Below are 115,343 nucleotides of genomic sequence, written 5' to 3' on the forward strand. Positions count from 1 at the left end.
TTGGCTGAGCTGGTCGACGAACGCGAGAACATCGACGCACAACGCCTGCCGATCATGCTGGAAGGCATCAGCGCGTTTATCGATATGGGCGCACGCTGCGCCACGCAGGCGCATGAGCGGATGCAGTGGCAGCAGATACAGGATGAAACACCACAACGACCGGCGTAGGTTGGGGTGAGCAAAGCGACTGCGAAGGCAGGATGCCGTAGCGAACATCCGCGTAGCGGATGGCCCGAAGGGCGGGCTGCTGATGCAGCCCGTAACCCCAACGCTGCGATGCGTTTGGACGTGGCCATGTTGGGGTTTGCCTGCGGCTCACCCCAACCTACGCTTCCTCGTCATTCCGGCGCAGGCCGGAATGACGGAGGGGAAGGGCGCCTTACTGCTGCACGGAGCACATCTTGCCAACGCCCTTCAACGGATCGCTGAAAGCCGCATTCGAGCAATCGACCGACTGGCCCACGCCGACTTCCCGGTAATGCCAGACCCCGCGCGCCCCATAAGCCACCAGGCCCGTACCCTGCGCGACCTTGCAGCTGGCGCCCTCTTTGGCGCAAACAGCAAAGCCGCTCGGTGCATTACCCGTCCCCCTGGGCGCGAGCACGCTGATGGCAGCCTGGGTAAACAGCAGCGTCCCGAATCCATTGTTGTCCGCATACGGCGTGCGTCCTTCCGGACGGTTTTTTTCCGCCACCTGCTGCGTATACGGCGCGGAGATGTCCTTGCGGCGCGCATAGTGGTTGTAAACCATCTCGTACACGGGACGGAAAGCCCCGCGGGTCTGGCTGGAAATAACGCTGTGGGGATACTTGCCGGTGGTATCGACCATCGGATTGAACGGCACGTCATGGCCTAGATTGTATTCGGCGACATATTCGAAACCGGCCAGCAGGCGGTTGTCATACGCCGAATAGAGATCGAACCCCTGCGCCCATGCCGTTTCGGCTACTTCCGCAAGATTACCCACGCCAAGCTGCGTATGCGCCTGATCGCGCCCGCTCTCCTGCGTCTCGCCGAAGGTATTGATGACGTAGTGCGTGATGGCGCCATCGGACGGGCCGTTGTAGTAGTAATCGAGGGCGCGATTGAACAGGCCCCAGTCATTGGTATAGACGCCCATCGCGATCATCGCCTTCATGCAGCTGGAATCCCAGTTGCCGTTCGCGTAAGGGGCGAAATCCTTGATCACCGGATAGAAGACATTGCGGAACATTGCCTCGGACGCTGCGATGTCCTGCGCCGACCAGCCGGCCTTGCTGTAGCGGATAAGCTCCGCCGCGGCGACGAACTTGAAGCCGTTCAGTCCGGCGGCGAGCGGTGCGTCATGGCCTTCGATCGATTTCAACGTGCCCGACCAGGCATTGAGAATCTGGATCGCATTCGTGGCATAGCGCGGGTCGTCGCTCAAGGTCCACATCAGCGCCTGCTGATAAGCCGCATCGGCGTCATCGTTGAACTCGCCCATGCATAGAGCCGGCGTACCCCGCACGACCTTGGCGCAATGGCCGCCACGGACGTGATAGGTGGGAGACGAAAGACTATCGTTCTTCAATTTGAAGTAACCGCTCGCCCACGGTTCCTGCGACAGATGCGCCTTGATCCGGGCCAGGTCGCCGGCGGTGTGCATGACGCCGGGATGGACGAAGGTGGCGGCTGGGGTCGCCGCCTCGCTGGGCTGGACGCCGGCACAAGCCGTCAAGGCCACGAGCAGCGGCGCCAGGGTTCGAATGGTCAGGAATGCTTTCGGATGCATGTCGATGGCTCAAGGGGGGGGCGAGGAGGCGACACGTTGCGGTGGACCGCCGAGGGTCGTCACGGTCATGCCGGGGCGGGTGGGGGTCATTTGAGGCCAGAGGCTTGAACGCGTGGCCTCGACGTAAAGGTGACGTTTTGTCTCAGTGCACGCCCGGGTCGTACCTGGGATGATCAGGGAGGGGCTGGAACGGCGGCCTTTCGCTGCCCGGGAATTGGCGTGACTCGACTGCGCTTGCACAAGCACATCGCATGGCTGGCTTTTGCCGCCATGTGGCTGCTTGTCGCCGCGCCGCCGATCTCGCAGTGGCTGGCCTCCCCGGCAATGGCTGCGGCGTCGGACATGCCGGGCATGGCGATGCCGGATGCCGCCGTGCACTGCGACGAGCACGCGGGTCACGGAGATAGCCCTTCGCCGCTCCAGCCGCATGCGCCCGCCTGGGCGAAGTGCGGCTATTGCGATCTGCTCGGCCACAGCCCCGCGATGAGCAGCGTGGCGTGGCTGCCGGCGGCGGCCGTGCCGTCGCCGCATCGTTTGTCGCTGTTCGGGTCCGCGCCGCGCACGCCGCGGCGCCTGCTCCTGGCGGCGGCCCCGCGCGGGCCGCCGGCCGACGTCAACGCCTGATCGTCCAGGGATCGTGCCGGCGCGCTTGGCGTGCCGGCCGCGTTGCCGTCTTCCAAGGAGCTGTCATGTACGCCGTTATCTCACTCGGACGCGTTCGCGCGCGTCTGGCTTTTCCTGCTGCCGCCAGGCGCCGCCGCGCCCACGCCATGGCCCTGCTCGCGGCATGCAGCGCGGCGCCGGCCACGCGCGCTGCCGACACGCCGCAAACCCTGCCGCCGGTGGTGGTCACCGCGCCGATGCAGACCGATCCGCTCACCGTAGTGACCGATCCCAAGGCACCGCGCCAACCGGTGCCCGCCAGCGATGGCGCGGATTTCCTCAAGAGCATCCCCGGCTTCTCCAGCATCCGCAAAGGCGGTAGCAACGGCGATCCGCTGCTGCGCGGCATGGCCGGTTCGCGCCTCAATATCCAGATCGACGGCGGGCAGATCGGTGGCGGTTGTCCGTCGCGCATGGACCCGCCCACCGCGTATATCTCGCCGCAGCTGTTCGACAAGGTGACGGTGATCAAGGGGCCGCAGACCGTGCTGTACGGGCCGGGCAATTCGGCCGGCACCGTGCTGTTCGAGCGCGAGTTCACCCGCTACGCCGCACCCAAGGCGAGCTTCCAGGGCAGCCTGCTCGGCGGTTCCGCCGGCCGCAACGATCAGTTGGCCGATGCGCGTGCGGGCACGCCTGACGGTTATGTCGAACTGCGCGCCAACCACACTCATGCGCAGGACTATCGCGATGGCGATGGTCAGCGCGTGCACGCCGCTTATGACCGGTGGAACGCGGATACGGCCATCGGCTGGACGCCGGATGACGACACCCGCCTGGAACTGACCGCGGGCAAAGGCAACGGCCATGCCGCCTACGCCTTCAGCGGCATGGACGGCGCACAGTTCCTGCGCGAAAGCGCGGCCGTGAAGCTGGAGCGCCGGCACCTGAGCGCCACCTTCGACAAGCTGGAAGCGCAGGTCTATTACAACTACGCCGACCACGTGATGGACAACTACACGCTGCGTCGGCCCGACCCCAGCAGCATGATGCCGATGGCCATGGCCAGCGACGTGGACCGGCGCACGGTGGGCGGGCGCGTTGCGGGCACCTGGATCTGGCCGGATATTTTCCAGCTCGTTGCCGGCATCGATGGTTCGATCAACACGCATACCGCACGCAATGGCGGGCCGCCCGGCAGCCCCATGGGCGATTACCGCGATCTGCCGCGCCAACGCGATGCGCGCATGCGCAGCGCCGGTGCGTTCGCCGAAGCGCGCTGGACGGTGGCGAAGGACCGGCGCGTGATCGGCGGCGTGCGCGTGGATCGGGCTTCTGCGCATGGCTATGGACTCGCACTCGCCGACGACGGCATGGGCATGGCTATGGACATGGGCGGCGGCATGGATTCCGTTGCCACGGCGAATGCGCGCCGCAGCTCCACCTTGCCCTCCGGCTTCGTGCGCTACGAACAGGATCTCGCCACCACGCCGGCCACGTTCTACGCGGGCATCGGCCACGTACAGCGCTTTCCCGATTACTGGGAGCTGTTCGGCCAGCATGCGGACAAGACGCTGGCTTCGTTCAACGGCCTGCATCCGGAAAAAACCACCCAGCTCGACATCGGCTTGCAGTACCGCACCGCGCGCCTGCAAGCCTGGGTTTCCGGCTACGCGGGTGTGGTCGACGACTTCATCCTGTTCCGCTACGGCCAGGGCATGGCCGGCGGCCGCGCTATGAATGTGCAGGCGCGTATCGCCGGCGGCGAGGCCGGCATGGTCTACGCACTGGGCAAGCGATGGAAGGTGGATGCGACGCTGGCCTACGCCTGGGGTGCCAACCGCACGGAGCATCGCCCGCTGCCGCAGATGCCGCCGCTGGAAGCACGCCTCGGCCTGACCTACGACAGCGGTACCTGGTCCGCCGGCGCGCTATGGCGGCTGGCCACCGCGCAGCGCCGCGTGGCGATAGGCGAGGGCAACCTGGTTGGCCAGGATCTCGGTGCCAGCGGGGGCTTCGGCGTGTTCTCGCTCAACGCGGGCTACCGCCTGGGCCATGGATTCACGCTCAGCGCCGGCATCGACAACCTGTTCGGCCGGACCTACGCCGAACACGTCAACGCGGCCAACGTCGAGCTGGCCGGCTACGTCAACACCGTGCGCGTGAACGAGCCGGGCCGTACCGGCTGGCTCAAGCTCGATTTCGATATCTGACCTTTCCGCGGCGGCGCGCAAGGCCGCCGCGGCCTATCATGTTCTCCTGCCTGCGAGGCACGCCTGCATGTCATCCATCCGCCATTTCCGTTCCTTCGCGCTCGCCGCCGCCGCGCTGGCCGCACCCGGCCTGGCCGGCGCCTGTTCCACCTGTGGTTGCTCGCTCAACTCCGACTGGTCCAGCCAGGGCTATGCCACCAGCCTCGGCTGGCATTTGAGCCTGCGCCAGGATTACTTCGACCAGTCGCAATTGCGCAGCGGCGGCGACAGCGTGAGCCGCTCCTCGTTCGCCTACCCCGCCGACGAAGAAGTGCAGCGCAAGACGATCAATCGGAGCAGCTTGCTCGGTGCCGACTACGGCATCTCGCGCTATTGGGGCCTGTCGCTGCAGTTGCCGTATACCGACCGCCATCACCAGACCATCGCCGAGGGCGACACCGATATCTCGACCTCCGATGCGCGAGGGATCGGCGATCTGCGCGTGCTGGCGCGCTACCAGGGGTTCAGCGATGACGCCGGCATCGGCCTGCAATTCGGTTTGAAGTTGCCCACGGGTCGCTTCAAGCAGGATTTCGCTTCAGGCCCGCAGGCCGGCGAACTGCTGGACCGTGGCCTGCAATTAGGTACGGGCACTACGGACGCACTGCTGGGCGTGTACAAGTTCGGCTACCTCACCGAATCGATCGGTTACTTCGGCCAGGCCATGGCGCAGATCGCAATGAATGCGCGCGACCATTTTCGCCCCGGCAATTCGCTCAATCTCAATCTTGGCCTGCGCTATCTCGATGCCGGCCGTTTTACGCCGCAGATCCAGTTGAACCTGCATGGCGAGCAGCGTGAAAGCGGTGTGCAGGCCGATCGGCCGAACAGCGGTGCGGTGCTGGCTTATCTGAGTCCCGGCATCGGCATCAAGATTACGCCGCGGCTGGATGCTTTCGCCTTCGTGCAATTGCCGGTGTACCAGCACGTCAATGGCTTGCAGCTGGAGCCGCGCCGCTTGTGGTCGCTGGGCATGCAGTACCGGCTTTGAAGGCAGCGGCGGCTGAGTCCATCGGACGGGTGATGATTTCTTTACGGGTGATTTATCTCGCTCCGCGGGCGAGTTTGAAAATCGCATTCCGATGCGCCGAGGCTTACGGCGAGCATTCGTTTTTCGCATCGAAACTTGCGCAGGACTGACATTATCGAGAGTTAGAAGAAAGCATTTCAAAAATCATGTTTCTGTTCGTCTAGCTGTGAAATTTTGTTGAGACATTTTTGACTTGGTCGCTCAATGACTGAGGCAGAACATGTCTCGCCGATGGACCTGGTCGGACAGCAGATCTCATGAAACGCCGCGACTTTATGAAGCTGGCCGGTGCCTCGCTCGGTGCCTCGGCCGTGCTCGGCATGCCGTTGGTCATTCGCCGGGCGCTGGGCATCGAAGCGCATCGCGGCAGCGGAACCCTTGCCGATGTCGAGCATGTGGTGATCCTGATGCAGGAGAACCGCTCGTTCGATCATTACTTCGGCACCTTGCGCGGCGTGCGCGGTTTTCGCGATCGTTTTCCGATTCCGGTCCCTGGCGGACGCCGCGTGTGGAGCCAGCAAGGTCCGGCGGGCACCGTCGAGCCGTTCCATATGGATGGCGTCGCGATGAACGCCGCGCTGATTCCGTCGATGCCGCACGAATACAAGGATGCGCAGGCGGCGTGGGGGCAGGGCAGGCTGGATCGGTGGCCTTATTTCAAGACGCCCGCGTCGATGGGTTACTACACCCGCGCCGAAGCGCCGTTCCAGTACGCGCTGGCCGATGCCTTTACCGTATGCGATGCGTATCACTGCTCGGTGATGGGCGGCACCGCACCGAACCGCATCATGTTCTGGTCCGGCTCCAACAGCGATCCGCAGTTGCGCGCGCAGGGCGGCTTCGCCGACGACCGCAGCGCTGCGGTCACCAATCTGCGCAGCCGTGTCTCGGGTGCGCTGCCGTCGCCAGGCTATATCTATCCCGGTGAGGCGCTGCCGTGGCGCACCTTGCCCGAGTTGCTGGAAGCGGCCGGCGTTTCCTGGAAGATCTACCAGAACCCGAACGACAACTGGGATGGCCTGATGCATGGCGGCCTGGCCTTCGACGGCTTCCGTTCGGCGCATCCGGCTTCGCCGATCTATGCCAAGGGCATGTCGCATCATTCGCTGGATGCACTGGCCGACGATGTCATGCGCAACGCGCTGCCATCGGTGAGTTGGATCCTGCCGTCGCGAATGGAGTCCGAGCATCCGGGCGCGCCCTCCAGCGCGATGCGCGGCGCGCACTTCGTGGAACGCGCCCTGCAGGCGCTGACTGCGAATCCGGCGAGCTGGAGCCGCACCGCGCTGTTCATCACCTTCGACGAGAACGACGGCCTGTTCGACCACATGCCGCCGCCGGCGATTCCGTCGGTGGATCGCCACGGCAACGCGGCGGGCGCCTCGACCGTGTCGCTCGACGGCATGTATTTCAAGGACGATGCGGGCCGCTATCTGCATGCCGAGGATCATCATCGCGGCGATCTGCGCGTGATCGGCCTTGGCCCGCGCGTGCCCACCTACGTGGTGTCGCCGTGGAGCCGCGGCGGCTGGGTCAATTCGCAGGTGTTCGATCACACCTCGGTGGCGATGTTCCTGGAGCGGCGCTTCGGTATCCACGTGGATGCGATCAGCCCCTGGCACCGTGCCGTCTGCGGCGACCTGACCTCGGCCTTCGACTTCGCCCAGCCCGATGCCTTCGAGCTGCCGCGCCTGCCGGCCACGGCCGCGTACGAGGACGTCGAGCGCCGCGGCAGCGCACTGCCGGCCGCCGCACCGCCCAGCCCGGCCGCGCAGCGGCAGCAGGAGCCCGGCACGCGTCCTTCCCGTGCGCTGCCGTACCAGCCGTCGGTGTCGCTGGCGCACGCGCCTGGCGGTGCCTTGACGCTCACGCTGGGCAACCGCGGTGCGCAAGGCGTGGTGCTGCAGGTGTACGACAAGCTGCATCTGGATCGGCCGCCGCGCCGCTACACCGTCGAAGCCGGCAAGGAGCTGGTGGACACGGCCTGGTATCCGCTGCGCGATGACGAGGGCAAGTTCGACCTGGAAGTATTCGGACCGAACGGCTTCTTCCGCGCGTTCAAGGGCACGGCGACGGCCGCAGGCTCGCACGACGTCGAGCTGCAGGTGCGCTACGACGCGGTGCGCGAGGAAGCGGTGCTGGAGGTGCGCAATGTTTCGCGCGAGCGCGCCAGGCTATCGGTGAAATCACTCGCGTACCGCGAAATGTCGGCGGACGAAGAGCTGTCTCCGGGCGGCGCCGGCCGCTACGCGTGGGGGTTGGCCGATAGCGGGCCCTGGTACGACTTCCTGATCGAGCGGCCCGGGATCAGCGTGCGCATGGCGGGGCGGATCGAGACGGGAAGGCATTCGACCAGCGATCCGGCCTGAGCGGACGGATCGCCAGCGGAGGAACACCGGGTGGCGGCCCCGGGATACCGCAGGGCCGCGTGCTTACGACCTGCCGTAGACGTCTTCCAGGCGGACGATATCGTCCTCGCCCAGATAACTCCCCGACTGCACCTCGATCATTTCCAGCAACACCTTGCCCGGGTTGCGCAGGCGATGGACGCTGCCCAGCGGGATATAGGTGCTCTGGTTTTCGCCGAGCAGGAACACCTTGTCGTCGCAGGTCACTTCGGCGGTGCCGGAGACCACGATCCAGTGTTCCGCGCGGTGGTGATGCTTCTGCAGGCTGAGCGCCGCGCCGGGCTTCACCACGATGCGCTTCACCTGGAAGCGCTCGCCGGCTTCCAGCGAGTCGTAGTTGCCCCAGGGGCGGTGCACCACGCGGTGCAGCGAGTGCTCGCTGCGGCCCATGGCCTTGAGATGGTCGACCACTTTCTTCACGTCCTGCGCCGCGTTGCGGTGCGCGACCAGAGTGGCGTCGGGCGTGGTGACGACGATGAGGTCGTCGACGCCTACCGTGGCCACCAGGTGGCGATCGTGCGAGCGCAGCAGCGAGTTGCGCGTGCCGATCGCCAGTGTGTCGCCTTCGAGCAGGTTGCCGTTGTCGTCCTTGGCGCCCGCCAGCCACAGCGCGGACCAGGAACCGATATCGCTCCATTCGCAGCTGACCGGCACCACGGCGGCGTTCTTGCTCTTCTCCATCACGGCGTAGTCGATGGAGTCGTCCGGCACCTTGGCGAAGTCTTCCTTGTCCAGGCGCACGAAATCGAGATCGGCCTTGGCCGACTCGAAGGCCTTGCGCGTGGCTTCGAGGATGGCCGGCGCGTGCAGGCCCAGTTCTTCCAGGTAGCGCGCGGCCTTGAACAGGAACATGCCGGAGTTCCAGTCGTAGCCGCCCTCGGCCAGATAGGTCTCGGCGGTGGCGCGGTCCGGCTTCTCGACGAACTTCTCGACACGGAAGGTGCCGCTGCCGATCGATTCGGCGCGGCGGATATAGCCGAAGCCGGTCTCGGGCCGGTCGGGGCGGATGCCGAACGTCACCAGCCAGCCCTCGCGTGCCGCCGGCAGGGCGGCCTGCACGGCCTCGACGAAGCTGGCGGTGTCGCCGACCAGGTGGTCGGCCGGCAGCACCAGCAGCAGGGCGTCCGGATCGGCCTGCAGCGCCTGCATGGCGCCCAGCGCGATGGCCGGCGCGGTGTTGCGCGGGGCCGGCTCCAGCATGATGGTGGCGCCTTCGACGGCCATGTCCAGCAGCTGGTCGGCGGCCAGGAAGCGGTGGTCGTCGCTGGCCACCACGATCGGCGGGCGCGAGTCCGGCAGGGCGATGGCGCGGGCCACGGTCTGCTGGAACAGGGTGCCTTCGCCGGTCAGCGAGAGGAACTGCTTGGGCAGGTTCTTGCGCGAGATCGGCCACAGGCGCGTGCCGCTGCCGCCGCTGAGAATGAGGGGGATCAACATCGCGTCAGGATCCTGGCGAAATAAGGGATTGCAGTACGTCTTCCAGGCCATGCTGCCACGGCGGCAGGGTGGTGCGGAACGTGGCCTGGAATTCGCGGTTGTCCAGCAGCGAATAGGACGGCCGGCGGGCCGGGGTCGGAAACTCGCTGGTGCTGATGGCGGTGACGCGGGGCGCCCGCTCGATCAGGCCGAGTGCGTGGGCGCGCTCGACGATGGCGCAGGCGAAGCCATGCCAGCTGGTGCTGCCGCCGGCGACCAGATGGTGCACGCCTTCCAGGGCGGCGCGCTGCGGCGGGGCTGCGGCCAGCCACTGTTCCAGCGCGGTCAGCGTGGCCGCGGCGATCGTCGCCGTGGTGGTCGGCGTGCCCAGCTGGTCGGCCACCACGCGCAGCTCGTCGCGTTCGGCCGCCAGGCGCAGCATGGTGCGCAGGAAGTTCTTGCCGTGCGCGGCGTAGACCCAGGCGGTGCGGAAGATCAGGTGATGCCCGCCGGCAGCGCTCACCGCCTGCTCGCCGGCCAGCTTGCTGCGGCCGTAGGCGCTCAGCGGCGCGGTCGGGGCGTCGACGGGGTAGGGCGTCGGGTTCTCGCCGTCGAATACGTAGTCGGTGGAGTAGTGGATCAGCAGCGCGTCATGCGCGGCGGCCCACTGCGCCATGGCGCCGGGCGCCTCGCCATTGATGCGCCGGGCGAGCGGTTCTTCCTGTTCGGCGCGATCGACCGCCGTGTAGGCGGCCGCGTTGATGATCACGTCCGGGCGAACCGTATCGAGCAAGGCGGTGATGCTGGCCGGATCGGCGAGATCGGCGGCCACCGTGGCCACGTTCGCCACCGTGGCGGCGTCGCGCGTGGTGGCCGTGACGTCGCCCAGCGCCGCCAGGCGGCCGCTTTCCAGGAACGTCTGCCCGAGCTGGCCCGCACCGCCGAACAGCACGATCTTCAACGCACGAACTCCGGCAGGCGCTCGATCGCGATGTCCTTCAGGAACGGCGTCTTCTCGTCCTTCTCCGACAGCAGCGGCGATTCGAGCGGCCAGTCGATGCCGATGTCGGCGTCGTTCCAGCGCACGCCGGCATCGGCCGGGCCGTCATACAGCGCGGTGCACTGATAGCTGAAGGTGGCGAATTCGGAGACCACGCAGAAGCCATGGGCGAAGCCTTCCGGAATCCAGAAGTGGCGCTTGTTCTCCGCGCTCAGCATCACGCCGACCCACTGCCCGAAATGCGGCGAGCCGCGGCGGATGTCGACGGCGACGTCGTACACCTCGCCTTCCAGCACGCTGACTAGCTTGCCCTGCGGATTCGGCCACTGGTAATGCAGCCCGCGCAGCACGCCGCGCGCGGAGCGCGAGACGTTGGTCTGCACGAATTCGCCGGTGATGCCCGCCTCGTGGAAGCGCGCCTTGTGGTAGCTCTCGTAGAAGAACCCGCGGGTGTCGCCGAACACGCGCGGTTCCAGCACCAGCGCGCCAGGCAGCGAGGTTTCCACTACTTTCATCGTACGGGTCCTTGTTCGACCATGCGCTGCAGGTATTGCCCATAGCCGGTCTTGGCCAGCGGCGCGGCCAGGCGCAGTACCTGCTCGGCGTCGATCCAGCCGTTGATGAAGGCGATCTCCTCCGGGCAGCAGACCTTCAGGCCCTGCCGGTTCTCGATCGTCTGGATGTAGTTGCCGGCTTCGGCCAGCGAATCGTGCGTGCCGGTATCCAGCCAGGCGAAGCCGCGGCCGAGCTGTTCGAGCTGCAGCGAGTCGTCTTCGAGGTAGCGGCGATTGAGATCGGTGATCTCCAGCTCGCCGCGCGGCGAGGGCTTCAGCTCGGCGGCGAAATCGCAGGCGCGATGGTCGTAGAAATACAGGCCGGTGACCGCGTAATGCGACTTCGGCTTGCCGGGCTTTTCTTCCAGCCCGATGACGCGGCCGGTGTCGTCGAATTCGGCGACGCCGTAGCGCTCCGGATCGCGCACCCAGTAGCCGAACACCGTGGCGCCATGCTCGCGCTGCGAAGCGCGGCGCAGCCGCTCGGTCAGGCCCTGGCCGTAGAAGATGTTGTCGCCCAGCACCAGGCAGCTCGGCTGGCCGCCGACGAAGTCGCGGCCGATGATGTAGGCCTGCGCCAGTCCGTCCGGCGACGGCTGCGCCGCGTATTCGATGCTGATGCCCCACTGCGAGCCGTCGCCGAGCAGGGTGCGGAACAGATGCTGCTCGTGCGGCGTGTTGATCATCAGGATCTGCCGCACGCCGGCGAGCATCAGCGTCGCCAGCGGGTAGTACACCATCGGCTTGTCGTACACCGGCAGCAACTGCTTGCTCACTGCCTGCGTGATCGGATACAGCCGCGTGCCGGAACCGCCGGCGAGGATGATGCCTTTCTGCGTAGTCATGTGCCCAGACGCTCCATTCGGTAGCTGCCGTCGAGTACTCGTTGTACCCACGGCTGATTGTCCAGGTACCAGCCGACGGTTGCCGCGATGCCGCTCTCGAAAGTCTCCTGCGGGCGCCAGTCGAGTTCGCGCTGCAGCTTGGACGAATCGATCGCGTAGCGGCGATCGTGGCCGGGGCGATCCTTCACGAACGTGATGAGGGATTCACGCGGCTTGCCGCTCGCCAGCGCGCCGTGCTGGTCGAGCAGGCCGCAGATGGTGCGCACCACCGTGATGTTTTCGCGCTCGGCATTGCCGCCGACGTTGTACGTCTCAGCCACGCGACCGCGCGCGAGCACCGCGCGGATCGCGCGGCAGTGATCGCCCACGTGCAGCCAGTCGCGGATATTGAGGCCGTCGCCGTAGACCGGCAGCGCTTCGCCGGCCAGCGCCTTCTGCACGATCAGCGGGATCAACTTCTCGGGGAACTGGAACGGGCCGTAGTTGTTCGAGCAATTGGTGGTGAGCGTGGGCAGTCCATAGGTGTGATGGAACGCACGCACCAGATGATCGGAAGCGGCCTTCGATGCGGAGTACGGCGAGTTCGGCGCATACGGCGTCGATTCGGTGAAGCTGCCTTCCGCACCCAGCGAGCCGTAGACCTCGTCGGTCGACACATGCAGGAAGCGGAACGCTTCGCGCGCCTGGCCTTCGAGCGTCAACCAGTAGTTGCGCGCGCTTTCGAGCAGGCCCAGCGTGCCGACCACATTGGTTTCGATGAAGGCCGCGGGGCCGTCGATGGAGCGGTCCACGTGCGATTCGGCGGCGAAATTGACCACCGCATGGGGACGATGCCTGGTCAGCAGGCCGGCGATCAGCTCGCGGTCGCCGATGTCGCCCTGGACGAAGACGTGCCTGGGGTCGGACTTCAGCGAGGCCAGCGTATCGAGGTTGCCGGCGTAGGTGAGCTTGTCGAGATTGATGACGGTGTGCCCGTCGGCGACGGCTTGCAGTACGAAGTTGGCACCGATGAAACCGGCGCCGCCGGTGACCAGGATCGTGGCGGGCATTTCCGAAGGGCTGCTCATTTAATCCGTCCAGATTAGGCAAATTAGGGATGATGGCTAGCGAATGGCGCCGGCTAACCCCGCATTGTACCCGACGGTAAAGTCGTTACTTCAATGGCTAATGAACCCAGGGCGCCAGTGCACGAATAATCGTGCTGGGGCTGCGGCCGGGGCTTGCGGTATTATGGTTCATTAACTACTCGATCTCAGAAACGGAGCAGTCCCGTGGGCATCAGCGATACCGCAGCGCGTGAAGCAGGTCTGGGCACACTGGCGATCCACGCCGGCCAGTCTCCCGATCCGTCGACCGGGGCGATCATGCCGCCGATCTACGCGACGTCGACTTACGTGCAGGAAAGCCCTGGCCAGCACAAAGGCTATGAGTACTCGCGCACGCAGAACCCGACCCGCATGGCTTATGAGCGCTGCGTTGCCGGTCTCGAAGCCGGTGTAGCGGGTTTTGCCTTTGCCTCCGGCCTGGCCGCGGCGGCCACCGTGCTGGATCTGCTCGACGCGGGCAGTCACGTGATCGCCATGGACGATCTCTATGGTGGCAGCTACCGCCTGTTCGAGCGTGTGCGCAGGCGTTCGTCCGGCCTGGATTTCACCTTTCTCGATCTGAACGACGAAGCCGCGCTGGCCCAGGCCGTGTGCGCCGATACGCGGATGATCTGGATCGAGACGCCGACCAACCCGCTGCTCAAGCTGGTGGACATCGCCAAGGTCGTCGCGTTCGCGCGCCAGCACAATCTGCTGGTGGTGGTCGACAACACTTTCTGCTCGCCGATGCTGCAGCGTCCGCTGACCATGGGCGCGGACCTGGTGCTGCATTCGGCCACCAAGTACCTCAACGGCCATTCGGACATGGTCGGCGGCGTGGTGGTCGCGCGCACCGAAGAGCTGGCACAGAAGATGGCGTTCGTGCAGAACTCCGTCGGCGCGGTGCAGGGGCCGTTCGACAGCTTCCTGGCGCTGCGCGGCCTGAAGACGCTGCATCTGCGCATGCGCGCGCACAACGCCAACGCGATGGCGCTGGCGCAGTGGCTGCAGGGCCGTGCGGAAGTGGAGAAGGTGATCTATCCGGGCCTGCCCAGCCATCCGCAGCACGAACTGGCCAAGCGCCAGATGCAGGGCTTCGGCGGCATGATCAGTTTCTATATCAAGGGCGGCCTGGATGCCGCGCGCCGCTTCTGCGAGCGCACGCATTACTTCGCGCTGGCCGAGTCGCTGGGCGGCGTGGAGAGCCTGGTCAACCACCCGGCGATCATGACGCACGCCTCGGTGCCGGCCGACGTACGCGCCCGCCTGGGCATCAGCGACAACCTGGTGCGGCTGAGCGTGGGCGTGGAAGACCTGGAAGACCTCCAGGCCGACCTGGCCCAGGCCCTGGCCCATGACTGAAGCCGGCACGGCCAGGCAGCGCCTGCTCGTCACCGGCGCCGGCGGCTTCGTCGGCGAGCATGTGCGCCGCGCGGTGGAAGCGGGCGAATTCGGGTCGTACGACTGGCATCCGGCGCCTGAAGGCTTCGATGTGCGCAGCCGCGAAGACGTCGATGCCTTGATTGCGCAGGTGAAGCCCGACGCGGTGCTGCACCTGGCCGCACAGAGTTTCGTGCCGCAATCGTTCAAGGACCCGGTGGGCACCTTCGAGGTCAACCTGCTGGGCACCCTGCATCTGCTGCAGGCGCTGAGCGAGGCGGGCTTCCGCGGGCGCTTCCTGTACGTGAGCTCGGGCGACGTCTACGGCCTGGTGCCGGACGAGCTGCTGCCGGTCGACGAGCGCCGCTGGCCGGAACCGCGCAACCCCTACGCGTCCAGCAAGATCGCCGCCGAGACCCTGGTGCTGCAGTGGCATCGCGCGCAGGGACTGGATGCGATGGTGGTGCGCCCGTTCAACCATATCGGGCCGGGACAGCGCAAAGACTTCGCGATTCCGGCCTTCGCGCACCAGATCGTCGATATCGCCAGCGGCCGGCAGGCGCCGGTGCTGGAAGTCGGCGACATCGACACCACCCGCGATTTCCTCGACGTGCGCGACGTGGTGCGCGGCTATGCCGCCCTGTTCGCGCAGGGCCGGGCCGGCGCCACCTATGTGCTGGGCAGTGGCGTCGAGCGTCGCATCCGCGACATGATCGGCTTCATGTGCGGGGTCTGCGGCGTCGATCCCGAGATCAGGCAGGACCCGTCCCGCCTGCGCCCCAGCGAACAGCGGCGCATGGTGGCCGATGCGGGCCTGATCCGCGCGCACACCGGCTGGTCGCCGCGCTACACCATCGAACAAACCTTACATGACGTCATCGAAGACGCGAGAGGCATTGCATGACTAAGAACACATCCGCGCTGATCACAGGGATCACCGGTCAGGACGGTGCCTATCTCGCGCAGCTCCTGTTGGCCAAGGGCTACCAGGTGCATGGCTTCCTGCCGCGGCGCAGTACCGATACCTCGTGGCGCCTGCGCGAGCTGGGTATCCAGGACGACGTGCACATGATCGAGGGCGACCTCAGCGATCTGTCTTCGCTGATCCGCGCCGTCGAAAGCTCGCGCGCGACCGAGGTGTACAACCTGGGCGCGCAGAGCTTCGTGGGCACCTCCTGGCAGCAGCCGCTGCTCACCGCGGACGTCGACGGCGTGGGCGCTCTGCGCGTGCTGGAAGCGGTGCGCATCGTCAATCGCGAGGCGCGTTTCTACCAGGCCTCGACCAGCGAGATGTTCGGCCTGATCCAGGCCGAGCGGCAGGACGAGAGCACGCCGTTCTATCCGCGCAGCCCGTACGGCGTGGCCAAGCTGATGGGCCACTGGGCCACGGTGAACTACCGCGAGAGCTACGGCATGCACGCGTCCAGCGGCATCCTGTTCAATCACGAGTCGCCGCTGCGCGGCATCGAGTTCGTCACGCGCAAGGTGGCTCATGCGGTGGCCTCGATCAAGCTGGGCCTGCAGAAGGAACTGCGCCTGGGCAATATCGACGCCAAGCGCGACTGGGGCTTTGCCGGCGATTATGTGGAAGCGATGTGGCTGATGCTGCAGCAGGCCGGCGCCGACGACTACGTCGTCGCCACCGGCAAGACCGTCAGCGTGCGCGACATGTGCGAACTGGCGTTCGGCCACGTCGGCCTGAAGTATCAGGACTATGTGGTGCAGGACGAGAAGTTCATGCGCCCCGCCGAAGTTGACGTGCTGCTCGGCAATCCGGCGAAGGCCAAGGCCAAGCTGGGCTGGGAGCCACGCACCACCTTCGAGCAGTTGATCGCGATGATGGTGGATGCGGATCTGCGTCGGCTTTCTTCGCGCTGATTCGCAAAAGGCTCCATGGGAGCCAGGCGTTCAGTGGATCTGTTGATCGTGTCTCAAAGCCGGGTTCCCTGAGGAATCCGGCTTTTTCTTGCGCGTCGCGGTTGCTGAAGGCGTCGCTGGCGCGCGAACCTATGCCGATGATTTTCGCTGCGCATGGCAGTCCTGGGTATGAGAGCGCGATTCGCGCGCCGATCGAGGACCAAGCCATGTCGCAGTTGCAGGGAAAGAAGATCGCCGTCATCGGCGCCAGCCGCGGGGTTGGCCGGGCCGTCACCCGCCGTGTATTGAACGAAGGCGCCGAGGTGCTGGCCATAGCCCGGGGCAGGGACGGGCTCTCCCAACTGCAGGCGAGCCTGCCCAAGCTCGAGGTCTTCGCCTTGGACGCGACCTCGGAGGATGCGCCCGACTCGTTGTTCGGCGTCATGACGCCGGACGTCGTCGTCATGAGCCTCGGCGCGATCCCACCGACCCGACCGGTGCAGGACCTGAGCTGGCCGGACTTCTCGGTGAACTGGAGTACGGACGTGAAGGCCTCGTTCCTGTTCTGCAAGGCCGCGCTGCAGCAGCGGCTGCCGGAGGGCGCCAGGATCATCCTGATCTCGAGCGGCGCGGCGGTTGGAGGGTCTCCGATTTCCGGCGGCTACGCAGGCGCGAAGCGCATGCAGCTCTTCCTGGCAGAATATTGCCAGCGCGAGGCCGACCGGCTTGGGCTCGATCTCGTCTTCTATGGCCTGGCTCCGGCGCGGATCATGCCGGAAACTGAGCTTGGAAAGGCCGCCGTGGAGGGATACGCGCGCTATCTCGGCATGAACGCCGCGGACTTCGTGGAAGGCATGACCGACCGCCAGTCGCCGGAAGACGTCGCGGACGCCGTGGTGAACCTGGCCGCAGGCGCGCGGCGCGAGGCATCGGCGTTCCTGGTCAACGCGCGCGGACTGGCGGCAGTGTGAGGCGATGACAGACCAAGAGCCCATCCTGGATCCGAACGACGCGCTGGACCGAGAGTCGTTCCAACGCCTGTTCGGCCCCCTCCGGCCGGGGCTGAAACTCTATTGCTATCGCATGCTCGGGTCGCTGCACGAAGCGGAAGACGCCGTGCAGGACGCCTACCTCCGGGCCTGGCGCGGGCGGTCCGGCTTCAGCGGCGCGGGGTCGCTGAAGGCCTGGCTCTACCGGATCGGGACTAACGCCTGTCTCGACGCGATCAAGCGGCGGGGCAAGGCGCGCCGCATCCTGATCGAGGATGGATCGCCTCCGTCGACCCGTCCTCCCGAGGGAGCGCCGGCGATCGAGACGGCCTGGGTGGAGCCCTTCCCCGACACCGAACTGGATCGGATTCCCGATGCGGCGCCGGGGCCGCATGCACGGATCGAAGCGATGGAATCCGTCCGGCTCGCCTTCGTCGCCGCGATCCAGGGCCTGCCGCCCCGCCAGCGGGCCGTGCTTCTGCTCTGCGATGTGCTTGGCTGGAGCGCACAGGACGTCGCGGCGCTGATCGGAGGATCGACGACTGCCGTGAACAGCGCTCTTCAGCGCGCCCGCGCGACGATGACCAGCCGAGGCTCACAGCCGGCCCCTGCACCCGGTGGCAGCGAGCTCGCAGGCAAGGATGTCGAGCTGCTGGCGCGGTACGTCAGAGCCTGGCAGGAGCGGGATCTCGACGGCTTCGTGGGCCTGCTGAAGGACGACGCCCGGTACGTCATGCCGCCGTGGCGCGAGTGGTACTTCGGACGGGACGCGATCGGACAGTTCTTCGGCGCTGTGTGGCCACGATATGGCGCGTTCCGGCTGCTGGAGACACGCGCGAACGGTCAGCCGGCATTCGCGCTGTATACCCGTGCGAGCGAGGAGCAGCCTTGGCGGGTCCATTCGCTGCAGGTCGTGGAGATCGACCAGGGCGCGATCGCCTCCATCGTCATGTTCATGGGGGAACTCGGCCGCGCCCACGTCAGCAGCTTCGGACTTCAGGCCGAGTTACCTGCCTGAACGACGTCCTCCGCTGGCCGTGGGAGCCCTTCTCTTTCGGTGCCGATTTTTTTGGACGATCAGGCGCCGGCGATTTCAGCCAACCGCCGCCGGTAGCTCATGCCCACCCGGCGATAGCCCACCTTCTCGCGCACCGTCAGGCTCGCCTTGCGGCCCAGCTCGCGGCCCAGCGCATGGTCGTCCACCAGCTGGCGCATATAGCCGGCGGCCTGCGCGACGTTCGCATCGGCCCACACCTGGCCTTCGTGCTGCGGATACTCGCCGTCCTTGACCGGGATCAGCGTGTAATCCACCAGCATCGCCGACTCCGCATCCATGAAATCCATATTGCCGGAGTAGGCGGTAGCGATCAGCGGCTTGCCCAGGTACATCGCCTCGGCCAGGCCGCGGCCGAAGCCTTCGGAGCGGTGCAGCGAGACGAAGCAGTCGCAGCAGCGGATCAGGTTCTTCACTTCGTTGTCGGTGACGGTGCGGTCGATCAGCACCACGCGGTCGCGCAGCGGCTTGATCTCTTCCTTCAGCCGCGCCAGGCCGGCCGGATTCACTTCGCTGCCGTTGAGCTTGATCACCAGGCAGCCATCGGCGTGCGGGCGGCTGGCCACCAGCTCCTGGAACGCGCGCACCACGGCTTCCGGGTTCTTGCGCGTGGCGTAGGAGCGGAAATCGAAGAAGAACAGGAAGGTGTACGCGCTTTCCGGGATACCGAAATAGCGGCGGTCCAGGAATCCGCTGAGGTCGACCTCGCAGCTCACCGGCAGGTGGCGCAGCGGCTTGCTGAGCCGGCCTTCGAGCGAGTCGGCGATGAACTTCGACGGCGCCCACACTTCGTCGAAGCGTTCCAGTGCGGGAATCCATTCGTCCGGGAAGTTCGACAACTCCCAGTTCGGATAGATGATGTTGTACGCCGACTCGAACGCGCGCATGTCCAGCGTGGCGAGCGCCTGGTCGACTTCGTTGGCGTTGAGGTGGAACACGTTCACCTGGCCGAGCTGGCCGGTGAGGGCCGGGCCGAATTCGACCGCCGCGGCGGGGTCCGGCTCGTTCATCCGGTACACGTCGAGCAGGCCGGGGCGCACCGCCACGGAACGCAGCGCGCGGTACGAGCAGCGCAGGCTTTCGCCGCAGCCGATGGGCGCGTAGGGGTGGCCGACGAGGACGAGGGGTTGGGTCATGGTGCTCATCCCAGCGAGTACTTGTTGTGGCGGGCCAGCTTGTCGGCGTCCAGCGCGTTGGCGTGCGCCTGCAGGAAGCTGTGGCCGAAGCGGCGGTCCGGTTCGAGATAGGCGCCTTCGGCCCATTCGTTCCAGGCATTGATGAAGACGATGCGCTCGTCGCCGCTGAACTGCTGCTTGGTGCGCTCCACCGTGGTTTCCAGCCAGGCCTGGAAGGTGCCCGGGGTGGCCGCGTCGAAGGTATAGCTGTTGTGCTGGCGCCGCGCCGTGTTGTCCCAGCCGGGCATCACGCCCATGAAGCGCTTGTACGGCGGCAGTTCGCGCGTGGCGTAGTTGACCGCGATGTCGCGATAGTCGGCCACCGCGCCCTGGTAGTCCGGATTGAGCTTCTGGCCCGGCAGCTCGATCGGCTCGGCCATGCCCTGCGGCGGGAATTCCACCGAGGCATCGCAGCCGAACTGCTCGGGCTTGACGCCGGAGGTGGCCAGTTCGAACGACTCCACCTGGGCGATGTAGATCTCGCCGATGCCTTCCTTGCGGCACACCTCGCGCCACAGCGCGGCGGTGCGAGCGAAATCCGGGAACAGGGTGGTGCGGTAGACCAGGATCAGCGGCTTGCCATGGATGCGGATGTAGTTGGACTGGCGGAAATAGCGCATCAGGTCGTGGATGACCGCCAGGTCGTCCTCGTCCGAATGCTGCTGCGCCATCAGCAGCTCGTGTTCCTGGCCGTCCCAGCGCCGCGTCCAGTTCTCGTTCGCCCAGCACAGGCAGAACGGGAAGTCCGGCTTGGAGCTGGCGAGCATCTGCTCGATCGGCCGCTCCAGCAGGCGGTGGCCGGCGAACCAGTAGTAGTAGAAGCAGAAGCCGCCGACGCCGTAGCGGCGCGCCAGTTCCGCCTGCTTTTCCAGCACTTCGGCCAGGCGCAGGTCGTAGTAGCCCAGGTCGGCTGGCAGGCGCGGCTGGTAGTGGCCGACGTAGTTCGGCTGCGCCTTGCTGACATTGGTCCACTCGGTGAAGCCGCGGCCCCACCACAGGTCGTTCTCCGGAATCGGATGGAACTGCGGCAGGTAGAACGCGATGGTGCGCACGGTATCGAGCGCGTCCAGCTGCTCGCGCCAGCGCGAGGTGAAGGTGTCGAGGTTTTGCGCGATACAGGTGAGCTTGTACTCGCTGGGCAGCGCCTCGGAGGTCAGGCTCAGGTGATGCAGCACCGTCGCTTCGCCGCAGTAGACGATGCGCTTGCCGTCGGCGCGCAGGCGCATGCACAGGTCGGAGTCCTCGCAGTACGCCGGCGCGTAGCGCTCGTCGAAGCCGCCCATGGCCTGGAACTCGCCGCGGCGCACCAGCAGGCAGGCGCCGCTGCAATAGTCCACGTCGCGGGTGTAGCTGTAGCGCGCCAGGTCCGGCTGGTCGTTGAGGCCGATCATTTCGGCGCTGCCGTCGCGGTGCCAGCGCGTGCCGGCCTCCTGCAGCCAGCCATTGGGGTACACGATGCGCGGGCCGGCGGCGCCGACCGTGGCGTCGCCGTCCAGGCAGCCGACCAGGGCCTTCAGCCAGCCCGGCGTGACCTGCACGTCGTTGTTGAGGAACAGCAGGTACTTGCCGCGCGCTTCGTTGGCGGCGGTATTGCAGTTGCGCAGGAAGCCGAGATTGTCCGGCTGGTTGACCACGCGCAGGTTGGCGATGGTGGCCAGGATCTTCGCGCTGTCGTCGGTCGACGCATCGTTGGCGACCAGCACTTCGAAATCCGGATCGCCCGCGCGCTGCGCGGAGGCGATCGAGGCCAGGCATTCCAGCGTGGTGACCAGGTGGTTATAGGCCGGGACCAGGATGGTCACCGTCGGCTGCGCCGCCGCGAGCGGCAGCTTCACCTTCGCCGCGGCCGCTTCGATCGACAGGCGCGCGAAGTCCAGCAGCGGGAACGAGCCCGGATGGCGCGTCGCGCGCAGCGCCTGGCTGCGTTCGGCGATGCGCTGCTTGACCGGACCGTAGTCGGCCCATTCGCGCACGCCATCGGCCTGCCACAGCGTGCCGGAGCTCTGCATCGGGCTGGGCGCCTGGTAAGCCGGCGCGGCGACCGGGCTGAACGTGGAGCTGGGCGCGTGCGTGCCCTGGTAGGCGCGCCAGCGGCGATAAGCGGCGGTATGGCTGAGCAGGGGGCCGAACGCGCGGAACAGCACGTTCTTGATCGCCAGCTTGTTGCCCATGCTGATGGGCAGGCGGCGGTAGAGGGTCTTGACGGTGGAGACGGCGCGCTGGCGCACCCGGGCTTTCAAGCTGATCATTTTCGTCCTGCCGCGCCTGAGCGGAGCGGTCACTTTCCAACTGTGCGACTGGCGCAACTGCGCCAGTTCGTCCGTGAGTGTCTGGCGCTGCTGCGTCGCCTCGCCGAGGTCGACGCGCAGCCGCTCCTGGTCGGCGCGAAAGCGCTCGTGTTCGTGGCGGAAGCGGTCCAGTTCCGCGCGCAGGCGTTCATGCTCGGCCCGCGCCTCGTTCTTCGCTTCGTACTTGGCTGCCTGCTTGACCGCTTCGATATCGATGACTGCGGCCGGCGGCGCTGCGATCACCTGCACGGATTCCTCCGCTGACGCATCCAGCCGCTCGATCAGCTCGCTGATCGCGGTGCGCAGCTCGGCCGACTCGGCCAGCGTCGCCTGCGCGGACGAATGCCCCGCGAGCAGGCCGCCGACGTCGGGCGCCACCGCCATCACGTGCGACTGGTAATCGGCCAGTTCCAGCACGCCGGTGTGCTGGCCCTGCACTTCGGCGATCAGCGTCGCCTCCAGGTCCAGGTAGGTCTGGATGTGGGTGGAGGTCAGCACGTAGCCGTGCTTGCGGAACGTCTCGCGGATCAAGGTCGCGGTATGCAGCATCTGCCGGTCGGCGGGAACGGCGACGCCGAGCAAGGTGCCGAAGGTGAGCTTGAGCGCGCGGAAGGCGAGATAGCCGACGGTCAGCGGCGCGTGGAAATGCCATTCCAGATCGAAGAAGCGCGCCTGGCCGTCGTGCCCGACGATCAGGTTGTCTGGCATGGCGTCGAACAGGTTGGCTGGCACCGGCGTATCGATCGCCAGCTGCTCCGGTGCGGGCGAGCCGGGCATGGCCTTGGCCAGCGCATGCAGCCACACGCCGAACCAGTCCGACACGTCCTGCAGGCTCCAGCCCGGCATGACCACGATCTGCTCGAAGCGCTCGCTCCAGTGCCGGCCGTTGAGATAGGTCTCTTCGGTGACCTGGTTGAGCAGCAGCCGCGACTCGATCGCGGCATCGGGGATCAGGCGCTCGCGCGAGACCCGCACACCGTCGCCGGTGCGCGTGAAGCGGCTCAGCTTCTTGTAGGCAGGGTGGCGCTGGGTCGAATACAGCTCGGCCAGCACGCCCGGTGCGAGCTGCTCGAACGTCGCGGACGCCTGGCTTTTCCCGGCGATGACCAGGAACGAATTGGCCATGTCGTCGAGCAGCCCGTTGCGGCCGAGCACGGCGAACGCGCGGCTCATGGAAAACAGCGGGGAATAGCGGATCTGCCGGTCCTTGCGCGAAGCCTGGCCGGCCAGCGAGGCGGCGTCGAACGCGTCGCCGGCGCGCAGCGCCGCCGGCAGGATCACGTTGCCCGGCAGCTTGTAGTCCGGGAACGGCATGGCGACTTCGCTGCGCGCATAGCCGGCGGCGGCGATGCGCTGCTGCAGCTCCTGCTTGCCGAACGTCACCACGCCGTCCTGGCGATAGCTGTCCTCGATGCCGGCCATGGCGCGGCCGAGGTGGTCTTCGGGGATGCCGGCGAAATACTTCAGGCCGAGCTGGTTCTCGATCGCCACGATCAGCACGCCGTCGTCGCTGAGCAGCTGGTGGGCGCGGCGCAGCGTCTCGGCGACCGGATCGTCGCCGGCGGTGTACATGCGGGCGTATTCGAGTACGCCGATCAGGGTGATCACGTCGAACTTCGCGTCGGTTTCGAGCGCGTCGAAGCGATCGTTCATTACCGTCACGCCGGGCAGGTCGCGGCAGCGCGAAGCGGCGATGGACGCACGCCGCGGGCTGCCTTCCAGCGCCAGCACCTGCGCGCCGCATTCGCCCAGATAACGGGTGATGGCGCCGCAGCCGGCGCCGATCTCCAGCACGCGCGCGCCGGCGAACAGCTTGCCGATCGGGCGCAGCAGGTTCGCGCGGTCGGCGCTCAGGTGATAGACCGACGGCCAGTCGACCTGGTGGCGCTCAAGCTCGGCGGAAAACAGCGAGACGTCGCTGCTCGAGGCAATCGCGTGGCGGATGCGCTGCTCGACTTCGTCGCCGTCGGAATAGGCGAACGGCTTGGCGGGGCGCGTCGCATGCGACCACACGCGGTGGTCCTGGTCGAGCACATAGCCGGCGCTGCGCAGCGCCTCGGCAACAGATGCGGCGGCAACAGTCATCAGGGGCTCTCCTTGGCGTCCATCTGCACGTCGAGCATGGCCAGGCCGAAAAAGCCCTTGCCGTTGACGTTCAGATGGATGGAATCGTAGCGACGGTCGTGCGGCACGACTTCGACGCCGTTATGGCTGGCAACCCCCACCGACAGGAAATAGTCGCCCGGTCCCAGGCGACAATCGAATTCGAACGTGACGTTCGCGGTGGTGCCGCGTCCGCCCAGGCGCTGGACGTCGTACTCGATCAGCTCCGAGTTGGTGCCGAACACCGTGACGCCGTCCTTGGTCTTGACGGTCAAGCCGAAGATCGGGCGCGGGATCGCATCTTGGAAGCGCACGCGCAGCATCAGCTTGAGCCGGTCCCCGGGTTCCACCGTCGACGGGTCCCAGGTGTGCGAGGACGCCATGCGGAAATCCTCGATGCACACCGTGCCGTCGCCCCAGCGGTATTCGTAGGGGTTGTAGTTCGGGCGCGTCTCGAAGCCGCCGCTGACCAGCACGCCGTCGGCATCGGCCGCCGCGTCGGCCGCGGCCGGCTCGCCGCTGGCGATGACGGCGCGCTTGGCCTTGCCGAACAGCAGGTCCAGATAGGTGTGGACCACGTCCTTCGGCTGGCCTTCCTGGTGCATCAGGCCTTCGTGCAGCAGGATCGCGCGGTCGCAATGGCTGACGATCTGCTCGGTCGAATGCGATACGAACAGGATCGAGGTGCCTGCTTCCTTGAGCGAATCCAGCCGCGCGAAACACTTGGACTGGAACTTGGCATCGCCCACCGACAAGGCTTCGTCGACGATCAGCACGTCCGGATCGACCTGCGCCTGCACCGCGAAGGCCAGGCGCACCACCATGCCGCTGGAATAGGTCTTGACCGGGCGGTTGACGAAGTCGCCGATATCGGCGAACGCCAGGATCGCGTCCATGCGCTGGTCGAGTTCCGCCGCCGACAGCCCGAGCACCGCCGCATTGAGGCGGACGTTCTCGATGCCGGTGAAATCGGGATTGAAGCCCGAGCCCAGTTCCAGCAACGCGGCCACGCGGCCGTTGACTTCGATATCGCCCGTGGTCGGCGCCAGCGTGCCGGCGATCATCTGCAGCAGGGTGGACTTGCCGGAACCGTTCTTGCCCACCACGCCGATGGTCTCGCCGCGGCGCACGCTGAAGTCGATGCCGTGCAGCGCCCAGAATTCCTTGTAGTGGCGGCGCTCGCGCAACTGGCCGGCGAGGCGCTGCGCGCCGACGCTGCCGATCACCCGCGCCGCGCGCGGATACAGCGACTGCACCAGCCGGTGCATCGGGCTTTCATAGATGTTGTAGCACTTGCTTACGCCGCTGACGCGGATGGCCAGATCAGAGGACATCGGCGAAACCCCGGCGCGTGTGCTGGAACCACCAGAAGCCGAAGGTGGCGATCAACAGGCCGCCCAGCGTGAACAGGCCGAGCATGCTCCAGTCGGGTAGCTGGCCAAGGATCAGCACTTTGCGCGATTCGCCCATCAGGAAGGTCATCGGATTCAAATAGAACAGCGAACGAAAGCTCTCCGGGATCGCCGTGACCGGATAGAACAGCGGCGACAGGAACATGGTCATCATCACCAGGTGCCCGACCAGCTGGCCGATGTCGCGCAGGTACACGCCCAGCGCCGACAGGAACCACACGATGCCCAGCACCAGCAGGACCAGCGGCACGAACACCAGCGGGATCAGCACGAAGGTCCACGGCGGCGGACCCTTCATCACGATATGCGCGACCAGCAGGATGCCCAAGCTGATGGCGGCCTGGAAAATTCCAGAACCGGCGATGACCCAGGCCTGGGTTTCCAGCGGAAATACGATTTTCTTGACCAGGTTGGGCGTGGCGGTGACCGCACTGGGCGCGCGGTTCACGCATTCGGCAAAGAAATTGAAGATCAGCATGCCGGCGAACAGCATCAGCGCGAATTCCGACGGGTCGCTGGCCGCGCCGCCCCAGCGCATCTTGAAGACCTGGCTGAACACGAAGGTGTAGATCAGCAGCATGATCAGCGGATTGAGGATGGCCCACGCCATGCCCAGCGCCGAACCGCGGTAGCGCGAGGCGATGTCCCGGCGGATCAATGAGCTGATCAGCGCCCGATGCGTCAGGAAGCTCGCGGCAATCGCCTTGGGGCTGCTGCGATGTTGCTGGCGGGAACTGTGAATGGTCGATGGCGTCATAAGTGCCTGAATAGTCTGGATTGACTTCCGGTCAAGGCCGTCATCGTGAAACCGGTAATTATACCGGCTGGCATGGGGTGAATGTAGGAAATTTGCCATGTCCGCCTGACCGTGCGGTAAATTGAGCGGTTCCGATGGAGCCCGCAGGACGGCTCCTTCGGCGAGGGATGCATCGGTGCTTCAAGGGTTCTGGCATGGCCTTGCTGACCGTTTTGGTGGCACCGGCTTGGCGGCAAAGAGGGAAATGGATGGATACAGGAATCGATGGCGGCCGTGGCGAACATGCCGGGAACGCGCCACGCGTGTTGTGGATCGCCATGCTCGTGGTGTTTTTCCTGATGGCGATACGCATCGCGTCGATCAATTCGCCGGTGATGGGCAGCGACGAGTACGCGTATTTCCATGCCGCGAAATACGAGGCGACGGGCGACCGGCTGTATGCGCTCGACCCTTATCTGCAGCGCGTCGATAACAAGGTCTATCCCTGGCTTTACCGCGCCTGGGCCAGCGGCTCGGTCGAGCATGCCGCCACGGTCGGCCGTTTGTTCAACAGCCTGCTGTACTGCCTCGGGGCGCTGCTGCTGTTCGGCGTGTTCCGCCGCTGCATGGATCGGCGTTCGGCGCTGTTGTCGGCCTTGCTGTACCTGGCCATGCCGTTTTCGTTCTATGCGACGACGTTGCTGCCGGAGGTGGAATTCCAGCTTTCGATCTACCTGCTGGCGCTGGTCTGGCTGGCCGAGCGCGGCGCCAGTTCCTGGCGGCAGGTGGTGCTGGCGGCGCTGGTCAGCGCCACGAGTTATCTGATCAAGCCGCATGCCGCCGCGGCCATCCTGGCCAGCGCGGCTTATCTGGTATGGAGCCGCGCGGGCCTGGCCGCTGGCGGGTCCGCGCTCAAGCGCATGGCTCACGGCATGCTGCAGGCGGTGGGGTATCTGGCCTGCACCGTGGTGCTGATCAAGCTGCTGCGGTATGCGCTCGATCCGGCCGGGTCATCGGCCATCGTCGCTTCGTTCTACCAGGGCTATCTCGACCAGCTGCGCGATCCGCAGTATCTGCTGAAGAGCCTGGGCTCGATCGCCGGCTACGTCGGCGGGCATGTGTGGGTGTGGCTGGTGTTCTTCGCGCCGGGCGTGGTGGCCTTGCTGGTGGACCTGCGCCATTGGCTGCCCTGGCGTCGTGCGGGCGCGCAGGCGCCGGCGGTAGACGACGCCATCGACGAATCGCGCCGCAAGCTCACGCTGTTCCTGTTCCTGCTGGCGGCGGCCATGCTGTGCATGGTGGCGCTGTTCACCGATGCCGCGGCCGCTGGTTCGGAGTTCGAGCGCGGCCGCCTGCATGGGCGCTATGTGGAGGCGCTGCTGCCGTTCCTGCTGGCTTATGGCGTGTGGTGGAGCGGGCGTGGCGCCTCGCGCTGGGTCGCACTGCTGGGCTTTGCGGCGATGGCGACGTTCGTGCTGTGGGGGCGTTTCTGGTTCCACCTCTACCCCTGGGACTATCCGGACCTGTTCGGCCTGTTCGACCGCAAGATCCCGTACTGGGGCTTCGACCATGTGGTGCGCTGGCCGCTGCGGCTTTCGCTGGTGCTGGCCCTGGTGTGCTGGGCGGCGTTCGCGTTCACCCGCCACCGGCGCTTCGCCTACCTGGTCTTCGTCGCCGGCAGCATGCTGGCCGCGCACGGCCAGATGTCGGCATGGCTGAAGGCGGAGAACGGCCTGACCCGCCAGGTGCTGGCCGACGGCGCGGCGATCCGCGCCTTCCTGGGCGAAGACGTGCCGGGCACCGGCCTGGTCGCCACCTATGAACGCTTCGGCCAGGCCTCGTATCTGCTGGCGGCGATGGATACCCAGCAGCACGTGCTGGAGCTTGCGCCGGGCGCGGCGCTGGACGCGCAGCGCGTGCCCAAGGGCATCCGCTGGGTGGTCGCTCCCGCGGCGATGGAAGTGCGATTGCCGCAGGCCTGGAAGATCGACCTGGGCAGCCAGCGCCTGTACCTGCTGGAAGACTCGCGCGTGCGGCCCGTGGCACCGCAGAAGCCGCTATGGGACGGCCAGCAGCCGCTGCAGATCGATACCGGCAGCGCGGCCAATCCGGCCCGCTTCCAGGGCTTCCGCCCCGGCGAGGGCTGGGGGCGCTGGTCCACCGCGCAGCGGTCGAACATCGAATTGCCGGCGCTGGTCTCGGGCCGCGTGCGCGTCGAGTTCTTCGGCTGGGTCGCGGATGTGTCGAAGATCCCCTCGGTGTCGGTCGGGCTGGGCAATGCGGTTGCCAGCGTGCCGATGACCGCGCAGGGGCAGGAGCATCAGCTGGTGCTCGAAGTGAAAACGCCGACCGACAGCCTGTGGTTCGAAAGCGCCACGGTCAACGATGGCGGCGTGCCGCTCGGCGTGGCGGTCGGGCGCATTCGCGTGACCGCGGTGCCCTGAGCCGAGGCGGCGGAGCGCGCCTAGCGCGGGCGCTCCGTTTCCAGCAGCTCGAGGTAACCCTGGCGGATCTGCTCCCAGGTGACGGGGGAGCGGCGCTCGTACAGCAGTTTCCCCGCGTGCGGACGCTGCTCCAGCGCGTCGTCGCTGGCCAGCTGCAGCGCATAGCTGCCCTGGAACAGCAGCTTGAAGGCGACGAAGGGCAGCAGGCCCAGCCAGGTGCGCCACTGCGACGGATAACCCAGGCAGGTGCGCAGATCGAGCAGGCGATGCCGTACGGATATCGGCAGCCAGGTGGTGGGGCCGTTGCTGGTCAGCGGATGCATCACGCGGAACAGCGGGCCCGGCAGGCCTTCGCCGTTGTAGAGCGGGAACTGCCACACGGGGGCGTCGACATGTCCGTTGCGGCGCATCGCCAGCAGGATCGCGTGGCTCGCATCATGGTCCTGATGCCCGCCTTCCCAGGCGGTGACGAAGCACGCCGTCACCGGCCCCTGCTGCGACACCAGCTCGCACAGCAGCTCGTATGCGGTGCGCATGCGCGCGGGCAGCCCGCCATCCGGAATGCCGGCCGCGGCGCCGATGAAGTGCAGCGACTGCGCCGCCACGCCTTGCCGGGCCAGCGCGCGCTGCGATTCCTCGATACGCGGCTCGACGGCTTGCCCGCCGTAGGCGCCGTCGGTGAGATAGGCGCAGACGACCTCATGACCTTCTGCCACCGAGCGCCGCAACTGTTCCAGGCAGGCGAACTCATCGTCCGGATGCGCGAAGACAAACAGATGCCGCCCGGCCGAGGCCACTTCAGTAGGCATCGAAATCGAGGAAGTTGAATTGCACTTCGGTCGCGGGCAGCGCCGGCATGACGCCGTCCAGCGAGCGATAGATCAGGTTCAGCGGCGACGGGCGCAGGCGATCGGGCACGCCCATGCTCAGGCCGCGCCGTGCCGCGCCGCTGGGGCTGAGGCCCAGATACAGGCGCAGCAGCGACGGCGACTGCCGCGGCAAGGCGCCGTCGGCCAGCACCACGCCGGTCTCGCCCTCGACCACGATGCCGGGCTTGTCGGTCTTGGCGAACAGCACGCTGCCGCCGGCGTCCTGGCTGCCGACGAAGACTGGATTGGTAGGACTGGCCGCGCGCCAGGCCAGATGTTCCTGCGTCCAGTCGTGGCGGAACGCCGCGCGTGCTTTTACTGCATTCCAGTCCGTGCGGATCACCCGCCCCAGCCCGACGCGCGCCTCGAGCGGCGCGACCAGGGCGAAGCCGAGCTTGCGGATGAAGCCCGGCGTGCTGTTGGCATTGGCCACGCCGTAGACGGCGCTGAAGCCCTGCGACGCACCCAGCTCGTAGGTCTTCTGCGCCAGCGTGGTGAACAGGCCCTTGCCCTGGTAATCCGGATGGGTCGCGGTGTTCAACGACAGCAGCGCCCTGGTCTGCCGTCCGCCCAGCCAGAGGTTCGCCGGGATGCACACGTAGTGCGCCGCCAGGTCGTTGCCGGCGATCGCGTCCATGCCCACCACCTTGCCCGCGGGATTGCGCGAGTAAAGCCATTCCAGATACGCCTCGTGCAGATGCGTCGCGCCGGGAAAGCAGCGCGCGAACAAGGCGACATAACGGGCAAGCGACTGCGAATCCGTGGCGACCGGCCGGAAATCGAACATCGGTTAGTTCCCCTTGGAGCGCATGCGCATGGGCGAGCGCTTGTGGATGGCGCGGGAGGGCAGGTGGGAGACGTCGTAGTTGAGGAAGGCCAGCAGCAGCTGGAATCCGCACAGGATGGACAGCGCGGCGATGATGATCGTGCCCACCGGCGTCGACACGTGCGTGGCGGCCGAATGCACCCAGTGGCTCAGGCCGAAGATCGCGCCGAACAGCAGGATCAGCACGCCGAACACCAGTTCCAGCGAGGCGACCGACATGTCGCGCAGGAAGTAATTATAGAAAATCCGCTTGATGGTATTGCGGATGTGCTTGGTCAGGAATTCGCTGAAGATGCGCGAGATCTTCAGGTTGCTCACCTCGTCGCCGTACTTGGCATCCATCGGCACGTCGACCACCGCCGCGCGGAACGTGCCGAGGCGGAACAGGATGTCGGTCTCGAAGAAATAGCGCTCGCTGATGCGGGCGAACGGCAGGCGGCGGGCGACGTCGGCATGGATCGCCGTATAGCCGTTGGTCGGATCGAACAGATCCCAGTAGCCGGTGGAAAGCTTCGCCATCAGCGAGAGCACGGCGTTGCCGAACACGCGCAGGCGCGGCATGTTGCCCAGGCTTTCCAGGTCGTAGAAGCGGTTGCCCTTGGTGTAGTCCGCTTCGCCGCGCACGATCGGGCCGACGAAATCGTCGATCAGCGCCGGGTCCATCTGGCCGTCGCCGTCGATCTTCACGATGACGTCGGCGCCGCCCTCGATGGCCGCGCGATAGCCGGTCATCACCGCGCCGCCCACGCCGCGGTTCACTTCGTGGAAGACCACCCGCACGCGCGGGTCGGTGCAGTGTTCCTGCACATGCTTGCCCGAGCCGACCGGGCAGGCATCGTCCACCACGTAGATCTGCTGGATATGCGCGGGGATCGACGCCACCACGTCCAGCACGAAATCCTTGACCTTGTAGCTGGGAATGACCACGGCGATCAGCGGCAGCACGGGAGCGCTGTCGAGGGCGACGACGGATGGCGATGCCAGTTCGTTCATTTGTAGATCCAGTACTTCGATGCCGCGAATCCGATCGCCGCGAGAGTCAGGTCGGCCAGGGGCTTGACCACCCATGCCATGTGCAGGCCTTCCGTATGCGCCGCCAGCATGACCGCGCCGGTGCTCAGCAGGGTCGTCAGTGTCCATGAAACGGCGAACTTCATCGCGTGTCTGGGGCGCAGCGGTCGGGCGTCGTCGCCGGCAAAGGTAAAGCGGCCGTTGAGCCAGAAACCCAGCGCGGCGCCGACAATACGCCCGGTGATATTGGCGGGGGCGGTCAGGATGCCGAGCTGGGTCAGCCCGATGAAGGTCAGCCAGTCGACGCCGATCTGCACGACGCCGACGAAACCGTAGCTGATCCCCTGTTTGACTATGCTCATACGCTCGCCGAAGACGGTGGCAGGGACTGCACAACGATCCAGTCTAGCCTGAACCCCTGCGTCCCGCAGGGGGCGCAGCCCTTGCCGTTCAGCGCTTGCGGATCACGAAGACTTCGTTGAAGGCCGCGTCGATGCCCATGTCCCGGTTGCGGGTATGGAAGGTGGCCACGCTGGTGCCCACCCAATCGGAGGCCAGCACTTCGAAATCGCTGCCGTAGTCCCAGGTCACCAGCGCCTTGCCGTCGCCGACCGGGTTGCCGTGGTACTGCGCTTCGAGCAGGTAGTTCACCTGGCCCTGCGCGTCCAGCTCGGCGCGGCGCACTGACGACACCAGGCCGGCGTGCTTGGGCGCGGTGAAGATGTGTGCGCCGCCGGGCTTCAGCACGCGATGGATGTCGCGCAGCGCCTGCGCGGGATCGAACACGTGCTCGAGTACATCCTGCGTAATGAAGATATCGAAGGTCTCGTCCGGGAAGGTGAGGTGCTCGATGTCTTCGCAGCGCACGCCGCGGAAGGTCTTGCCGTGCGGCTGGTCGGGGAAATACTGCGAATAGCTGTAGCCCTGGCACGCCTTGGCGATCAGGTCGTTGGAGGGCGAGGATTCGTGGATCTGCGAGGCGCGCCACTCGGGATACAGCTCGCCCATGATCAGCATCAGATGCCGCTGGCGCGGAATGGAATGGCAGTGGTCGCAAAGATACTGGTCGCGCAGCCAGCGGCCGTGCTCGACGAACCGGGTGTCCTTGCCGCAGCAAGGGCAGTGGCCGGGATTCGAGGGAAGGTCGCGTTTCGCCTTGGCTTTAAAGAAATCCATTCCGGGCCTTTCAATGGGTGTCACGATGGGGAAGGACGCATCATTGTGTGAATGACGTGTCAAGGTCATCAGCGCACCATTGTGATGCTGATCGCAGGGTATTTCGAGATAACACCATAAGGACTTGCGGAGTTCAACCGGAATAATGACATTCGACCATGGGCCGCAATGCGCCGGAGAAGGCTTTATTTCAGCCAAAAAATAAGGGGCGGCCGCAGCCGCCCCTTATTCGATTCACGCTTCGCGATGCATGCGAAGCGCGCCGTGCGAACGCGGCGATCAAAGCGCCTGTTCGATCTCCGGAATCAGCTTGAACAGATCGCCCACCAGGCCGATGTCGGCGATCTCGAAAATCGGCGCTTCGCCGTCCTTGTTGATCGCCACGATGGTGCCGGCGTCCTTGATGCCGGTCAGATGCTGGATCGCGCCGGAAATGCCGAACGCCAGGTACAGCTCCGGCGCGATGATCTTGCCGGTCTGGCCGACCTGCAGTTCGTTCGGCACGTAGCCGGCGTCCACCGCGGCGCGCGAGGCGCCGACGGCGGCGCCGATCTTGTCGGCGAGCTTGAAGATGATCTCGAAGTTCTCCTTCGAGCCGACGCCGCGGCCACCGGACACCACCTTGCCGGCGCTCTGCAGGTCGGGGCGGTCGCTCTTGCCCTGCTGCAGGTTCACGAAGCGCGTGTGGCCGGGCAGGGCGGCATCGGCGCCGGCGGCTTCCACCGGTGCGCTGCTGGCGCCCGTAGCGGCGGCCGGCCACGAGGCCGTGCGGATGGTGGCGACCACGGCGTGCGCCGGGTTCGCTTCCACGGTGACGATGGCGTTGCCCGCGTAGATCGGGCGTTTGAAGGTATGCGCGCCGTCCACTGCCATCACGTCGCTCACCTGCGCCACGCCCAGCAGGGCGGCGGCGCGCGGCGCCACGTCCTTGCCGAAAGTGGTGGAAGGGAAGAACACGTGGCTGTAGCCGGCGGCGGCCTTGGCCACCTGCGGCGCCAGCACGGCGGCCAGCGGATGCGCGTTCTCGGCGCGGGCGATGGTGATGACCTTGCTGACGCCCTCGATGCGCGCGGCCTCGGCGGCGATCGCGTCGACATGGTCGGCCAGCACCAGCACGTCGATAGCCTCGCCCTTGACGGCGGCGGCGGCGCTGACGGCACGGGCGGTGGAGGGGTTCAGCTTGCCGTTGAGGTGTTCGGCGATAACCAGAATCTTGCTCATATCGATCTCCCGGCAACCTGCTTAGAGCAGGCCCTTCTGCTTGAGCGCGGCCACCAGTTCGGCGGCGTCCTTGACCATCACACCCTTGCTGCGCTTCGGCGGCGCGGCATACAGCGTGGTCTTGAGCTGGTCGTGGGCTTCCACGCCGAGCGAGCCGAATTCGATGGTGTCGATCGGCTTGGACTTGGCCTTCATGATGTCCGGCAGCTTGATGAAGCGCGGCTCGTTGAGGCGCAGGTCGGTGGTGATCACGGCGGGCAGCTGCGCTTCGATGGTTTCCAGGCCGGCGTCGACTTCGCGGGTGACCGTGGCCTTGCCGTCGGCGATCTCGACCTTGCTGGCGAAGGTGGCCTGCGGGCGGTCCCACAGCGCGGCCAGCATCTGGCCGGTCTGATTGGCGTCGTCGTCGATCGCCTGCTTGCCCAGGATGACCAGCTCCGGCTGCTCTTTCTCGACCAGCTTGAGCAGGGTGCGCGCGGCGGTGAGCGGCTGCACTTCGTCGGCGGTGACCACGTGGATGGCGCGGTTGGCGCCCATCGCCAGGCCATTGCGCAGGTGGGCGGTCAGGTCGGCCGGACCGATCGCCACCAGCACCACCTCGCTGGCGATGCCCTTCTCGCGCAGGCGCAGGGCCTCTTCGAGGGCGATGTCGTCGAACGGGTTGGCCGACAGCTTGACGCCGTCGGTCATCACGCCCGTGCCATCGGGCTTGACCTGGATGCGGACGTTGAAGTCCACCACACGCTTGTAGCCGACAAGAATCTTCATCTGCGGGTCCTTCATGGTGAGCCGCCCGCCAGGGCGGAAGCCTCCATTCTAACCATTTTCAAACACTTGTATGAAGGAGGGCGGCCGCGCGGCCCGGGCCGGCGCGTTCAGTTCAGCACGCGCTGCAGGGTGCGCGTGGCCGCTTCGACCGAGAAGTAATGCCGGATGTTGTCCAGGCCAGCGGCGGACAGGCGCGACCACAGCGGCGGATCGTCGCGCAGCTGGCGATAGGCCGCGGCGAAGGCCTCGGCTTCGTCCGCCAGCAGCACGTTGTCGCGGTCGTGCAGACGCATGCCCTCGACCGCGAGCGGCGTGGCGATCACCGGCAATCCATAACTCATGGACATGTTGATCTTGCCCTTCACCCCCGCGCCGAAACGCAGCGGCGCCAGCGAAGCCAGGCAGGTCTCCATCCATGGACCCAGGTCCGCCACGCGTCCATGCAGTTGCAACCCGTCCTGCGCCAGCTCCACGCGCAGCGCATCGGAGATGTCGCCCAGGATGTGCACCACCGCGTCGGGATCGACCTTGCGCAGCTCCGGCAGGATCGCGCTGGCGATCCAGCGCATTGCATCGACATTCGGCGGATGCCCGTGGCCGCCGACGAACAGCAGGTCGCGGCGCTCGCCATGCGGTTTGCTGCAGCCGTGGACGATGTGGATGTTGGACACCAGCTCGACCCGCGCGGCCGGCGCCAGCGTGCGCAGCAGCGCCTGTTCGTCGGGACTGACCACGAAGGTGACGTCGCTGTCGCCGATCAGGGTCAGTTCGCTCTGCCGTGACAGCCTGGCCTGACGCAGCATCGATGCCTGGCCGCCCAGTTCCGCCGCGCGCTGCTCGCGCACGAAATGCAGGTCGACCGTATCGAAGATCACTCTGGCCTGCGGTGCATGTTGCCGCACGATATGCAGGTACTGCCCGGCTACGGTGTGGCGGCACAGCATCACCGCGCGCAGCTCCTTGCCGTGCTCGGCCAGCCAGCGCGGCAGGCCTTCGGCGGAGGAGAACGCCAGGATCTCCACGCCGAGGCGGCCCAGCCGGTTCATGTCCGCGCGCGAGGTGCGTGCGTCGTCCGGGCAGAACGTCACGCTCCAGCCCAGGCTGCGGAAGATCTGGAACATTTCCATCAGGCGCAGCGAACCCGAATCGCGCGAGGCGTCGGGCGTGGTGCCGTCCACCACCAGCAGGCGCCCGCGCGAACGCCAGTGCACGGCCTGATCGAGCGCGGTCTGGCGTGAAGGATGGCTGGCCAGCACGCCGCGCCACTTGGCGACGAACTTTTCCTGGTTGATGGTCTGGAAGCGCTTCATGCCGCTGCTCAGATCGGTGCCGGCGCTGATGCCCTCGCAATGGATGACCATGCTGGTGGGCTCGTAATACACGCGCCAGCCGGCGGCGCGGACGGCGAAGGCCAGGTCGGTGTCGTCGTAATAGGCCGGCGCAAGCAGGGTGTCGAAGCAGCCGACGTAGTCGAACAGCGTGCGCCGGATCATCAGCGAGGCGCCGGAGACATAGTCCACCTCGCGCCGGAACTGCCAAGCCGGCGCGTCGCGGCTTTCGAAGCGGCCCAGGTTCCAGCAGCTGCCGTCGTTGAAGACCAGCCCGCCGGCTTCCTGCAGGCGGCCGTCGGGATAGACCAGCTTGCTGCCGGCGATGCCGCAATCGGAGTGCTCGGCGAAACACTGCAGCAGGGCCTCGATCCAGCCGGCGGTGACCTGCGTGTCGTTATTGAGGAACAGCAGGAACTCGCCGCGCGCCGCCTGCGCGCCCGCATTGCAGCTGCCGATAAAGCCGAGGTTGCGTTCGTTGCGCAGCACGCGCAGCCCCGTCACGCCGGCCAGCGTGGCGGCGCTGTCGTCGGGGGCGGCATCGTCGACCACGATGATCTCGATCGGCGTGTCGCTCGCATGCAGCACGATCGAGCGCAGGCAGGTCAGCGTGTAAGCAAGCTTGCCGTAGGTGGGAATGACGATCGACACGCGCGGCGCGGTGGCGCAGGGCACCGCGAACGGCGCGAACGGCTCGTCGAGCGCAAGCAGCGACAGCGCCTCGTCCTCTTCGGGAATCCGGCGGAACTCCTGCAGCACGCGCTGTGCCGTCCCCTGCCAGCCCCGCAGCGCGAGGCTGGCGCGGGCGCGCTGCCACAGATAACCGAGGCGCTTGAACCGCCAGTAGAGCTTGGCTGCCAGCTGGATACCCTCGTCCGCTCAGAGGTTCTGGTAGTTCGGGCCCGAACCGCCCTCGGGCGTCACCCAGTTGATGATCTGGTACGGGTCCTTGATGTCGCAGGTCTTGCAGTGCACGCAGTTGGCGGCGTTGATCTGCAGCCGCTTGCCGGCTTCGTCCTGCACGATCTCGTAGACGTTGGCGGGGCAGAAGCGCTGGCAGGGATTGCCGTATTCCTCGGCGCACTTGGTCACGCAGATCGAAGTGTCGGCCACGTGCAGGTGCACCGGCTGGTCTTCGTCGTGCTCGGTGGCGGCGAAGTACACGCCGGCCAGGCGGTCGCGCGGCGGCAGTTCGCGCTGGATGTAGTCGCGCTTCGGTTCTTCTTGCTGGCCGAGCTTGTGCAGGGACGACCAGTCCGCCTTGTTTTTCAGCGTCCACGGCGAGGCGCCGCCGGTGACCGTTTCCCAGGCCGCGTTGAGCATGCCGAACCACAGGCCTTTCTTGAAGGCGGGCTTGATGTTGCGGACTTTCTTCAGCTCCGCCATCACGTCCGAACCGCGCAGCCTGGCGTCGAAGCCGGCCGGGTTCAGTTCGTTCGCGGCCAGGTGCTCGGCGGCCAGCATGCCGCTCTTGATCGCCTGGTGCGTGCCCTTGATCTTCGGCACGTTGAGCAGACCGGCGGTGTCGCCGATCAGCAGGGCGCCGGGCATCTCCAGCTTGGGCAGCGACTGCCAGCCGCCGGTGACGATGGCGCGCGCGCCGGCCGAAAGAATGCTGCCGCCTTCCAGCAGCGGCCGCATCGACGGGTGGTTCTTCCATTGCTGGAAGGCTTCCCACGGCTGGTAGTTCGGGTCGCTGTAGTCCAGGCCGCTGACATAGCCCAGCGCCACGCGGTCCTTGTCCAGGTGGTACAGGAAGCTGCCGCCGTAGGTGTGGCTGTCGGCCGGCCAGCCGAAGCTGTGCACGATCTTGCCCGGCGTGACGCGGCCGGCGGGCAGCTGCCACAGCTCCTTGATGCCGATCGAATAGCCCTGCGGGTCGCTGTGCTTGTCCAGCTCGAAACGCTTGATCAGCTGCTTGCTCAGGCTGCCGCGCGCGCCTTCGGCCAGCACGGTGACCTTGGCCTTGATGTCGATGCCCTGGGTGTAGCCGCTCTTGTGCGAGCCGTCCTTCGCCACGCCCATGTCGCCGATGCGCACGCCGGCGACGGCGCCGTTCTCGTCATAGATGTTGTCCGCGGCGGCGAAGCCGGGGAATACGTCCACGCCCAGCGCTTCGGCCTGCGGCGCCAGCCACGCGCACATGGCGCCCAGCGAGACGATGAAGTTGCCCTTGTTGTGCATGCCGGGCGGGATCGGCAGGCTGCGGTGGCCGGTCTTGCTCAGCAGCCAGAACTCGTCTTCGATGGCCTGCACGCAGATCGGCGGCGGGTTGTCGCGCCAGCCGGGCAGCAGGGCATCCAGTGGCTGCGGCTCGATCACCGCGCCGGACAGGATCTGCGCGCCGATGGTCGAGGCCTTCTCGATCACGCATACGGTGACGTCGGGCTTGAGCTGCTTGAGCCGGATCGCGAACGACAGGCCGGCGGGGCCTGCGCCCACGACGACGACGTCGTATTCCATGATTTCGCGTTCGCTCATCGGTCGCTCCGGAAGGTTCTGGCTGGCTGGTGGTTCGCTGGCTGCGGCGAGGTGACCGGGGCCACCTCAGCGCGCCATTGTCCGGTTTCGTGCACTGTGCGGCAACGCATGGTGCAGCACCGCTTGCAAACGCTTAACCCACGCCATCGATAATCGATCCCGACACCAGGGAGACTTCATGAATCAACTGCCGCCGATCTCCGACCGTGACCTGCGTCGCGCCACTCTTTGCCAATTGCTGCACTGGCTTGCCGCCGGGCGGGTCCACCCGGAGGGGCTGGCCGAGGTCTACCAGGAAGCCATCGAACGGCTCAATCCCCAGCTCAACGCCTTCGTGGGGCTGAGCCCGGGCCTGCTGCGGGAACAGGCCACGGCCGCGCAGCATCGCCGCCGCGATGGCGTGCTGGGCCGGCTCGACGGCCTGCCGGTGGCGATCAAGGACAATTTCGACGTGGCCGGCTGGGCCACGCGGGCAGGCCTGCCCGGGCGCACGCAGCCGGCGTCCGGTGATGCGCATGCGGTGGCGCGCCTGCGCGCCTCGGGCGCGGTGCTGCTGGGCAAGACCAATATGGACGAGGGCGCGCTCGGCGCGGCCACCGACAATCCGCACTACGGCCCCACCCACAACCCGCATCGGCATGGCTACACCGCCGGCGGTTCCTCCGGCGGCGCGGCCGCGGCGGTGGCGTCGGGCCTGGCGGTGGCGGCGATCGGTTCGGACAGCCTCGGCTCGATCCGCATCCCCGCCAGCTATTGCGGCGTGTATGCGTTGAAACCCACCCACGGCGAGATCTCCGCGCGCGGCCTGGTGCCCGCTGCGCGGCGGCTCGATGCCGTCGGCCTGCTCGCGCGCAGCGCCAACGACCTGACCGTGCTGCTGCAGGTGCTGGCCGGTTACGACGCCGACGACGCGCGCTCGCGCCGCCGCCGCGTGGCGTTCGCGCCGCCGGACTGGGAGCCGGGCAACCTGCGCTGCGGCCTGCTGCCGGACCTGGCGGCGGTCGGCGTGGAGCCGGCGGTGATCGATGTGTTCGAAGATGCGTTGTCGCGCCTGCCGCGCGAACTGGGCGAGCGCCGCGCGGTGGACTTCAGCGACTGGGACTTTGCCCGCACGCGCCGCGCCGGCCTGTTCCTGATGGAGGCGGAGATGCTGAGCACCTTCGGCGCCGACCTGGAGGACGCCGAGCATCCGCCGTCGGAGCGTTTCCGCCGCATGCTTTCCTACGCGGCCACCAAGAGCGCCGCCGACTACGCCATCGCCGACCGCGTGCTGGACGCGGCCACGCTGAAGATGCGCCGCCTGTTCGCCCAGGTCGACGTGCTGGTGCTGCCGACCACGCCGCAGGGTGCGTTCCCGCTGGGCGGCGCGGTGCCGGATTCGCAGGCGGACCTGACCAGCTTCGCCAGCCTGGCCGGTTGCCCGGCGGTGAGCATCCCGATGGGCACCTTGCCGGACGGCATGCCGGTGGGCATGCAGCTGGTCGGTGCGCGCGGTTCGGATCTGCGCCTGCTGGAGCTGGCCGAGGTGTGCGCGGCGACGCTGGACGCGGAGCCGGTGTATCCGGTGGAGCCGCGTCCGCTGGCATGAGTCTCTTTGCCGAGCAGTGGCAGGCGATCCCGCTGCCCGATGCGCAGCTGCGCCTGCTGCCGCATTGGCTGGCGCCGGACGAGGCCGACGCCTTGTTCGAGGAGTTGCAGCGCTCGATCGCGTGGGAGGTGCACCGCATCCGCATCTTCGGGCGCGAGGTGGATTCACCGCGCCTGAGCTGCTGGATCGGCGATGCCGACGCCACCTATGTCTATTCGCGCACCCGCTTCGAGCCGCATCCCTGGACCGAGGCGCTGGCCTCGCTGCGCTGGCGCGTGCAGCAGGCCTGCGGGGCGCGCTTCAACAGCGTGCTGGCCAATCTCTATCGCGACGGGCGCGATGCGATGGGCTGGCATAGCGACGACGAGGCGGAGCTGGGGCCGCGGCCGGTGATCGCTTCGGTCAGCCTGGGTGCGGAGCGGCGCTTCTGCCTGCGTCCGCGAGCCAAGGGCGCAGGCAAGCGCGAGGTGCGTGGACTGGAACTGCCGCATGGCAGCTTGCTATGCATGGCGGGTGATATGCAGCGGCATTACCAGCACTCGCTGCCCAGGACGAGCGCGGCCGTCGGGCCGCGCATCAACCTTACTTTCCGATGGATCGAATCGAGCGTCGACGCGCGCCGCTGAGGCGTCAGTCGCGCGCGGCCGACGCGCGCTGTTCCAGCGTCCAGCTCACCACCTGCGCCGCCAGCGCATCGCCGGCCTGGCCAAACGCCGCGACCACCTGCGGCACCGCGGTGCCGTTCACTGGCTGGGTGACCTCGAAGCGGCGCGCGGCGACGATCTTCAGGCCGCTGTTGCGCACCAGCCGCGCGTCGTAGCGCAGTACGACCACCGCGTCCTTGCCGCGGTATTCGGATTGGAACGCGGTGAGGTCGGCGCTGAGCACGTAGTCCGCCTGCAGATTGCTGTCGTCGCTGCTCAGTGCGGTGACGCGGCCGTCGTTGCGGAAGCCTTCGAGCAGGCGGTTGCGCAGCAGCACCGGCACGCGGTCGCTCCAGCGCGCGCCCTGGTACACGCTGACCACGTCGCCGGCGGGGAGCACGGCGATGCGCGCGCTGTCGAGCATGCGCTCGGCCTGTGGCGTATCGACCCGCAGCGACCAGTTCACTGCGCCGGCCTGCGCCTGCGGCAGGGGTGCGGCAGGCAGCCGGTAGATATTCGGCGATTCGGCCTTGGGCAGCACCGAGCAGGCGGCGCTGGCGAGCATGGCCGCCAGCAGCAGGGCGCGGCGGGCGGCGGTTTTCATGGCACGCTTCATGGCATGCGTGATGGCACGCGTCATGGCACGAACTCCTTGCTGCGGTCGCGGCCGAGCAGGAAGCCGGCCGGGTTGTCGTCGAACTTGCGGGTGATGCCGCGCAGCGAACCGGCGGCATCGCGCAGTTCGCGCACGGCCGGGCCCAGTTCGCTCAAGCCCTGCATGCCGCCGTCGAGCGCGGCGCGGTTGTCGTTGAGCAGGCGGTCGATCGACGCGGTGGAGCGCTCCAGCGAGGCCATCGCATTGCGCGCGCTGTCCAGCGTGGCGCGGCCCTGCTGGTCGACCAGGCCGTTGGCGCTGCGCGCCAGCTGCTCGGTCTGTTCCAAGGTGGCGGTGGCCTGCTTGCTGGCCAGGGCCAGCTGGCTGAGCAGGGCGCGGATATCGTCGCGCTGGTCGGCCACGGCGCCGGTGGTCTTGTCCAGGTGATCCAGGGTGCGGCTGATGCGCGCCACGTTCTCGTCCGACATCAGCTGGCTGGCGCGCGAGACCACGTCGTTGATATTGGTCATCACATCCTCGCCGTTGGACAGCAGTTTGCTGAGCGGCGAAGGGTCGGCCACGATCACCGGCATCTCGCCGCCGGGCGAGGCCAGCGCGGGGCTGCCCGGCGAACCGCCGCTGAGCTGGATCACCGCCATGCCGGTGACGCCGGTGAGCGCGAGCTTGGCGTGGGTGTCCTGCTTGATCGGCGTGTCGGCGCCCAGGCGGATGCGCGCCAGCACGCGGCGCGGGTCCTGCGGGTCGAGCTTGAGCTGGGCGACGTCGCCGACCTTGATGCCGTTGTATTGCACCGCGCTGCCTTGCGAGAGGCCGCTGACCGCCTCGTTGAAGACCACCTGGTATTCGGCGAACTGCCGGTCGGTGCTGGACTTGGCCAGCCACAGCCCGAACAGCAGCGCGGCGGCCACCACGATCACCGTGAACAGGCCGATCAGCACATGATGGGCGCGGGTTTCCATCTCGATCACCTCTTGGTCTTTTCCGCGGCGTCGAGCGCCGCGCGGCCGCGTGGGCCGTGGAAGTACGACTGGACCCACGGGTCCTCATTCTGCGCGACCACCTCGAGCCGGTCGCACACCAGCACCTTCTTCTGCGACAGCACGGCGACGCGGTCGCAGATGGTGTAGAGCGTGTCCAGGTCGTGGGTGACCAGGAACACGGTGAGGCCGAGCGCATCGCGCAAAGTCAGGATCAGCTGGTCGAACGCGGCGGCGCTGATCGGGTCCAGGCCGGCCGTGGGTTCGTCCAGGAACAGGATCTCCGGATCCAGCGCCAGCGCACGGGCCAGCGCCGCGCGCTTGACCATGCCGCCGGAAAGCTCGGACGGGTATTTGTGCTCGGTGCCTTGCGGCAGGCCGGCCAGGGCCAGCTTCACCGCGCCGAGCGATTCGGCTTCCGGCCGCTTCAGCCCCGCGTGCTCGATCAGCGGCATGGCGATGTTCTCCACCACATTCTGCGAGGAGAACAGCGCGCCGTTCTGGAACAGCACGCCGAAGCGCCGCTCGATGCGCGAGCGCTGTTCCGGCGGCAGCCGCAGCAAGTCTTGCCCGAACACCTGCACCTGGCCGGAGGTGGGCCGGCGCAAGCCGACGATGGTGCGCAGCAGGACCGACTTGCCGGTGCCCGAGCCGCCGACCACGCCGAGGATCTCGCCGCGGCGCACGTCCAGGTCCAGCTGCTCGTGCACGGCCTGCGCGCCGAAGCGGTTGACCAGGTCGCGGACCTGGATCACGTCCTCCTGCGCCGTGCGTTCTTGCGCGACCGCGTTCACCAGTTCATCTCCATGAAGAACAGCGCGGCCACCGCGTCCAGCAGGATCACCACGAAGATCGACTGGACCACGCTGGAGGTGGTGTGCTCGCCCACCGACTGCGCGCTACCGCTGACCTTGAAGCCTTCCAGGCAGCCGATCACCGCGATCAGAAAGGCGAAGATCGGCGCCTTGGACAGGCCGACCAGGAAGTGGTGGACGCCGATATCGGCCTTGAACAGGGTGATGAACATGGTCGGCGAGATGTCCAGGGTCAGCGCGCACACCACCGCGCCACCGGCCAGGCCGGAGATCATCGCCAGGAAGGTGAGCATCGGCAGCGACACCAGCAGGGCCAGCACGCGCGGCAGCACCAGCAGTTCCACCGGGTCCAGGCCGAGCGCGCGGATCGCGTCGATTTCTTCATTGGCCTTCATCGAGCCGATCTGCGCGGTAAAGGCGCTGGCGGTGCGGCCGGCCATCAGGATCGCAGTGAGCAGCACGCCGAATTCGCGCAGGAAGGAAAACGCGATCAGGTCGACCGTATAGATGGTGGCGCCGAAGTCGGCCAGCACGGTCGAGCCGAGGAAGGCCACCACCGCGCCGACCATGAAGGTGAGCAGGGCCACGATCGGCACCGCGTCCAGGCCGGTCTGCTCCACATGAGCCACCAGCGAGGTGACGCGCCAGCGGCGCGGATGCGGCAGGCCGCGCGCCAGCGCTTCCAGGGTCAGGCCGATAAAGCCCAGCAACTGCAGCTGCTGGCGCCACACGCTGTCCATCGCGCGGCCGATGCGCGCCAGCACTTCGGTGACGGCGGAGCGGTGGCGGCGGACTTTGTTCGGCGTGCGATAGGCATCGAGCGCCTTGCCCACCGTGTCGAGCAGCGCGCGCCGCGCGGGCGGGAGTCCGTCGGCCTGCGCCAGTTCGGCGACGCGGTCGGTGCCGAGCAGGCGCACCAGCAGCGAGGCGCCGGCGGTATCCAGTGCGGCCAGGCCGGCCAGGTCGATCTGCGTGCCCTGCGGCAGCGGGGTGGCGAAAGCGTCCACGCGGCGTTCGAGTTCGGCGTAATGCGCCAGGGTCCAGGCACCGGCGACGCGCAGCCGCGGCGGTTGCGAGCTGGCATCCAGGTCGGCGCTTCCTGTCGCGGGCGATGGGCTCATGAAGGGCGATCTTATAGGGCAGCGCCGTGTTTTGTATGCGCGGCGCCGTGAAGCAGCCGCGTACGGGAGAGCTGCGAAATCGTCTCGGACGTCCATGCGGCTGCGTACCTGCCGCCGCATCGCAGCATCGCCGCGGCTTGGAATGCGGCACGGCGCCCGGCGATAATGCGGCTTTTCCCCAGGCGCACTTTCGATGACCGAGAAGACCGTACTCAATGCCACCCACCGCGCGCTCGGCGCGCGCATGGTCGACTTCGGCGGCTGGGACATGCCCATCAACTACGGCTCGCAGATTGAGGAGCACCACGCGGTGCGCCAGGACGCCGGCATGTTCGACGTCTCGCACATGACCGTGGTCGACCTGCACGGCGAGCGCACCCGGGAGTTCCTGCGCCACCTGCTGGCCAACAGCGTCGACAAGCTGAAGGTCCAGGGCAAGGCGCTGTATTCCTGCATGCTGGACGAGCAGGCGGGGGTGATCGACGACCTCATCGTGTATTTCTTCGACGACCGCCACTTCCGCCTGGTGGTGAACGCGGCCACCCGCGCCAAGGACCTGGCCTGGATCGAACAGCAGGCCAAGGCGTTCGGCGTCGAGGTCAAGGAGCGGCCGGACTTCTCCATGATCGCCGTGCAGGGCCCGAACGCCCGCGACAAGGTGATCGGCCTGCTGCACGAGGTGGACCGCGAGCGCATCCGCAAGCTCGGCAAGTTCGTCGCCGCGGCGGCGCAGGGTCCGCACGGCATGCCGCTGTTCATCGCCCGCACCGGCTACACCGGCGAAGACGGCTTCGAGATCCTGGTGCCGGAAGACCACGCCGTCGCGCTATGGGAAGCGTTGGCTGCGGTGGGCGTGAAGCCGGCGGGCCTGGGCGCGCGCGACACGCTGCGCCTGGAGGCCGGCATGAATCTCTACGGCCAGGACATGGACGAGACCGTCAGCCCGTGGGAGGCCAACCTCGGCTGGACCATCGCGCTGGACGAGGGCCGCGACTTCATCGGCCGCAAGGCGCTGGAGGCGCAGAAGGCCGCCGGCGTGCAGCGGGTGATGGTCGGCCTGGTGCTGGACGAGAAGGGCGTGCTGCGCCACGGCCAGAAGGTGCTCACCGCCAACGGCGAGGGCGAGATCCTGTCCGGCAGCTTCGCGCCGACCCTCAACAAGGCGGTGGCGTTCGCGCGCATTCCGGCCGGCGAGCCGGGCCATGTGCGGGTGGACATCCGCGGCCGCGAGATGCCGGTGCGCGTGGTGAAGTATCCGTTCGTGCGCGACGGCAAGCCCTGCGAAGGCATCTGAGCTGTCGCTCGCTGATCTATCCGGCAAGGGCTGCCCGGCAAGGGTTTGCCCTTCCGGCGAAGCGGCTTAGAATGCCGCGCATCGTGTTACCCCTACTCACCCGACATCCTTCAACCCAGGACTGGACCCGATCATGAGCGAGATTCCCGGCGATCTGAAATTCCTCAAGTCCCACGAGTGGGCTCGCGCCGAAGACAACGGCAACGTCCGCGTCGGCATCTCCGACCACGCCCAGGGCCAGCTCGGCGACGTGGTGTACGTGGAGCTGCCGGAGATCGGCGCCAGCGTGCAGGTCGGCCACGGCGTGGCCACGGTGGAATCGGTCAAGGCCGCTTCCGACATCTACACGCCGGTGTCCGGCGAGATCGTCGAGGTCAACGAGGCGCTGGCCGACTCGCCCGAGACGATCAACGAAGATGCCTACGGCGAAGGCTGGCTGTTCGTGGTCAAGCCGAGCGATCGCGCCGAGCTCGATGAACTGCTCGACGCGGACGCGTACGCCGAGCAGCTGGAGAACGAAGACCACTGATCGCCACGTGCGAAAGTGGATCGAACGACGGCCGCGCAAGCGGCCGTCGGTTTGTAGGAAGCAGGTCGCGCGAGCAACTCCGAACGGCAGCTCGAGCGAGCACCGCATCCGGTCGTCGCGACCCGATGCGAGGGTCGGAAGACGCCCTTGGGCGGGTCGGACGGGTCGCCGAGGGGCCTCCGGTTGAAATTCGTTCATCCACCCGAAAAGGTGCCGGCGAGGGGTCTAAGCCCTTGCTTGCCAAGGGGTTAGACGTTCAGCTTGATTCGCTCACGCGATTATGAGCGAGTGGCACGGAATAGCGCGTTTTATGCGGGATTTAAGCCGGTTTTTGATTTTTTCCGATTTTCTCGTATGGCCGTATGGACGTCCAAACAGATTATCCTCTTCGACCCCGTGGAGCCTTGTGGGACAGGGCTTCCGGGGCGGATGGGAGAGGTCGGTCGGATTGATTTCCCGGTTGAAATCAATTGACAGCCGAAATAATCGGGAATAGTTTTCGCACCAGATAACGGGGAACAGGCGTTATGGCACCATCGAAGTTCATCAAGCCGTATGTGGAACACGGCGAGAAAGCCGGGGCGGTACGCAAGATCACCGTCTCCATTCCGGTCCACGTTTTGCGGCTGCTGTCGGACGAACGTACCCGTCGTCAAGTGAACAATTTAAGGCACGCCACCAACAGCGATCTGCTGGTTGAGGCGTTCCTACATGCTTTTACTGGGCAACCACTGCCAACTGATGAGGAGCTGAGACGAACTATGGCCACTGCCAAGAAAGCTGCGAAGAAACCGGCCGCCAAGAAGGCTGCCAAGAAGACCACCGCGAAGAAGGCCGCTACCAAGCGTCCGGTCGCGAAGAAGCCGGCCGCCAAGAAGGCCGTCAAGAAGACTGCAAAGAAGGCCGCCGCCCGCAAGCGCCCGGCCGCTGCCAAGAAGGCGTCCGTCAAGAAGGTCGCCGTGAAGAAGGTTGCCAAGAAGGCTGCCAAGAAGGTCGCTAAGAAAGTTGCCAAGAAGCGCACCGTGAAGAAGGCTGCCGCTGCCAAGGTGGTCAAGGCCACCAAGACGGCCAAGCCCAAGGCTGCCAAGAAGTAAGCCCTACTAAAAAAGCTTTAACTCGATTTTCTCTCCCTGCGGTGCCCAGCGCAGGGGGGGGCACTTCGAAAAAGTTTCGTCCCGGCCTCCGTGCCGGGACGCTTCGTTTCAGGGGTATGAAAATGCGGGGTTGAACGCTCATGGGGTCCGGACGTCCGTTTTCCGTCCCCGTCTCACCGCCCCCTGCTAGCGCATTCCCCCGTCTGCCACCGTGAAATTAAGCGCGATTTGCCGTAGTGCTGCATTGCGGTTACCTTTCGCGTATCCGCGCCGCGGCAGGCCGGGGGGTCCGCCGCTCCTGGGTACACAGGGGGAAACAGCGCGGGTATCTGATGACACTCAGCGAGAGACCATGGATACCCGATACATACGTCATGCGCGCACGCACGCGCGCGGGGCTGTCCAGCCCATTGTCATAGCCGTACTGGTGGTTGTTGTCGTGTTGGCGGCAGCGGCCTGGTTCCTCATCATCAAGCCGCATCAGGACCTGATGCAGGCCGATAACGGCGGCCATCCATCCACGCCGGTCACCGCCGCCGGACAGGCAGCCGCACCGCCACCGGCGAACGTCGAGGCGATGAGCCTCAATCAGCTGCTTTCCGAAGCCCGCCGCGCGATCAACGAGCAGCGCCTGCTCGCGCCCGCCGGCAACAATGCGTTCGAGTTCTACCAGAAGGTGCTGCAGAAGCAGCCCGGCAACCAGGTGGCCACCGACGCGCTGCGCGAGACCTTCCCGTTCGCCGCCAATGCGGCCGAGCAGGCCATCAACCAGCGCGACTTCAACGATGCGCAGCGCCAGATCGACCTGCTCGCCAAGGCCGATCCGGCCAACTACACGTTGACCATCCTGCGCTCGAAGCTGGACGCCCAGCGCAAGCTGCTGGACCGCGAACAGCAGTTGGCCGCGGACAAGGAGAAGCAGGCGCAGTTGGCTGCCCAGAAGGTCGCCGCCGACAAGGTGGAAGCCGATCGCCAGACCGAACTGAAGACCCAGCAGGCCGCCGCCGAGCAGGCACGCGTGGCGCAGCAGGCGCGCCAGGCGCAGCAACAGCAGGCCGAGGCCACGCGCCAGCCGCAGACGGCGACGCCGTCGGCCGCTGCGCCGGCCGATGCGGCGACGCACGCGGCGGTGCTGGTGAAGAACACCGCGCCGCGTTATCCGACCGCGGCGATGCGTTCCAACCAGGAAGGCTGGGTGGAGTTGGCCTTCACCATCACGACCGGCGGCGACGTCAGCGACGTGAAGGTGGTCGACGCACAGCCGCGCCACGTGTTCGACCGCGCGGCGATCGACGCGGTAAGCCGCTGGAAGTACCAGCCGGCGACCCAGGACGGCACGCCGGTGGCTTCGTCCAAGCGCCAGCGCATCGAGTTCAAGCTGTAAGGCTGCGGCCGTTCGATGGAGCAGACGAGAGAGGCGCCGCATCGCGGCGCCTTTTTTGTTTGCGCGGGCCAGGGCCGTCATCGCGCCCAACAAAAAGGCGCCACCAGGGCGCCTTGCTGCGGATGCCTGGCCGGCGGCTCAGCGCCGGTGCCCGCGCTTGCTCGATGCCGCCTTGGTGCCGCCGCTCTTGCGCGCCTTGAGCTTGCCTTTCGCCGAGGACCTGGTGGTCGCCACCACCGGTGCATCGCTTTCCACCCCGGCCCAGTCCACGTGTTCCAGGCCCAGCATGCTGTCGAACACCATCGGCATCAGTCCGGACGGCATCGGGCTGGCGGAGTTCCACATGGTCACCACCCCCGTGCGGTACTTCGGGAAGAAGCCGATCATGGTGCGGTAACCCTCGACCGCACCGGCGTGGAAGATCAGCGTCTCGCCGCCGTACTGGAACACGCGCCAGCCGAGCGCATAGGAAGCATCGGTCAGGCGCTCGCGGCGCCACGGGGTGGAGCGCAGTTCCACCGGCGTGCTCACCTCCGGCGAGTGCAGCGTTTCCAGCAGCTTGGGCGGCAGCACGTCCGGGCGGCCGCCCATCTGCGCGATCAGCCACTGCTCCATGTCGCGCAGGCTGGCGTTGACGCCGGCGGCCGGGGCCACGCGGTAGTACGCCTCTTTCGGTTCGAACGGACGCCAGGTGCCGGCGCCGGCGGGGCGGTGCGGCCGCGCCCAGCTCGCGCTGTTCTCCAGCGCTTCGCGCCCGTAGCTGGCGGTCTTCATGCCGAGCGGGAAGAAGATGCGCTTGTCGACCTGGCGATAGAAGAAATCGCCGGTCATGCCATAGATGACGTCGCCGATCATGCTGAAGGCCACGTTCTGGTAGCCGTAGCACTGGCCGACGCCGCAGGTCATCTTCACTTCGTCGAGCCGGCGCACCAGCTCTTCGTAGGGCACGTCGCCTTCGAGCATGTTGTCGTAGGTGTTGCGCGGCAGGCCCAGGCGCTGGCCGAGGATGTCGCGCACGGTGGCCTTCTCGGCGGCCGCCGCGTCCTTCAGCTTGAAGAACGGCAGCACGTCGGCCAGCTTGGTGTCCCAGCTGAAGCGTCCGTCGTTGACCAGCACGCCGGCCACCGCGGTGGCGAACGCCTTGGACAGCGAGGCGAGGCGGAACACCGTTTCCGGCGTGATCGGCTCCTGCGTGCTGGCGTTGGCGTAGCCGATGGTGTGCTCGTAGGCCACCTTGTTGTCCACCACGATGGCGGTGGCCAGGCCGGCGACGGCGTGGCGCTCGTCGAGCTTCTGCAGCCAGTCCTGGTAGGCGGCCAGCGTGGCCTTGATCCGCTCGTCCGGCAGGTGCTGCGGCGCGGGATTCGCGCTCTGCATGGATACCTGCGGCTGGGTCGGCGGCGGCGTCACCTGCGTGGGCAGGACGGCCTGCGGCAAGGGAGCCTGAGGTGAGCTGGCCTGAGCCGGCGCGGACGCGGCTTCGGCGGGGAGCGGACTGCCGGCGAGGCCGAGCGCACCGGCGATCAACAGAAAGATATGGCGAAACTGCATGTTGCTCTGGCGTCGTATGGGCGCGCTGGGCGCCGTAAACGGGAAATACCTGGGCTCCCTGAGGCTATCGGCGGGATCCGTCCCGGTTTTAGACATTCCAATTGTCGTGTACTTCGTGCCGCTCTACAACGGATCGCGAGCCAGCTGCCATGGCCCCGGTCACGCGGCGGACGGGTGCGCAGACGGGCTCGACGATGGCCGTGCTCAGCTTTCGCCAAGCATCATCGCCGCGGCGCGCTCGGCCAGCATCAGGGTCGGCGTGTTGGTGTTGCCCGTGATGAGGCTGGGCATGACCGAGGCATCCACCACGCGCAGGCCCGGCAGGCCCCACACGCGCAGCTCGCTGTCCACTACCGCCTCGTGCTCGCGCCCCATGCGGCAGGTGCCCACCGGGTGATAAATGGTCTCCGCGCGGCGGCGGATGAAGTCCGCGTACTGCGCATCCGTGCGCAACTCCTGGGGCGGCTGCACCGGCGCGCCGCGGAACGCGTCGAACGGCGCCTGCGCCAGGATCTCGCGGGACAGCCGCGCGGCTTCGATCATCAGCTTCAGGTCGTGGCCTTCCGCATCGCCCAGGTAGTTGGCGTGGATGGCAATGGGCGCGGCCGGATCGACCGAACGCAAACGCAGGCGCCCACGGCTGCGCGGGTGCAGATAGCAGGCATGCACGGTGTAGCCGCGGCCGGGCAGGACGCGTGCGCCGTGGTCGTCCAGTTGCGCGGGGATGAAATGGAACTGGATGTCGCAGCGCGCGTCCGGCGCGAAACGGCTGCGCACGAAGCCGCCGGCCTCGGCGGCATTGGAGCTGCCGATGCCGTCGCGGTGCCGCGCATAGCGCCAGGCCACGGCCACGTCGTTGAGATGGTCGAAGGTGGCGCGGCTGGTGGTGCCGACCACGCTGCAGATATCCAGGTGATCCTGCAGATGGGCGCCAACGTGCGGCTGGTCCAGCGCCACCGGCACGCCGCGTTCGCGCAGATGATCCGCCGGGCCGACGCCGGACAGCATCAGCAATTGCGGCGTGTTGATCGCACCGGCGGCGAGGATCACCGCGCCGGCTTCGATGCGCTGGCCGCCGACCTGCACGCCCACTGCGCGGCCTTGTTCGATCAGCACGCGCTGTACCAGCACGCCGGTGCGCACTTCCAGGTTGGCGCGCTGCAGGGCGGGGCGCAGATACGCCGCCGCGGCCGAACAGCGCGCGCCGTCGCGCTGGGTGACCTGGTACAGGCCGAAGCCGTCCTGCCGTTCGCCGTTGAAGTCCGCGTTGCGCTCGAAGCCGGCGGCGACACCGGCTTCGACGAAGGCATCCGACAGCTCGCTGTGGAAGCGCAGGTCGGCCACGCCGAGCGGGCCGCCGCTGCCGTGCCAGGGGCCGGCGCCGCGCGCGTTGTCCTCGCCGCGCAGGAACCACGGCAGCACGGCGTCCCAGCGCCAGCGCTCGTCGCCGGTGGCTTGCGCCCAGGCGTCGTAGTCGGCGGCGACGCCGCGGATGTAGCACATGGCATTGATCGAACTGGAGCCGCCCAGCGTCTTGCCGCGCGGCCACCACAGGCGGCGGCCCAGCAATTGCGGCTCGGGTTCGGTGCGGTAGCCCCAGTTGATGCGATGGCTGCCGTAGAGGCGCGCCAGGCCGCGCTGGTCGCCGACCAGCTTGGCGATGCCGGCGGGCATGTGGATCAGTGGATTGAGATCGCGCGGCCCGGCTTCCAGCAGCAGCACGCGTTTGCCCGGCTGCGCGCTGAGCCGGTTGGCCAGCACGCAGCCGGCGGAACCGCCGCCGACGATGACGTAGTCGTAGTCCATGCGCTTGCCCATCTACGTCCCCATCCTTGTCCCCATCCCCTTGTCCCCATCCCCTTGTCCCAGGCCTGGCCGCCGCTGGCGCGTCATGGTCGCATGCTAGTCTGCGCGCGACCTACGCAGGATGTCCCCAGGTGAACTCACCTCGTCCTACCGAGACCGGGCAGGCCCGCGCTTCCGCGCTGTCCGCCCTGGCGTTCTTCTTCGTGATGGCGGGCTACTACATCATCCGGCCGGTGCGCGACCAGCTCGGCGGCGCGGTGGGGGCGCAGGCGCTGCCGCTGTTCTACGGCGCGGTGCTGCTGGTGATGCTGTTGCTCACGCCGCTGTTCGGCATCCTGGTGGCGCGCTTTCCGCGCAAGCAGCTGCTGAGCTGGAGCTACTGCTTCTTCGCGCTGTGCCTGCTCGCCTTCGTGCCGGCCTTCATGGCGCAGGACCGCATCGGCGCGCGCTCGCTGGGCATGGCGTTCTACGTGTTCGGCAGCGTATTCAACCTGTTCGTGGTGTCGCTGTTCTGGAGCTTCATGGCGGACATCTTCGACAGCGCCAGCGCGCGCAAGGTGTTCTCGCTGATCGCGCTGGGCGGCATGGCCGGCGCGGTCGCCGGCCCGGTCATCACCAAGCTGCTGGTGACGGCGATCGGCGTGGCGCCGTTGCTGGTGGTGTCCGCGGCGACCCTGCTGGTGGCGCTGGCGTTGCTGCTGTTGCTCTCCGGCAGCCAGCAGCGTGGACCCGGCGCGGACGAACCCTTGGGCGGCTCGATCTGGGCCGGCATCAGGGAGCTGTGGTCGCGACCTTTCCTGCGCTACATGGCGATCCTGATGCTGCTGGGCGATGGCATCGGCACGCTCGCCTATGCGCTGATGGCCGACTACACCAAGGCGCACATCGCCGACAAAGTGGCGCGCACTGCCTTCTACAACGACATCGACCTCTACACCAACGCCATCGGCGCGGTGCTGCAGCTCACCGTCACGCGCTGGCTGATGATGCGCCACGGCGCCGGCTGGGGCCTGGTGGTGCCGGCGCTGGTGAATCTGCTGCTGCTGCTGGGGCTGGCGCTGGTCGGCAGCGGCCAGATCGCGCTGTTCGGCTATGCGGTGCCGATGCTGGCGGTGACCATGGTCGGCTCGCGCGCCTTCGCCTACGGCATGACCAAGCCGGCGCAGGACGCGCTGTACACCCGCGTGCCGCGCGAGACGCGCTACAAGGGCAAGAACTTCGTGGAGACCGCGGTGTGGCGCTTCGGCGACGTGCTGGTCACCAGCGGCGTCAATCTGTTCGGCATGCTGGGCGTGACGCTGTCGGGCATGGCCTCGGCCGGCGTCGGCATCTCCGTGCTGGCGGCGTGGATCGCACGCCGCGCCGGGCACGCACCGGACCTGGCGCCGGAGGCGCCCGCAAAGTCCTGACAACCTTTCAAGAGTGAATCCTTCTCCCTTCGGGAGCACGCGGGGAGCGCACAGGGATGTGCGCGGCTTTGAGGAGCGAGGAAGGTGGCGGCAGCCGGATGAGGGTACGGCCGGAGCGGAGTACATCACTCTTGCGCTCCGCCCGAACCCTCACCCCAGCCCCTCTCCCGGTGGGAGAGGGGCTTCAATCAAGGCATCAGCGCCCGGCGATGTACTGCTCGAGGTGGTCGATCTGCTCGGCCTGTTCCTCGATCACCGCTTTGACCAGGTCGCCGATCGAGATCACGCCCATCACGCGGCTGTCGTGCACCACCGGCAGGTGGCGGATGCGGCTGTCGGTGCACAGGCGCATGCAGTATTCGACTTCCGTATCCGGGCCGACGGTGAGCGCCGGGCTGCTCATGATTTCGGCGACCGAAGTCTGTGCCGAGGAGCGGCCTTGCAGGATCACCTTGCGCGCGTAGTCGCGCTCGGAAACCATGCCGACCAGTTGTTCGCCGCGCATCACCAGCAGCGCGCCGACCTGGCGTTCGGCCATGTGCTTGATGGCGTCCAGCACGGTCGCGTCTTCCGCGATGCTGAAGACCTGGTGCCCCTTGCTGTCCAGCAGATGCTTGACCTGACGCATGCCTGGCCTCCGGAGTGAAGGTGGACGATCGCCGCATCAGTCTAGCGCCGTGGCGCCATGGAGGTGTAGCGCGGACGTGAATCCGTCCGGCGTTCAGCCGCTTCCGGCGCCGCGCCGCTCCTCGACGAAGTACAGCGGCCGCTGCTTGCTCTCCGCATAGTTGCGGCCCAGGTATTCGCCGATCACCCCCAGCGCCAGCAGCTGGATGCCGCCCAGGAACAGGATCACCAGCATCAGCGTCGGATAGCCGCGCACCGCATCGCCCCAGATCAGGGCCTTGGCCAGCACCCAGATGCCATAGGCGAAGGCCAGCAGCGACGCGCTGACGCCGATCCAGGTGGCCAGCCGCAGCGGCGCGGTGGAGAACGAGGTGATGCCTTCCACCGCCAGCTGGGTCAGCCGCCAGTAGTTCCATTTGGTCTGGCCGGCGTGGCGCGGGTCGCGCTCGTAGCGCACCGCGGTCTGGCGGTAGCCGATCCAGGCGAACAGGCCTTTCATGAAGCGCTGCCTTTCGCGCAGCTGGCGCAGCGCATCGAGGGCACGGCGCGAGAGCAGGCGGAAGTCGCCGGTGTCGCGCGGCACGGCGGTGTCGGACAGCTTTTCCATGGTCCGGTAGAACGCGGCCGAGGTGAACCGCTTGAAGCTGGTCTCGCCGGCGCGGGCGCTGCGGGTGGCGTAGACCACGTCGTAGCCTGCGCGCCATTGTTCGACCAGGGCGGGGATCAGCTCCGGCGGGTCCTGCAGGTCGGCGTCGATCACCACCACCGCGTCCGCATCGGCTTCGTCCAGGCCGGCGGTCATCGCCGCTTCCTTGCCGAAGTTGCGCGACAGCTTCAGGCCAGCGGCGCGCCGGTCTTGCCGGGTCAGGGCTTCGATGATCTCCCAGGTGCGGTCCGCGCTGCCGTCGTCCACGTACAGCACGCTGCTGTCGAACGGCAGCTGGTCGAGCACCTGCGCCAGGCGCTGGTGGAAGGTGTCGAGCACCGCGGCTTCGTTGTACGCGGGCACGATGACGGTCAGCTGCGGCATGCGCGGGTCCATGCGGGAATTGCGCGCATGCTAGCGGAGCGCTTCCGCGGCGGCGATGTTTTCAGCGCGTGCGGCGCACCTGCGCCGGCGCGTCGCCACGCAGATAGCCGGGGCCGCCGAGCTGGCCCATCTGCTGCTGGATCCAGGCGGCGCGGCCCAGCACATAGGGGCTGGGCTGGGCGACCTTGAAGCGGCGCGGACTGGGCAGCACCGCGGCCAGCCGCGCGGCCTGCGCCGGCGCCAGCTGTGCCGGTGGCGTGCGGAAGTAGGTGTCGCTGGCCGCGCCGACGCCGTACACGCCATCGCCCAGCTCCGCGATGTTCATGTAGACCTCGAGGATGCGCTGCTTCGGCCAGGTCGCCTCGATCAGCACGGTGAAATAAGCCTCCAGCCCCTTGCGCACGAAGCTGCGGCCGTTCCACAGGAACAGGTTCTTGGCGGTCTGCTGGCTGATCGTGCTGGCGCCGCGCAGGCGCTTGCCGTCCTCGGCGGCGTCCATCGCGTTCTGGATGGAATCGAAATCGAAGCCATGGTGGAACGGGAATTTCTGGTCCTCTCCGGCCACCATCGCCATCGGCACGTAGGGCGAGACCTCCGGCCAGGGCACCCAGCGGTAATGCAGGTGGAAATCCCGTTCGCCATGGATCAGTGCGCTCAGGCGCCGCTCCATCATCACCGCCGAGGTCCACGGCGGCACGAAGCGCAGCAGCAGCACCGCAAACAAGCTCAGGGCGAGCCAGGCGACCGCCAGGATGACGATCGGGCGCAGCAGGCGGATGAACAGGGAGCGGCTGGGCGGCATGGCCTTGAAGTCGGAAGGGCTGCGGTCGGAAGGGATGAGGTCAGCAGGGACGCGGCAGTATAAGAGGCTGCCCGGCGCCGCCAAGCCGGCCGCCGCGTCCGCTTGGCATACACTCGGGGCCGCTGCCAGGTCCCGGCCTGCCGGCTTGCATGGCCACCCGGCGCCCCCATCTCTGCGCGCTTGTCCTTAGAGGTTCGAATCCGTGGAAACCGTTCTTGTCGAAGACGTGCTGCACCGCTTCCTGCTCGAGCGCGCCGGCGTGCGCGGCGTGCTGGTGCGGCTGGGCGCCGCCTGGCGCGAAGTGGCCGGACGCGCGGACTACTCGCCCGCGCTGCGCACCCTGCTGGGCGAATCGCTGGCGGCCAGCGCGCTGTTGACGGGCAATATCAAGCTGCAGGGCAGCCTGTCGATTGAGCTGAAGAGCAGCGGTCCGTTGCGCCTGCTGTTCGCCGAATGCAGCGACCAGGGGCGCCTGCGCGGCCTGGCGCGCTCCGAAGGCGTGCTGCCCGCACCGCTGGAACTGGAAGCGCTGCCCGACGCGGTGATGGCCATCACCATCGGCCATGCCGAGCGCGGCCAGCGCTACCAGGGCCTGGTCGACCTGCGCCACGCGCAGCTCGGCGGCGCGCTGGAAGGCTATTTCACCCAGTCCGAGCAGTTGCCGGCGCGGATCCTGCTGGCCGCGGACGGCGAGCATGCGGTGGGCCTGATGCTGCAGCGCCTGCCCGGCGAAGGCGGCCGTGACGGCGTGCAGGACGAGGACGCCTGGCCGCGCATCGGCCACCTGGTCGACACGCTGGGCAAGCAAGAGATGCTGGCCACCGCGCCGGAGGAACTGCTGTACCGGCTGTTCCACGACGAATCCGTGCGCCTGTTCGATCCGCGCTCGCTGGCCTTCGGCTGCAGCTGCACGCGCGAGCGCGTGGAGTCGATGCTGCGCTCGCTGGGCCGGGCGGAAGTGGAAGCCGCGCTGGAAGCGCGCGAGGGCGAGATCGAGGTGACCTGCGAGTTCTGCGCGCAGCGCTACACCTTCGACCGCATCGATGCCGAGCACCTGCTCAGCCATTCGAGCGTGAGCGCGCCGGGCACCGCCCAGTAAGGAGCGCGTTTCAGGGCAGCGCGAAGTGGTATTCGCGCTGCAGCCACACGTCCGCCGCGTGCGGCGTGGCGAACAGGAAACCCTGGCCGTAGCGGCAGCCGACGCGCAGCAGCGCGTCGCGCTGGTTCTCCTGTTCGATGCCTTCGGCGATCACCTGCATCTGCAGCGAGTCGGCCAGCACCTGGATCGCGCGCACCACGGCCAGGCTGTGGCCGCCTTCGCGCGGCAGCTCGGTGATGAAGGAGCGGTCCACTTTCAGCGTGCTGATCGGGTACTGGTGCAGGTAGCTCAGCGAGGAGTAGCCGGTGCCGAAATCGTCCAGCGCGATGCCGACGTCGTGCGCGCGCAGGTTCTCCAGGATGCGCTTCACCTGCGAGGCGTTTTCCAGCAGCGCGCGCTCGGTGACTTCGATGCGCAGGCAGCGCGTGGGCAAGCCGTGCGAGGCCAGCAGGTCGAGCAGGCGCCGGTCCAGGTCCGGCGAGCGGAAGTGGCGGCCGGACACGTTGATGCTGACGAAGCCGTCGCTGCCGGTGAGCGCCTCGGCCTGTGCGCAGACCTGTTCGAAGATCTGCCAGTCGATGGTTTCCGAGCAGCCGCTTTCTTCTGCCACCGCGAGGAAATCGCTGGGCGTGAGCAGGCCGCGGTCCGGGTGGCGCCAGCGCAGCAGCGCCTCGTAGCCCACCGTGCGGCCGTCCTCCAGCGAGACGATCGGCTGGTAGAACGGCACGAATTCGTTGCGGCTCAGCGCGCGGCGCAGGTCGCCTTCCATTTCCAGCAGCGACAGCGCCTCGCGGCGCAGGCGATCGTCGAATACGGCAGCGCGGTGGCGGCCTTCGTCCTTGGCGCGGTACATGGCCGCGTCGGCATCGCGCAGCAGTTCTTCCGGGCGCTGGTAGTGCGGGCCGGGCAGGGCGATACCGATCGAGGCGGAGGTGAAGATCTCCTTGGCGCCCAGGCGGAACGGCGTCTGCAGCTCGGCGATGATGCGCTCGGCAATGACCAGCGCCATGCGGTAGTCGGTGATGCCTTCGGCCAGCACGGCGAATTCGTCGCCGCCCAGGCGCGCGACCACGTCGCGGGTCTTCAGGCAGGCGCGGATGCGGCCGCCGACCTGGAACAGCAGGTCGTCGCCGACCAGATGCCCGACCGAGTCGTTGATGACTTTGAAGCGATCCAAATCGATGAACAACACCGCGAACATGTCCTGCGGATTGCCGTGGTAGCGCTGCAGCGCCTGCTCCAGCCGCTGCAGCAGCAGGGTGCGGTTGGGCAGGCCGGTGAGCGAGTCGTGCAGGGTTTCGTACTTGAGGCGGCGCTCCACGCGCTCGCGCTCGGCGATCTGTTCGCGCAGGTCGCGGTTGGCCAGGGCCAGCGCGCGGGTGCGCTCGGTGACGCGGCGTTCCAGGCTGGCGTAGGCCTGCTTCAGCGATTCGGTGGTGTGCTTGCGCTGCAGCGCGTTGGCCACGTGGTAGCTGACGAAGGTGAGCAGCTCCTGGTCGCGCACGTCGTAGGTGTGCTCGGGGGAGTAGCTCTGCACCGCCAGCACGCCCATCGCGCGCTCGCCCCAGATCAGCGGCACGCCCAGCCAGCACACCGAGCGCGAGCCGTGGTGGCCGATCTCGCCCTGGCGGGCCAGGCGGTCGATGTCGTCCGGCGCGGCCAGCAGCGGCTTGCCGTGGCGCAGCACGTATTCGGTGAGGCCGCGGCCGTGCGAGCGCGGCAGGCGCACGGTGTCGAACTCGTCGACCGAATACGGGAAGGTGAGCTGGTTCGGCTCTTCGTCCAGCAGCGCGATATAGAAGTTGCGCGCGTACAGCAGGCCGCCGATCACGCGGTGCACGGCGGCGTAGAAGTTGTCCAGGCTTTCCGAAGCGTTGGCCAGCTCGGCGATGCGGAACAGCGCCGCCTGCAGGCGTTCGCCGCGCTGGCGCTGCAGCACCTGCTGGCGCAGCACGCGGTTGGCCTCGCGCAGCGCCGCGGTGCGGCTGGCCACGCGGCGTTCCAGTTCGGCGTGCGCTTCGCGGCGTTCCAGCGCGGTCTGCACGTGCTTGGCCACGTAGCTGAGCAGCTCGCGGTCGTGCTCGGTGTAGTGGGTGTCCTCGCGATAGCTCTGCACCACGATGCCGCCGACCACGCGCCCGTCGCGCTGCAGCGGCACGCCGAGCCAGTCCTCGCAGACCGGGCCGAGCAGCACGAACTGGCCGGCGAACTGGCGCGACAGTTCCTCCACTGAACCCATGATCGGCTGGCCGCCCTGCAGCAGGTTCCAGGTGAGGCTGTGGCGCATGTCCTGCAGCGGCACGCTCTGGTCGGGCAAGGGCGGGTCCTTGTCCATGGTGTCCACGTAGTACGGGAAGCGCACGCTGTCGGTGGCCGGGTCGTACAGCGCGATGTAGAAGTTCTCCGCATACATGAGGCTGCCGAGGATGCCGTGCAGCGCGTGCATCATCTCGGCCATGTTGTGTTCGGTGCTGGCCTGGTCGGCGATCGCGTACAGCGCGCGCTGCAGCCGCTCGGCCATGGCCAGGCGGGAGATCGCCTCGTACAGGCGCGAGGTCTCGGCGAGCTGGCGCAGGCGGGAGCCGGCCGTCCGGCCCAGCCAGGCGATCTCCTCGGCGTCCGCGGCCGGGACCGGCCCATCGGCCGCCAGGGCCAGCAGGCGCTGGGACTGCGGGTCTTCGGCCAGGGCCAGCTGGCCGGGCAGGAGCGGGTCCGACGGTGCTTCGAGCTGGCGCCAGAGCAGGGCGCCGCGTACCCCCAGGGTACGCAGGGTGGCCCCGCAGACCTCCATGACCCCGGCGGCATCGCTCGCCCGGAACAGGCCTTCCACGGCCGCATGCAAAGCCGCGGAGTGGGGCTCCGCAGACGGATACATCGGGGTGGAACTGGTGGGTAATGAACTCATCCGGCGCGGACCGGTCCCTGCTTAGGTCACATGCGCCTTTATATCGTCTCTGTTCAGCGTTGTCGCTGACGGGGCGGGCGACTCCGGCCGCTTTTCGACCTGATCGGACTCCAGGGTTTTTTGCGGGTCAGGTCACCCAATTACCAGGGCAAAAAGGCTGCAAGTAAAAGTTAAATTGTGGTAAGCTCCGTCCACCCGAGCCCTGGGGAGGGTGTGGGTTCCATCCACGTAGAGCCTTATTCGGTCGAACTTCATGCGTCGCCTGCTGTTGCCTATGCCATTTCTGCTAATGCCGCTCGCCGCGGCAGGGCAGTCGCTGGCCGGCGATACGCACGAACTGGCCAATCGCCTGCTCGCCCAGAAGCCCGACCAGGTGGTCCAGATCGGCCCCGACGCGGCCGTGCCGCTGTGGCGCAGCACCGATGGCCGCTGGCTGGCGCTGAAGGCCGATAGCGGCACGTTCGGCTCCGCCCAGCGCAATGACGGCCCGCTGCAGTTCACCGTGGTCGACGCCTCGCGCGCCGTATCCACCGACCTGACCTACGGCCTGAGCTCGAATCTGCAGGCGCACGTGGGGGTCAGCGAGCACACCTGGATCAACAACCGCGTGCCGCGCGTGATCGGCAGCGAGATCGGCGCCACCTACAGCAGCGGCCGCTACAGCGTCGGCCTCAGCCTGGGCGCCAACAGCACGCCGAACAATTCGGCGCTGCCGCGCCTGCTGCCTGGCGCCCCGGCCGGCGTCAACGGCCTGAATTCATTCGACAGCAGCGCGCAGCTCAATGCGCGCGGCCGCGTCGCGCTGGACAGCAAGAGCGGCATCGACCTGGGCGCCAGCGTGGGCCGTGTGCGCCTGCTGCCGGGCAACCTGCTCGGCGTGAACGCGCTGGACCAGAAGGCGCTGAGCTTCGGCGTCGACCGCGGCCCGCTCAGCGGCGGCGTGGTCGGCCGCGTGATGCAGCCGGCGCTGCCGGGTACCGGCTACAACAGCGACCGCCGCTGGAGCAGCATCGACCTGGGCGTGACCCTGCGCCTGCCCTGGCAGGGCGAGCTCAGCATCGGCGCGCAGAACGTGTGGTCGTCCGGCAATGCGGTGAATACGCCGGTGGGCCCGGAGCCGGACCAGTCGCGCACGCCTTACGTGCAGTACCACCAGGATCTCTAGGCTCCCGTCTTCCACGGAAGCCCGAACCCCATAAACGAAGAAGCCGTCGCCAGGCAGCGACGGCTTCTTCGTTTATGGCAGCGGCAAGCGTTCGCCTTCAATCCTGCTTGCGGATCTTCAGGTCGCCGCTGAAGGTCTCCAGCTTGATCTTCGCGCTGCCGCTGCCGGCGGTGGCATCGAGCTCCATGCCGGGGCCATGTTCCACCTTGCGCGGCGAGCCGAAGTCGCTGCGCAGGTCGCCGCTGAAGGTATTGGCGTGGATCTGCGCGGCGAGATTGCCCGGCAGCTGCACCTGTACGTCGCCGCTCATGCTGTCGACATTCATGTCGCCGCCGGCGGTCATGCCGCCGCCCACCTGCACGTCGCCGGAGACGGTGCTGAGGTTGAGCCGCTTCCACGGTCCGCCGTTCACGCGGATGCGGCCGGACACCGTCTGCAGCTCGGCCTCGCGTCCCACCGACGGGGCGAGGATGTCGCCGCTCACCGTCTGCAGGTCCACCTTGTCGGCATGGCCGGCCAGTTCGAGGCTGCCGCTGACGCTCTGCGCCTCCACCGAAGGCGAGCGCGCATTGATGCGCACCTTGCCGCTCACTGAGTTGATCTTGATGGTGCCGCCTTCGATGCCGTCGATGCTCGCCGGCGCGCTCACCACTTCCACTTCGAGCGAGGCCGACTTCGGCACGCGCACATCCAGCGTGGTGTTGCCCATCGAGGTGTCGCTGTTGAAGTTGAACCAGCCCGACTTGCCGGTCGATTCCACTTTCAGCTCCAGGTTGTCATTGTCGCCGTCGAATTCCAGCGGCTTGGCGCCTTCGCCGAGGCGGCCGGTGACCTGGACCTGGTTGCGGTCCCAGGCGGTGACGGTGACCGAGCCCTTTACGTTGCTGATCTGCAACTGCACGTTGGGCTTGGCGTCGTGGCTGATGTTGATCGGCGTGTCGGCATAAGCCTGGCCGATCGCCAGCGCCAGCAGGACAGGGAGATAGCGTGCGGTGGTTTTCATGATCGTGCTCCGGTGACTCAGCCTGCCTGTTGTTCCATCTGACGCAGTTGCGATTGGCGTTTGGCGGTGCGGTCCAGCAGACGCTGCAAGGCGGGGGAATGCGGCGCCTGCTGGATGGCCTGTTGCAATTCGACGCGCGCCGCATCCAGTTCCACCGCCGCGCCGGCGAGGCGCGGATCGGACGGTTTCCAGTTCACCGGCACCTGTGCCTGCAGTGCCGCGGGCGCTTCCGCCCGCCATTGATGATTGAGGGCGACCGCTAGCAGCGACAGTCCGGCGAAGCTCGCCGCGAGCAGCCAGGCGTGGCTGCGCCGGGCGCGCGGCGCCATGGCGGCAGCGGGACTGCCGGCATCGAGCTTCGCTTCGATATCCGCCCACAGGTCGCGTTGCGGGGACACCGGTTCGCGCAGGGCGCGCATCTGGCGATGCCATTCAAATTCGTTCATGACGCTTCTCCAAGAACTTTTCGCAGCAGTCCGCGTGCGCGGTGCAGTTGCGCTTTCGACGAGCCGACGGCCATGCCGAGCTCGGCGCTGATTTCCTCGTGCCGCCAACCTTCCACGTCGTGCAGGACCAGCACGGCGCGTGCGCGTGGCGGCAGTTTGCCGATCGCACGTTCCAGTTCGTCGCGCTCGGCGGCACAGAACGGGGTGGTGCCGCGATCGGGCAGGTCGTCGTCGTCCATCGTGCTGACCGGGTCCGATCCGCGCGAACGGATATCCATCAGCGCCACGTTCACCGCCAGGCGATACAGCCAGGTGCCGAACGCGCTTTCGTGGCGGAAGCCGGCGAGTTTCTGCCAGGCGCGCACGAAGGCGTCCTGGGTCAGATCCTCGGCGCGTGCGTGGTCGTAGCCGGCCAGGCGGTAGACGGCACCGTAGACGCGATCGGCGTGCCGGCGATACAGCCGCTGGAAGGCCACCCGGTCGCCGTCCGCGGCAGCGCGCACATCGGCGACGTCGTCGTCGGGCGCTGCGGCGGTGGCAGGCGGCATGGGGTTTCCGGTGGCGGCGCAGGCGCTGATCATCTTGCCAGCTTGGATGCGCGGTTGCGCGGCAAGGTTTAGAGGAGGGCGCTCATGCGCCATCAGTCATGCATTCATGAGTCATGGGCCATACGTACGCGATGCGGCGGCCTGGCCTTGCGCCACGGCCGCCGCAGGCGGTCAGGAAGCGACCGCCGAGACCCGCGGCCCGCCAGCGAGTGCGCTGGCGACGCGCTGCAGTTCGTCGTGCAGGCGCTGCGGCATGCGCTGGCCGAACTCGCGCAGGTAATCGCCGATGGCGGCCGCTTCGGCCTGCCAGCCGGCCTGGTCGACGTGCAGCAATTCGTCCAGCGCGGCGCCGTCCAGCGCCAGGCCGTCGGTGCGCAGTTCGCCCTGCGCCGGCAGCGTGCCGATCGGGGTGTCGACGCCGGCAGCCTTGCCCTCGACGCGGGCGATCATCCACTCCAGCACGCGCAGGTTGTCGCCGAAGCCCGGCCACAGGAACTTGCCGTCCTTGCCTTTGCGGAACCAGTTGACGTGGAAGATCTTCGGCAACTGCGCGCCCGGCTGGTCGAACGACAGCCAATGCTGGAAATAATCGCCGTAGTGATAACCGCAGAACGGCTTCATCGCCATCGAGTCGCGGCGCAGCACACCCACCGCACCGGTGGCCGCCGCGGTGGTTTCCGAACCCATCGCGCCGCCGACCAGCACACCGTGCGCCCAATCGCGCGCCTCGAACACCAGTGGCACCAGCGACGGCCGGCGGCCGCCGAACACGATCGCGCTGATCGGCACGCCCTGCGCGTCCTCGGCCTTGGGCGACCAGGTCGGGCACTGCTTCGCGCTGACCGTGAAGCGGGCATTCGGATGCGCGGCCGGACCGTTGGCCGGGTCATACGCGCGGCCCTGCCAGTCCAGCGCCGGCTCGCCCGGCAGGCCTTCCCACCAGGGCTGGTTGTCGGCGGTGACCGCGACATTGGTAAAGATGGTGTCGCGCGCGATGCTGGCCAGCGCATTCGGATTGCTGCCCGCGCTGGTGCCCGGCGCCACGCCGAAGAAGCCGGCCTCGGGATTGATCGCGTACAGGCGGCCGTCCGCGCCGGGGCGCATCCAGCAGATGTCGTCGCCCACGGTCCACACCTTCCAGCCGTCGCGGCGATAGCCGTCCGGCGGAATCAGCATGGCCAGGTTGGTCTTGCCGCAGGCCGAGGGGAACGCCGCGGCGACGTAGTGGGTCTGCCCCTGCGGATTCTCGATGCCCACGATCAGCATGTGCTCGGCCAGCCAGCCCTCGGACCGGGCCTGCCAGCTGGCGATGCGCAGCGCATGGCACTTCTTGCCCAGCAGTGCGTTGCCGCCGTAGCCGGAACCGTAGGACTTGATGCTCAGGTCCTCGGGGAAATGCATGATGAAGCGGCGTTCCGGATCCAGCTCGCCGATGGAGTGCAGCCCCTTCACGAACGAGTCGTTTGAGAGCAGCCCCTCGCGCTCGATGCGCGCCAGCGCCGCGGCGCCCATGCGCGTCATGGTGCGCATGTTGGCGACCACGTAGGGGCTGTCGGTGATTTCCACGCCGCAGCGGGCCAGCGGCGAATCGATCGGGCCCATGCAGTACGGGATCACGTACAGGGTGCGGCCTTCCATGCAGTCGGCGAACAGGCCGTCCATCTTGGCGTGCGCCTCGGCCGGGTCCATCCAGTGGTTGTTCGGGCCGGCGTCCTCGTGTTCCTTCGTGCAGACGAAGGTGAGGTGCTCGACGCGGGCCACGTCCGAAGGGCTCGAACGGTGCAGGTAGCAGCCCGGGTGGGTCTGCTGGTTCAGTTCGACCAGGTCGCCGGTCTGCAGCATCTGCTGCACCAGGGCCTGGTATTCGGCGTCAGAGCCATCGCACCAATGGATGCGGGTGGGGCGGGTCAGCGCCGCCACCTCGTCGACCCAGCGCTGCAGCGCCGCCAGCTTGCTCGCCATGCGTTCCTCACTCTGGTCTTAGAACAAAAAAGAGCAGAAACGGTAGTTTGCGTGTACTGGCATTGCAAGGCGGAGTGCAGCAAAGCGGCCCTGGAATGCCGCCAAGCCGCTGATGCGGCTGGCCTTTCAGGCCGGCGTGAGCGTCTTGATCATGTGCTCGACGTAGGCATCGAAGTCTTCATGGCTGATGCGCGGTAGACCCAGCGTGAAGTTGAGCTGCAGGAAGCCCACATAAGCCGCATAAGTAAGGCGTGCGCGGTTCAGTGCCTCGGCCGGGACCAGGCCGGCTTCGCGGTAGATGCTGGTGAGGAATTCCAGGCGCCGCTGCGATACGCGGGCCATCACCGGCACCACCTGGGGGTGGTCCAGCGCCTTGAGCAGGGCGGCGTAGACGCGGTGCGGCGCGATTTCGTGGGCGACCCGGCGGAACAGTTCCGGCAGGCGGGCGCGCGGGTCGGGCATGGCCTCGATCTGGCTGATCACCTCGCGCTCGCCGTATTGCTCCCAGCGTTCCAGCGACGCCTGCAGCAAGGCCTCGCGGGTACGGAAGTGCCAGTAGAAGCTGCCCTTGGTCACCCCGAGCTGGCGGGCCAGGGCCTCGACCGCGAGGGCGCCGACACCCTGCTCGGCAATCAGCTTGAGAGCGGCATCTTCCCAATCTTCGGCGGAAAGACGGGTTCGTTCGGGTTTGGCGCTTGCATTCATTCGAGCATGGTAGCCCCAGTCCTAGGCTTTGCAATCCGAACGGACATGGTTGACGGCGGCTCGGACGGCAATCCATACTCGTCCGTATGGTTACCATTGCGCCCGTTGCCGCTTCGTCTTCCCGCTACGCCGCCGCCGATGGCGTGGGCCTGGCGGTGGATGTACGCCAGCCCGAAGGCCGGCCGACCTTGCTGTTCGCCCATGGCTTCGGCCAGACCCGCCACGCCTGGACCGCCACCGCCGCGGCCCTGGCCGGCGAGGGCTTCCGTTGCGTCACGTTCGACAGCCGCGGCCATGGCGAAAGCGAGCGCGTGCCCGACGGCGACTACCACATGGAACAGTTCGTCGCCGACCTGGTCGGGCTCGCCCGCGCGCAGCCGGAGCCGCCGGTGCTGGTCGGCGCCTCGATGGGCGGCCTGCTCGGCCTGGTGGTGGCCGGCGAGATCGATCCCACGCTGTTCCGCGCCCTGGTGCTGGTGGATATCACGCCGCGCTGGGAGACCGCCGGCGTCGAACGCATCCTCGCCTTCATGCAGGCGCATCCGGACGGCTTTGCCGATTACGCCGAAGCGGCCGAACAGATCGCCGCCTACCTGCCGCACCGCGCCGGCCGCAAAAGCGAAGACCAGCTGCGCCCGCTGCTGCGCGAAGGCGCCGACGGCCGCCTGCGCTGGCATTGGGACCCGGCCCTGCTCGGTGGCGACCTGGTGCGCGAGAGCGTGCGCTACCAGCCGCGCCTGATGAGCGCCGCCGCCCATGTGCGCGTGCCCATGCTGCTGCTCTCGGGCGGGCGCAGCGACGTGGTCTCGCGCGACACGGTCGACGAATTCCTGCGCCTGTCGCCGCATGCCGAGCACGTGGAACTGCCGCGTGCCACGCATATGGTGGCGGGCGACGCCAACGACGCTTTCACCCGTGAGATCGCACGATTCCTGCGCACTCTGGACGGTGAAGCCACGCATTGAATGCCGCACGGATGCGCAACTGAACGAGTAATGCCCATGCCTGTCCATCGCAACAACGCCATTCGCGACGAGGTGCTTTCATGTCCGTGATCCTCACCCTGCTGGCGGCCCTCATCGCCACCGGCGCCTGTGCCTACCATCGCAGCAGCCTGCGGAGCTGGGCGATCGTCACCGTCGGCGCCACCGTGGTGGTCGGCCTGATCGCCGGCGTGCCGGTCACCACCGTGGTGCTGGTGGTGCTCGAATTGCTGGTGGCGGTGCCGCTGCTGATGCTGGACTTCCGCCGCAAGCAGATCAGCGCTCCGCTGCTGAAGCTGTTCGCCAAGGTCACGCCGAAGCTGTCGGAGACCGAGCAGACCGCGCTGGAAGCCGGCACCGTCGGCTTCGAAGGCCAGCTGTTCTCCGGCAAGCCGGACTGGCACGAGCTGATGAAGCAGCCGAAGCCCGAACTGAGCACCGAGGAACAGGCCTATATGGACGGCCCGGTGGAGCAGCTCTGCGGCATGCTCAACGACTGGCAGATCACTCACGAGCTGGCCGACCTGCCGCCGGAAGTCTGGGCCTTCATCAAGAAGCACAAGTTCTTCGGCATGATCATTCCGAAGCAGTACGGCGGCCTGGGCTTCTCCGCGCTGGCGCATTCGGCCGTGCTGCAGAAGCTGGCGACGATGTCGGCCACCGTCGCTTCCACCGTCGCGGTGCCCAACTCGCTCGGCCCGGCCGAGTTGCTGCTGCACTACGGCAGCGACGAGCAGAAGAACTACTATCTGCCGCGCCTGGCGGTGGGCGAGGAAATTCCCTGCTTCGCGCTGACCGGTCCGTACGCCGGCTCCGACGCCACCTCGATCACCGACTTCGGCATCGTGTGCAAGCAGACGGTCGACGGTGTCGAGACGCTCGGCATCCGCCTCACCTTCGACAAGCGCTACATCACGCTGGCGCCGATCGCCACCGTGGTCGGCCTGGCCTTCCGCATGTACGACCCGGAAAAGCTGCTGGGCGACAAGGAAGATCTCGGCATCACCCTGGCGCTGATCCCGCGCTCGACCCACGGCCTGGAAATCGGCCGCCGCCACTTCCCGCTCAACGTCCCGTTCCAGAACGGCCCGGTGCATGGCAAGGACATCTTCGTGCCGATGTCGGTACTGATCGGCGGCCCGAACATGGCCGGCCACGGCTGGCGCATGCTGGTCGAATGCCTGTCGGTGGGCCGCGCGATCTCGCTGCCGTCCAATGCCACCGGCGGCGTGCGTTCCGCGGTCGCCGCGACCGGCGCCTATGCACGCATGCGCAAGCAGTTCGGCCTGTCGATCGCACGTTTTGAAGGCGTGGAAGAAGCGCTGGCCCGCATCGGCGGCCTGACCTACGCCACCGCGGCGCTGTCGCGCGCCACGGCAGCGGCGGTGGACCGCGGCGAGAAGCCGGCGGTGCCTTCGGCGATCGCCAAGTATCACGCCACCGAATGGGGCCGCATCATCGCCGGCGACGCCATGGACGTGCATGGCGGCAAGGCGGTGCAGCTCGGCCCGAAGAACTACGCCGGCCGCGCCTGGCAGGGTGTGCCGATCGCCATCACGGTGGAAGGCGCCAACATCATGACGCGCAGCCTGATGATCTTCGGCCAGGGCGCGATCCGCTGCCACCCGTACGTGCTGAAGGAAATGCAGGCGCTGTCGATCGCCGACTACGGCGACCGCCTGAAGACCTTCGACCGCCTGCTGTTCAGCCATCTCGGCTTCGGCATCTCCAATGCGGTGCGCGCTTTCACCTTCGGCATCACCGGTTCGCGCATCGGCGAAACCGCGGGCGACGCCTACACCCGCCGCTACTACCGCAAGCTCGACCGCTACTCGGCCGCGCTGGCGCTGTGCGCGGACACCTTCATGGGCGTGCTCGGCGGCAAGCTGAAGTTCAAGGAAAAGCTGTCGGCGCGCCTGGGCGACGTGCTGAGCTATCTCTACATCGCCAGCGCCATGCTCAAGCGCTACGAGGACACCGGCCGTCCGGAAGCGGACCGTCCGCTGCTGGCCTGGGCCTTCCACGAGTGCATGTGGCGCATCCAGATGGCGCTCGACGGCGCGATCCGCAACTTCCCGGTGCGCCCGGTGGCGTGGCTGCTGCGCGTGCTGGTGTTCCCGTTCGGCCGCCGCGAAGTGCCGCCGTCCGATCGCCTGGGCCGCCGCGTTGCCGCGATCATCACCGCGCCGGGCGAAGCGCGCGACCGCCTGCTGGAGTGGGTGTATCTCACCCCGACCGCCAACAACACGGTCGGCCGCATGAACGAGCTGCTGCCCGACGTGATCGCCGCCGAGCCGGTGGAGCGCAAGTTCCTCAAGGCGCAGAAGGCCGGCCAGTTCAAGTCGCACGATTACTTCGGCCAGCTCGCCGAAGCGGAGAAGGCCGGCGTGATCGACAGCGCCGAGGCCGCCCTGCTCAAGCGCGTGCGCGAGGGCGTGTTCGAGTTCATCTCGGTGGACGATTTCGATCCGTCGGAGCTGGGCGCGGCCAAGCCCAAGGAAGAACCGAAGAAGCTGGCTGACGCGGCGTAGGTTGGGGTGAGCAAAGCGAACCCCAACGAAGGCTTCCGGTTATCGCAGCGTCAATCGCGGTAACCGGTGGATTGGGTACCGGTTGCGTGAGAGGTTCGTTGGGGTTCGTGTTGCGCTCACCCCAACCTACGGCGCCATCACGCAGCGGTTCTTGCCGTCTTCCTTGGCCTTGTACAGCGCGCGGTCCGCGGCCTGGATCAGGTCCTCGTCGCTGCGCCCGTCGCCGCCGCCCAGCGCGATGCCCTGGCTGGCGCTGACCTGCGCGATGAACGGGCCGCGGCGGCCTTCGAGCGGGTAGGGCGCAGCCAGTTCGCCGCCCAGCTCCTGGCAGCGGTGCAGCAGTCCGCTGGCATCGGCCACGTCTTCCAGGATCAGCGCGAACTCGTCGCCGCCCAGGCGCGCCACGGTGTCGTTGGCGCGCAGCGCGGTATGCAGGCGCCCGGCGATGGCACGCAGCAGGGCGTCACCGGCCGGATGCCCGTGGTCGTCGTTGATGCCCTTGAAACCGTCGATATCCAGCAGCACCAGCGCGAACGCGATGCCGTGGCGCGGCGCGCGCTGCATCGCGGTGCGCAGGCGGTCGTGGAACAGCACGCGATTGGGCAGGCCGGTAAGCATGTCGTGGGTGGCCTGGTGGCGGATCTGCGCTTCCACCCGCTCGCGCTCGGCTATCTCGATACCGAGCTGGCGATTGCGTTCCGATAGCTGGGCCAGGGTGGCGCGCAGCTGCGCGCGTGCCTCGTACAGCTCCAGGAATACGCGCACCTTCGATTGCAGGATCGCGTCGTTCACCGGCTTGGCGATGTAGTCCACCGCGCCGAAGCGATAGCCCTTGAGCCGGTGGATGTCGTCGGCATAAGCCGCGGTGACGAAGATGATCGGCGTCTCGTGCAGCTGGCCGGATTCGCCCAGCAGCGAGGCCACCTCGAAGCCGTCCATGTCCGGCATGTTCACGTCCAGCAGGATCAGCGCGAACTCATGGTCCAGGCACATCGCCAGCGCCTGGTTGCCGCTGCTTGCCTCCAGCAGCTCGGCGCCGCAATCGGCCAGCAGCCGCCGCATCGCCACCAGGTTGGCGTGGGTGTCGTCGACGACGAGGATCTTGGGGCGGACGGTATTCATGCGAGACAGAGCCGGTTGAGCAGCGCGGGAATGTCCGCGAGGGGCAGGCAGTGGTCGGCGCCGGCGCGCTCCAGCGCGGCCTGCGGCATGGCGGGGCTGTCCGCATCGCCGGGCGCCTGCACGATGGCGAGGCCGCCTTGCGCGCGGATCGTCGCCAAGCCTTCGGCGCCATCGCTGTTGGCGCCGGTCAGCACCACGCCGATCAGGCGTTCGCGATAAGCCTCGGCGGCCGAGTCGAAGAGTACGTCGATCGATGGGCGCGCGTAGCTCACGCGCGGGTCCACGCTGAGCGCGAAGCGGCGGTCATGCTCCAGCAGCAGGTGATAGCCGCTCGGTGCCACGTGCACCGTGCCGGGCTGCGGCAACTCGCGCTCGCGCGCTTCGGTCACCGGCAGGCGGGTATGCCGCGCCAGCAGTTCGCACATCAGTTCGACCGTGGACGAGCCGGTATGGCAACACACCAGCAGCGGCTGCGGCAGGCGCGGATCCAGTTGCGCCAGCAAGCGCTCCAGCGCGGTGAGGCCGCCAGCCGAGCATCCGATCGCGATGGCTTCGGGCGCGGCCATGTCAACCCGCGCGCGGCGGCTTGGCGCCGAGCCGGTAGATGCGCAAGCCGGCGTCCACCGGGGCGAAATCGACGGCGGAAGGCGCGAAATCCAGGCTCTCGCGCGTGCCCAGGCAGAGGAAGCCGCCGCGCACCAGGCTGTCGCGGAACAGGCCCAGGGTGCGGTCCTGCAGCGGGTCGGAGAAATAGATCAGCACGTTGCGGCACAGCACCAGGTGCGCTTCGCAGAACACCTCGTCGGTGACCAGGTTGTGGTTGGCGAAGATCACGTTGCGGCGCAGGCGCCCGTCCAGCTTCAGCAGTTCGTAGCGAGCGCTGTAGTAGTCGGCCAGCGTGTGGCTGCCGCCGGCCGCCAGATAGTTGCGCGACCATAGCTGCGCTTCGCGCGCCGGATAGATGCCTTCCTGCGCATGGCGCAGCGCTGCTTCGTTGAAATCGGTGGCGTAGATCTGCGTGCGCTCGTACAGCCCGGCCTCTTCCAGCAGGATCGCCAGCGAATAGACCTCCTGCCCGTGCGCGCAGCCGGCCTGCCAGATATTGATCTGCGGATACGAAGCCAGCAGCGGCAGCACCTGCTCGCGCAGCGCGCTGAACACTTCCGGGTCGCGGAACATCTCCGATACCGGCACCGACAAGCCTTCCAGCACCGGCGCCAGGAACGCCGGCTCGTGCAGCAGGCGGCCGGTGAGCGCGCTGATGGTGCCGCTGTCGTGCGTGCTGACCAGCTGTTGCACGCGACGCTTGAGCGACGCCGGCGCGTATTGGCTGAAGTCGTAGCCGTGGCGCGCCTGCAGCGCGCGCACGAACAGTTCGAGCTCGATGTCTTCGAGTTCGCCGTCCGTCCTGCCGGCGCCGCGCTCCTTCATCGATGCAGCCATACGTGCAGCATCGAGGACAGCTTGTCGATGTCGATCGGCTTGGACAGATAGTCGTTGGCGCCGGCTTCCAGGCATTTCTCGCGGTCGCCGCGCATCGCCTTGGCGGTGAGCGCGATGATCGGCAGCTTGGCGAAGCGCGCCTGCGCGCGGATCTCGCGGATGGTGTCGTAGCCGTCCATCACCGGCATCATGATGTCCATCAGCACCAGTTCCAGGCCGTTCTGCTCGTCCAGGGCCTTCAGCGCCTTCTGGCCGTCCTGCGCCAGGTTCACCTGCATGCCCCAGCCGCGCAGCACCTTGGACAGCGCGAACAGGTTGCGCATGTCATCGTCCACCAGCAGCACCTTGCGCCCGCCCAGCTCGCTGGGCATGCCGTTGACCGCCGCCGTCTGCGCCGGTGCGGCGGCGGGTGCCGCGGCACGGGCGCGGCCGCCGCGGATGCTGTGCAGGAACAGGCTCACCTCGTCCATCAGGCGCTCCGGCGAGCGCGCGCCCTTGATCACGATGCTGTCGGTGTACTGGCGCAGCTTCAGGCTTTCCTCGCGGCTCAGTTCGCGGCCGGAATAGATCACCACCGGCGGCACCTTGCCCGCGGCGCTCATGCGTTCGAGGAACTCGGTGCCGGACATCCCGGGCAGGCCCAGGTCCAGCACGATGCAGTCGTACTCGGCCCCGCTCACGTGCTCCAATGCTTCTTCCGCGCTGCCGGCCTCGTCGATGGTGACGTCGTCGCCGCGCAGCAGGGTGCGCATGGCGGCGCGCGAATCGGCGTCGTCGTCGACGATCAGCAGGCGGCGCGACTGGCCTTCGGCAAAATGCAGCATGCGCTCGAACGCGCCGTCGATCGATTCACGGCTCACCGGCTTGGTCAGGAAACCCACCGCGCCCAGTTCGCGTCCGCGGCTGGCGTCGTCCACGGCTGAAATGAAATGCACCGGGATCGGCCGGGTGGCGGCGTTCTCCTTCAGGCGCGCGATCACGGTCCAGCCGTCCATGCCCGGCAGCATCACGTCGAGCAGGATGCCGGTGGGGCGGAAGCGCTGCGCCAACTGCAGGCCGGATTCGCCATCGGTCGCGGCCAGCGCGCGATAGCCCTTGCGGCGGACCATGTCGGCGAGGATTCGTGCGAACACCGGATCGTCCTCGACGATGAGGATCGCGGTGTCGCCCGGCGCCAGCGTGTCGCGGTCGTCCTCGATGGTGTCGGGCAGCAGTGCGCTCACCGGCACGGGACGCGATTCGGCCGGTGCGCCCGGCGGTGCCGCGGGGGAGAGCGTGCCGTCGGCGCGCTCCGGCAGCAGCATGGTGAAGATGCTGCCGCGGCCTTCCTCGCTGTCCAGCACGATATCGCCGCCGAGCAGTTCCACCAGCCGGCGCGAAATGGCCAGGCCCAGGCCGGTGCCGCCGTATTGGCGGCTGGTGCTGGCGTCGACCTGTTCGAAGGCGTTGAACACGCGCTCGACCTTGGCGCGCGGAATGCCGATGCCGGTGTCGTGCACGGCGATGGCGATCGCCGCCTTGCCCTGCAGCGACGCCGGCAAGGCCAGGCCCGCCGGCGGGCGCGCGATGCGCACGGTGACGCCGCCCTGGTGGGTGAACTTGAAGGCATTGCCGACCAGGTTGTTGGCCACCTGTTCGAGCTTGGCGGCATCGGTGTAGATGCCGGCCGGCACGCCGGCTTCGATCTCGACGCGGAATTCCAGGCCCTTTTCCTGGGCCACGTGGCCGAAGGTGCGCTTGAGCGTCCGCTCCAGGTCCGCCAGCGGCAACTCGGCCAGCACCAGTTCCATCTTGCCGGCTTCGACCTTGGACAGGTCGAGGATGTCGTTGATCAGATGCAGCAGGTTGCTGCCGGAGTCGTGGATGATGCGCGCCGACTCCACCTGCTCGCCATCCAGGTTGCCTTCGCGGTTCTCGGCCAGGCTGCGCGACAGGATCAGCAGGCTGTTCAGCGGCGTGCGCAGTTCGTGCGACATGTTGGCGAGGAATTCCGACTTGTACTGGCTGGCGCGGGCCAGTTCGTCGGCTTTGTCCTGGGTCTCGCGCTGCAATGTTTCCAGCAGGTGTTTCTGTTCGTTGAGCGTTTCGCTCTTTTGCCGCAGTTCCTCGTTGCTGGCCTGCAGTTCCTCGGTCTGCACGCGCAGCTCTTCCTCGGAAGCGAGCAGGCGCTGCGATTGCTCCTGCAGTTCGTGCGTCTTGAGGCTGAGTTCTTCGTTGCTGGCCTGCAGCTCGTGCTGCTGGTTGCGCAGCGTTTCCTCGGAGGCGCGCAGCTCGTCGGCCTGTTCGCGTGTATGGCGCAGCAGTTGCTGCGTGCGCAGGGCGCGGCCGAGGTTTTCCAGCGAGAGCGCGGCGATCGGCAGCAGCTCGTGGAGCAGATCCTGCTGCGGGCCGGTGAGATGCTGGAAGCTGGCCAGTTCCAGCACGCCCAGCAGCTTGTCGCGCAGCAGCAGCGGCAGCACCGCGATGCTGCGCGGCGGCGCTTCGCCGGTGCCCGAATGGATGCGTACGTAGTCGTCCGGCACGTCCTGCAGCACGATGGCCTGGCGTTCCAGCGCGCATTGCCCGACCAGGCCTTCGCCCGGCGCATAGACGGTGCTGAGGTGGCGGCGCTCGCGGTAGCCGTAGCTGCCTTGCAGTTCCAGGCTGTTGCGCTCCTCGTCGAACGCATAGAACACGCCCACGCCGGCCTGCAGCAGCGGCACCAGGGTGGCGGTGAGGCGTTCGCCGAAGGCGCGCGGGTTGTCCACCTTCTGCAGTTCGCCGGCGATCTCGGAGACGTTGCTCTTGACCCAGGTCTGCGCCGCGGTCTCGATCGCCATCTGCTTGAACACCTGCAGCGCGCGGGCGATCTCGCCCACCTCGTCGCGGCGCTCGGTCTGGCGGATTTCCACGGAGTGGTCGTGCTGGGCCAGGCGCGTCATCAGGTCGGTCATGCGGCGCAGCGGCCGCGTGATCAGGCGGAAGGTGAAGCGCACCACGGCGAAGCCCAGCAGCAGGGCCAGCAGCATGCCGCCCCAGGTCAGCACACGCACGGTCAGCTCGTCGCGGCGCTGCGCGGCCTGGCGCTGGTCGAGCAGGCTGGCCTCGGTGGCGTCCATCTGGCTGATCAACGCGACGATCTCGGCGATGGTCACCGCGCGCTGGCCCATGTAGGTGGTCTGGACGCGGAAGCGCTCCAGCGCCAGCTGGGTGGCGTCGGTGGCGTTGATCGCATGGGTCGTGTCGATGCCGTTGTGCCGCGCCTGCTGCTGCCATTGCTGGGTCATCGCCTGTACGCGGTCCAGGCGGGTCTGCTGCAGGGGATTGTCGGCGGTGAGCTTGCGCACGGCATCGATGCCGGACTGCGAGCGCCGGTTGCCGCCCTCGAAGCTTTCGAGTTCCTTGCTTCCTTGCGTAAGCAGATAGCCGCGCACCGAGGCCTGGCTGTCCTGCAGGCCTTCGATGATGTCATCCAGTGCCGCGCGCACCTCGTAGGTGTGCCGCGACCACTGCCAGCTCTCGTCCTGGCGCGACAGCGAAAGCAGGGTGACCGATCCGCAGATCACGAACAGCACGATCAGGCTGCCGATGCCCAACATGATCTTGCGCTGGATCGGCTGGTGCGCGAGCCAGGAGTACTGGCGGGGGGCGGCGTTGGCCATGCGGATTCCCTGTGTCGATGGCCCGGCGCACAGCCTTCTGCCAGGCGTTCGGCGCAGGGTAACGCAGCGCGTGTCAGCCCGGTGTGGTGGCTGCGGCGGGGATGCGTCGCCGCCATGCCGGCGGCACGATCGAGCCACGGCGCCAGGCAATGACCAGCAGCACGGCGCTCAGCGTGGTGCAGACCAGCAGGGCCACCACCGAGGCTTCGGCACCGAAGTCGCCGCCGCTGAGCCAGGCCGGGCCGGTCATCCTGGCGACCAGGAAGCCGTCGGGCGGCAAGCCGGACACGGCGATGCCGAAGACGGTCCCTTGCAGCACGTTCCAGGCCAGGTGCATGCCCGCGCAGATCCACAGCGAGCGGGTGACGTGATAGAGCAGCCCGAGCAGGATGCCGGCCTCGATCGCGATCGCCGCCGAGCTCCATGCGGTTGCGCCCGGATTGTTCAGATGCACGGCGCCGAAGAACAGCGCCGAAATCGCCAGCGACCACCAGGTGCCCAGCCCTTCTTCGACGATGCGGAACAGCACGCCGCGAAACAGGATTTCCTCGCCCAGTCCCGCGCCGAGGCCGACTACCAGCACCGCCGGCACCCAGTCGGCGCCCGGGTTGGTGTGCAGCACGTGGTAACTGCCCAGCAGCCACAGTGCGGCCACGGTGATGCTCATCAGGCCGATGCCGACCAGCAGGCCGAGGCCGCCTTGGGTGGGCAGGCGGCGCAGCGCCAGCTCCGCGACAGGGCGGCGCTCGACGCCGCGCACCAGGGCCACGTAGGCAACCACGGCCGGCACCATCCGCTCGAGCGCTTCGGCCAGGGCGTACAGCGCCGGATCGGCGTCCTTGGCATGCCAGCCCAGCACGTGAATGAGGGCGCCGAGCAGGAAGCTGACCGCCACCATGGTCACGATGAAGTTGACGATGCGCCCGAGCGGCGAAAACACCAGCCGGCGCTGCCAGCGGGTGGCGTTGGCGGGGGTGGCGAAGGCCAGCCTGTAGTCAGCGTCCATGCGTTCCAAGGGATCAGACGTCCACTGAGGCGGCGTGCTCGCGCGTGGCCGAGAAGCGTACCTGCGGCCAGCGCTCCTGCGCCAGCTGCAGGTTGACCCGCGACGGCGCCAGGTAGACCAGCTCGCCGGCCGCGTCCACCGCCAGGTTCATGGCGTTCTTCTCGCGGAACTCTTCCAGCTTCTTTTCATCGCTGCAATGCACCCAGCGCGCCGTGACCACGCCCACCGTCTCGAACGCGGCGTCGACGCTGTACTCGTCCTTCAGGCGATACGCCACCACGTCGAACTGCAGCACGCCGACCGCGCCCAGGATCAGGTCATTGCTCATCAGCGGACGGAAGAACTGCGTGGCGCCTTCTTCCGACAGCTGCGCCAGGCCCTTCTGCAGCGCCTTCATCTTCAGCGGATCGCGCAGGCGCGCGCGGCGGAACAGCTCCGGCGCGAAGTTCGGGATGCCGGTGAACGACACCGGCTCGCCCTCGCTGAAGGTGTCGCCGATGCTGATGGTGCCGTGGTTGTGCAGGCCGATCACGTCGCCGGGGAAGGCGCTTTCGACGATCTCGCGGTCGCTGGCCATGAAGGTCAGCGCGTTGGCGATGCGCACCTCCTTGCCGGTGCGGGTCTGGATCATCTTCATGCCGGCGCTGTAGGTGCCGGAGCACACGCGCATGAAGGCCACGCGGTCGCGGTGCGCCGGGTCCATGTTGGCCTGGATCTTGAACACGAAGCCGGTGAGTTTTTCCTCGGTCGGTTCGATTTCGCGGCTGAGCGTGGCGCGCGGCTTGGGCGAGGGCGCGTGCTCGATGAAGAAGTCCAGCAGCAGCTGCACGCCGAAGTTGTTGACCGCCGAGCCGAAGAACACCGGAGTGAGCTTGCCGGCCAGGTACTGCTCCAGGTCGAACGGATGCGAGGCGCCTTGTACCAGCTCCAGTTCGTCGCGCAGTTCGGTCATCGCCTCGGTGCCGATGGCGGCTTCGAGGCCGGGCGCGTCGAGGCCCTTGAAGATGGTCGAATCCTGGCGCGTGAAGTTCTTGCCCGGCTCGAACACATGCACCTCGTCCAGCAGCATGTGATAGACGCCCTTCAGGCGCTTGCCCATGCCGATCGGCCAGGTCAGCGGCGCACAGGCGATGCCGAGCACGGATTCCACTTCGTCCAGCAGGTCGACCGGCGAGCGGCCCTCGCGATCGAGCTTGTTGATGAAGGTCATGATCGGCGTGTCGCGCAGGCGGCACACCTCCATCAGCTTGATGGTGCGCTCCTCCACGCCCTTGGCGCAGTCGATCACCATCAGCGCGGAGTCCACCGCGGTAAGCACCCGGTAGGTGTCTTCGGAGAAGTCCGCGTGGCCGGGGGTGTCGAGCAGGTTGACGATCTTGCCCTCGTACGGGAACTGCATCACCGAGGAGGTGACCGAGATGCCGCGCTCCTTTTCCAGCGCCATCCAGTCCGAGGTGGCATGGCGCGCGGCCTTGCGACCCTTGACCGAGCCGGCCATCTGGATCGCGCCGCCGAACAGCAGCAGCTTTTCGGTGAGCGTGGTCTTGCCGGCGTCAGGGTGGCTGACGATGGCGAAGGTGCGGCGGCGGAGGGTTTCGTCGAGGTGGGTGTACATGGCGGGACAGGCTGGGAGATGCGAAACCCGTGATGATACCAGCGGTTCTGCTGTCCTCCGGCTCCAACTCCCCGTCAGTTCTCTGGCCCTTGGCTCATCCGGGGCGATGTTTCGTTCAGTTCGGCCGTTGGGGCGGTCTGGAGGGGGTCGTGCGGGTTTACTTCAACCAACGTGTCATGCGCGCTTCAGCCACTGCTTGAGACACACTGCGGCCTTGCTCGTAGGCCCGCTCGCCCCTCTGGATGCCATCCAGCAGGGCAATGCGCTGCTGGGCTTCCTCGACGTGAGTGACTTCGCTAAGTGGCGCGGTGTCTTGGGGCTCTAGGGTGGTGACGGGTCTGGCGCGCATAGAGTCGATAGTGAAGTGTCATTGTCGAGTAGTGCAACACGACGACTTCATTCAGTATCCCGCCGGTCCCTCTAGCGCCACCCGCCACCGTTCGAGACTCGGCGCCGACCACACCTCGCTGCGCCGATAGAACTCCGGCACCGCCCGCGCCCCTTGCGGGATCACCACCCACGGCTGCTTGCTGGCGGTGAATACGTGGATATCCGGGGGCAGCCGGTCCGGGTCGTCCAGGGTGCCCACCCGCACGTAGGCGAAGGTGGCGCCGCCGCCGGCGTAGTGGCTCCACAGGGCGACCATGCAGTCCGGGCAGCGGGCCACCTGCTGGCCCTTGCCGCTGAAGCTGGGGATGGTTTCGAGCAGCGGGCGGCCGCGCAGCAGCTGCAGGCGGTCGGTTTCGATCATGGCGTTGAGGGCGAACGCGGCGCCGCTTTCGCGCTGGCACCAGCGGCAGTGGCAGCAGTGCACGATCAGCGGGCCGCTGGCGAGGCGGTAGCGGACTTCGCCGCAGGTACAGCCGCCATCCAGGGGCAGCAACTCGACGGCCATCGGCTGGCTCCCGAGATTCGGACGGCCCAGCCTACTCGACCAGCAGGTCCTCGTAGAAGGCGCCGTAGGGCTCGCTCGGGTGGGCGATCTGGATTTCCAGGATCCACAGGCCGCTGGACGGGGCCTGCTCCAGCGTGCCCAGGTCGCCGGCCTTGTGCACGGCGTGGGGGAAGTCGCTGACCCGATGGCCCTTGATGTCCTGGTTGAGGCGCCAGCCCATCGCCTGCGCCCGCTCGGTGGCGAAGGCGTACAGCGCCGCGCCGCTCAGGCCGCGCTCGCGCCAGGCGGCGGCCACGTCGCCGAACAGGGTGCGGGCGGCTTCGGCGCAGGCGCGCTTCATCGGGTCGGCGCCGGTGGTGAAGGTGTCGCCGACGTCGCCCTCGTGCCCATGGAACACCAGGCCCAGGTCGATGAAATAAATGTCGTCCTCGCCCAGCCGCACGTCCGGGTTGGAGCGTTCGCGGAAGGCCAGGGTGGTATTCGCGCCGATGCGGATCAGCACCGGATGCCATAGCCGCTCCAGTCCATGCGCCTCGAACACGGCGGCCGCTTCGGCCCTGGCTTCGTCCTCGCTGAGGCCCGGCCGCATCCGTTCGCGGATGCCCTGCAGCACGGCCCAGCTGCGCTCGCGGGCGCGCAGCATCAGGGCGGGGTCGTAGGCCTGGCCGACCGCTTCGCGCGGCGTCGTGGTCATGCGCTCAGAGCCACAGCAGGATCAGGCCCAGCGCGGCCGGCACGGCCTGGAACAGCAGGATGCGGCGCGAGGCGGTAAGCCCGCCGTAGATCCCGGCCACCAGCACGCAGCCCAGGAAGAAGCGCGCCACGGACAGGCCCTCGGCGCCCAGGCACAGCGACCACACCAGGCCGGCGGCGAGGAAGCCGTTGTACAGGCCCTGGTTGGCGGCCAGCACCTTGGATTGCGCAGCGAATTCCGCGGTGGTGCGGAAGGTCTTGCGGCCCGCCGGCTTTTCCCACAGGAACATCTCCAGCACCAGGAACCACACATGCAGCAGGGCGACCAGGGCGATCACGATTTGGGCGGCAATGGACACGGCGGCTCCTTGGTTGAACATCCATTGTAGGTTGGGGTGAGCCGCAGGCGAACCCCAACGCTGCGGGGTGTGGCTGGCCGTCATGTTGGGGTTCGCCTGCGGCTCACCCCAACCTACGCCTTGCGGAAAGTCACCACCAGCACGTCGCGGTGCGCCGGCCGGTCCGGATCGCGCGGCGTCACCGGGGTCACCCCATGGAACACCCGCGCATCGTCGACCAGGGCCGCATCCAGCGGATGGGTGAGGGTGAAGCTGCCCAGCAGGCTGCCGTCGGCGGTGTGGATGGTGGTGGTGCCGCGCTCGATGTTCTCGCGGTCCACCAGGAGCACCAGGACGTAATCCACCCCGTCGCGGTGCACGCCCTCGGGCGTGGGCTCGCCGGCCAGCCCGGCGCGCGCCTCGATGCGGAACTGGTGCACCTCGATGTGCCAGCGCGCGACCTGCGGCGCCAGGGCGCCGAAGAAATCGCGCGCAAAACCCAGGATGCGCTGCAGGCTGGCCCCTTCGGCGATGGCCGGCCGCACCGGCTCGAACCAGCGCTCGAGGCCGCCCTGCAGATTGTTGTAGTCCAGGCTCTGGTAGTGCGGCTGCTGCGGGCGCAGCTCGAACGCCCCGGCCGGGCCGGCCGCGAACACCGCATGGCGGCGGCGCCGGTGGCGGCCCTTGGCGGCCAGGTAATCATCCGGGCCCAACTCGTTCCAACTGCCGGCGAACGCCGCCCAGTCCGCCATCGCCTGTCCGGCACCGTCTTCCAGCAGCCGCTCCATCGCCAGGTGGGTGGCGAAGGCGAAGCCGTCGCGCTGGAGCAGCTCGCGCAGGTTCTGCGCGGACGTGGCCTGGTGCTCGGAGTCGGTCATGGGCGTCCCGGGGGAGTGGGAAAGCGGCCAAGCATAGCGCCGACGCGGGCCTGGCGTATGCCCGGACGCGGCGGGCCGGATGGCGGCTGGCGCCTTGTGTGGCGCGGCTTCGCGGGCACGGCGCGAATATTCCGGAGGTGATTGGGCGTGTAGACGTTTAGACGGCCAAACTATTGACACCGCCAAGTGGGCACCGATACAGTCCGCCTCACTCATCGAGACCGGCTGAGGGACAGGCCCTTTGAAGCCGGGGCAACCTGCGGGATCAGCCCGCCACGGTGCCAACTCCTGCGGAGGCGCAATCAGGCGCTACCGAGAGATGGGAGAGCTTCGTGCTGGCATGTCATGCCGGCGGCGCGGCGACCTCTCTCCGATCCGCAGGGCGATGCCCGAACCGGAGAGCGAGATGTCCAGCCAGCCCCAGCCCGTCACCAGCGCCGCTGCCGCCTGTATCCAGGCGGGTGCTGTCCGCGTGGACCTCACGACGCAGCGCAGCTCCCGCCGCATCCGTCTCTCGCCCAAGTACGGCAGCCGTCCCTGCGAAGTCGACGTGCGCTATCTGTGGTGCGGCGCGCCCGATGCGCCGACGGTGATCGTGCAGGGCGGCATCTCCGCCAGTCGCGAAGTGGTGGCGCTGGACGACGAGGCTGCTCCCGGCTGGTGGCAGGAAGCCGTCGGTGCCGGCCTTCCGCTCGACCTCGACCGCTACCGCGTGCTGTCCATCGACTGGCTGACCCCGGCCGAGCTCGACGGCGCCAGCGCCGTCTCCAGCGAAGACCAGGCCGACGCCCTGGCCGCCCTGGTCGAGGCGCTGGGCATCGGCCGCGTGCATGCTTTCGTCGGTTCTTCCTATGGCGCCATGGCCGGGCTGGCCTTCGCCGCGCGTCACCCGTATGCGCTGGGCCGCCTGGTGCTGCTGGCCGGCGCGCACCGCCCGCATCCGCTGGCCACCGCGCAGCGCGCCGTGCAGCGCGGCATCGTGCGCCTGGGCCTGGAGACCGGACAGCCGGAGCAGGCGCTGTCGTTGGCGCGGCAGCTGGCCATGACTACTTACCGCGGCAGCGAGGAGTTCTCGCGCCGCTTCACCGCCGCGCCGGAGTTCCGCGAAGGGCGCTTCCATTTCCCGGTCGAGGATTACCTGGAGCACCAGGGTCGCCGCTTCGTCGAACGCTTCGACGTCGAGCGCTTCCTGGCGCTGTCCGAATCGATCGACCTGCACGACGTGACGCCGGAGCGCATCGCCGCGCCCGCCACGCTGATCGGCTTTCCGTCCGATCGGCTGGTGCCGCTGTCCGACCTGTGCGAACTGCAGCGCCGCCTGCATGGCCCGGCCACGCTCGAAGTGCTCGAGTCGCCGTATGGCCACGACGCCTTCCTCAAGGAAACCCATCGCCTCGCGCCGTTGCTGCGCGAAGCGCTGGCCTGAGTCTTTCATCCCCACGCGCAGCAAGAAACAAGAGACGGAGATCCACCATGAGCGACACCATCGCCCCCTGTAGCACCAGCACCTGCGCGGTGCGCGCCGGCATCGAGTCCGACACCCAGCACGGCGCCGTGGTGCCGCCGCTGCATTTGTCGACCAACTACGCGTTCGAAGGCCTGGGCGGCAAGCGCGCCTACGACTACTCGCGCAGCGGCAACCCGACGCGCGACCTGCTGGGCAATGCGCTGGCCGAACTGGAACAGGGTGCGGGCGCGGTGGTGACGGCCAGCGGCATGGCGGCGGTGGCGCTGGCGCTGGAACTGGTGCCGGCCGGCGGCCGCGTGCTGGCCGCGCACGACTGCTACGGCGGCACCTGGCGCCTGCTCGACGCGTGGGCGAAGAAGGGCCGCTTTACCTTGGAGTTCGCCGACCTCACCGACAGCGTCGCGCTGTCCGCGGGCCTGGCCGGCAAGCCTTCGCTGGTGTGGGTGGAAACGCCGTCCAATCCGCTGCTGCGCATCACCGACGTCCGCCACGTGGCGCAGGCCGCGCATGCCGCCGGCGCGCTGGTGGTGGTCGACAACACCTTCCTGTCGCCCGCGCTGCAGCAGCCGCTGGTATTGGGCGCCGACGTGGTGGTGCACTCCACCACCAAGTACATCAATGGCCATAGCGACGTGGTCGGCGGCGCCGTGGTGGCGCGCGACCAGGCGGTGGCCGACCAGCTGAAGTGGTGGGGCAATTGCAACGGCCTCACCGGCGCGCCGTTCGACAGTTTCCTCACCCTGCGCGGCCTGCGCACGCTGAGCGTGCGCCTGCGCCAGCACCAGGAGAACGCGCAGCGCATCGCCACCGTGCTGGACGGCCACGCGGCGGTCCGCAAGGTCTATTACCCGGGCCTGGACAGCCATCCGGGCCACGCGCTCGCCGCGCGCCAGCAGGCCGGCTTCGGCGCCATGCTGAGCTTCGAGCTGGAAGGCGAAGTGGCGCAGATCGAAGCCTTCGTCAACGAGCTGCAGTACTTCTCGCTGGCCGAATCGCTCGGCGGCGTGGAAAGCCTGATCGCGCACCCGGCCTCGATGACCCATGCCTCGATGGCGCCGGAAGCGCGCCGCGTCGCCGGCATCGCCGACAGCCTGCTGCGCATCTCGGTGGGCATCGAGGATGGCGACGACCTGGTGCGCGACATCGACGCCGCACTGGTGCGCGCGTTCGCCTCGCTGGCCAACAAACGCCGGGTGAACGCATGAGCGCGGTGCTGGCCGAAACGGACGTCCAGGCGGCCAGCCCCGTGCAGGCTGCGCGCGGCACTGCCGTGGTGCTGTTCGGCACCGGCGTGGTCGGCGGCGCCCTGCTCAAGCTGCTCAATACGCCGGCCGCGGCTTCGTTGCGGCTGGTCGCCGCGGCGAACTCGCGCCGGCAGCAGACCGATGCCCAGCAACTGGCCGACCGCGCCCTGCGCGAAAAGCTCAAGAGCCATGGCGACCCGCGCGACGACGCAGCCCTGCTGCGCGCGCTCGACGCCAGCGGCGCGGCGGTGAAAGTGATCGTCGACGCGACCGCGAACGCCAACCTCGCCGCACGCCATGCCGACTGGCTGGCGCGCGGCTATCACGTGGTCACCGCCAACAAGGCGCTGGCCGGCGGCGAGCTGTCGGGCTGGCGCGCACTGCAGGCGGCGGTGGCCGAAGGCGGCCGCTACGGCGATTCCGCCACGGTGGGCGCCGGCCTGCCGGTGCTCTCCACCTTGCGCCGCCTGCGCGGCTGCGGCGATGCGCTGCTTACGCTGGAAGGCGTGTTCTCCGGCTCGCTGTCCTACCTGTTCAACCAGTACGACGGCAGCCAGCCGTTCTCCGCGCTGCTGCGCGAGGCACGCAAGCTGGGCTATACCGAGCCCGATCCTCGTTCGGATCTGTCCGGCGAGGATGTCGCGCGCAAGCTGCTGATCATCGCCCGCAATGCGGGCTTCGCGCTGGGCACCGACGAGGTGGACGTGGAGAGCCTGGTCCCCGAGGCGTTGCGCGGCGTCGATACCGATACCTTCCTCGCGCGCCTGGAAGAACTGGACGAACCGCTGGCGCGCCGGCATGCCGAGGCGAAGGCGCGCGGTGGCGTGCTGCGTTTCCTGGCGCGGCTCAACCAGCGCGGCAAGGCGCGCGTCGGGCTGGTCGAAGTGCCGGCGACGCATCCGGCCGCGCGGCTGTATGGCACCGACAATCAGTTCGCACTGACCACCACGCGCTACCACTCGCAGCCGCTGGTGATCCAGGGGCCGGGGGCAGGGCCGGAAGTGACGGCGCAGGCGCTGCTGGGCGACGTGCTGGCACTCGCCTGAGATCGAGGTTGGCCGTAGGTTGGGGTGAGCCAAAGGCGAACCCCAACAGACGCAGCGGCACGGTGAGACGCCTGTTGGGGTTCGCTGGCGCTCACCCCAACCTACCCGGGTGCATAAACCGGGGCATAAAAAAACGCGCGGCTCGCACCGCGCGTTTTTATTTGGACGTCCGCAAAGATCAATGCTTCGCGATGCGCGCCGCCTCGAACTCATCCGGCGGCACCACCGGCTGGCCCGGATGCGCCTGCGCTTCCAGCTCGGCCGCTTCCACCGAAGGCGTGCGCCAGCCGGATTTCACGCCCCACAGGTAGAACACCAGGCCCACCACGGCGACCACGCCCAGGTCCATGCCGTAGCTCAGGTAACCCTTGCCGCCGAACGTCGTGCTGCCCGCCCAGGACACCAGGGCCAGCGTGGGCAGGTAGAAGATCATCCACCACGCGCCCTTGAGCTGGCGGCCGAAGTCGTGCCAGCCGGCCTTGAACTGATAGAAGAAATACACCGGCAAGGCCACCACCATCAGCAGAATGATCTCGCCGGTCAGCGGCCACTTCGCCCAGTACAGCAGCTCCGTCGCCATGATGAAGGCCACGCCGGCCAGCACCGGCAGGCCGGCGATGCGCAGCGGGCGGTACATGCTGGGAGCCGTGCGGCGCAGGGTCATCGCGCTGACCGGGCCGGTCAGGTAGGAGATGATCGTGGCCACCGAGATCACCGCCGCCAGCGTGCCCCAGCCGCGGAAGAAGATCAGGAACAGGAACGACACCGCCAGGTTGAACCACATCGCCGGGCGCGGGATGCCCCACTTCGGATGGATGCGGCCGAACGTCTTCGGCATGGTGCCGTTGCGCTCCATGCCGTAGATCATGCGCGCCGTGGTGGCGGTGTAGGTGATGCCGGTGCCGGAAGGGCTGATGAAGGCATCGGCGTACAGCAGGATCGCGAGCCAGTTGAGGTTGACGATGATCGCCAGCTGCGCGAACGGCGAGCTGAAGTCGATGCCGTGCCAGCCGGCCTTGGCCAGCAGCTCCGGCGGCACTGCGCCGAGGTAGGCGACCTGCAGGATCACGTAGACCACGGTGGCCAGCAGGATCGAGCCGATCACCGCGAACGGGATGCTCTTGCCGGGATTGCGCGCTTCGCCGGCCAGGTTCACCGGGCTCTGGAAGCCGTTGAAGCTGAACACGATGCCGGCGGTCGCCACCGCGGTAAGCACGGCGGGGAAGTCGATCGCATGCGCGTCGCCATGCACGCCGACCGCGAAATTCTCGCTATGGAAGCCGCTGCCGATCAGGGCCAGGCCGGTGGCGGCCGGCACCACCAGCTTGAACACCGTGATGGCGGTGTTGGAGCGGGCGAACAGCTTCACGCTCCAGAAGTTGAGCAGGAAATAGAGGATCACCAGCACGCCGGCGATGGCCAGCCCCGGCGGGGTCAGCTCGCCGTGGCCGCCCGGGGCATGCATGTAGAGATCCTGCGCCCACTGCCATTTCCAGCCGGCCATGTACTGCACCGAGGCCTCGGCCTCCACCGGGATCACTGACACGATGGCGATCCAGTTCGCCCAGGCGCCGATAAAGCCGACCAGCGAACCGTGCGAATAGTGGCTGTAGCGCACCATGCCGCCCGACTCGGGGAACATCGAGCCCAGTTCCGCATAGGTCAGCGCGATGGTGGTGATGATCGCCGCGCCCAGCACCCAGGCCCAGACCGCGCCGGGGCCCGCCAGGCCGGCGGCTTTCCACGCGCCGAACAGCCAGCCGGAGCCGATGATGGAACCCAGGCCGGTAAGCATGAGCGCAAAAGGACCGACGTCGCGCCGGATGGAGCTGGAAGAGGACATGCAAACTCCCGCAGGATCTAGATCTCGAAGGCCGCCCCCTCGGACGGCACAAGGGCCGGATCATGACAGCCCCTCGCGCGGCTGTCAGCCCGGCGGGGTGGTGATTCGGAAGTTCCTGCGGGGGTGGCAAGTGCATGGCGCGGCGCAGCATTTGCTGTGAGGGCAAGGGGTTTGCGGCAGCTTCAGGGGCGTATGGAGGGCGCTTGGGAAGCAGGCGCGCCCATCCATGGGCGCGCTTTCCAGGCGGTGCTGCTTCGTGCCTTACGCGGTGATGTGGAGCTCCAGCCAGTCGGAGGCAGCCTGCAGCGCGGTCGCGGTCCGCAGATTCTCTGCCGGATCGCCCATGGTGTCGGTCCGTTCCTGCTGCGAGGTGGCGCGCAGGTCATCGGCCAGCGTCGCTTTGTTGCGCGCACCGCCGATGTTGAACGCATTCGGATTGGAAAGTACCCGCATCACCTCGGCCGCACCCACGCACGGTGCCTGCGCGTCGGCGGCCTTGAGCATGTCGTAAACATCCTGGCCGCTGAGACCGGCGTCCTGCAGCCAGCTGATGGCGGGACCGACGGAGTGATTGCTCTGCAAGATGTTCGGAACGATCCGCGCCAGGTCCTGCAGTTCGTCCGGCGAGATGCCGGTGCCCAACCATTGCTTGACCTGGCCGGGGTCGCTGCTGGCCATAATGTCGATGTCGCCCGGTTTCAGGTTCACGCCGTCCGCGCTCAGGTATTTCTTGACGTCCGCGTGCACCTGATTGGCGTCCGTGATGTCGTCGATCAGGCCGCCGGCGAACTGGAACGGTGCCGCGACCAGGGAGCCGATGCCATTGATGAAGGCGCCGGGCACTTCGACCCCACCGACTTCCAGCGTGCTGCCGATCACCGAGAACAGATCGCCGACGACGGCGCCGGCGTAGACGGGGTTGCTTTGCATGCTGTCGAAATCCGACTTGCATGCGCTGGTCGCGGCGATCAGCGACAGGCCGGGAACCAGGCGTGCGCTGAACTCGGCGAGGCTCGCGGTCTTGGTGCCGGCTTTCTCGGCTTCCACCAGAGATTGCAGGGCGCCGCTGGCAAGTCCCGCGGTGGTACCGCCGGCGGTGGCGTAGGAGTTGATCACTCCGCTGGCATTGTCGCCGACGTAGCCATTGATGGCGTTGACCATGATCGAAGCCATCGCCAGCCCTTTGCCGCCCGGACCAAGCTCCTTGAATTCCTCGCCAAGCGCCTTCGCGGTAAAGGCATCTGCCTCGCCTTCGGCCATGCGCGTGTAGTTGGTGGTGATCTGCGACCAGCCGTCGTTGGTCTGGAACAGCGGTGCGGCCAAGGCGAGCAACTGCGTGGCCGCGCCCTTGGCGTCCCCATTGCCTTCCACCAGTAACTGGCCTTGTGCCGCGGCGATGGCTTTGTCGATGAAGTCGGTCTGATAATCGGAGAAGCCGTTGAAGGCTTTCGTTGCCGCGGGATCCTTGTCGATGGCCACCACGAAGGCCAATGAGGTCTTGCCCTGGCCGGACTGATTCAGATCCTGCATGCACTGGTAAAGCTGCTTGGCATTGTCCGGACTGCGCCCGGCGGCAGCGATCAGGTCATTCTGATGCGCATTCATGTACGAGGCGAGGACGCGCCCCGCATCGGTCTCGGCCTGATATACCTTCGCGTTGTCGGGGTCGGCGCGATAAGCCTTGATAAACGCCAGTTTCTGCTGGTCGTTCAACGGCCCGGCGTGATTGAGCAGTTCCGCTAGGTGCTCATCCTTTTCCAGCTTGGCGCCGTGCGCATTGTTGTAGGCCTTGAGCGGACTGTCCTGGGCGTTCGCGAGATAGCTTTGCTGGCCGATCGTGGCGGCGGCGGTGATGTCCTGCGCCTGTTCGGCCTTGCCATCGTTCTGCAGCGCATTGGCCAGGGCCATGGCGAGCGTGGGGCGAACGCCGCCGTTCATCGCCGCCGTGACGGAATTGAGCGTCTGCTGGCTCCAGTCTTCGGCCTGATGCAGATAGGCGCCGGCAACCTGATTGGCCAGATCCTGCGCATCCGGTCCTTCGCCCAGCGCACTGATCACACGCTGCATGCTGCCGAAGGTCTGCTGGCCGGGTCCGTTCATCGAAACCTGCCCCATCTTCTGGATCGTCGGCATGCTCTGGCGCACCACCGCCGCGGCAAGCGGCGGCGGCAGGCCCTGGGTGCTGGCGAGCAGAGCATGGGCGGCATCGAGCGAGCCCGAGCCGTTCTTGCCATTGGCGTAGGCCTGATCGACCTGGCCGGCCGCTTCCTTGGCCCAGGCCTGCACGCGCGGATCCGCCGCGACGGCAGCGACCACTTCCGGCGGCTGTCCATTGAGCATGATGCCCTTGAGCTTGTCGGCCGCGCTGGTGCCGTCGGAGTACTCCGGGATCAGTCCGTTCACCTGGTTCTGGAACTTGTAAGTATCCACGGCGCCCTGGATCGTCGCGGCGAGCGTCGCATCGCCAGGATGCCGCGCCACGATCGCGTTGCCGGCGTTGTCGATCAGCTGATCGGTCGGCGTGCGGAATGCGATCGGTGTGCCCTGGTTGCGGAACGCCACCTCGCCGGCCACTTCATCGGCGATGGCCTGATTCATGGTCTTCTTCGCCGCATCGATCCGATCCTGCTCGGTGCTGTCCAGATCGGCGCGCAGGCCGGCATTGCGTGGCGCGCTGCGCATGTCGTCGTCGCGCTGTTTCAGCGCACCCTGGTACGCGGCAATCGCCGCGTCGGTCATTTGCGCTGGCGTCTGCGTCGCCGGTGCGGCTTGCGTGGCGTTCGCCACCGCATGGGCCGGCAAGGTCAGCACCTGGCCAGGCGACAGCGCAGTGTCGACACTGATGTTATTGCCGCGCGCCAGCTCTTCCGGCGCAACACCGTACCGCTGCGCAACCTGCGTGACCGTCTCGTTGCCGCTGACGGTATGGGTCGATGGCGGGGGCAGCTGGGGCTGTGCGTAGTTGCCGAAATCATTCGCAGCGATGACTGTCATGGCGGACTCCTTGCCGTATTGCCGTGGGGACTGGCAATGGCATTTAGACCCGCTGTCATCGAGCGGCAATACGTAGTTTCCCTATACTCAGGTTCTTGCGCCGCGACGCGCGTGGCGCGTCACGGCTTGCAGCGGATGTGCGGAAGAAAATTTCCGCTTAGTACGGCCGCCCTTGGCCATCCGTGCCATACGCGATATGCAGCAGGCGCGGATCGGTCTCGGCGATTTCCTGGATGTTTTCCGGCGTGATGCCACGCGCGCGCATCGCGTTGAGCTGATCCGGGCCCGCACCGATCAGCGCCTCGCGCTCGTCCTTGTTCTCGATGCCGGCGCCTTCCAGGAATTTGTTCTGCGCTTCCTGGTATTCCTGCTCTTTGTGGTGCTGCTCGATAAAGTGCAGCGCCACCACCGCAATCGTGGCCACCGCGATACCGATCGGGCCGGCGAAGCCGCCCAGCATTTCCTCGCCGCCGAATGCGGCCAGTGCCGCGCCGCCCGCGCCGACGCCGGAGAAGATCGCGGTGGGATAGTCGTGATCGGCTACCCCCTGCACCGCACCGGCGGCGAAGTAGGCGACGTTGAGCACGCCGATGAATTTCTCGGTGAGCTCCGGCGCCGCATGGCCCCACTGTTCGAGCACGTTGTTCTTGTCCAGCGCCTGGATGGTGCCGGTCAAAGCGTTCTTGGCCGGTGCCAGGTCCAGGCCGAAGGCCAGCGAGCCGATCACGTTCTGCACGGTCGGGTCTTCGATGGTCTTGCCGGTCTGGCTGATAAAGGCCGCGCCGGTGATGCCCAGCGCCATCGTGCGGAACAGCATGCCGGCCTTGGCGTCGCTGAAGGGCAGTTCCTTCAGTTCCTTCAGTTCCTTCTGCACCGAAGCGAACTCGTTGACCGCCTTGCCTTGCTTGGCATCCGCCAGCGTTTCGGTGCGCAGCGAGTTGACCACTTCTTCCAGCTTGTTGATGCCCTTGTCCACTTCGTCCTGCGGGATGCCGAGCATCTGCGCACCGACGCCGCGGAACGACTCCAGCGCCTGCTTCACCTTGGCGATGCTGGCATCGTCGGACGGATTCATCTCGCCCAGCGACGGCATCAGGTGACTCACCACATAGGCCTTGCCAACGGCAGCGGTGAAGTCCTTGTCCTTGTGCCCCAGCTCGATCAGCAGCTTGGCCGCTTCGCCGCCTTCGGGGCCGTCGAACACGCTGGGGTCCTGGGTGGCGGCGAATTCGATCGACTGCTTGGTGGTGTCGTCGTCGAGCAGCTTGGCGGCGCCTTCCTTGGTCAGGCCATAGCTCTTGAGGTTGTCGGGCACGTCGGTGAGCGAGGTGATGTCCAGGTCCAGCGCACGCACGTCGGCGACGAGCTTGTCCTTGTGCGCTTTCAACTGGTCCTGCCAGTCCTTGCCCTTGCCCTCGATGTATTTCTGGATGGCCTGCTGTTTCTGATCGGCGGTGAGGCCGGGGCCGAGATCCTTGATCAGGTTGTTGAGCTCTTCGGTCTGCTTGGCGTAGTCCTGCATGTCCTGCTTCAGCGTATTGCGCTGCAGGTTGCCCATGCCGAGCTTGACGGAACTGACCATCTGCATGGCCAGGTCGCTCTTGCCATCCGCCTGCAGGTTGCTCGCCACCGCGAGCGCCAGCGCGGGATCGCCGCCGTCGGAGATCGCCTGCAGCACATCCGTGCGGTTGGCAAGCATGGAATTCTTTTCCAGATACTTGGCGACGTCGCCGGCGAAGTCGCGCTGCATCGCCTGGCCGGCGTCGCTGCCGCCGAGGTTGCGATAGACCACGGACAGGTCGCGATAGACCTGCGGATCGGACATCGCACTGAGCACTTCGCTGTTGCCCGACATCCACGAGGCGTCGTCCTGCGCGTTCCACCACTGCGTGGTGACGGCGCGGCCGAGATCCGGCGACTGGCGCGTGAGATCGGCCAGGTACTTGGCGCAGTCGGCCGCCGATTTGCCGGTGGCATCGTGCGCGGCATCGGCCACCCATTGCTTGACGCGCGGATCGGCCAGCACGGCATCCACCACTTCCTTGGGCTGGCCTTGCAGGTTGATGCCCTTGAGCTTGTCCGCCGCGCTCCAGTCGCCGTAGTAGCCGGGAATCAGCGCATCGGCCTTGGCCTGGACCTGGTAGCCGTGCACCGCATCCTTGATCAGCGGCGTGGCGCCAGCGTCGCCCTGGTGGCGGGCGAGGATCGCGTCGCTCGCGTTCGCCACCAACTGGTCGGTGGGCGTACGGAACTGCCCGGGCACGCCCTGGTTGCGCAAGGCCACTTCGCCGGCAATCTCGTCGTGGATGGCCTGGTCCATCGCGGTCTTCGCCTTGTTCACGGCGTCGTCCGCGCCCTGGCGGATTTCCTGCCGCAGCGCACCGTTCTGCGGCATGTTGCGGGTCGCGTCGGTGCGGTCCTGCACGGCCTGCTGGTAGGTCTTGATCGCGGCGTCGGTCTTGGCGGCCGGCGTGACCGGGGTGGCGGGCGCGGCGTCGGTCTGGGCCGGCTGCACCGCGTTGGGCGGCAACTGCAGCTGCTGGCCCGGGGTGAGCTGGGTGTCCACCGTGATGTGGTTGGTGCGCGCAAGTTCTTCCGGCGTCACCTGGTAAGTTTTTGCGACCGTGGCGACCGTCTCCTGCGGTTTCACCACGTGCGGCGGGGGCGGAGGCGGCGTGGCCGGTGGCGTGTAGCGGACGGAAGATCCTGCGTCGACGGGAAACATGGCGCGCACTCCATGAAAGAAAAAGGCCGACGCATTCAGCGCCGGCCTGTCATGGGCCCGCAATAAGGTGTTTCCCTAGGTGACAGCGGCGCTACGGCCGTGCCGTCACCCGCGCCTCAGCACTCGATCACGTTCACCGCGAGGCCGCCGCGCGAGGTTTCCTTGTACTTGTCCTTCATGTCGCGGCCGGTGTCGCGCATGGTGGCGATCACCTTGTCCAGCGACACGCGATGCTTGCCGTCGCTCTTCAGCGCCATGCGGCTGGCGTTGATCGCTTTCACCGAACCCATCGCATTGCGCTCGATGCAGGGAATCTGCACCAGGCCGCCGATCGGATCGCAGGTCAGGCCGAGGTTGTGTTCCATGCCGATCTCGGCGGCGTTCTCCACCTGCAGCACGTTGCCGCCCAGCGCGGCGGTGAGGCCGCCGGCCGCCATCGAGCAGGCCACGCCCACTTCGCCCTGGCAGCCGACTTCGGCGCCGGAGATCGAAGCGTTCTCCTTGTAGAGAATGCCGACCGCGGCGGCGGTGAGCAGGAATTCGATCACGCCGTCGTCGTTCGATTTGGGGCAGAAGCGGTGGTAGTAGTGCAGCACCGCCGGCACGATGCCTGCCGCGCCATTGGTCGGCGCGGTGACCACGCGGCCGCCTGCGGCGTTCTCTTCGTTCACCGCCAGCGCGTACAGGTTGACCCAGTCGAGGATGGTGAGCGGGTCCTTCAGCGCCGCCTCCGGCTCGTTGCGCAGTTCGTGCGCCATGGCCGGCGCGCGGCGCGTCACCTTCAGGCCGCCGGGCAGGGTGCCGGGCGAACGCAGGCCGCGGGTGACACAGTCCTGCATGGCCTGCCAGATGGTGAGCAGGCCGGCGCGCGTTTCCGCTTCGCTGCGCCACACCTTCTCGTTCTCCATCATCAATTGCGCGATGGTCAGCTGGTGCTGTTCGCACAGCGCCAGCAACTGGTCGCCGGTGGAGAACGGATAGGGCAGGGCGGTGGTGTCGGCGACGATGCGGTCTTCGGCTGCCTCGTCCTGGTTGACGACGAAGCCGCCGCCGACCGAGTAGTAGTCGCGCGTGCCCAGTTCATGGCCTTCGGCGTCGTAGGCGGTGAAGCGCATGCCGTTGGTGTGGAACGGCAGCTTCTGGCGCTTGTTGAAGACCAGGTCGCGCTTCTCGTCGAATTCGATCTCGTGCTTGCCCAGCACGCGCAGGCGCTTGCTGTGGCGGATGCGTTCCAGCGTTTCGGGGATGCGGTCCGGATCGACCGTGTCCGGGTGCGCACCTTCGAAGCCCAGCAGCACGGCCTTGTCGGTGCCGTGGCCGCGGCCGGTCATGGCCAGCGAGCCGAACAGCTCCGCGCGCAGGCGCGTGACGCGGCCGAGCACGCCTTTCTCGTCCAGCCAGCGCTCGGCGAAGCGCGCGGCGGCGCGCATCGGACCCACCGTATGCGAGGAGGACGGCCCGATGCCGATCTTGAAGAGGTCGAATACGCTGACGGCCATGGCGATGTGCTGGGGCTGGGTGGGGAACCCGCTATTCTACGCATCCCCTTGCGACCCCGCAGTCCGTACGCTGCCGTCTGTTCCCCTATGCCTGTTCCCCCATGGCCGACCTGATCCTGTACCAGCGCGACTACTGCCACCTGTGCGACCAGGCCCTGGCCGTGATGGCCGAGGCGCGCGCGCCGGATTTCGACAGCGTATGGGTGGACGACGCGCAGGAGCTGGAAGAGCGCTACGGCACCCGCGTGCCGGTGCTGCGCGATGCACGCGACGGGCGGGAGCTGGACTGGCCGTTCGATGCGGCGGCGGTGCGCACCTTCCTGGCAATGAAGATCAACGCGACCTGAGGCGCTGCAGGATCTCCTCGCGCGCCTCGCGCAGGATCGAATCGCGATCCAGCCCGGCGACGATCTCCGCCACCGCGCGCTTCGCCCCCAGTTCGCCCCACGACTTGCCGGCGACCAGGTAGCGCTCCGCCGCGCGCCCGATCAGCACCGTGGCATACCAGGCCAGGGCGCCCTGCGCGGCCGCGGTGACCAGCACCGACAGGCCCGCAGTCACACCCTTCAGCGCCGAGGCGACCAGCTGCATGCCCCACACCGCGCCCATCAAGGCGGCGAGCTGGGCGGAGATCACCGCCACCAGCCGGCCGGATTCGGCACGCGTCAGCGGCAGGCCATACACACGCGACAGTTGCAGCACCATCGCCGCATCCATGCCTGCCGCGGCAAGCAGGTCGGCGACCGGGATCGGATTGAGCGCCACCGCCACACCCTTGGCCAGGCAGTAGTTGCGGATCAGCTTGTCGGCCAGGCGGCGCCGGCTCTCGGCGATGCGCGCGCTGACCTGGTCGGTGAGCCGGCTGGCATACAGGCCGGCGTTGAGTGCGGACAGCGTCTTGCCTTCGCGCCGCGCGATGGCGAGCAGGCGTTCGCGCAGGATCGCCACCTCCGGCGGCGCCGGCAGTTCGCGCAGATGTTCGCGGCCGTGTTCGTCGGTTTCGCTGCGCCGTTGCGGGGTGGGACGCGCAGCGACGGCGACCACGTCGTCCTCGCGCACCAGTCCGTGCGCGCGTTCGCGCAACTGCGCCAGCAGCGCCTCGCGTTCGGCGGGCGCGTAGCGGTCGGCCTTGTTGAGCGCGAGCAGCACCGGGCGCTGGGTGGCGGCCAGTGTCTTCAGTGCATCCAGTTCGTCGCGGGTGAGATCGCCATCGGCGACGAAGATCACCAGGTCGCTCACTTCGGCGACTTCGAAGGCGAGCCGCTCGCGCGCCTCGCCATCCAGTTCGTTGATGCCGGGTGTGTCGATCAGCACCAGGCCCGCTTCGCGCGCCTCGTCGAGCGCGGCCTGCTCGGCCTGGGTGGTGGTGCCGTGCAGGACACCGACGGTGAAGGCTTCGCGGCCGAGAAGCGCATTGCCCAGTGCCGACTTGCCGGCGGAGACGCGGCCGAACACCGCCACGTGCAGCTCGCCGCGTTGCAGCCGCTCGAGCATGCTTTCGATGCGGCCGAAGTCGCCGGCCAGTTCCTCGCGGATGGCCGGCGGGATGCCCGGGTCATCCAGCAGGCGGCGCAGGCTGTCGGCCATGCGCGCCTGCGCGTGCTGCGCCGCCGGTGCCGCGGCAGCGCCGTGCTCGTCTGGCTTGGTCAGCCAGCCGCGCAGGCGCCGCCACAGCGCGTCGCCGGTCATTATTTGGCGGTGAGTACGAGGTGCGCGTTGACCTTGACGTCGGCGCCGATCACCGAGGTGTCGGCGTAGTCGCCGCCGCCCACGCCGAAGGCCAGGCGCTTGACCGTGCCGCTCACGTCCAGCGTGGCGCCCGCGCCGGCCGGCTTGAAGCTGACGTTGAGGCTGACCGGCTTGGTCACGCCGCGCAGGGTGAGGTTGCCGTCGGCGATCACCTGCGCGCCGTTCTGGTGGAAGCCGGTGGTGACGAAGTGCGCCTTGGGAAACTTGGCGACGTTGAAGAAGTCGGAGCCGGGCAGGGCGCCGTCGCGGTCCTTGTCGCCGGTCTTGACGCTGGCGAGGTCGACGTCGACGTCGAACTTCGAGCTGGCCAGCTTGGCGGCGTCATAGCTGATCGCGGCGGTGAACTTGCCGAACGTGCCGTTGAAGGACGCGCCCTGGAAACTGCTGGCGAAGCCCAGCGTGCTGCCGGCGGGCTGCACCGCATAGTCGGCGGCGCCGGCCAGGCCGGGCAGGGCCGATCCGAGAACAAGGCCGAGCAACAGCGGGGCGAAGGCATGGCGTTTCATCAGCGGTCTCCTTGAGAGGTATCGCCGCGCAGGCGACGGAAGGGCAGCATGCGCAGCAGGGTGTTGTCGCGGTCTTTCAGATGATGCTTCAGCGCGCCGCCGATATGAGCCACCAGCAGCGCGACCAGGAACCAGAACAGATACTCGTGCACCTCGCCGGCGAAGCCGCTCATGTCGGGATTGGCTTGCGCCAGCGCGGGCAGGTTGAATTGCTTGAAGAACTGCAACGGCTTGCCGGCGATCGAATTGAACCACCAGCCGCTGAGCGGCAGCGCCACGATCAGCACATACAGCAGCCCATGCACCGTATGCGCGGCCAGCTGCTGCCAGCGCGGCGCGGCGTCTTCCCTGGGCCGCCGATCGCTCAGCCGCCACAGCAGGCGCAGCGCGAACAGCGCCAGCACCGTCAGGCCGATCGACTTGTGCAGGGCCAGCCAGTTGATCTTCTGCATCGGGCCGTGCGCCAGGTCCATGCACAGGCCGAAGATGCCGTTGCCGATGATCAGCAGGGCCACGGTCCAGTGGAAGAACTTGGCGACCGAGCCCCACTGGCGGTCGTTGCTGCGCAGGCTCATGGTGTCTCCTTGGCCGGATTGCTTTGCTGGTTGTCAGGTACGTTATCTGGTGCGTTGTCTGGTGCGTCGTCGAGGATGGCTTCCAGCTCCAGCCATACCGTGACCGTGCGGCCGATCGAGTTGGGATTGGCGGTGATGCCGAAGTCGTTGCGGTCCAGCGTGGTGCGCGCGGAGAAGCCGGCCACGGTATGCAGTCCGTAGATGGTCTTGCCCACGCGATTGGCGCTGAACGGCAGTTCCACTTCGCGCGTCACGCCGCGCAGGGTGAGCTTGCCGCGCAGCACGCCGTGGTCGCCGTCCTTGCGCTCCACCGAGGTGGACACGAAATGGGCGTAGCGGGCGCCCGCGCTGTCGAGGTACGACCCGCCGAGCACGGCTTTGTTCCAGTCCGCGTCGCCGAGGTCCAGCGAGGCGAGGTCGATATCCAGTTCGGTGGCGGAGCGGCTCCAGTCATCCGGGTCGAAGCGCAGCCAGCCCTTGGCGATATGCAACCGTCCGAACGGTCGCGAGTAGCCGTTGTGGTCGATGCTGAAAACGATCTGGCTGTGAGTGGTGTCGTAGCGGTAGCTCGAGGACGCGGCGTGCGCGCCGGCGGCGCAGGCAGCCAGGATCAGGGTGAGGGCGATGGCGCGGGCGAAGGACATGACGGGGAAGTCTGGCCGAAGGCGGAAGGGGGCGCCAGCGGGCGGACGCCGAACGGATTGTTTCTCTGGCGTGGCGTTGGCGGCGACGCTATGGGTAAGTGCATATGAGACCGGCGTAGGTTGGGGTGAGCCACAGGCGAACCCCAACATGCCTGCGCCCGAACGCATCGCATCGTTGGGGTTCGCCTGCGGCTCACCCCAACCTACGGCTGCGCTTTTTCCTTCCACGCGTCCAGGGTCAGGCTCGCCAGTTCCTTCATGCGCGCCCCGCTGCCATCGGCCAGCAGAGCCTTGAGCTTGCCGGCCGCATCCTCCTGGTCCAGCGATTCGCGTTCGGCCAGCGAGGCGGCCAGTGCCTGCCCCAGGCTGTCGAAGATCAGCGCATACGCGAAGGCATGCAGCACGCCGCCGCCCAGCGTGCCCAGGCCGGGAAACGCCTTCAGCGCATTGCCGGCGATGGCCAGCACCAGGGAGCTGCCGGTGCGCAGGGTGAGCCGCGCCTGGCGCAGGAAATCGTCGATCTGCACGTCGCTCACCGGTACGCCATAAAGCCTGGCCAGTTCGCGGGTCAGCGCGGTGGCCAGCGCGCCCTGGATCACCAGGTCGCTGCCGGGTGCGATCGCGGCCAGCGCACCGATCACCGCGCGGCGTGCGTAGCGGCGCACGATGCGTTGGGCTTCCAGGGCACGGGTCTGCGTTTCCATGCTGCCGATGCGTTCGTGCAGGCCGGCGAGCACGGCGCGTTCGCGTTGTCCTTCCAGGCCTTCGGCGCCGGGAGAGGACAGTCGGGTCAGTGCTTTCCACAGTGCATCGATGGCGGGTTTGCGCTGGCGCTCGACCTGTTCGACGCCACCATCCGGCAGCGCGCGCTGGAAACGCTCGCTGCCGCCGGCGCTGACCGCAACGACGCTCGCCGCGTCGTCGGCCGTCTGCTTGCGCAGGCGCTCCAGCAATGACGCCAGCTCCGTCGCGCTCCACTGGTCGGCCTTGTTGAGCACCACCAGCAGCGGCTTGCCGAACTCACCGAGCCAGCGCACCTCCTGCGCCTGGCTGCGGGTGAGGTCGCCGGCGCAGACATAGACCACCACATGCGCACGCAGCGCCTCGTCGCGCGCCAGCGTTTCGCGCGCCTCGCCGCCGGCTTCGCGGCTGCCGGGCACGTCGGCCAGGGTGAGCGGCCGTCCATCGGGCAGTGCGCCGTCGATATGGACCACCTGCCGCGTGGTGCCGCCGCGCGCATCGCTGGCCACACTGGCCTGCGGTGCGAGCGCGCGCAGCAGGGTGGACTTGCCGGTGGAGATCTCGCCGAACAGAGCCACGTAGACGCGCGCCTCGCCGCGGCGGCGGTCCAGTTCGCCCAGTTCCGCGGCGAGCGTGCCGGTGTCGGCGCCGCGCGTATGCAATTGATCGATGCGCCGTTCCAGCGTGCCGCGGTCCGGCGCGGCGACCGCGCGCCGCGCACGGCGGGGCCGCAGGACCCACCACAGCACCGCCAGGCCGGCCAGCGCGAACAGGCCCAGCGCGCTGCCCAGCGTCCATTGCAGCCAGGCCGGCAATTGCAGGAAGCGCTGGGCCAGGGCCAGCGCCCGTTCGGCCGCGGCGAACAGCAGCCAGGCCAGGGCGGCAAGGGCGAGCGCGGCAATCAGCAGGCGTGAGCGGCGGGGCATGACGGGCATTCTATGCGGGGCCTCGGAAGCGCTACGCGTGCGGTATTCGCGGTGAAGGCAATCTTCACACTTCTGCTCTCGTACCCGTCTGTCCGATTTGGCATGATCCGCCTGCTTAGGGGGAAATTCATGTTGTCTTCACTGCTGTTGGGCATGGCATTGCTCGCGCCATCGGCATCCGTCGCCGACAAGGCCGCGGAAGGGCGTGCCTCGGCGCCGGCGCCGGCGGCGTCGACCGCCGCGGCCGGCGTGCTGCCCACGCCGCAATTCCGCCGCTACGGCACCTTCAATGGCCTGCCCAGCAGCAGCGTGTATGCCGTGGCGCAGGCGCCGGACGGCGCCATGTGGTTCGGCACCAAGGGCGGCATGGCGCGCTACGACGGCGTGGCCTTCAAGGTGTACCGCCATGTGGCGGACGATCCGCGCTCGCTGCACGACAACGGCATCGCCACCTTGCTGTTCGACCGCCAGGGCCAGCTGTGGGCGGCCGGACTGGAAGCAGGCCTCAACCGCTTCGATCCGGCCACGCAGACGTTCCAGCATTGGGCGCACGATCCGGCCGTCCCCGAAAGCATCGCCAGCGACAAGGTATGGGATGCCATCGTCGGCCCGGACGGTGCGCTGTGGATCGGTACCCAGCACGGCCTGGACCGCATGCGGCCGGACGGCAGCGGCTTCGACCACATCGCCGCGCCGCCGCCGAGCAACGACCCCAGCGGCTTCGGCGCGGTGGGCGCGCTGTATATGGATCCCAAGGGCCGCATCTGGATCGGCACCGAGGAAGGCGTCTACGTGCGCGAGCCGGACGGCCGCATGAGCCAGGTGCCGCAGGAAGACCCGAAGGAAACCATCTCGGTGTGGCGCATCGAAGGCGACGGCGACGAAGTGCGCGTCGCCGCGGCGCACGGCCTGCTGGTGATCGGCGCCGACGGCGTGGCGCGCAAGTTCTGCAAGGACATCGCCGACTTCAACGTGCTCAGCAGCGTGCGCGACCGCGCCGGGCGCCTGTGGATCGGCACGCAGCGGGGCCTGTATCTGCAGATGCGGCCCGGCGGCCCGGTCAAGAAGCTGCTGGACCAGCCGCTGCTGTACGGCAACCTGCCTGGCACCTGGGTGTGGGCGATCAAGCAGGACCGCGAAGGCGGCCTGTGGGTCGCGCTGTTCGATGGCGGCGTGGGTTATCTCGCGCCGGGCTGGGGCGGGGTCAGCCGCTTCACGCATATCCCGGAAGACGCCGACAGCCTGCGCGACGGTGTCGCCACCGCGATGGCGCGCGGCCACGACGGACGCGTGTGGGTAGGCGAGCGCGGCGGCCGCGTCGACAAGCTCGACCCGGTCACCGGCAAGGCCGAACACGTCATCACCGAAATGCGCGGCGACGTGAGCGGCATGACCGAGGACGACCAGGGCCGCCTGTGGGTCGCCACCCAGGGCAGCCTGTATCGCTATGCCCGCGGCAAGCTGGACAAGGTGCCCACCGCCGAACGCGGCATGGTGCATCCGCTGGAAGTGGAGGTCGGCCCGGACGGCAAGCTGTACGCGCGTACGTTCACCGAAGGCTTGTTCCGGGTGGACCAGGACACGCTCGAAGTGACGCCGGTGAGCTTCCTGCCCGCCGAAGAGAAGACGCGCTGGGGTGCGCAGCTCACCTTGATCGACGGCGTGTTCTGGTACGCCAGCGACGGCGGCCTGTGGCGGCTGGACCGCAGCTACGATCATTTCGAGCCGGTGCCGGGCATCCGCAACGACCGCAAGGTCGACGCCTTCATCTTCACTCCCGACAGCAAGCATCTGTGGATGGCGCGTCCGGATGGCCTGGAGCGCTATCGCCGCGAAGGCGAGCACTTCGTGCTGGAACGCCGCGTCGACGCGCGCCAGGGCTGGCCCTCGGCGAACGTGGCGGACCTGGCGCTGGATCACCGCGGACGCGTGTGGATGCTGGGCCGCGACGGCATGCGCCGCTTCGATCCGGACAGCGGCAGTTTCCGCACCTTCGGCCTGCAGGACGGCTTGAGCAACGGCGAATTCGTGCGCGGCTACGCGGCCATGGCGGATGGTTATATCTATGCGCCGACCATGGGCGGCGTGGTCGCTTTCAATCCCGACCTGGACGAAGCCGAGGCGCCGTCGCCGCAGGTGGCGATCACCGGCGTGAGCGTGCGCGGCCGCAACGGCTTGCAGCCGGCTGCGCTCGGCCATGGACCGCTCGAGCTGGACTGGCATGCGCGCGGCCTCAATATCGAAGCGCGCGTGTTCTCGTATATCGATCCGGCGGTGAACCACTATCGCTTCCACCTGGAAGGCCTGGATACCGAATGGGTCGACACCGGCACGCGCGGCGAACGTGAGTTCGCCAGCCTGCCGCCGGGCGACTACACGCTGACCGTGATGGGCGCCGGCGCCGACGGCGTGTGGGGACGCATCTCCGCGCCGCTGCAGGTGCACGTGCAGGCGCCGCCGTGGGAGCGCTGGTGGGCCTGGTGCATGTATGTGCTGGCGGTGGCCATGTTCGCCTGGATGGCGCTGCTGGTATGGCGCCGCCGGCTGGCGCAGCGCCATCAGATGCAACTGGCCGAACAGCGCAGCCGCCTCGCCGAGCAGGCCAGCGCGGCCAAGACGCAGTTCCTGGCCACGCTCAGCCATGAGATCCGCACGCCGATGACCGGCGTGATGGGCATGGCCGAGCTGCTGCTCAATAGTGGTCTGGGCGCGCAGCACGTTGAATATGCCGAGGCGATCCAGCGCTCCGGCAAGATGCTGCTGAAACTGCTCAACGACGCGCTGGACCTGGCGCGTATCGAGGCCGGCAAACTGTCGCTGGACCTGGCGCCGTTCGATCCGCGCGCGCTGCTGCGCGATATCGCCGCGCTGGAACAGGGCCAGGCACGCAGCAAGGGCCTGGCCTTCAAGCTGGAGATCGCCGACGACCTGCCGGCGCGGGTGATGGGCGATGCGCTGCGCGTGCAGCAGATCCTGCTCAACCTGGCCAACAACGCGCTGAAATTCACCGAGCGCGGCAGCGTGATCCTGCGCGCGCGGCGCGAAGGCAACGAATTGCGCTTCAGCGTGATCGACACCGGCCCCGGCATTCCCGAAGCCAGCCAGGCACGGCTGTTCCAGCGCTTCGAGCAGGCCAACGGACCGCAGCGCCGCGCCGGCAGCGGTTTGGGGCTGGCGATCTGCCGCGAGCTGGTGGCGCTGATGGGCGGCCATATCGAACTCGAATCCAAGGTCGCCCACGGCAGCAGCTTCCACGTGCACCTGCCGCTGGAAGTGGTGCAGGAGGAGGCCGCGGCCAGCGCCGCTCCGGTGCGCGCCACCGGCGCCACCGGCCTGCGCGTGCTGCTGGTGGAGGACGACACGATCATCGCGGCGGTGGTGCGCGGCCTGCTCGAACGGCAGGGCCATCTGGTGCGCTACGTCGGCAACGGCCTGGCCGCGATGACCGAGTTGGCGCAGAACGACGTCGACGCGATGCTGCTGGATCTGGACCTGCCCGGTGTGGATGGTTTCCAGATCGCGCGGCTGATCCGCCAGCGCGAAAGCAACGGTGCGCATCTGCCGATCATCGCGATCACCGCACGTTCGGGCGGCGACGAGGAAGAGCGTGCGCGCGCGGCGGGGATGGATGGCTTCCTGCGCAAGCCGCTGACGGGCGAGCAGTTGGCGGAAGCGCTGGCGGGCATCGTGGTGGCTGAGCGAAACGTCGAACCGGCCGCGTAATCACCGCGCGTTTCAATTTGGAATCCTTCTCCTACCGGGAGAAGGTGCCGGCAGGCGGATGAGGGTACGACCGGAGCGATGCACATCACTCTTGCGCTCCGCCCGTACCCTCACCCCAACCCCTCTCTTCCACGGGGACTACCTTCGGGTCGCCGATGGGAGAGGGGCTTCCATCACATATCGTGCTTGGCGACCTCGATCCCCAGCCGCTTGTACTCCGCCCAGCGCGTACGCGAACCCTCGCGCTCGGCATGCTCCGCCGCGACCACTTCCAGCACGCGTTCGTAGCGTCCGGCGGGGCAGGTCTCGCGCAGATTGATCAGCATCGGGCGGTCCGGCGTCTCCACGCCGGGCGGCACGATCAGCACGGCGGTGTTGTCGTCGTCGTCATCGCCGGCGATCTGGTGCGGAATCCAGGCGTCCTCGTCGAAATCCCACAGCAGCTGGTCGATCGCCTCGGCCTGCTCGAAATCGCGAGCCAGCACCAGCGCTGGCTGCTGCGCCGCGAACGCGCGCTTGGCCAGTTCGCACACCAGCAGCAGGGGCTGCTCGCGGAAGCGCGGCTTGTCGATCAGGTAGAAGTCGGCGCGGGGCATTGGGTGCCTGCTTATTCGGCGACGCGGTCGAGCAGCCACTGCGCCAGCAGCGGCACCGGGCGGCCGGTGGCCATGCCCTTGCGGCCTTCGTCCCAGGCGGTGCCGGCGATATCCAGATGCGCCCAGCGCTGGCCTTCGGTGAAGCGGGCCAGGAAGCAGCCGGCGGTGATCGCACCGGCGTTCTTGCCGCCGATGTTGGCCACGTCGGCGAAGCCGGAATCGAGCTGCACCTGGTAGTCGTCCCACAGCGGCAGGCGCCAGGCGCGGTCGAGCGAGGCCTCGCCGGCGGCGAGCAGTTCGGCGGCCAGGTCGTCGTGCTTGCTCATCAGGCCGGTGGCGTGCTTGCCCAGCGCGACCACGCAGGCGCCGGTGAGCGTGGCGGCGTCGATCAGCACCTTGGGCTGGAAGGTCTGCGCCGTGTAGGTGAGCGCGTCGCACAGGATCAGGCGGCCTTCGGCATCGGTGTTGAGCACTTCGATGGTCAGGCCGGAGAGGCTGGTCAGCACGTCGCTGGGACGGTAGGCGTCGCCGTCGGGCATGTTCTCCACCGCCGGCACCACGCAGGCGAGGTTGACCGGCAGGCCCATCTTCACGGTGGCGACGAAGGCGCCGAGCACGCCGGCCGCGCCGCCCATGTCGTACTTCATTTCTTCCATGCCGGCGCCGGGCTTCAGGCTGATGCCGCCGGTATCGAAGGTGATGCCCTTGCCGACGAAGGCGTAGGGCTTGTCGCCCTCGACGCCACCCTTGTATTCCAGCACCACCAGCTTGGGCTTGTTGGCCGAGCCGCGACCGACCGCGAGCAGCGAGCCGAAGCCCAGCGTTTCCATTTCCACATGGTCGAGCACGCGGCACTCGACCTGTTCATGGCCTTCGGCGAAGGCCTGCGCCTGGTTGGCGATATACGCCGGGTTGCAGATGTTCGGCGGCAGGTTGGCCAGCTCGCGGGCAAAGCGCACGCCCTCGGCGATGGCGGCGGCCTGGTCCAGGCCGGCCTTGCCTTCGTCGGAGCCGGCGAAGGCCAGCGCGCCCAGCTCGGGCTGCGTGCTCTTCTCGCGCGGCTTGAAGGTGGCGGTGTAGCGATAGGACGCGTGGTCGGCGGCCAGCGCGGCGATACGCACGCGCCAGGCGGCGTCGCGGCCGGGCACGTCGACCTCGGTCAGGCAGGACACCGCGGCCTCGATCGGCAGCCGGCCCAGGGCGCGGGCCGCTTCCTGGCAGATCTTATGGAAACGCGCGCCGTCGAACGACTTCTGGCTGCCCAGGCCCACCACCAGTACGCGCCGGGCGACCACACCCTCCGGTGCGAACAGCAGGTTGGTGCTGCCGGCCTTGCCGCTGATGTCGCCGCTTTCGACCTGGCGCTTCAGCGCACCCTGGGCGGCTGTGTCCAGGCGGGCGGCCGCGCTGCTGAACACGCCGTTCTCGTACACGCCGACCACCAGGCAGGGGGTGTCGACGGTTTCGGGAGCGACCGGGCCGAGGCTGAACTGAAGCGTCATTGATAAGATCCTGCGGAGGTCCTGCCAGAGCGGCGGACAGGCTAGACTTGGGGTTTGCCGGACCCGAGCGGGGAGCGGCACGGAGCCCTTAACTTTACCTCATGCTGAGCATCCTCGACCGATACTTCCTGCGGGAACTGGCCCAGACGGTCGCTGCCGTAGCTATCGTGCTGCTGGTCATCATGGCCGGCTCGGCGTTCGCCCGCGTGCTGCAGCAGGTCGCCAACGGCAGCTTTCCCGCCAGCGTGATGTTCCAGGTGCTGGGCCTGAACATGCTCGACGGCCTCTCGAACCTGTTGCCGCTGGCTGGCTTCCTCGGCGTGTTCTGGGCGCTGGGCCGCATGTACCGCGAGAGTGAAATGCACGTGCTGGCCTCGTCCGGCATGGGACCGATGGGCCTGCTGCGTCCGGTCGGCCTGCTGGCGCTGGCGCTGGCGCTGCTGGCAGGCATCGTGTCGATGTGGCTGGGGCCGTGGGCGGCGCGCACCTCCGATGCGCTGGTGGCCAATGCCAACCGCTCGGTGATCGCCGCCGGCCTCGATGCCGGCCGCTTCACCCAGCTGCCGGGCAAGGGCGGCATCATCTTCGTCGACAGCCTGAGCCGCGACGGCAGCGTGCTGGGCAGCACCTTGATGGTCACCGAGCGCGCCGGCAAGGACAACGGTCCGCCGGTGCTGAAAGTGGTCACCGGCCGCAGCGGCCAGCTCTACCAGGACAGCAGCGGCGACGGCCGCTATCTCTCGCTGCACGACGGCTGGCAGTACGAAATACCGCTGGGCGCCGACAACTGGCGCAAGCTGAATTACGCGCGCAACGACGCAGCGCTGTCCAACGTGCAGAACGACGACAGCGACGAAGATCCCGCGCACACCCTGGACACCATCGCGCTGTCGCGCGTCACCAGCGCCGACGCGCGCGCCGAATTCGCCTGGCGCATCACCGTGCCGCTGATGGCGGTGGTGCTGATGATGCTGTCGCTGCCGATGTCCAAGCAGAGCCCGCGCGAGCCGCGCTACGGCCGCATGATGCTGGCGGTGGCCGCGTTCTTCCTCTACTTCAACCTGCTGGCGCTGTGCCGCGGCCAGATCATCAAGGGCCATTGGCACAATGCCGGGCCGCTGTGGCTGGTGAGCCTGCTGATCCTGGGCGGCGCCGCGTGGATGTTCCGCAACCAGTACGTGGCGCGCGCCCCGCGCAAGGGCAAAGCCTGATGGCCGTGTCGCTGCGGCTCAAGCGGGTGGACTGGCTGATCGGCACCACGGTGCTCGGCTCGCTGTTCACCGTGTGGCTGCTGCTGACCGGCCTGGACGCGGTGCTGCAACTGCTGCGCCAGCTTGGCGCGGTGGGCAAGAACGGCTACACGCTGACCAATGCGGTGGTGTACGTGCTGGTCACCTTCCCGCGCCGCATGTACGAGATGTTCGGCCACTCGGCACTGATCGGCGGCCTGCTCGGCCTCGGCGGCCTGGCCGCCAGCGGCGAGCTGACCGCGCTGCGCGCCGCCGGCATGTCCAAGCTGCGCATCGGCGTGTCGGCGGTGGGCGTGGTGGCGGTGATGATCCTCGGCGTGGTGATCCTCGGCGAAACCGCCGCGCCCTGGGGCGACCGCCAGGCGCAGGCGATGCAGCTGCGCATGAAGTCCAGCAACATCGGCATGGCCGGCAATATGGGCCTGTGGGCGCGCGACGGCGACCGCGTGATCAACGCCAAGGCCGCGATGGCCAAGCAGCACGACGAGCGCAGCACGGTGCAGCTGGCCGACGTGCGCGTGTTCACGCTGAGCAAGGACGGCCAGCTCACCCGCTTCGACTGGGCGAAGACCGCCGAGCACGACGGCCGGCACTGGATCATGAGCGACGTGCGCAGCACCACGCTCGACGACGCCGGCACGCACAGCAAGGTGAGCCCGCAGGAACAATGGGATTCGAGCCTCAACCCGCAGGTGCTGGAGCAGTCGGTGATCCAGCCGCAATACCTGCCGATGCGCGATCTGCGCCGCAATATCCGCTACCTCGAAGCGAACAACCAGAACCCCGGCGTGTACGCGGTGGCGTTCTGGACGCGTGCGCTGTATCCGCTGAACGTGCTGGTGCTGGTGTTGTGCGCGATGCCGTTCGCCTTCGGCACCCTGCGTTCCGGCGGCCTGGGCAAGCGCATGTTCATCGGCATCCTGCTCGCCATCGGCTGGTACTTCCTGCAGAAGGCGATGGTGAACTTCGGCACCGTCTACGGCGTGCCGCCGATGCTGGCGAATCTGTTGCCGGCGGTGATCCTGGCCGTGGCGGCGTGGTTGTATTTCCGAAAACACGGTTGACCTACCGCTCACCCCAATCTACGCGGTCTGTTCACTATTTCACCTCTTCGGCATCCGGCGCGAACTTGCCTTCCTCGGCCAGTCGCGCGAACAACCCGCCGCGCCGGATCAATTCTTCGAAGCGCCCTTGTTCCACCAGCCGCCCCTGATCCAGCACCAGGATCAAATCGGCATTGCGCACGGTGGACAACCGATGCGCGATCACGAACGTGGTGCGTCCACGCGTCAGCGCATCGAGTGCGCGCTGGATGCGCGCCTCGGTGCTGTTGTCCAGCGCGCTGGTGGCTTCGTCCAGCACCAGGATCGGCGCGTTCTTCAACATCGCTCGGGCGATCGCCAGCCGTTGCCGTTCACCGCCGGAGAGGGAGCGGCCACGCTCCGCCACCATGGTTTCGTAGCCTTCGGGTTTGCGCGCGATGAAGGCGGCTGCCTCGGCCGCGACCACGGCCGCCTCGATCTCGGAGTGATCCGCGTCGGGCTTGCCCACGCGCAGGTTGTCCAGGATCGAGCGGTAGAACATGCCCGGATCCTGGAATACCACGCCGATACTCCAGCGCAGCGATTCCAGCGTGATCTCGCGGATATCGTGGCCGTCGATGGTGATGCGCCCGCCGCTGGGATCGTAGGCGCGGTAGAGCAGGCTCAGCGCCGTGGTCTTGCCGGCGCCAGTGGGGCCGACCAGGGCGATGGTGCTGCCGGGTTCGGCGCGGAAGCTCAGGTCGTGCAGCGCGGGCTGCACCGGGTCGTAGCCGAAGCTGACGTGCTCGAACGCCACTTCGCCGCGCACCGCGGGCAAGTCCTTGGCGTCGACCGTGTCGACGATGGCCGGGCGCTCGTCCAGCACCGCGAAGAAGTCGCGCAGCGACTGGCTCTGGAAGAACAGGCCGGAGATGAAGTTGGCCAGCTGCTCCAGCCGTCCGATCAGCATCATCGAGAAACCCACGAAGCTGACGATGCCGCCCACCGTCACCTCGCCGCGCGCATGCAGCGCGCTGCCCAGCGCGAAGATCGCAACGATGGTGAGCGTGCTGGCCGCGCGATTGAGCACCGACAGGATCGCCCAGCCGCGCAGCACCGGATACTGCGCATCCAGCACGCGCCGCATCATGTCCTTCAGCGCGGCGGATTCCGCGGCGAGGCGGGTGAAGCTCTGCACCACCGTGACATTGCCGAACACATCGCCGGCGCGGGTGGCGATCTGATGGTGCAGCTCCTCCACCTCGCCCTGCGCGCGGTGCGTGCGGCGCACCGCAATGGCATTGAAGGTGGCGAAGCTGAGCATCAGCGCCACCATCAGCAAGGCCAGTTTCCAGTTCATCCACAGCGCCAGCGGGATCATCACCAGGATCGCCAGCAAGGTGGCGAGCTGTTCGCGGAAGAAGCCCAGCCACAAGCCGAACAGATTGCCCACGCCGTTGTTCATGATCCGCGCGAGGCGCCCGGTGTGGTGTTCGCTGTGGAAGCCCAGCGACAGCGCCGACGCATGCTCGAAGAACAGCGCGATTGCGGCCAGCCGTCGGCGGTGGGCGAGGCGGTCCGCATGCAGCGAGACCCAGACGCCGGCCAGCACCCCGCCGAAACCTGCCGCGGCCCACCACGCGATCAGCCGCGGCGCGCCGGCCGGGGACGGCGCCGCCAGCGCATCGACCACGCGGCCGAACAGCACCGGTTCCAGGAAGAACACGCCGGCCAGGGCGAGGTTGGCCAGGCCCAGCGAGATGGCGAGCTTGCGCTCCGGCGCCAGCAGGCCGAGCACGCGCAGGTAGAGGCGCAGGAAGGACAAGTCGGCAGCTTCCCGTAAGGCGCGGTATCGCGTGGCGCGTAGCATCGCATGGCGCGGCGCGGGGCTGGAATTCGGCCACTCTGACTAGAGCGGTTGGCAATCTGAGGCCACTTCCAAGTTGGAATCCTTCTCCCTCCGGGAGAAGGTGGCGGCAGCCGGATGAGGGTACGGCCGGAGTGAAGCGTCCCACTCCGCCCGTACCCTCACCCCAACCCCTCTCCCGACGGGAGAGGGGCTCTATCTCGCGCACTGTGACGGCCACATCACCTCCCCGTCACAAACCCCCTCTAATCTCCGCCGTTTTCGCCACCCCATTTTCGGGTGGCTTTCTGGGGGCGGCCCGGTCCGCCGAATAAAGGGAAAAGGAACGACATGAACGTCAGTCCGCGTGCGCGGCTGTTGCCGCTCGTCATCGCCTCGCTGCTGGCCACTCCGGCCTTCGCGCAGAACACCTCCTCCTCGCTCAGCGGCCGTGCGCTCGACGCCGCGGGCCAGCCCGTGGCCGGTGCGCGCGTGCAGATCGTGCACGTGCCGTCCGGCACCACCCAGGTGGTCAGCACCGACGCCGACGGCCGCTACAAGGCGCAGGGCCTGCGCGTGGGCGGTCCGTTCGACGTCACCGTGAGCAAGGACGGCCAGGCGTCCGCCGAGAAGGACGGCGTGTACCTGCAGCTGGCGCAGGAGACCACGCTGGACCTGAGCCTCGGCGCCGCCGCGGCCAATGCCACCAACCTGCAGGGCGTGCAGGTCAGCGCCGACAGCTCGGCGGTGGCGATGGCGCAGATCTTCCAGCCGGACGCCAAGGGCATCAGCACCAATGTCTCGCAGCGCGAGCTGAAGGTGCTGCCGATCCCTAACCGCTCGATCCAGGACATCGCGCGGATGGACCCGATGATCACGGTCACCAACAAGAGCAAGGGCGAGATCTCCGCACTGGGCCAGAACAGCCGCTACAACAACATCAGCATTGACGCGGTGCCGACCAACGACTCGTTCGGCCTGGAAGACAACGGCTTGCCGGCGCTCAACCAGCCGGTGGCGCTGGATGCGATCGAGGAATACAACATCTCCACCGCCAACTACGACGTGGCCAACAGGCGCGCGGTGGGCGCGGCGATCAACATCGTCACCAAGAGCGGCACCAACGATTTCCACGGCTCCACCTACTACGCCTACCGCAACGCCGACGGCTGGGTGGGCAAGGACCGCGCCGGCAACCAGTTCACCGGCTACAAGCGCCAATGGACCGGCGGTGCCACCTTCGGTGGTCCGATCATCAAGGACAAGCTGTTCTTCTTCGCCAACGTCGAGGAATCCAAGACGATCGCCGCCGCGCCGAACTTCGGCCCGGTAGGTTCCGGCAAGGGCAATATCGTGCCGATCGCCCAGGCCGATATCGACCGCATCACGCAGATCGCCAGCCAGCGCGGCATGAAGCCCGGCGGGGTCAACGCCGCCGGCGCCGACCAGGACGAGAAGCGCGCGCTGTTCAAGCTGGACTGGAACATCGCCGACGGCCATCGCGTGAGCTTCCGCTTCGACCGCGTGAAGAGCACCCAGCCCAACCTCAATGGCTACAGCACGTCGTCGACCACGCCGAGCCTGAGCCTTTCCAGCTACTGGTTCACCAAGCACCGCGAGAGCAAGCAGTACGTGCTCAATGCCTACGATGCGTGGACCGACAGCTTCTCCACCGAGGCGGCGGTGTCCTACACCACCTATGACGCGACGCCGGTGCCGTTCGCGCAGCAGCCGCAGGTGCGCGTGTTCACCAATGGCAACATCAGCGGCAGCACCATCACCGGGCCGAGCGTGTACCTGGGCGAGGAAGAGTTCCGCCACTACAACATCCTCAACATCAAGAGCCTCAACACCTTCTTCGCCGGCACCTGGGCGCTGGGCGACCACAACGTGAAGGTCGGCTTCGACTTCCAGCGCGACAAGTTCTACAACCTGTTCGGCCGTACCGAGTTCGGCGCGTACACCTTCCCCAGCATCGACGCCTTCGCTGCCGGCAACTGGTTCCAGTACTCCGTGTTCCGTCCCACCGACGGCGACCTGCAGAGCATCGCCGCGCGCTGGACCTTGAACCAGTGGGGCTTCTTCGCGCAGGACACCTGGCAGATCGGCAACCTCTCGCTGCAGTACGGCTTCCGCTACGACTTGCCCAAGGTGAGCAGCTCGCCGCTGGCCAATCCGGTGTTCAATGCCGCCTATCCGGGCACGCCGAACAACTCCAGCTTCGACGGCAACGGCCTGTTCGAACCGCGCATCTCGTTCAACTACAGCTTCGATGGCGAGCGCGCGATGCAGCTGCGCGGCGGCGTGGGCCTGTCCGAGGGCGCACCTCCGGGCGTGTGGCTGTCCAATCCGTACACCAATAATGGCGTGTCGCTGACCAGCTATTCGGCGTCGAACGGCGTCGGCTTCTCGGCCGACCCGAACAACCCGCTGATCCCGGCCGGCGCGCGCAAGGGTGGCTCGCCGGAAGTGGACGTGACCGATGCGCGCTTCCGCATGCCGTCGGTGTGGAAGGCCAGCCTGGGCTTCGACCGCCAGCTGCCGTGGTGGAACACCGTGTTCACCGCCGAGGTGGAGCATCTGTCCACGCGTGACGCCGTGTACTTCCAGGACCTCAATCTCGGCCGTGCCAACGGCGCGCTGCCAGATGGCCGCCTGAACTACTGGAACACCACCGACCCGAACGCCTTCCTGGTCACCGGCAAGAGCCCGACCGGCCAGTCGCTGTGCGCCACCGCGGACCGCAGCTGCGCCAGCGCCCGTGCCAACCGCGACCAGCGCTTCGGCAACGTGATCTACCTCAGCAACACCCGCAACGGCTCGGCCGATTACCTGACGCTCAAGCTCAGCCGGCCGTTCACCGCCGACTCCGACTGGTCCGGCTCGCTGGGCGTGGTGTTCGGGCGCTCCACCGACGTCAGCTCCGGCAACGAGAAGGTGGCCGCCAGCACCTGGGCCAATGACGCCGTGTACCAGCCGAATGCGGACAAGGCCAGCCACAGCAATTTCGAGATCGCGCGTCGCGTGGTCGCCTCGCTGACCTGGCAGCATCGCTTCTTCGGCGACTACGCCACCAGCATTAGCGCGTTCTACGACGGTCATACCGGCCAGCCGTATAGCTGGGTGTTCGGCAATGACGTCAGCGGCATCAAGCCCGCCGGCCTGTCGGCGCCACCGGGGCTGATGTACATCCCGCGCGCGGGCGAAGTGCTATTCCAGAAGGGCACGCCGCAGCAGGCGATCGACCAGTTCTATGCGTTTATCCAGCGCGACGATTACTTGCGCGACCAGCAGGGCAAGGTCGCCGGCCGCAACGGTGCGCACTCGCCGTGGGTGAACGAACTGGATCTGGCGTTCCGCCAGGAAATCCCCGGCCTGTTCAAGGGCAACAAGGGTGAGCTTCGGCTGGATCTGTTCAATGTGTTGAACATGGTCAACAAGCGTTGGGGCCAGGTGCGCGACGTGGGTTATCCGTACATGCGCAGCCTTGCCAACTTCGCCGGTGTCGATCCGGCGACCGGGAAGTACGTGTATGCGTTGCCGACCGACAAGAACGGCAACTTCAACAGCGGCGGTTATGTGCTGGAAGACGATCGCGCGCAGTCGCGGTGGTCGGTGCAGGCGACGCTGCGCTATACGTTCTGAGTGGATGTGCCGGCTCACCCGCAGGTCGGGGTGAGCCGGGGGGCGAGCCCTGACAAGCGTCATGCCACGTCGGGCGTTTGTTGGGGTTCGCTTGCGCTCACCCCAACCTACGTTGGTGGGGTGTCAGAGCTTGATGTAGAGCCTGCGCTTGTCCAGCGCATAGACGACCAACCACCACAGGCCTACGAAGACCAGTGCATAGGCCAGCGAGGCGATGCGCGGATCGACGCTCCAGGCGGCAGCCCACCGGTTCAGCGTGGCGGCCAGGACTTCCGGCGCGAGCACCAGCGGCATCAGCGTCTGCATGGTTTCGGCACCTGCATAAGCGGCAACCGCGTTGATGCCGAAACGGCGGCCGAGCGGCGGCCAGCCGCGCTGGTCGACCAGCGTGTGGAACAGCCATAGCGCCAGCATCGCCAAGCCGGCGGTCCATAGCGCGAACGGCGACGTCCACAGGTTCTTGTTGAAGGGCAGCGCGTACGACCATAGCCAGGCCAGTGCGGCCAGGGCGATGCCCGCGATGACGAGCTGGCGCGTGCGGCCTGCGCGCAGCATGTGGCCCGCCCACAACCCTGCCAGGCAGGTGGCAAGCGAGGGCAGGGTGCTGAGCAGGCCTTCGGGATCGTGGCCGCGGCCGGTGGCGATATCGAACTGATAGGTGCCGTGGCCGAACACGAAGGTGTCGATGCGGTCGGTCAGGTTGGCCAGCGGCTCCAGCGTGCCGCCGGTCGATAGCAGCGACCAGTAGCCAAGCGTCAGCGCCACGATGGCCGCCCACCACGCACGTGGCCCCGCATACAGCGCGAATGCGCTCGCCATGGCGAAGCACAGCCCGATGCGCTGCAGTACGCCGGGAATGCGCAGGTGGCTGTCCGAGACCGATACGTCGAGCAGATGGATCGCCAGGCCCAGGGCGACGATGCGCGCCGCGCGCAACAGGGCCGTGCGCAACAGTTGCCCGCGCGGCGCACCCTGGTCCAGCTTCGGCTCGAAGGCCAGCGCCGTGGATACGCCGACGATAAACAGGAAGAATGGAAAGATCAGGTCGGTCGGCGTGCAGCCATGCCACGCCGCATGCGCCAGCGGTGCATAGACGTGGCTCTCGTCGCCGGGATCGTTGACCAGCAGCATCGCCGCGACCATGCAGCCGCGCAGGGCGTCGACCGAGGCGAGGCGCGTGCTCATCGGTGCCCGCCGTTGGCTTTCGCCGCCTTGTCCAGCTGCACGCTGCCTACGCCGTAATAGGGGTTGGCGGGCGCACCGGTGACGATCAGGCAGAGGGTGTGCGTGCCGTTGGCGCTCAGCGCTGCGTCCAGGACGAAGTGCGCGGGCGACGTAGTCGGATCCGGTAGCGGGAGCACGGCGAACGGTTTGCCGTCGCAGCGATCCAGGCGCAATTCCAGTTCGCCGTGTGGCGTGGCGGCCTGGCGCGGGACGATCAGGTGAGCGTCGTGAGCAAGCGCAATATTGCGCGGCAGCCGCGCCAGTTCGACCGCCACCGAACGCATGCCATCCGCATTCAGCGCTGGCGTGAGGCGGCAGGTGTCGAAGTTGTCGATGACGTAGACGGGCTGCAGCGAGGTGGCGTCAGGAGTCGGCTGCGCGCGCATCTCGTCGATGTCCTTGGCGGGGCAGGCCTTGAGTTCGCTGCCGTCGGCGCGGTGCAGCGTGGCGGCGTCGATGCTGCGCTGGCGGGTCGCCGCCAACAGCGTGCCGGAAGCGGAGAAGCTTGCCGCCTTGATGGTGGCCGGCAGCGGAGCCGTGAAATCCTGCCGATACAGCAGCGAGACCATCGAAGGCTCGCTGCCGTCCAGGGTGTAGCGGATCTCGCCCTTGCCAAGCTGGTTCGCCAGGTGCACCTGCGCCTTGCCATCGCGCAACGCCTGCGCGCGATCGACCTCGATATCCACCGCGTAAGCGCTGTCGCCGTAGGCGATGTCTTCCCGCCGATAGCGCTCCAGCTGCTCCGGCAGGCGCTGCAGGAAGTCCTGCCAATCGTGCCGTGCGGTCGGCGTCCACGCGTTCTCGGCCAGCGCGTCCAGGCGCGGGAAGATCGCGTGCTGGAGGTGTGCCGCGCTCGGCATGTGCTCGCTCCACACATTGGCCTGCGCGCCGAGCACGCGTGCCGCCTGCTTCGCCGGCAAGCCGGGCGGCAGGATGTCGAAGGTGTAGACGCTCTTGAGCGTCTGTACCGGCAGCCGCCCGGCGGTTTCGTCCAGGCGTCCGCTCTGCACGTAATCGAAGTAGAGATACGGATCGGGCGCCACCACCACGTCATGCCCGGCGCGCGTGGCCTTGTCGATGCCCTTGGTACCGCGCCAGGACATCACCGCCGCATCGCCTGGCACGCCGCCTTCGAGGATCTCGTCCCAGCCGATCAGGCGGCGGCCGTGCTGGTCCAGGTAGCGGCCGAGGCTGCCCATCAGCCAGCTCTCCAATTGTTCGGGGTTCTTCAGGCCCAGCGCGCGCATGCGCTCGCGCACCGCCGGCGAGGCTTCCCATTGGTCCTTGATCGCTTCGTCGCCGCCGAGATGGATATAGCGCGAGGGAAACAGCGCCATCACTTCGTCGAGCACGTTCTCCAGGAAATGCAGGGTCGGCTCGTCGACGTTGTAGAGATAGGGATTGATGCCCCAGTCGGCTGACACCGCCGGGCGCTGCCCGGTCACGCCGACCTCGGGATACGAGGCCACGGCGGCCTGTGCATGCCCGGGCATGTCCAGCTCGGGCACCACGGTGATATGGCGTTCCGCTGCATAGGCGACGATGTGGCGGACGTCGTCCTGCGAATAGAAACCGCCATAGCGCTTCGGTTCGCCATCCTTGCCGGCATCCGGCGGCGTGCGCCACGCGCCGATGCGCGTGAGTTCCGGGTAGTGCTTGATCTCGATGCGCCAACCCTGGTCGTCGCTGAGATGCCAATGCAGCACGTTGAGCTTGTGCAGTGCCATCTGGTCGAGGATGCGCTCCAGCTCCGGCACGCTCTGCATATGCCGGGCGGAGTCGATCATCAGGCCGCGCCAGGCGAAGCGCGGCCAATCGGCGATGCGGGCGGCAGGCAGCGTGGCGATCTGGCGATCGCCCGCGGGCAGCAGCAACTGGGCCAGGCTCATCGCGCCGTAGAACAGGCCGTCTTCGTTGCGCGCGGTGAGGCTGGCGCCGTTGGGGGTTATGTCGAGCACATAGCCTTCGCGCTGCGTCACCGCCGCCTTCGCATCCAGGCGGATCACGATGCCGCCGCTTTCCGTGGCCGCCCGTCCCCGCGCCGTCGATCCATCGACGACGTGCAGGGACGGGCCACCGTATCGTGCCAGCGTTTGCGCCAGGGCCCGGGCGACGCGAAGAGAGGACGCGTCGTCTGGGTCGACGCGCAGCAGCGCCACGGGGCTGATGGCCAGCTGGCCGTCGCGGATGTCCACCGCTGAGGGTCGGGGAATCAGCGACGGTTCGCCGCCTTGGGCAAACGCCAG

General features: G+C 67.6%; 87 protein-coding genes and 1 riboswitch (1 of these 88 running past the window's edge). Of the genes, 29 read left to right on the plus strand and 58 right to left on the minus strand.

What is annotated here, in order from left to right; genetic code table 11:
* Positions 1-379: 379 nt before the first annotated feature.
* Positions 380-1,753: an alginate lyase family protein gene (locus AB4083_RS13370; protein ID WP_441608409.1), complete on the minus strand. Its 1,374-nt coding sequence runs from the start codon at positions 1,751-1,753 to the stop codon at positions 380-382.
* Between the two features lie 219 nt (positions 1,754-1,972).
* Here AB4083_RS13370 and AB4083_RS13375 point away from each other — a divergent pair, with 219 nt between their 5' ends.
* From AB4083_RS13375 to AB4083_RS13390, 4 genes are all read left to right on the plus strand, one after another.
* Positions 1,973-2,377 (plus strand): DUF2946 domain-containing protein, encoded by a 405-nt coding sequence (locus AB4083_RS13375; protein WP_441608411.1) that lies wholly within the window; start codon positions 1,973-1,975, stop codon positions 2,375-2,377.
* 65 nt (positions 2,378-2,442) lie between these two features.
* The gene (locus tag AB4083_RS13380; protein WP_441608412.1) at positions 2,443-4,569 is read left to right on the plus strand and encodes a TonB-dependent copper receptor; all 2,127 of its coding nucleotides are present in this window, start codon (positions 2,443-2,445) and stop codon (positions 4,567-4,569) included.
* Between the two features lie 67 nt (positions 4,570-4,636).
* Positions 4,637-5,599 (plus strand): hypothetical protein, encoded by a 963-nt coding sequence (locus AB4083_RS13385; protein ID WP_441608414.1) that lies wholly within the window; start codon positions 4,637-4,639, stop codon positions 5,597-5,599.
* Positions 5,600-5,895: 296 nt separating this feature from the next.
* Positions 5,896-8,007 carry a phosphocholine-specific phospholipase C gene (locus AB4083_RS13390; protein ID WP_441608415.1) on the plus strand — a complete coding sequence of 704 codons (2,112 nt, stop codon included), beginning with the start codon at positions 5,896-5,898 and terminating at the stop codon, positions 8,005-8,007.
* Positions 8,008-8,070: 63 nt separating this feature from the next.
* Here the strand turns inward: AB4083_RS13390 and AB4083_RS13395 are convergent, their stop codons facing one another.
* Genes AB4083_RS13395 through rfbB form a run of 5 tightly spaced genes read right to left on the minus strand, consistent with a single transcriptional unit; the run spans position 8,071 to position 12,928 of the window.
* Positions 8,071-9,483, minus strand: coding sequence for a mannose-1-phosphate guanylyltransferase/mannose-6-phosphate isomerase (locus AB4083_RS13395; RefSeq protein ID WP_441608417.1), 1,413 nt, complete (start codon positions 9,481-9,483; stop codon positions 8,071-8,073).
* Positions 9,484-9,487: 4 nt separating this feature from the next.
* Complete coding sequence (gene rfbD, locus AB4083_RS13400; RefSeq protein WP_441608419.1) at positions 9,488-10,423, minus strand: dTDP-4-dehydrorhamnose reductase; 936 nt, start codon at positions 10,421-10,423, stop codon at positions 9,488-9,490.
* The gene (gene rfbC / locus AB4083_RS13405; RefSeq protein WP_441608421.1) at positions 10,420-10,977 is read right to left on the minus strand and encodes a dTDP-4-dehydrorhamnose 3,5-epimerase; all 558 of its coding nucleotides are present in this window, start codon (positions 10,975-10,977) and stop codon (positions 10,420-10,422) included. The genes rfbD and rfbC overlap by 4 nt, the downstream gene beginning before the upstream one ends.
* Positions 10,974-11,861: a glucose-1-phosphate thymidylyltransferase RfbA gene (gene rfbA, locus AB4083_RS13410; RefSeq protein WP_441608422.1), complete on the minus strand. Its 888-nt coding sequence runs from the start codon at positions 11,859-11,861 to the stop codon at positions 10,974-10,976. The genes rfbC and rfbA overlap by 4 nt, the downstream gene beginning before the upstream one ends.
* Positions 11,858-12,928, minus strand: coding sequence for a dTDP-glucose 4,6-dehydratase (gene rfbB, locus AB4083_RS13415; RefSeq protein ID WP_441608424.1), 1,071 nt, complete (start codon positions 12,926-12,928; stop codon positions 11,858-11,860). Before rfbB ends, rfbA begins: the two co-directional genes overlap by 4 nt.
* A gap of 204 nt (positions 12,929-13,132) precedes the next feature.
* On the opposite strand from rfbB, the gene AB4083_RS13420 reads away from it, so the two are divergent.
* The 5 genes from AB4083_RS13420 (at position 13,133) to AB4083_RS13440 (ending at position 18,190) form a co-directional block, all read left to right on the plus strand.
* Positions 13,133-14,308, plus strand: coding sequence for a cystathionine gamma-synthase (locus AB4083_RS13420; protein WP_441608426.1), 1,176 nt, complete (start codon positions 13,133-13,135; stop codon positions 14,306-14,308).
* Complete coding sequence (locus tag AB4083_RS13425; protein ID WP_441608428.1) at positions 14,301-15,230, plus strand: GDP-mannose 4,6-dehydratase; 930 nt, start codon at positions 14,301-14,303, stop codon at positions 15,228-15,230. The genes AB4083_RS13420 and AB4083_RS13425 overlap by 8 nt, the downstream gene beginning before the upstream one ends.
* On the plus strand, positions 15,227-16,204 hold the full coding sequence (gmd, locus tag AB4083_RS13430) for a GDP-mannose 4,6-dehydratase (protein ID WP_441608430.1): 978 nt from the start codon (positions 15,227-15,229) through the stop codon (positions 16,202-16,204). Before AB4083_RS13425 ends, gmd begins: the two co-directional genes overlap by 4 nt.
* A 206-nt stretch (positions 16,205-16,410) precedes the next feature.
* A complete protein-coding gene (locus AB4083_RS13435; protein ID WP_441608431.1) occupies positions 16,411-17,154 on the plus strand; it encodes an SDR family NAD(P)-dependent oxidoreductase in 744 nt (247 codons plus the stop codon).
* A gap of 4 nt (positions 17,155-17,158) precedes the next feature.
* Positions 17,159-18,190: an RNA polymerase subunit sigma-70 gene (locus tag AB4083_RS13440; protein ID WP_441608433.1), complete on the plus strand. Its 1,032-nt coding sequence runs from the start codon at positions 17,159-17,161 to the stop codon at positions 18,188-18,190.
* Between the two features lie 59 nt (positions 18,191-18,249).
* Here the strand turns inward: AB4083_RS13440 and AB4083_RS13445 are convergent, their stop codons facing one another.
* From AB4083_RS13445 to AB4083_RS13460, 4 genes are read right to left on the minus strand one after another with little or no spacing between them, the layout of a single operon-like run.
* Positions 18,250-19,362: a glycosyltransferase family 4 protein gene (locus tag AB4083_RS13445; protein WP_441608434.1), complete on the minus strand. Its 1,113-nt coding sequence runs from the start codon at positions 19,360-19,362 to the stop codon at positions 18,250-18,252.
* 5 nt (positions 19,363-19,367) lie between these two features.
* A complete protein-coding gene (locus tag AB4083_RS13450; protein WP_441608436.1) occupies positions 19,368-23,774 on the minus strand; it encodes a glycoside hydrolase family 99-like domain-containing protein in 4,407 nt (1,468 codons plus the stop codon).
* Positions 23,774-25,126, minus strand: coding sequence for an ABC transporter ATP-binding protein (locus tag AB4083_RS13455; protein ID WP_441608438.1), 1,353 nt, complete (start codon positions 25,124-25,126; stop codon positions 23,774-23,776). Before AB4083_RS13455 ends, AB4083_RS13450 begins: the two co-directional genes overlap by 1 nt.
* The gene (locus AB4083_RS13460; RefSeq protein ID WP_441608440.1) at positions 25,116-25,961 is read right to left on the minus strand and encodes an ABC transporter permease; all 846 of its coding nucleotides are present in this window, start codon (positions 25,959-25,961) and stop codon (positions 25,116-25,118) included. The genes AB4083_RS13455 and AB4083_RS13460 overlap by 11 nt, the downstream gene beginning before the upstream one ends.
* 248 nt (positions 25,962-26,209) lie before the next feature.
* Here AB4083_RS13460 and AB4083_RS13465 point away from each other — a divergent pair, with 248 nt between their 5' ends.
* Positions 26,210-28,384, plus strand: a complete 2,175-nt coding sequence (locus AB4083_RS13465; RefSeq protein ID WP_441608442.1) for a glycosyltransferase family 39 protein — start codon at positions 26,210-26,212, stop codon at positions 28,382-28,384.
* A gap of 20 nt (positions 28,385-28,404) precedes the next feature.
* Here the strand turns inward: AB4083_RS13465 and AB4083_RS13470 are convergent, their stop codons facing one another.
* From AB4083_RS13470 to AB4083_RS13510, 9 genes are all read right to left on the minus strand, one after another.
* On the minus strand, positions 28,405-29,193 hold the full coding sequence (locus AB4083_RS13470; protein WP_441608443.1) for a PIG-L deacetylase family protein: 789 nt from the start codon (positions 29,191-29,193) through the stop codon (positions 28,405-28,407).
* Positions 29,183-30,040 (minus strand): GNAT family N-acetyltransferase, encoded by an 858-nt coding sequence (locus tag AB4083_RS13475; RefSeq protein ID WP_441608445.1) that lies wholly within the window; start codon positions 30,038-30,040, stop codon positions 29,183-29,185. The genes AB4083_RS13470 and AB4083_RS13475 overlap by 11 nt, the downstream gene beginning before the upstream one ends.
* 3 nt (positions 30,041-30,043) lie before the next feature.
* Positions 30,044-31,072, minus strand: a complete 1,029-nt coding sequence (locus AB4083_RS13480) for a glycosyltransferase family 2 protein (RefSeq protein ID WP_441608447.1) — start codon at positions 31,070-31,072, stop codon at positions 30,044-30,046.
* Positions 31,069-31,452, minus strand: coding sequence for a GtrA family protein (locus AB4083_RS13485; RefSeq protein ID WP_441608448.1), 384 nt, complete (start codon positions 31,450-31,452; stop codon positions 31,069-31,071). The genes AB4083_RS13480 and AB4083_RS13485 overlap by 4 nt, the downstream gene beginning before the upstream one ends.
* Before the next feature lie 88 nt (positions 31,453-31,540).
* A complete protein-coding gene (locus tag AB4083_RS13490) occupies positions 31,541-32,266 on the minus strand; it encodes a class I SAM-dependent methyltransferase (RefSeq protein WP_441608449.1) in 726 nt (241 codons plus the stop codon).
* A 279-nt stretch (positions 32,267-32,545) separates the two neighbouring features.
* Positions 32,546-33,487: an electron transfer flavoprotein subunit alpha/FixB family protein gene (locus tag AB4083_RS13495; RefSeq protein WP_441608451.1), complete on the minus strand. Its 942-nt coding sequence runs from the start codon at positions 33,485-33,487 to the stop codon at positions 32,546-32,548.
* A 21-nt stretch (positions 33,488-33,508) separates the two neighbouring features.
* A complete protein-coding gene (locus tag AB4083_RS13500) occupies positions 33,509-34,255 on the minus strand; it encodes an electron transfer flavoprotein subunit beta/FixA family protein (protein WP_441608453.1) in 747 nt (248 codons plus the stop codon).
* A gap of 107 nt (positions 34,256-34,362) precedes the next feature.
* Positions 34,363-36,342, minus strand: a complete 1,980-nt coding sequence (locus AB4083_RS13505) for a glycosyltransferase (RefSeq protein WP_441608454.1) — start codon at positions 36,340-36,342, stop codon at positions 34,363-34,365.
* A 120-nt stretch (positions 36,343-36,462) separates the two neighbouring features.
* Positions 36,463-38,064, minus strand: a complete 1,602-nt coding sequence (locus AB4083_RS13510) for an electron transfer flavoprotein-ubiquinone oxidoreductase (protein ID WP_441608456.1) — start codon at positions 38,062-38,064, stop codon at positions 36,463-36,465.
* 178 nt (positions 38,065-38,242) lie between these two features.
* On the opposite strand from AB4083_RS13510, the gene AB4083_RS13515 reads away from it, so the two are divergent.
* Entirely contained in the window at positions 38,243-39,652 is a 1,410-nt protein-coding gene (locus tag AB4083_RS13515; protein WP_441608458.1) for an amidase, read from the plus strand.
* Complete coding sequence (locus tag AB4083_RS13520) at positions 39,649-40,278, plus strand: alpha-ketoglutarate-dependent dioxygenase AlkB family protein (RefSeq protein ID WP_441608460.1); 630 nt, start codon at positions 39,649-39,651, stop codon at positions 40,276-40,278. Before AB4083_RS13515 ends, AB4083_RS13520 begins: the two co-directional genes overlap by 4 nt.
* 4 nt (positions 40,279-40,282) lie before the next feature.
* On the opposite strand, the gene AB4083_RS13525 is transcribed toward AB4083_RS13520, so the two are convergent.
* From AB4083_RS13525 to AB4083_RS13540, 4 genes are read right to left on the minus strand one after another with little or no spacing between them, the layout of a single operon-like run.
* On the minus strand, positions 40,283-40,936 hold the full coding sequence (locus AB4083_RS13525; RefSeq protein WP_441608462.1) for an ABC-type transport auxiliary lipoprotein family protein: 654 nt from the start codon (positions 40,934-40,936) through the stop codon (positions 40,283-40,285).
* Positions 40,933-41,871, minus strand: coding sequence for an MlaD family protein (locus AB4083_RS13530; protein ID WP_441608463.1), 939 nt, complete (start codon positions 41,869-41,871; stop codon positions 40,933-40,935). Before AB4083_RS13530 ends, AB4083_RS13525 begins: the two co-directional genes overlap by 4 nt.
* Positions 41,872-41,876: 5 nt before the next feature.
* A complete protein-coding gene (locus AB4083_RS13535) occupies positions 41,877-42,686 on the minus strand; it encodes an ABC transporter ATP-binding protein (RefSeq protein ID WP_441608660.1) in 810 nt (269 codons plus the stop codon).
* Positions 42,680-43,825: an MlaE family lipid ABC transporter permease subunit gene (locus AB4083_RS13540; RefSeq protein WP_441608464.1), complete on the minus strand. Its 1,146-nt coding sequence runs from the start codon at positions 43,823-43,825 to the stop codon at positions 42,680-42,682. The genes AB4083_RS13535 and AB4083_RS13540 overlap by 7 nt, the downstream gene beginning before the upstream one ends.
* Positions 43,826-44,018: 193 nt before the next feature.
* On the opposite strand from AB4083_RS13540, the gene gcvT reads away from it, so the two are divergent.
* The 4 genes from gcvT (at position 44,019) to AB4083_RS13560 (ending at position 48,126) form a co-directional block, all read left to right on the plus strand.
* The gene (gene gcvT, locus AB4083_RS13545) at positions 44,019-45,119 is read left to right on the plus strand and encodes a glycine cleavage system aminomethyltransferase GcvT (protein WP_441608465.1); all 1,101 of its coding nucleotides are present in this window, start codon (positions 44,019-44,021) and stop codon (positions 45,117-45,119) included.
* A gap of 133 nt (positions 45,120-45,252) precedes the next feature.
* A complete protein-coding gene (gene gcvH, locus AB4083_RS13550; protein ID WP_441608467.1) occupies positions 45,253-45,648 on the plus strand; it encodes a glycine cleavage system protein GcvH in 396 nt (131 codons plus the stop codon).
* 527 nt (positions 45,649-46,175) lie between these two features.
* Positions 46,176-46,742: a met regulon transcriptional regulator MetJ gene (gene metJ, locus AB4083_RS13555; protein ID WP_441608468.1), complete on the plus strand. Its 567-nt coding sequence runs from the start codon at positions 46,176-46,178 to the stop codon at positions 46,740-46,742.
* Positions 46,743-47,094: 352 nt separating this feature from the next.
* On the plus strand, positions 47,095-48,126 hold the full coding sequence (locus tag AB4083_RS13560) for an energy transducer TonB (protein WP_441608470.1): 1,032 nt from the start codon (positions 47,095-47,097) through the stop codon (positions 48,124-48,126).
* Positions 48,127-48,264: 138 nt separating this feature from the next.
* Here AB4083_RS13560 and AB4083_RS13565 read toward each other — a convergent pair whose 3' ends face one another.
* Positions 48,265-49,677: a serine hydrolase domain-containing protein gene (locus tag AB4083_RS13565; protein WP_441608472.1), complete on the minus strand. Its 1,413-nt coding sequence runs from the start codon at positions 49,675-49,677 to the stop codon at positions 48,265-48,267.
* A gap of 204 nt (positions 49,678-49,881) precedes the next feature.
* Positions 49,882-51,483 carry a GMC family oxidoreductase gene (locus AB4083_RS13570; RefSeq protein WP_441608662.1) on the minus strand — a complete coding sequence of 534 codons (1,602 nt, stop codon included), beginning with the start codon at positions 51,481-51,483 and terminating at the stop codon, positions 49,882-49,884.
* A 131-nt stretch (positions 51,484-51,614) separates the two neighbouring features.
* On the opposite strand from AB4083_RS13570, the gene AB4083_RS13575 reads away from it, so the two are divergent.
* Positions 51,615-52,892: an NTP/NDP exchange transporter gene (locus AB4083_RS13575; RefSeq protein ID WP_441608473.1), complete on the plus strand. Its 1,278-nt coding sequence runs from the start codon at positions 51,615-51,617 to the stop codon at positions 52,890-52,892.
* Between the two features lie 196 nt (positions 52,893-53,088).
* Here AB4083_RS13575 and AB4083_RS13580 read toward each other — a convergent pair whose 3' ends face one another.
* From AB4083_RS13580 to mtgA, 3 genes are all read right to left on the minus strand, one after another.
* Positions 53,089-53,520 (minus strand): CBS domain-containing protein, encoded by a 432-nt coding sequence (locus tag AB4083_RS13580; protein WP_167257047.1) that lies wholly within the window; start codon positions 53,518-53,520, stop codon positions 53,089-53,091.
* A 93-nt stretch (positions 53,521-53,613) separates the two neighbouring features.
* Positions 53,614-54,549 carry a glycosyltransferase family 2 protein gene (locus AB4083_RS13585; RefSeq protein ID WP_441608475.1) on the minus strand — a complete coding sequence of 312 codons (936 nt, stop codon included), beginning with the start codon at positions 54,547-54,549 and terminating at the stop codon, positions 53,614-53,616.
* Between the two features lie 61 nt (positions 54,550-54,610).
* Entirely contained in the window at positions 54,611-55,351 is a 741-nt protein-coding gene (gene mtgA / locus AB4083_RS13590; RefSeq protein WP_441608477.1) for a monofunctional biosynthetic peptidoglycan transglycosylase, read from the minus strand.
* Positions 55,352-55,553: 202 nt separating this feature from the next.
* On the opposite strand from mtgA, the gene hslO reads away from it, so the two are divergent.
* The gene (gene hslO, locus AB4083_RS13595) at positions 55,554-56,450 is read left to right on the plus strand and encodes an Hsp33 family molecular chaperone HslO (RefSeq protein WP_441608478.1); all 897 of its coding nucleotides are present in this window, start codon (positions 55,554-55,556) and stop codon (positions 56,448-56,450) included.
* Between the two features lie 10 nt (positions 56,451-56,460).
* Here hslO and AB4083_RS13600 read toward each other — a convergent pair whose 3' ends face one another.
* Complete coding sequence (locus AB4083_RS13600; RefSeq protein ID WP_441608480.1) at positions 56,461-59,355, minus strand: EAL domain-containing protein; 2,895 nt, start codon at positions 59,353-59,355, stop codon at positions 56,461-56,463.
* 274 nt (positions 59,356-59,629) lie between these two features.
* On the opposite strand from AB4083_RS13600, the gene AB4083_RS13605 reads away from it, so the two are divergent.
* A complete protein-coding gene (locus tag AB4083_RS13605) occupies positions 59,630-60,520 on the plus strand; it encodes a hypothetical protein (protein WP_441608482.1) in 891 nt (296 codons plus the stop codon).
* Positions 60,521-60,617: 97 nt separating this feature from the next.
* Here the strand turns inward: AB4083_RS13605 and AB4083_RS13610 are convergent, their stop codons facing one another.
* The 5 genes from AB4083_RS13610 to AB4083_RS13630 all read right to left on the minus strand — a co-directional run bounded on the left by AB4083_RS13610 (position 60,618) and on the right by AB4083_RS13630 (position 65,184).
* Positions 60,618-61,523, minus strand: a complete 906-nt coding sequence (locus AB4083_RS13610) for a DUF4097 family beta strand repeat-containing protein (RefSeq protein WP_441608484.1) — start codon at positions 61,521-61,523, stop codon at positions 60,618-60,620.
* A 17-nt stretch (positions 61,524-61,540) separates the two neighbouring features.
* A complete protein-coding gene (locus tag AB4083_RS13615; RefSeq protein WP_441608486.1) occupies positions 61,541-61,969 on the minus strand; it encodes a hypothetical protein in 429 nt (142 codons plus the stop codon).
* Positions 61,966-62,517 carry an RNA polymerase sigma factor gene (locus AB4083_RS13620; protein WP_441608488.1) on the minus strand — a complete coding sequence of 184 codons (552 nt, stop codon included), beginning with the start codon at positions 62,515-62,517 and terminating at the stop codon, positions 61,966-61,968. Before AB4083_RS13620 ends, AB4083_RS13615 begins: the two co-directional genes overlap by 4 nt.
* Before the next feature lie 171 nt (positions 62,518-62,688).
* On the minus strand, positions 62,689-64,479 hold the full coding sequence (locus tag AB4083_RS13625; RefSeq protein WP_441608489.1) for a phosphoenolpyruvate carboxykinase (GTP): 1,791 nt from the start codon (positions 64,477-64,479) through the stop codon (positions 62,689-62,691).
* Between the two features lie 126 nt (positions 64,480-64,605).
* A complete protein-coding gene (locus tag AB4083_RS13630; RefSeq protein ID WP_441608490.1) occupies positions 64,606-65,184 on the minus strand; it encodes a TetR/AcrR family transcriptional regulator in 579 nt (192 codons plus the stop codon).
* Between the two features lie 86 nt (positions 65,185-65,270).
* Between AB4083_RS13630 and AB4083_RS13635 the strand changes: the two genes are divergently transcribed.
* Positions 65,271-66,149 (plus strand): alpha/beta fold hydrolase, encoded by an 879-nt coding sequence (locus tag AB4083_RS13635; RefSeq protein WP_441608492.1) that lies wholly within the window; start codon positions 65,271-65,273, stop codon positions 66,147-66,149.
* A gap of 80 nt (positions 66,150-66,229) precedes the next feature.
* Positions 66,230-68,698 (plus strand): acyl-CoA dehydrogenase, encoded by a 2,469-nt coding sequence (locus AB4083_RS13640; RefSeq protein ID WP_441608494.1) that lies wholly within the window; start codon positions 66,230-66,232, stop codon positions 68,696-68,698.
* Between the two features lie 126 nt (positions 68,699-68,824).
* On the opposite strand, the gene AB4083_RS13645 is transcribed toward AB4083_RS13640, so the two are convergent.
* The 10 genes from AB4083_RS13645 to AB4083_RS13690 all read right to left on the minus strand — a co-directional run bounded on the left by AB4083_RS13645 (position 68,825) and on the right by AB4083_RS13690 (position 80,329).
* The gene (locus AB4083_RS13645; RefSeq protein ID WP_441608496.1) at positions 68,825-69,820 is read right to left on the minus strand and encodes a diguanylate cyclase domain-containing protein; all 996 of its coding nucleotides are present in this window, start codon (positions 69,818-69,820) and stop codon (positions 68,825-68,827) included.
* Positions 69,817-70,386, minus strand: coding sequence for a chemotaxis protein CheB (locus tag AB4083_RS13650; RefSeq protein ID WP_441608498.1), 570 nt, complete (start codon positions 70,384-70,386; stop codon positions 69,817-69,819). Before AB4083_RS13650 ends, AB4083_RS13645 begins: the two co-directional genes overlap by 4 nt.
* Position 70,387: 1 nt before the next feature.
* Positions 70,388-71,263: a CheR family methyltransferase gene (locus tag AB4083_RS13655; RefSeq protein WP_441608500.1), complete on the minus strand. Its 876-nt coding sequence runs from the start codon at positions 71,261-71,263 to the stop codon at positions 70,388-70,390.
* Positions 71,248-74,904, minus strand: coding sequence for a response regulator (locus AB4083_RS13660; RefSeq protein ID WP_441608501.1), 3,657 nt, complete (start codon positions 74,902-74,904; stop codon positions 71,248-71,250). Before AB4083_RS13660 ends, AB4083_RS13655 begins: the two co-directional genes overlap by 16 nt.
* A gap of 73 nt (positions 74,905-74,977) precedes the next feature.
* On the minus strand, positions 74,978-75,910 hold the full coding sequence (locus tag AB4083_RS13665) for a CPBP family intramembrane glutamic endopeptidase (RefSeq protein WP_441608503.1): 933 nt from the start codon (positions 75,908-75,910) through the stop codon (positions 74,978-74,980).
* 13 nt (positions 75,911-75,923) lie between these two features.
* Positions 75,924-77,525: a peptide chain release factor 3 gene (locus AB4083_RS13670; RefSeq protein ID WP_441608505.1), complete on the minus strand. Its 1,602-nt coding sequence runs from the start codon at positions 77,523-77,525 to the stop codon at positions 75,924-75,926.
* Positions 77,526-77,925: 400 nt separating this feature from the next.
* Positions 77,926-78,420: a GFA family protein gene (locus tag AB4083_RS13675; RefSeq protein ID WP_441608507.1), complete on the minus strand. Its 495-nt coding sequence runs from the start codon at positions 78,418-78,420 to the stop codon at positions 77,926-77,928.
* A 31-nt stretch (positions 78,421-78,451) separates the two neighbouring features.
* The gene (locus tag AB4083_RS13680; RefSeq protein ID WP_441608508.1) at positions 78,452-79,114 is read right to left on the minus strand and encodes a M24 family metallopeptidase; all 663 of its coding nucleotides are present in this window, start codon (positions 79,112-79,114) and stop codon (positions 78,452-78,454) included.
* Between the two features lie 4 nt (positions 79,115-79,118).
* Positions 79,119-79,472 carry a DUF1304 domain-containing protein gene (locus AB4083_RS13685; RefSeq protein WP_441608510.1) on the minus strand — a complete coding sequence of 118 codons (354 nt, stop codon included), beginning with the start codon at positions 79,470-79,472 and terminating at the stop codon, positions 79,119-79,121.
* A gap of 113 nt (positions 79,473-79,585) precedes the next feature.
* Complete coding sequence (locus AB4083_RS13690) at positions 79,586-80,329, minus strand: 2OG-Fe dioxygenase family protein (RefSeq protein ID WP_441608512.1); 744 nt, start codon at positions 80,327-80,329, stop codon at positions 79,586-79,588.
* A gap of 209 nt (positions 80,330-80,538) precedes the next feature.
* Positions 80,539-80,655: riboswitch (SAM riboswitch) on the plus strand.
* Between the two features lie 80 nt (positions 80,656-80,735).
* Here AB4083_RS13690 and metX point away from each other — a divergent pair.
* The 3 genes from metX to AB4083_RS13705 are packed head-to-tail and all read left to right on the plus strand — an operon-like array spanning position 80,736 to position 84,087.
* On the plus strand, positions 80,736-81,755 hold the full coding sequence (gene metX, locus AB4083_RS13695; RefSeq protein WP_441608514.1) for a homoserine O-succinyltransferase MetX: 1,020 nt from the start codon (positions 80,736-80,738) through the stop codon (positions 81,753-81,755).
* A gap of 47 nt (positions 81,756-81,802) precedes the next feature.
* Complete coding sequence (gene metB, locus AB4083_RS13700; protein WP_441608516.1) at positions 81,803-83,002, plus strand: cystathionine gamma-synthase; 1,200 nt, start codon at positions 81,803-81,805, stop codon at positions 83,000-83,002.
* On the plus strand, positions 82,999-84,087 hold the full coding sequence (locus AB4083_RS13705) for a homoserine dehydrogenase (protein WP_441608518.1): 1,089 nt from the start codon (positions 82,999-83,001) through the stop codon (positions 84,085-84,087). The genes metB and AB4083_RS13705 overlap by 4 nt, the downstream gene beginning before the upstream one ends.
* A 178-nt stretch (positions 84,088-84,265) precedes the next feature.
* On the opposite strand, the gene AB4083_RS13710 is transcribed toward AB4083_RS13705, so the two are convergent.
* The 4 genes from AB4083_RS13710 to AB4083_RS13725 form a co-directional block, all read right to left on the minus strand.
* Entirely contained in the window at positions 84,266-85,930 is a 1,665-nt protein-coding gene (locus AB4083_RS13710) for an APC family permease (protein ID WP_441608519.1), read from the minus strand.
* 261 nt (positions 85,931-86,191) lie between these two features.
* Positions 86,192-88,924 carry a LysM peptidoglycan-binding domain-containing protein gene (locus AB4083_RS13715; RefSeq protein WP_441608521.1) on the minus strand — a complete coding sequence of 911 codons (2,733 nt, stop codon included), beginning with the start codon at positions 88,922-88,924 and terminating at the stop codon, positions 86,192-86,194.
* Positions 88,925-89,081: 157 nt separating this feature from the next.
* The gene (locus tag AB4083_RS13720; RefSeq protein WP_441608523.1) at positions 89,082-91,649 is read right to left on the minus strand and encodes a LysM peptidoglycan-binding domain-containing protein; all 2,568 of its coding nucleotides are present in this window, start codon (positions 91,647-91,649) and stop codon (positions 89,082-89,084) included.
* A gap of 116 nt (positions 91,650-91,765) precedes the next feature.
* Positions 91,766-93,148 carry an L-serine ammonia-lyase gene (locus AB4083_RS13725; protein ID WP_441608525.1) on the minus strand — a complete coding sequence of 461 codons (1,383 nt, stop codon included), beginning with the start codon at positions 93,146-93,148 and terminating at the stop codon, positions 91,766-91,768.
* 101 nt (positions 93,149-93,249) lie between these two features.
* Between AB4083_RS13725 and AB4083_RS13730 the strand changes: the two genes are divergently transcribed.
* A complete protein-coding gene (locus tag AB4083_RS13730) occupies positions 93,250-93,495 on the plus strand; it encodes a glutaredoxin family protein (protein WP_441608527.1) in 246 nt (81 codons plus the stop codon).
* Here the strand turns inward: AB4083_RS13730 and AB4083_RS13735 are convergent.
* From AB4083_RS13735 to AB4083_RS13755, 5 genes are all read right to left on the minus strand, one after another.
* A complete protein-coding gene (locus AB4083_RS13735) occupies positions 93,482-94,837 on the minus strand; it encodes a DUF697 domain-containing protein (RefSeq protein WP_441608529.1) in 1,356 nt (451 codons plus the stop codon). The genes AB4083_RS13730 and AB4083_RS13735 overlap by 14 nt on opposite strands.
* On the minus strand, positions 94,837-95,403 hold the full coding sequence (locus tag AB4083_RS13740; protein ID WP_441608531.1) for a YceI family protein: 567 nt from the start codon (positions 95,401-95,403) through the stop codon (positions 94,837-94,839). Before AB4083_RS13740 ends, AB4083_RS13735 begins: the two co-directional genes overlap by 1 nt.
* The gene (locus AB4083_RS13745) at positions 95,403-95,978 is read right to left on the minus strand and encodes a cytochrome b (RefSeq protein ID WP_441608533.1); all 576 of its coding nucleotides are present in this window, start codon (positions 95,976-95,978) and stop codon (positions 95,403-95,405) included. The genes AB4083_RS13740 and AB4083_RS13745 overlap by 1 nt, the downstream gene beginning before the upstream one ends.
* Positions 95,975-96,622, minus strand: coding sequence for a YceI family protein (locus tag AB4083_RS13750; protein ID WP_441608535.1), 648 nt, complete (start codon positions 96,620-96,622; stop codon positions 95,975-95,977). The genes AB4083_RS13745 and AB4083_RS13750 overlap by 4 nt, the downstream gene beginning before the upstream one ends.
* A 203-nt stretch (positions 96,623-96,825) precedes the next feature.
* On the minus strand, positions 96,826-98,289 hold the full coding sequence (locus AB4083_RS13755) for a GTPase (protein WP_441608537.1): 1,464 nt from the start codon (positions 98,287-98,289) through the stop codon (positions 96,826-96,828).
* A gap of 129 nt (positions 98,290-98,418) precedes the next feature.
* Between AB4083_RS13755 and AB4083_RS13760 the strand changes: the two genes are divergently transcribed.
* Positions 98,419-102,012, plus strand: coding sequence for a two-component regulator propeller domain-containing protein (locus tag AB4083_RS13760; RefSeq protein ID WP_441608539.1), 3,594 nt, complete (start codon positions 98,419-98,421; stop codon positions 102,010-102,012).
* Between the two features lie 173 nt (positions 102,013-102,185).
* On the opposite strand, the gene AB4083_RS13765 is transcribed toward AB4083_RS13760, so the two are convergent.
* On the minus strand, positions 102,186-102,608 hold the full coding sequence (locus AB4083_RS13765) for a DNA polymerase III subunit chi (protein WP_441608541.1): 423 nt from the start codon (positions 102,606-102,608) through the stop codon (positions 102,186-102,188).
* An 11-nt stretch (positions 102,609-102,619) separates the two neighbouring features.
* Positions 102,620-104,110 carry a leucyl aminopeptidase gene (locus AB4083_RS13770; protein ID WP_441608543.1) on the minus strand — a complete coding sequence of 497 codons (1,491 nt, stop codon included), beginning with the start codon at positions 104,108-104,110 and terminating at the stop codon, positions 102,620-102,622.
* Positions 104,111-104,211: 101 nt separating this feature from the next.
* Between AB4083_RS13770 and lptF the strand changes: the two genes are divergently transcribed.
* Entirely contained in the window at positions 104,212-105,321 is a 1,110-nt protein-coding gene (lptF, locus tag AB4083_RS13775) for an LPS export ABC transporter permease LptF (protein WP_441608545.1), read from the plus strand.
* Positions 105,321-106,424: an LPS export ABC transporter permease LptG gene (gene lptG, locus AB4083_RS13780; protein ID WP_441608547.1), complete on the plus strand. Its 1,104-nt coding sequence runs from the start codon at positions 105,321-105,323 to the stop codon at positions 106,422-106,424. Before lptF ends, lptG begins: the two co-directional genes overlap by 1 nt.
* Before the next feature lie 34 nt (positions 106,425-106,458).
* On the opposite strand, the gene AB4083_RS13785 is transcribed toward lptG, so the two are convergent.
* Positions 106,459-108,207 (minus strand): glucan ABC transporter ATP-binding protein/ permease, encoded by a 1,749-nt coding sequence (locus AB4083_RS13785; RefSeq protein ID WP_441608549.1) that lies wholly within the window; start codon positions 108,205-108,207, stop codon positions 106,459-106,461.
* Between the two features lie 372 nt (positions 108,208-108,579).
* Here AB4083_RS13785 and AB4083_RS13790 point away from each other — a divergent pair, with 372 nt between their 5' ends.
* The gene (locus tag AB4083_RS13790; RefSeq protein WP_441608550.1) at positions 108,580-111,873 is read left to right on the plus strand and encodes a TonB-dependent receptor; all 3,294 of its coding nucleotides are present in this window, start codon (positions 108,580-108,582) and stop codon (positions 111,871-111,873) included.
* Between the two features lie 123 nt (positions 111,874-111,996).
* On the opposite strand, the gene AB4083_RS13795 is transcribed toward AB4083_RS13790, so the two are convergent.
* Positions 111,997-113,058, minus strand: a complete 1,062-nt coding sequence (locus AB4083_RS13795; RefSeq protein ID WP_441608551.1) for an acyltransferase family protein — start codon at positions 113,056-113,058, stop codon at positions 111,997-111,999.
* Positions 113,055-115,343, minus strand: partial view of a family 20 glycosylhydrolase gene (locus tag AB4083_RS13800; RefSeq protein ID WP_441608552.1) — the 3' portion only. 48 nt of this gene lie beyond the right edge of the window; 2,289 of the gene's 2,337 nt are visible here — the last part of the coding sequence; its start codon lies beyond the right edge, outside the window — the gene reads right to left on this strand; its stop codon occupies positions 113,055-113,057. Before AB4083_RS13800 ends, AB4083_RS13795 begins: the two co-directional genes overlap by 4 nt.

The sequence above is a fragment of the Dyella sp. 2RAB6 genome, from assembly GCF_052115385.1.
GTDB lineage: Bacteria > Pseudomonadota > Gammaproteobacteria > Xanthomonadales > Rhodanobacteraceae > Dyella_D.

Bases quoted from the DNA above. Each gene is read 5' to 3' on its own strand.
- AB4083_RS13580 (WP_167257047.1), bottom strand. From the start codon at position 53,520: ATGCGTCAGGTCAAGCATCTGCTGGACAGCAAGGGGCACCAGGTCTTC.
- AB4083_RS13710 (WP_441608519.1), bottom strand. From the start codon at position 85,930: ATGTCCTCTTCCAGCTCCATCCGGCGCGACGTCGGTCCTTTTGCGCTC.
- AB4083_RS13435 (WP_441608431.1), top strand. From the start codon at position 16,411: ATGTCGCAGTTGCAGGGAAAGAAGATCGCCGTCATCGGCGCCAGCCGC.
- AB4083_RS13795 (WP_441608551.1), bottom strand. From the start codon at position 113,058: ATGAGCACGCGCCTCGCCTCGGTCGACGCCCTGCGCGGCTGCATGGTC.
- gmd (WP_441608430.1), top strand. From the start codon at position 15,227: ATGACTAAGAACACATCCGCGCTGATCACAGGGATCACCGGTCAGGAC.
- AB4083_RS13480 (WP_441608447.1), bottom strand. From the start codon at position 31,072: ATGAACGAACTGGCATCGCCATCCGTCGTCGCCCTCGACAGCGCTCCC.
- AB4083_RS13720 (WP_441608523.1), bottom strand. From the start codon at position 91,649: ATGTTTCCCGTCGACGCAGGATCTTCCGTCCGCTACACGCCACCGGCC.
- AB4083_RS13385 (WP_441608414.1), top strand. From the start codon at position 4,637: ATGTCATCCATCCGCCATTTCCGTTCCTTCGCGCTCGCCGCCGCCGCG.
- AB4083_RS13450 (WP_441608436.1), bottom strand. From the start codon at position 23,774: ATGACTGTTGCCGCCGCATCTGTTGCCGAGGCGCTGCGCAGCGCCGGC.
- AB4083_RS13395 (WP_441608417.1), bottom strand. From the start codon at position 9,483: ATGTTGATCCCCCTCATTCTCAGCGGCGGCAGCGGCACGCGCCTGTGG.
- AB4083_RS13770 (WP_441608543.1), bottom strand. From the start codon at position 104,110: ATGACGCTTCAGTTCAGCCTCGGCCCGGTCGCTCCCGAAACCGTCGAC.
- AB4083_RS13735 (WP_441608529.1), bottom strand. From the start codon at position 94,837: ATGACCGGCGACGCGCTGTGGCGGCGCCTGCGCGGCTGGCTGACCAAG.
- AB4083_RS13500 (WP_441608453.1), bottom strand. From the start codon at position 34,255: ATGAAGATTCTTGTCGGCTACAAGCGTGTGGTGGACTTCAACGTCCGC.
- AB4083_RS13670 (WP_441608505.1), bottom strand. From the start codon at position 77,525: ATGTACACCCACCTCGACGAAACCCTCCGCCGCCGCACCTTCGCCATC.
- gcvH (WP_441608467.1), top strand. From the start codon at position 45,253: ATGAGCGAGATTCCCGGCGATCTGAAATTCCTCAAGTCCCACGAGTGG.
- AB4083_RS13600 (WP_441608480.1), bottom strand. From the start codon at position 59,355: ATGAGTTCATTACCCACCAGTTCCACCCCGATGTATCCGTCTGCGGAG.
- AB4083_RS13455 (WP_441608438.1), bottom strand. From the start codon at position 25,126: ATGTCCTCTGATCTGGCCATCCGCGTCAGCGGCGTAAGCAAGTGCTAC.
- AB4083_RS13380 (WP_441608412.1), top strand. From the start codon at position 2,443: ATGTACGCCGTTATCTCACTCGGACGCGTTCGCGCGCGTCTGGCTTTT.
- AB4083_RS13425 (WP_441608428.1), top strand. From the start codon at position 14,301: ATGACTGAAGCCGGCACGGCCAGGCAGCGCCTGCTCGTCACCGGCGCC.
- AB4083_RS13460 (WP_441608440.1), bottom strand. From the start codon at position 25,961: ATGACGCCATCGACCATTCACAGTTCCCGCCAGCAACATCGCAGCAGC.
- AB4083_RS13790 (WP_441608550.1), top strand. From the start codon at position 108,580: ATGAACGTCAGTCCGCGTGCGCGGCTGTTGCCGCTCGTCATCGCCTCG.
- AB4083_RS13440 (WP_441608433.1), top strand. From the start codon at position 17,159: ATGACAGACCAAGAGCCCATCCTGGATCCGAACGACGCGCTGGACCGA.
- AB4083_RS13760 (WP_441608539.1), top strand. From the start codon at position 98,419: ATGTTGTCTTCACTGCTGTTGGGCATGGCATTGCTCGCGCCATCGGCA.
- AB4083_RS13370 (WP_441608409.1), bottom strand. From the start codon at position 1,753: ATGCATCCGAAAGCATTCCTGACCATTCGAACCCTGGCGCCGCTGCTC.
- AB4083_RS13605 (WP_441608482.1), top strand. From the start codon at position 59,630: ATGCCATTTCTGCTAATGCCGCTCGCCGCGGCAGGGCAGTCGCTGGCC.
- AB4083_RS13490 (WP_441608449.1), bottom strand. From the start codon at position 32,266: ATGGATTTCTTTAAAGCCAAGGCGAAACGCGACCTTCCCTCGAATCCC.
- AB4083_RS13730 (WP_441608527.1), top strand. From the start codon at position 93,250: ATGGCCGACCTGATCCTGTACCAGCGCGACTACTGCCACCTGTGCGAC.
- AB4083_RS13705 (WP_441608518.1), top strand. From the start codon at position 82,999: ATGAGCGCGGTGCTGGCCGAAACGGACGTCCAGGCGGCCAGCCCCGTG.
- AB4083_RS13585 (WP_441608475.1), bottom strand. From the start codon at position 54,549: ATGCCGCAGCTGACCGTCATCGTGCCCGCGTACAACGAAGCCGCGGTG.
- AB4083_RS13665 (WP_441608503.1), bottom strand. From the start codon at position 75,910: ATGGACGCTGACTACAGGCTGGCCTTCGCCACCCCCGCCAACGCCACC.
- AB4083_RS13565 (WP_441608472.1), bottom strand. From the start codon at position 49,677: ATGCAGTTTCGCCATATCTTTCTGTTGATCGCCGGTGCGCTCGGCCTC.
- AB4083_RS13465 (WP_441608442.1), top strand. From the start codon at position 26,210: ATGGATACAGGAATCGATGGCGGCCGTGGCGAACATGCCGGGAACGCG.
- gcvT (WP_441608465.1), top strand. From the start codon at position 44,019: ATGACCGAGAAGACCGTACTCAATGCCACCCACCGCGCGCTCGGCGCG.
- mtgA (WP_441608477.1), bottom strand. From the start codon at position 55,351: ATGCCGCCCAGCCGCTCCCTGTTCATCCGCCTGCTGCGCCCGATCGTC.
- AB4083_RS13645 (WP_441608496.1), bottom strand. From the start codon at position 69,820: ATGAATACCGTCCGCCCCAAGATCCTCGTCGTCGACGACACCCACGCC.
- AB4083_RS13690 (WP_441608512.1), bottom strand. From the start codon at position 80,329: ATGACCGACTCCGAGCACCAGGCCACGTCCGCGCAGAACCTGCGCGAG.
- lptF (WP_441608545.1), top strand. From the start codon at position 104,212: ATGCTGAGCATCCTCGACCGATACTTCCTGCGGGAACTGGCCCAGACG.
- AB4083_RS13570 (WP_441608662.1), bottom strand. From the start codon at position 51,483: ATGGACTACGACTACGTCATCGTCGGCGGCGGTTCCGCCGGCTGCGTG.
- AB4083_RS13650 (WP_441608498.1), bottom strand. From the start codon at position 70,386: ATGGCCGCGCCCGAAGCCATCGCGATCGGATGCTCGGCTGGCGGCCTC.
- AB4083_RS13715 (WP_441608521.1), bottom strand. From the start codon at position 88,924: ATGACAGTCATCGCTGCGAATGATTTCGGCAACTACGCACAGCCCCAG.
- AB4083_RS13615 (WP_441608486.1), bottom strand. From the start codon at position 61,969: ATGAACGAATTTGAATGGCATCGCCAGATGCGCGCCCTGCGCGAACCG.
- metB (WP_441608516.1), top strand. From the start codon at position 81,803: ATGAGCGACACCATCGCCCCCTGTAGCACCAGCACCTGCGCGGTGCGC.
- rfbB (WP_441608424.1), bottom strand. From the start codon at position 12,928: ATGAGCAGCCCTTCGGAAATGCCCGCCACGATCCTGGTCACCGGCGGC.
- AB4083_RS13630 (WP_441608490.1), bottom strand. From the start codon at position 65,184: ATGAATGCAAGCGCCAAACCCGAACGAACCCGTCTTTCCGCCGAAGAT.
- AB4083_RS13390 (WP_441608415.1), top strand. From the start codon at position 5,896: ATGAAACGCCGCGACTTTATGAAGCTGGCCGGTGCCTCGCTCGGTGCC.
- AB4083_RS13755 (WP_441608537.1), bottom strand. From the start codon at position 98,289: ATGCCCCGCCGCTCACGCCTGCTGATTGCCGCGCTCGCCCTTGCCGCC.
- metX (WP_441608514.1), top strand. From the start codon at position 80,736: ATGTCCAGCCAGCCCCAGCCCGTCACCAGCGCCGCTGCCGCCTGTATC.
- AB4083_RS13540 (WP_441608464.1), bottom strand. From the start codon at position 43,825: ATGAGCCCATCGCCCGCGACAGGAAGCGCCGACCTGGATGCCAGCTCG.
- AB4083_RS13485 (WP_441608448.1), bottom strand. From the start codon at position 31,452: ATGAGCATAGTCAAACAGGGGATCAGCTACGGTTTCGTCGGCGTCGTG.
- metJ (WP_441608468.1), top strand. From the start codon at position 46,176: ATGGCACCATCGAAGTTCATCAAGCCGTATGTGGAACACGGCGAGAAA.
- AB4083_RS13470 (WP_441608443.1), bottom strand. From the start codon at position 29,193: ATGCCTACTGAAGTGGCCTCGGCCGGGCGGCATCTGTTTGTCTTCGCG.
- AB4083_RS13560 (WP_441608470.1), top strand. From the start codon at position 47,095: ATGGATACCCGATACATACGTCATGCGCGCACGCACGCGCGCGGGGCT.
- AB4083_RS13680 (WP_441608508.1), bottom strand. From the start codon at position 79,114: ATGACCACGACGCCGCGCGAAGCGGTCGGCCAGGCCTACGACCCCGCC.
- AB4083_RS13495 (WP_441608451.1), bottom strand. From the start codon at position 33,487: ATGAGCAAGATTCTGGTTATCGCCGAACACCTCAACGGCAAGCTGAAC.
- AB4083_RS13520 (WP_441608460.1), top strand. From the start codon at position 39,649: ATGAGTCTCTTTGCCGAGCAGTGGCAGGCGATCCCGCTGCCCGATGCG.
- AB4083_RS13745 (WP_441608533.1), bottom strand. From the start codon at position 95,978: ATGAGCCTGCGCAGCAACGACCGCCAGTGGGGCTCGGTCGCCAAGTTC.
- AB4083_RS13515 (WP_441608458.1), top strand. From the start codon at position 38,243: ATGAATCAACTGCCGCCGATCTCCGACCGTGACCTGCGTCGCGCCACT.
- AB4083_RS13750 (WP_441608535.1), bottom strand. From the start codon at position 96,622: ATGTCCTTCGCCCGCGCCATCGCCCTCACCCTGATCCTGGCTGCCTGC.
- AB4083_RS13510 (WP_441608456.1), bottom strand. From the start codon at position 38,064: ATGAGCGAACGCGAAATCATGGAATACGACGTCGTCGTCGTGGGCGCA.
- AB4083_RS13610 (WP_441608484.1), bottom strand. From the start codon at position 61,523: ATGAAAACCACCGCACGCTATCTCCCTGTCCTGCTGGCGCTGGCGATC.
- AB4083_RS13635 (WP_441608492.1), top strand. From the start codon at position 65,271: ATGGTTACCATTGCGCCCGTTGCCGCTTCGTCTTCCCGCTACGCCGCC.
- AB4083_RS13525 (WP_441608462.1), bottom strand. From the start codon at position 40,936: ATGACGCGTGCCATCACGCATGCCATGAAGCGTGCCATGAAAACCGCC.
- AB4083_RS13445 (WP_441608434.1), bottom strand. From the start codon at position 19,362: ATGACCCAACCCCTCGTCCTCGTCGGCCACCCCTACGCGCCCATCGGC.
- AB4083_RS13620 (WP_441608488.1), bottom strand. From the start codon at position 62,517: ATGCCGCCTGCCACCGCCGCAGCGCCCGACGACGACGTCGCCGATGTG.
- AB4083_RS13740 (WP_441608531.1), bottom strand. From the start codon at position 95,403: ATGAAACGCCATGCCTTCGCCCCGCTGTTGCTCGGCCTTGTTCTCGGA.
- AB4083_RS13765 (WP_441608541.1), bottom strand. From the start codon at position 102,608: ATGCCCCGCGCCGACTTCTACCTGATCGACAAGCCGCGCTTCCGCGAG.
- AB4083_RS13675 (WP_441608507.1), bottom strand. From the start codon at position 78,420: ATGGCCGTCGAGTTGCTGCCCCTGGATGGCGGCTGTACCTGCGGCGAA.
- rfbC (WP_441608421.1), bottom strand. From the start codon at position 10,977: ATGAAAGTAGTGGAAACCTCGCTGCCTGGCGCGCTGGTGCTGGAACCG.
- AB4083_RS13655 (WP_441608500.1), bottom strand. From the start codon at position 71,263: ATGGCTGCATCGATGAAGGAGCGCGGCGCCGGCAGGACGGACGGCGAA.
- lptG (WP_441608547.1), top strand. From the start codon at position 105,321: ATGGCCGTGTCGCTGCGGCTCAAGCGGGTGGACTGGCTGATCGGCACC.
- AB4083_RS13475 (WP_441608445.1), bottom strand. From the start codon at position 30,040: ATGTTCGATTTCCGGCCGGTCGCCACGGATTCGCAGTCGCTTGCCCGT.
- AB4083_RS13530 (WP_441608463.1), bottom strand. From the start codon at position 41,871: ATGGAAACCCGCGCCCATCATGTGCTGATCGGCCTGTTCACGGTGATC.
- AB4083_RS13725 (WP_441608525.1), bottom strand. From the start codon at position 93,148: ATGGCCGTCAGCGTATTCGACCTCTTCAAGATCGGCATCGGGCCGTCC.
- AB4083_RS13625 (WP_441608489.1), bottom strand. From the start codon at position 64,479: ATGGCGAGCAAGCTGGCGGCGCTGCAGCGCTGGGTCGACGAGGTGGCG.
- AB4083_RS13660 (WP_441608501.1), bottom strand. From the start codon at position 74,904: ATGGCCAACGCCGCCCCCCGCCAGTACTCCTGGCTCGCGCACCAGCCG.
- AB4083_RS13640 (WP_441608494.1), top strand. From the start codon at position 66,230: ATGTCCGTGATCCTCACCCTGCTGGCGGCCCTCATCGCCACCGGCGCC.
- rfbA (WP_441608422.1), bottom strand. From the start codon at position 11,861: ATGACTACGCAGAAAGGCATCATCCTCGCCGGCGGTTCCGGCACGCGG.